Genomic DNA, 112,026 nt, shown 5'->3' on the forward strand with positions numbered 1-112,026 from the left:
GCTGACGCGGGCGGGGTCCTTGCCGAGGTCGGCGCGGTGCGAGTCCGGGGTCACCCGACGAGTCTAGGCGGGGGTCGCTGTGCCGGCGCCGGGAGCGTCGCCGGGCCCGAGCCCGAACGCCGCCAGCCGCGCGAGCCACGCCGCGGCGGTCGCGGGGTCGAACGGCGTCAGCCCCGCCGTCACCTGGCGCTCGAGCTCCGTGGCGAGCGCGTCGAGGTGCTCGACGATCTCCCCGGGGTAGCCGTACGCCACTCGGTGCTCGTCCCACTCGTCGCGGTCGTCGATGTAGATGCCGCGGTCGACGCGCGACACGACGTCGAGGTCCATGTCGATCCCCGTGGGATCGGTGCCCTCGTCCCACCGGACGTCCCACGCGATGTCGATGTAGACCGAGGTCGGGTGCGGGGGCGCGTTGTGCGTGTAGGCGTAGTCGCCGCTCAGGGGCAGCAGCGTCACGCTCGCATGGTCGGTCGCGAAGTCGCGCCCGGGGCGGGTGCTGCGCCAGCCGGCGGGCTGGCCGAACCACTCCCCCCACTGGTCGCGGCCGAGGTAGACGCACTCGTGCACCCAGTGGATGCCGCCGTCCCACTTCCGCCAGCGGAACGCCAGGGGGCTGCCCGGGGCCGGACGGACGGGGCTCTGCGGCAGGCGGTCGTCGGTCACGGAGCCGAGTCTAGGCTGGGAGCATGAGCAGCCGGCCCGCGCACACCGCGCCCCCGCGGCTCCGCTCCATCACCCGCGAGATCGAAGCGGTCGAGGACGTCCTGGCCTACACGCCGGGCTACGATCCCCTCTTCTGGAGCCGCCGCGGCGATGCGATGGCCGGCTTCGGATCGGTGCTCTCCTTCGGAGCGCGGCCGGGCGTCGGGATCGCGCAGATCGCCGCCACGTGGCGGACGCTGTCGGCCGCGGCATCCGTCGACGATCCCGTCGGTGTGCCCGGATCGGGTCTCGTCGCCTTCGGCGCCTTCGTCTTCGACCCCCGGTCCGCGCGGCGCAACACGCTGATCGTGCCCGACACGATCGTCGGCCGCCGCGGCGGCCGGTCGTGGGTGACGCGCATCGGCTACGTCGACGCGGAGGGCCTCGAGCCCGAGCTGCCCCCGCGCACCCCGTTCGGCCCGCACTGGTCGGCGACCCTCGGCCCCGGCGCGATGACGCCGGAGGGCTATATGAACGCGGTCGCCGACGCCGTCGAGGCGATCCGCGCGCGACGGCTCGACAAGGTGGTGCTCGCGCGCGACCTGGTGGGCACGATCCCGGCCGGCTCCGACCTGCGGCGGCTCGTGCGCGAGCTCATGACCGGGTATCCGGACTGCTGGACCTTCGCGGTGGACGGCACCATCGGCGCGAGTCCTGAGACCCTGGTGTCCGTCGCCCACGGCACCGTCACCGCTCGTGTGCTCGCCGGAACGAGCGCACGGGGCGCCGACGCGGACGCGGATGCCGCGGCATCCCTCGCCCTCGCGACCAGCAGCAAGAACCAGGACGAGCACCGCTTCGCGGTGCGGAGCCTGCTCGACACCCTCCGGCCGCACACGAGCGCGCTGGCGGCGGCCGACGAGCCGTTCACCCTCAAGCTGCCGAACGTCTGGCACCTGGCAACCGACGTCGAGGGCACGCTCGGCGACGCCTCGTCGGCCCTCGATCTCGTGCAGGCCCTGCACCCGACCGCCGCGGTGGGCGGCACACCGCGCGCCGTGGCGATCGACGAGATCCAGCGTCTCGAGCCCTTCGACCGCGGTCGATATGCGGGTGCGGTCGGGTGGACGGATGCCGCGGGCGACGGCGAATGGGCGGTCGCCCTGCGATGCGCGCAGGTGGGTCCCGCGGTCGTCGGGGCACCCACCATCCCGGTCGTCGCGCACGCGGGCGCGGGCATCGTCGTGGACAGCGACCCCGAGTCGGAGCTGCTGGAGACGCGCGTGAAGTTCCGCCCCATCGTCGACGCGCTGGCCTGACCGCGCGACCGGGACGACCGGCACTGCGCGCGTCAGGTCGCGGCGAGCCGCTTCTGCTCGGCCTCGACGTCGAAGGTGGCCTCCGGCCACTGCGGGTCGATCTCCTCGAGGGCGTCCAGCAGCAGCGCCTGCACGGCCAGCCGCGCGTACCACTTGCGATTCGCGGGCACGACGTGCCAGGGCGCCGCCTCGGTCGACGTGCGCTCGAAGGCGATCTGGTACGCCTCCATGTAGGCGGGCCACAGCTCGCGCTCGTCGACGTCGCCGGGGTTGTACTTCCAGTACTTGTCCGGACGGTCGAGGCGCTCGCCCAGCCGCTCCTTCTGCTCGTCGGAGGAGATGTGCAGCATCACCTTGATCACGCGGGTGCCGGCATCGACGAGGCGCTTCTCGAAGTCATTGATGGCCCCGTAGCGTCGCTCGATCTCCTCGGCGGGGGCGAGCGAGCGCACGCGGCCGATCAGCACGTCCTCGTAGTGCGACCGGTCGAAGACACCGATGAAGCCCGGCTCGGGCACGCGGCGCTCGACCCGCCACAGGAAGTCGTTCGCGAGCTCCTCCGTGGTGGGCTTCTTGAACGCCGTGAGCGCCACGCCCTGCGGATCGACGGAGCCGACGACGTGGCGGATGATCCCGCCCTTGCCGGCGGAGTCCATCGCCTGCAGCACGAGCAGCACGCCGGCCCGCGTCGCCTCCGACCGGCTCTCCGCGTACAGCCGCTCCTGCAGCTGGTCGAGCCGGATCACCCCGGCGGCCAGATCCTTCTGTCCGTGCGACTTGCCCCCCGAATATCCGGGAGTCGATGAGGGATCGAGGTCGGCGAGACGGAAGCCCGGCCCGACCCGCAGCGCTGCGGACGTGTCGGCGGACCAGTTCTGCGAGGTCGAGGCAGTCATCCCGCCATCATGGCCGCGCCCTCCGACGCCGGCAACCGCGGACGGCGATCCGACGGAGCCGGATGCCGCGGCATCCGGTCGCAGGGGTTAGCGCGCGAGCGGAACCTCGATCAGCTGACGCCCGTTCACGGGAGACGTCAGCAGCTGGTCGAAGGCCGACCGCGTGGTGACGCGGTGGTACTCCCAGCCGTAGGCGAGGGCGAGGTGCTCGAGACGCACATCGTGCGGCGTGTAGAGCACGCGCTCCATGTCGGCCGCCGGAGCGGTCTGCGCCACCTCGAGGGTGTCGAAGATCGTGCCGCCGCCGTCGTTGCCCACGATGACCTGCAGGCGCGGCTCCGGCTCCCCCGGCGGCAGCAGCAGACCGCCGACGTCGTGCAGCAGGGTGAGGTCGCCCAGCAGCACGCGCGTGACGCCGGCCGCCTGCGGGCGGGCGAGGGCGACACCCGTCGCGGTGGCGATGGTGCCGTCGATGCCGGCGAGGCCGCGGTTGGCGTGCACCGGGATCTTCTTGCCCCCGACCAGCGCGTCGGCCACCCGCACGAGCCGCGACGATCCGAACACGAGGCGGTCGTGCGGCCACGTCGCTCGCCACACGGCGTCGACGAGGGCGGCGCGGTCGACCGTGGCTCGCACGGCGGCCATCTCGGCCTCCAGCGCGACGCGGCGCTCGTGCGGGTCGGGCGAGGCGAGGCCGTCGGCGTCGGGAGCGGGAGGGGTGAGATCAACGGATGCCGCGCGGGAGGCCTGCAGCCAGGCGCCCAGCCAGTCGCGGTCGGTCTCGCCCGCCTCGACGGCGACGGTGTCGAGCGCGGTCGTCGCGCCGTTGAGGTTGAGCGGCTCACCGGGGCCGCGGAGCGCGAGGATCTCGACCTGCGGGTCGGACAGCAGGCGGTTCACCTCCCGGCTGAGCGTCGGGTGGCCGAGCACGACCGCCCGCTCGATGCGACCGCCGAGCTCGGCGTCGGACAGCAGACCGCGGTAGCCGTGCACGAGGTTGCGCCCGAAGCGCGCGCCGGAGACCACCTCGGCGATGAGCGGCCAGCCGCCGGCATGGGCGAGGGCCTCGGCGTCGGGCCCGGCGTCGGCGCCGGCGATGACGACCGTTCGCGGGCCGCGGGCGAGCACGTGCGGGTGCGCCTCCTCCTCGGGTGGCAGGTCGGACTCGCCGATGCCGCCGCCGCCCTGGTAGAGCGCCCCGGACGGCTCGTCGGCGGGGAGGTCGGAGTCGTCATCCTCGCCGTCGCCGGTCGGGTCGGGCCGCTCCGCGGCGGCTTCGCCCGCGGGAGCTGAGCCGGAGGGGGCCGCAGCGGCGCTCAGCCAGCCGGGCAGGCCGCCCGCAAGCGGCTCACGGCAGGGCACGTTGAGGTGCACGGGACCGGCGGACCGCGCGCCCTCGCCGAGCGCGGCGGCGACCGCGGCGGCGGCCACGTCGAGCAGGAGCAGCGTCTGCGGACCGTCGCCCGCGGCATCCGTCTCCTCGGGCACCGGCAGGTCGGCCTCGAGACGGATGCTCGGCGAGAACAGTCCCGGCTGCCGCGTGGTCTGGTTGGCCCCGACGCCGCGGAGCTCCGGCGGGCGGTCGGCGGTGAGCAGCACCAGCGGCACCCCGGCGTGATGGGCCTCGAGTGCGGCGGGGAGGAGGTTGGCGGCGGCGGTGCCGGAGGTGCAGATGACGGCTGCGGGAAGCCCCGACTCGCGGCCGATGCCGAGCGCGGTGAAGCCCGCGACCCGCTCGTCGATGCGGACGTGCAGCCGGACGAGACCCTGCCGCTCCAGCTCCGCCGCGACGAGGGCGAGGGCCTGCGACCGCGAACCCGGGCTGAGGACGATGTGCCGCACGCCCGCGCCCACGAGCCCGCCGAGCAGCGCAGCCGCGGCGTCGGTCGCCGGAGCGGCCGCGGTCCGTTCGTCGTCGAGCTCGGTCACCGGTCAGCCGACGGCGCCGCGCTGACCGCGGCCGTCGTCTTCACCGTCGACGGGCGGCGTGGGGTCGACGTCGGCGGCGGGCTTCTGTCCGTCGGAGCTCCATCGCGGGTCATCGCCCTCGGCGTCGAGCTGGGCGAGCTCCTCCTCGAGACGGCGGATGCGCTCGTCCTGGTCGCTCGTGGCGGCGCGACGCGTGAAGAAGTCGGGGTCGTCATCGGGGGCCACGCGGGTCGCGACGACGGACGCGCGCACGCGGCCGATCGTGAGCCACAGCAGACCGCCGAGCACCGGGATGAGGAGCACGATGAGGATCCAGATCGGCTTGCTCACGCCGCGGTGGCGGTGGGCGGGCTGCACCGCGCAGTCGACGATGGTGTAGACCCAGAAGACGGTCAGCACCAGCGCCACGATGAGCAGTACGCGAGCCACGTCCTCAGTCTAGGCGCGCGTTCCGGGGGCCGACCGGCTCGTGGCCGAACTGTGAGGGACCACCCAGGACAGGGGACGGATGCCGCACTCCGGCCCTCCCGGCCAACGGCGGCCACGCCGGAGCACGGCGTAGAATGAGGTGGTGAAGCTTCCTCCCGTGCTCGTGTTCACGGTTCTGAGGCTGCTGGCCTTCCTCGTACCGTTCGGCGTCATGATGCTGTTCCCGGTCTTCCGCGACCTCTACTGGCTCGCCGCGGTCTTCGCCGCCCTCATCGGTCTCAGCCTCTCGGTGATCTTCTTCCGGAAGCCCCTCGCGGCGGTGTCCGAGCAGGTCGAGCGCCGCCGTCGCACGTCCACGGTCGTGCGCGACGAGGACGTCGAGGATGCCGCGGCCGACGACATCGCGCCCCGCGACGTCTGACGCGCCGGCGAAGATCAGCCGACGAACGCCCAGAAGAGGAAGCCGGCATACGCCACCGCGGCGAGCGACGTCAGTGCGAGGGCGATGACGAGCTCCCGGGGAGCGCGATAGGTCCACACGATGAGGATGGCCGGCAGCACCAGCAGCAGCACGAGCAGCGACAGCCACGCGATCGGGTAGAACAGCGCCAGGAAGCCGGCGATCACGAAGGGCGCCAGGACGAAGACCGTGAACAGCACCTGGGTCGCGCGGCGCCCGATGAGCACCGAGAGCGTGCGCTTGCCGGCGAGGCGGTCCTGGTCGATGTCGCGGAGGTTGTTGGCCAGGAGCACGGCGCAGGCCAGGAGGCCGATCGCGACCGCTCCGAACCAGGCCTCCTGGGGCAGCTCCTGGACCTGCACCCAGGTGGTGCCGAGAGTGGCCACGAGACCGAAGAACACGAAGACGAACAGCTCCCCCAGCCCCGCGTAGCCGTAGGGCCGCTTGCCGCCGGTGTAGAACCATGCCGCGATCAGGCAGGCCGCGCCCACCAGCAGGAACCACCACTGCTGGGTGCGGATCGTGAGCGCGAGCCCGGTGACGCCGGCGATCGCGAAGAAGACGAGCGCGACGGTGAGCACCGTGCGCGGCTGGGCCCGGCGCGAGGCGGTCAGGCGGGCGGGGCCCACGCGGACGTCATCCGTGCCGCGGATGCCGTCGCTGTAGTCGTTGGCGTAGTTGACGCCGATCTGCAGGGCGACCGCGACGACGAGGCAGGCGAGGGCGAGCACCCAGTGGAAGAGCCCGTCCACGAGGATCGCGGCGCCCGTCCCCACGACGACGGGTGCGACCGCGAGCGGGAGGGTGCGCAGGCGTGCGGCGCCGATCCAGTCACGGGCGGTCGCCTTCTCCACCCGGCGCGGGTCCCGCGACGCGTGCGCGCGCTGCGGGTTGCCGCGCGGCGGCTGCCTCTTCGGACCGGGGTGCTTGCGCTTCTTGCTCGGGGTTCCTGCCACGAGTGGTCATCCTAGACGGCGCACCGGGAGCGGATGCCGCGGCATCCGCTCCCCCGCGGCGACGACGGAACCGTCAGCCGCCCGAGAGGCGCGACTCGATCGGCGCCCAGCCGTTCTCCAGCAGCGCGAAGCCCGCCTCGAGGATGCCGAGCTGGTCGTCGCTCTCGGTCACCATCATCTGCGTCTGCAGGACGAACCGGGCGTAGACGCGGATCTCGGCCGTCGGCTCGTCGAGTCCGACGTCCTCCGCGATCGCCTGGGCCAGCGCGTCCTCGTGCCGCAGCCACATCCTGGCGCCGTACTCCCGCAGGGCCGGCGTCTGATTCATGAAATCGATGAACACCCGGGCGACATCCGGCCCGTGCTCCTCCGCGCTGACGCGGACCTCCTCTACGTAGAAATCCTGGATGGCGCGGTGGATCGGCATGCCGGCCGGACGCTCCCGCACCGCGGCGACGAGACGGTCGCGCTGCTCGGTGTCCTCGTCGAAGACGAGTGCCTCCTTCTGCGGAAAGTGCGCGAAGACGGTGGTGGGCGAGACGTCGGCCGCGTCGGCCACTTCGCGGATGCTCACGTTGTCGAATCCGCGCTCGAGGAACATCATCGTCGCGACGTCGGAGATGGCCTTGCGGGTCGCGGCCTTCTTCCGCTCGCGGCGGCCGACCGGGCGGGGTTCGGACATGATCACAGTCTAACCGAACCGGTTTCATGACTGACTTGACACCCAATCTGGTATCGGTACAGTTTTGGTATGACTTCAGTTACTCCGGCAGCGCCGAGGCGCGCCTGGACGATGCTCATCGTCCTCACCATGCTCACGACGGCGGGCATGACCGTCGTGCTCCCCGTGCTCCCGTTCGTCGTGCTGCTCTACGTGCCGCAGGAGAACGACCTCGCGCTGTGGGTCGGCACGCTCGAGGCCGTCAACGGCCTCTGCGCGTTCCTCGTCGCCCCGTTCCTGGGGCGGCTGTCCGACCGCTTCGGGCGGCGACCGGTCATCATCGCCGCCGCCTTCGGCGCCGCGCTGTCGATGACGCTCTTCGGCGTCGGCGGCGCCATCTGGGTGCTCCTGCTGGCCCGCGTCATCCAGGGCCTCACCGCGGGCGACCTCCCCGCCCTGTTCGCCTACCTCGCCGACATCACCCCGCCCGCCCAGCGTGCGCGCCGCTTCGGACTCCTGGGTGCGCTGGCGGGTATCGGCACCATGATCGGGCCCGCCCTGGGCGGCGTGCTGGGGGCGATCAGCGTCGAGCTGCCGGTCTTCGTGACGGCGGGCCTCGCTCTCGTGATCGCGGTGCTCAGCCTCTTCCTCCTCCCGGAGAGCCACCTCCCGGAGAACCGCATCGCCCGCATCCGGATGCGCGACGTGCAGCCGTTCGCGGTCTTCCGCAGCGCGTTCCGCCGGCCCGAGCTGCGCGGGCTGATGATCGGCTTCGGACTGCTCGCGCTGCCGTTCGGCTTCTTCGTCAACAACTTCAGCGTCCTTGCCCTCGACGCGATCTCGTGGGGACCGACGCAGATCGGGCTCACGACCGCCGCCGTCGGCATCATCGACATCCTCATCCAGGGCGTGCTGCTCGGCATCCTCCTCCCCCGCATCGGCGAGCGCGCCCTCATCGTGAGCGGCATCGTGACGCAGATCGTCGGCCTCGCCGGCCTCGCCGTCGTCGCATCGGTCTTCGCGCAGCCGTGGCTGTTCATCGCCGGCGCGCTGATGCTGGCCGCCGGACAGGGCGCGTCGCAGGCGGCGATGGACGGCGCGATGTCCAACGCCGTCGGACCCGACGAGCAGGGCTGGCTCGGCGGTGCCACCCAGTCACTCAACGCCGCGATGGGCACCGTCGCCCCGCTGATCGCCGGCGCGCTCTACGTGGGCGTCAGTCACGCGGCGCCCTACGGGCTGGGCGTCGCCCTCATGGTGGTCGCGGCGATCGTGGTCGGCCGCGCGCACATCGCCGAGGCCGCGAGGCACCCGATGGAGCCGGCCGCCGCGGAGCCCGCGCCCGTGCTGCGCTGACGTGTCCCCATCGGAGGAGCGGATGCCGCGGCATCCGCTCCTCCCTTGATCGTCGCCGCGCATCGGGTCACACTGTCCCGCATGATCGAGATCGCGACGACCGTGCTGACCGTCGAGGACGTGGACCGCGCCGGCGACTTCTGGCGTGCGGCGCTGGGCTATGTGAACCGGCGGGCGCCCACCGACGACTGGGTGATCCTGGATCCGGCCGCGGGAAAGGGCGCTGCGCCGTCGATCGCGCTGTCCAGGACCGGGTACCCCCAGCACTACCCGCCGCGTCTGCACCTCGACATCTACGCGGATGACCAGGCCGCCGAGATCGAGCGGCTGCGGGGTCTGGGCGCCCGGGACGTCGCGTGGGACGGCTACCCGCCCGACGCCGACTTCGTCGTGATGGAGGACACCGAGGGCAACCGCTTCTGCGTCGTGGACGCGCCCGACTGGTTCGAGCCGGGCGGGCGCGAACGGCGCACCTGACGTTCCAGCGCAGCGTCAGGCGAGGTCGCGGCGGAGGCGCTCCCTGTCGGGCTTGCCGGACGACAGCAGCGGCAGGGCCTCCACGGGAACGAGACGCGAGGGCCGCGCGTGCGGGCCGATCCCGGCGCCGACGGCGTCGCGCGCGATGCGCAGAAGCTCCTCCGCCCGCTCGTGCGCGTCCGGCGCGTCCGACACGATGACGGATGCTTCGCCCCACCGCTCGTCGGCGACGCCGATCACCACGGCGCCGTGCAGACCTGCGATGCCCCGCACGACCCGCTCGACGCGGTCGAGGGAGACGTTGATGCCGCCGGAGACGATGACGTTGTCGATCCGCCCCTGCACCCGCAGCACGCCGTCGTCGATCACGGCCTCGTCGCCCGTGCGGTACCAGCGGGTGCCGTCGGCGTCGAGCGGGAAGGCGGCGGCGGTGCGGTCGGGGTCGCCGAGGTAGCCGTCGGCCAGCGTCGGACCCGACAGCTGCAGCTCGCCCTCGACGACGCGCATGCGCGTGCCGTCGAGTGGCACGCCGTCGTACACGCAGCCGCCGCTCGTCTCGGTCGAGCCGTAGGTGCGCACGATGCGCACTCCGGCCGCCTCGGCGCGCTCGCGCACCGCCGCCGGCAGCGCCTGTCCGCCGATGAGCACGGCCTCGAACGACCGCGCCGCCCGCAGCACCGTGTCGTCGTCGGCGGCGGCGTCCAGGATCGTCTGCAGCTGCGCCGGCACGAGGGAGGTGTATGACGGCACCCGCACGCCCCCGCGCGCCGACGCCATCGTGAGGGCGGCGGCGGCGAAGGCCTGCGGCGTGAAGCGTCCGCTGAGCACGGCGGGCTCGCGCCCGGCGACGGTGGCGCGGACGAGCACCTGCAGGCCCGCGACGTAGGTCGCCGGCAGGGCGAGGAGCCAGGCTCCGCTCCCGATGCGCTCCGCCGTCGACATCGCCGACGCGGTCAGGGCGCTCCGGCTGAGCACGACGCTCTTGGGCACCCCCGTCGAGCCGGATGTGGTGACGACCACCGCCGTGCCCGCCGGAACCTCTGCGGGCAGGCGGCCGGCGGGAGCGCCGAGCGCGAGGGCCGGACCGGCGCCGTGCAGCGCGGACTTCAGGGCGGCGAGGATGTCGCGGGGATGGTCACCCGCGGGCGCTTCGAGCCTCATCGCCGCTCGCAACTCCACGCATCGGAGGCGGTCGAGGGGGCAGCATCCGGCCGTCTCGCGGGTCGCCCCCCGTCGCGGGCGCGGATCCGTGGAGTTGCGCGCGCGGACAACTCAGTACTGCCAGGGGTAGGGGCCCCAGTCGGGGTCGCGCTTCTCGAGGAACGCGTCGCGCCCCTCGACCGCCTCGTCGGTGCCGTACGCGAGCCGCGTCGCCTCACCGGCGAACACCTGCTGTCCGACGAGCCCGTCGTCGACGGCGTTGAAGGCGAACTTCAGCATGCGGATGGCGGTCGGAGATTTGGTCAGGATGCCGCGGGCCATGCTCAGCGCCTCGCGCTCCAGCTCGGCGTGCGGCACGACGCGGTTCACGGCGCCCATCTCGTGGGCGCGCTGCGCGGAGTACTCCTCGGCGAGGAAGAAGACCTCGCGGGCGAACTTCTGGCCGATCTGGCGCGCGAAGTACGCCGAGCCGTAGCCGGCGTCGAAGGAGCCGACGTCGGCATCGGTCTGCTTGAACCGGCCGTGCTCGGCGGAGGCGATCGACAGGTCGCACACGACGTGGAGCGAGTGCCCGCCGCCGGCGGCCCACCCGGGCACCACGGCGATGACGACCTTGGGCATGAAGCGGATCAGGCGCTGCACCTCGAGGATGTGCAGGCGTCCCGCGCGGGCCGGGTCGGGCGCCGAGGCGTCGTCGGCGGCGTACGTGTAGCCGTCCCGTCCGCGGATGCGCTGGTCGCCGCCCGAGCAGAACGCCCAGCCGCCGTCCTTGGGGCTCGGGCCGTTGCCGGTGAGGAGCACGACCCCGATGCGCGGGTTCTGCCGCGCATCGTCGAGCGCGCGGTAGAGCTCATCGACCGTGTGGGGCCGGAAGGCGTTGCGCACCTCTGGTCGGTCGAACGCGATGCGTGCGATGCGGCCGTCGAGCGAGACGTGCGCGGTGATGTCGGTGTAGGCCTCGGCGCCGGGAGCAAGCTCCCACTCCGCCGGATCGAACAGGTCGGAGACCGTCACGCGCGGGCGCCGTTCCGGGCGTCCCGCCAGTCGAGCCAGCGCTGCACCTGATCGAAGTCGGGCGTGCCGGGCGCCCAGCCGAGGGTGTAGAGGCGCACACCCGCGTCGTAGAGGGCGTCCGCGTCCGCGGCATCCCGGTTCTTGAGCTCGTTCGAGACGATGAGGCCCGAGACGTCGCGCTGCTCCTGCTCGGCCCAGCGGTCGATGACCGACAGCTTGTGCGCGAGTCCGGCGGCCGGGACGAAGCTGTGCCAGATGTCGGCGTGGCGCGCCACGAGGCGGAGGGTCTTCTGCTCGCCGGCGCCGCCGATCATGACGGGGATGCGGCGCGTCGGAGCGGGGTTCAGCCGGTCCCAGCGGGCGACGACGCGGTCGAGGCCCTCGGCGAGGTCGTCGAGGCGCGATCCGACCGTGCCGAACTCGTAGCCGTACTCGTCGTAGTCGCGCTCGAACCAGCCCGAGCCGGTGCCGAAGATGAAGCGGCCGGTGCCGTCCTTCGCGCTGATGTGGTCGATGGTGCGGGCCATGTCGGCCTGCAGGTCGGGGTTGCGGTAGCTGTTGCAGTTGACCAGGGCGCCGAACTCCACGCGCTCGGTCTGCTCGGCCCAGGCCGCGAGCATGCTCCAGCCCTCGAAGTGCGCGCCGTCGGGGTCGCCGTGGAGGGGGAAGAAGTGGTCCCAGTTGAAGAGGATGTCCACGCCCATGTCCTCCAGCCGGGCCGCGGCGTCGCGGATCTGGCCGTAGGTGGCGTGCTGGGGTTCGATCTGCACGCCGAGGCGCACGGGGGTGTCGAGGAGCATGCCCTCAGCCTAGGCTCGCGCGGTCGACAGCGTCCCGGTCGCTCGTGCGCGCCCCGGAACTCCGAAACCTCGCGTGATGGTCGCTCCTCGGCGTTCACGGCGCGAGCGGGTGGCGGCTGCCCCGGGGCAGGGCAGGATGGGGGCGTGACCGATGACGCTCCGCTTCCCCCGCTCGCCGACATCCTCGACACCGCGCGGGTGGTGGCGCTGCCACTGGTCACCCGCTTCCGCGGCATCGACGTGCGCGAGGCCGTCCTCATCGAGGGGCCGCAGGGCTGGACGGAGTTCTCCCCCTTCGTCGAGTACGCCGACGACGAGGCCGCGACCTGGCTCGCCGCCGCGCTGGACTTCGGCTGGAACGCGCAGCCCGCTCCCCGGCGCGACGCGATCAGGGTCAACGCCACCGTGCCTGCGGTGGCCGCGGCATCCGTCCCGGAGGTGCTCGCCCGCTTCGACGGCTGCCGCACCGCGAAGGTGAAGGTCGCCGAGCCCGGGCAGCGTCTCGACGACGACGTCGCCCGCGTGCGCGCGGTGCGCGCGGTGATGGGCGAGGAGGGACGCATCCGCCTCGACGCCAACGGCGCATGGAACGTCGACGAGGCCGAGCACGCGATCCACGCCATGGCCGAGTTCGACCTCGAGTACGTCGAGCAGCCGTGCGCGAGCGTCGAGGAGCTCAGCGAGCTGCGCCGGCGGGTGAAGTACATGGGCATCCCGATCGCGGCGGACGAGAGCATCCGCAAGGCGGAGGACCCGCTCGCCGTCGCCGAGGCGGGCGCAGCGGACATCATCGTCATCAAGGCCCAGCCGCTCGGCGGCGTGCGCCGCGCCCTGCGCATCGTCGAGGCGGCCGGCCTCCCGGCGGTCGTGTCGAGCGCGCTCGACACCTCCGTCGGCCTCGGCATGGGCGCCGCCCTCGCCGCCGCGCTGCCCACCCTGGACTACGACTGCGGTCTGGGCACGGCGTCGCTGTTCGCGCGGGATGTGACGGGCACGGATGCTGCGGCCTCCGCTCTCGCGCCCCGCGGCGGTGTCATCGAGGTGAGCCGTGTCGCGCCCGTGGCGGCGCTGCTCGACGAGCTCGCGGCGTCGGCGGACCGGCGCGCGTGGTGGCTCGAGCGGATCCGGCGCACGCACGCGCTCCTCGCCGCGCGGACGGCACCGCAGGGCTGAGCCGCGGGCGACCGGCTTCAGCCGACGAGCACCTCGGCGAGCGTCTGCATCCGGAGGCTGACGACGCGGCAGAGGGCCTCGTCGTCCAGCCCCTCCATGGCGGCGCGCGAGGCCGCGGTCTCCCAGGTCTCCAGGAGCATGCGCGCCATGGCCTCGGCCGGCAGCCGGAAGGTCAGCCCTCCCGCGCGGCCCACGTCGGCGACGATCTCCGCCACGCGGGTGATCATGGCGTCCTGCCACGCGAGATAGCCGGCGGCGAGCGCCGCATCGCGGAGGGCGTGGGTGCGGATCTCGCTGAGCAGCAGCACGTCCTTGCGGCTGTCGTGCTCGACGTCGAGCAGCCGGCCGACGAGCTCGGCGGGGCGCAGGCTGCCGACGGCCTCGGGGTCGAGCTCGCGCACGCGCGCCGTGACGGCGCTGAGCTTGTCGTTGGACACCCGCGTCGCGAGCTCGAGGAACAGCTCGTCCTTCGAGGCGAAGTTCGAGTAGAAGGCCCCGCGCGTGAATCCGGCGCGCTCGCAGATGGCCTCCACGGAGGTGGCGTCGAGGCCGTCCTCGGCGAAGACGTCGGCCGCAGCATCCAGCAGTCGGCGACGCGTCCGTTCGCGGCGGGCGCTCGAGACGATGACGTCGGTCATGCGCCTCCCTCCTGTGGTCTGCTCATTCTCACACGCGACACCCAGGCTGCCCGGGCAGTCCCTTACGATACACTCATGTATCGGATACGCCGGTGTATCCCCCGATCGCCCTGATCCCGGAGGCACCGTGTCCACCCTGCTCTACGCCCTCGGACGCTGGTCGTACCGTCACCCCTGGCGCGTGCTCGTCTCGTGGCTGGTCCTTCTCGCCCTCGTCGGCGGTGGTGTGGCACTGCTGGCCAAGGGCACCGACAACAGCTTCGCGATCCCCGGCACCGAGGCTCAGGAGGGCATCCAGCTGCTGGAGCGCACGTTCCCGCAGGCCAGCGGCACGAGCGCGCAGCTGATCGTCGTCACGGCCGACGGCGACAGCATCGACGCCGACCCCTACCGCTCCGACATCGCCGCCGCCATCACCGACCTGCAGGGGCTCGACCGCGTCGCCGCCGTGCAGGATCCCTTCGACGACATGGTCACGGGCCTCGTCTCGGACGACGACCGCGCCGCCATCGTGCGGCTGCAGTTCGACGGTCAGGCCAGCGACGTGCCCACCGGGACCGAGACCGCTCTCCAGGATGCCGCGCAGTCCCTCCGCGACGACCTGCCCGCCGGCAGCAGGGTCGCCGTCGGCGGCGACCTCTTCTCCTCCTCCGTGCCGGCGCTGTCCATCACCGAGGCCGTCGGCATCCTGATCGCCCTGTTCGTGCTGATCATCGTGTTCCGCTCGCTCGTCGTCGCCTGGTTCCCGCTGGTCAGCGCGCTCATCGGGGTCGGACTCGCCATCGCCCTCATCTACATCTCGACGGCCTTCGCCACGATCTCCTCGACCACCCCGCTGCTCGCGATCATGCTCGGGCTCGCGGTCGGCATCGATTACGCCCTGTTCATCGTCGCGCGACATCAGGATCAGGTCCGTGCCGGGATGTCGCCGGAGGAGTCCGCCGCCCGCGCCACCGGCACAGCCGGATCGGCCGTCGTCTTCGCCGGCATCACGGTGCTGATCGCCCTCATCGGCCTGAGCTTCGCCGGCATCCCGTTCCTGACGACCATGGGTCTGGCCGCCGCCGTGGCCGTCGCGATCTCCGTCGTCGTCGCCATCACGCTGACCCCTGCCCTGCTGGGGTTCGCCCGCGGGCGGGTGGCCGGCTGGGGGCACGGGATGCTGCGCTCCGGCGTCGGTCCTCGTCGCGGTCGCCGCGGCGCGGGCCCGGCCGGCGCGTCCGAGGAGGACGTGCACGACGAGGAGGCCGGCGACGATGAGGCCGGCGCCGACGAGCCCGCCGCCGTGATCCCGCTGAAGACGAACCGCTGGGTGGCGCTGGTGACGCGGCATCCGATCGTCACCACCGTGTCGGTCGTCCTGCTGCTGGCGATCGCGGCGATCCCGGCCGCGAGCCTGCGCCTCGCCCTGCCGAACGCGGGTGTGCAGCCGCCGTCGAGCGAGGCCCGCCAGGCCTACGACCTCACCGCCGAGTACTTCGGACCGGGGTCCAACGGCCCGCTCATCATGACCGGCACCATCGTCACCTCGACCGACCCGCTCACGCTGATGACGGACCTGGGCAGCGAGATCGAGAAGATCCCGGGCGTGAAGGAGGTCGCGCTCTCCACCCCGAACGAGACGATCGACACCGGTCTGATCCAGATCGTCCCCGCGACGGCACCCGACGACCCGGCCACCGCCGAGCTCGTCCGCACCCTCCGCGCCCAGCACGACCGCCTGCTCGACGAGTACGGCGTCGATCTCAAGGTGACGGGTTTCACCGCCGTCGGCATCGACATCTCCGACCGGCTCGGCGCCGCACTCGTCCCGTTCGGCGTCTTCGTCGTCGGCCTGTCGCTCCTGCTGCTGACCATGGTGTTCCGCTCCATCTGGGTGCCGCTCAAGGCCGCCGTCGGCTATCTCCTCTCGGTCGCGGCGTCGTTCGGCGTCGTGGCAGCGGTCTTCGAGTGGGGCTGGTTCGCCGATCTGCTGCACGTGACCCGCGAGGGACCGGTGATCAGCTTCATGCCGATCATCCTCATGGGCGTGCTGTTCGGCCTGGCGATGGACTACGAGGTCTTCCTCGTCTCGCGCATGCGCGAGGACTACGTGCACGCCCGCCGGGCCGCCGGTCGCGGTGGACGCGATATCGCCGTCGCGGCGGTGCGCTCGGGCTTCACGGCCTCGGCGCGCGTCGTCACGGCCGCCGCGGTCATCATGTTCGCGGTGTTCGCCGCCTTCGTGCCCGAGGGCGACTCCTCGATCAAGCCCATCGCCCTGGGTCTGGCCGTCGGCATCGCCGTGGACGCGTTCCTCGTGCGCATGACGCTCGTGCCGGCCGTCATGACGCTGCTCGGCGACAAGGCCTGGTGGATGCCGCGGTGGCTCGACCGCGTGCTGCCCCACTTCGACATCGAGGGCGAGGCGGTGGAGCGCGAGCTCTCACTGCGCGCGTGGCCCGAGCCCGACACCCGCTCGATCGCCGTCGCCGCCGGCCTCGGCCTCACGGAGCAGGGCATCACCCTGTACGAGGACGTGGCCCTGCGGCTCGATCCGGGCGAGACCCTGATCGTGACCGGAGCCGGGCGCCGCAGCATCCGGGCGCTGCTGCTCACGATCGCCGGTCGGCTCTCCCCCACCGACGGCGCTCTCAAGGTCGCCGGGCACCTGCTGCCCGAGCGCGCGGCGTGGACGCGCAGCCACGTCGGCGTCGCCCTCCTCGGCGAAGACGACGACGCGTCGCCCGACGTGCTGCTGCGCCGCGCCTTCGCGGGCCGGCCGACCCTCGTGGTGATCGACGGCCTCGACCTCGTCACCGACCCCGCCGCACGCGACCAGGTCGCCGCAACCCTGAGGGACGCCGTGCTCGTCGCCCGCGGGGAGGATCGCACACTCACCGTCGTCGCCGGCGGCGAGAACGGCGAACGCGTCGCGCTCCTCGTCGGCGAGGCCATGCACACGCCCGTCGACCTCCTCGACCTCCGCCTGCCGCCGCGCCGCGACATCCCCGCTCCCACCGGCACCGCCCCCTCCCCGGCCCACGACGCCGACCTGACCACCGAGGTGCACGCATGACCCTTTCGCTCGAGCGCGCCCGTACGCGCACCCCCGTGACCTGGCTGACGATCATCGGCGTGATCCTGCTGCCCGTGCTCATCGGCGGCATCCTCGTCGCCGCGCTCTACAACCCGACCGAGCGTCTCGACGAGATGACCGCTGCGGTGGTCAACGCCGACGAGCCCGTCACGATCGACGGCCAGTACACGCCGCTCGGACGCCAGCTCACGGCCGGGCTCGTGGAGGGGTCGGATCAGATCCCCAGCAACCTCACCTGGGTGATCTCCAATGACGAGGATGCTGCAGCCGGCCTCGCCGACGGCAGGTACCAGGCCGTCGTGACCATCCCGGAGAACTTCTCCGCCGCGGCGACCTCGTCGGGGCAACAGCTGCAGGGCACCGGAACCGCGCAGCAGGCGCTCATCCAGGTCAGCACGCCGCCCGACGCCAAGATCGTCGACGACGCCATCACCTCGCAGATCACGCAGGCCGCAGCATCCATCCTGGGCCGGACCCTGTCCTCTGCGACCCTCGAGAACGTCTTCGTCGGGTTCACGACGCTCGGCGACCAGCTGGGCACGGCCGCCGACGGCGCCGCGCAGCTCGCCGACGGCGCCCGCCAGTCCTCCGACGGGGCGACGCAGCTCGCGGGCGGGGCGAACGACATCGCCGACGGCGTCGACCAGCTCGCCGGCGGCGCGGGCGGCATCGCCTCGGGCGCCTCAGGGATCGCGACCGGCGCGACGCAGCTGTCGTCGGGAGCCGCGCAGCTCTCCGGCGGACTCGACGCCACCGGCTCCGGCCTCGACCGCCTGGCCGCCGGAGCCACCGCCAGTGCGAACGGCGCACGGCAGATCGCCGACGGCGTCGCCCAGCTCCCGTCCGTGCCCCCTGAGGTGGTCGAGGCCGCGAACGGACTCGCCGCCAACAGCGGCGAGATCTCCCGACGGGCGACGGATGCCGCGGCTCAGCTCTCGCAGCTGGCCGCCACCTGCGCGCAGCAGGGCGGATCCGCCGAGCTCTGCGACGGGCTCGCAACGGCGTCGCAGCGCGCGGACGAAGCCCTGCCGGTGGTGACCGACGCGCTGTCGCAGTCCGGGCAGCTCGCCGACGGCGTCTCGAAGCTCGCGACCTTCGGGCCGACGCTGACCGCCGGTCTGACCGGCCTCGCCGACGGCATCGACGAGCTCGCGACCGGCGCGACGCAGTCCGCCGACGGTGTCACGCAGCTCGCCGCAGGCGCCGACGGCCTCGCCTCCGGCGCCTCGCAGCTGTCGGACGGGGCCTCCCAGCTCTCCGGCGGCGCGTCGCAGCTGGCCGGCGGCGCGACCACCGCCGCCGACGGCACCCGCCAGTGGAGCGCCGGCGCCGCCGCCCTCGGCGCCGGGGTCTCGCAGCTCGCGGACGGCAGCTCGACCCTCGCCGACGGCCTGCGTCAGGCCTCGACGGCCCTCCCCTCGCTCAGCGACGGCGGCGCGCAGAACCTCGCCGACGTCGTGGCCGACCCCGTCGCCGCCGAGGGCGCCGGCACGTCGCTCTTCGGCGCGGCGGCCGTGCCGCTGCTGGCGGTGCTGGCCCTCTGGGTCGGCGGCCTCGCGACCTACATCGCACTGCAGGCGGTGTCGCGCCGTGCGCTGACCTCGCGGCGGTCTTCGGCGATGCTCGCCCTCGCCGGCTTCGCGCCCGGCGCGGTGATCGGCGCCGTGCAGGGCCTGCTCGTCGCGGGAGCCGTGCAGCTCGCCGCCTCCTACTCCTGGAGCGACTGGTTCGCCTTCGCCGCCCTGTGCGTACTCGCGGGTGTGACCTTCGCCGCCGTCAACCAGGCGCTCGTGGCCGCGCTCCGCGGGATCGGGCGCTGGATCGGCGCCCTGGTCACCGTCTTCGCGATCGCGACCGGCGTCATCTCCACGGTTCCGGCATGGCTGACCTCGGTCGCGGGCCTGATGCCGACCGCCCCGGCCTACCAGGCGTTCATCGGCGTGCTGACGGGTGCCGGCGGCGTCGGGGCCGGTGTGACCGGCATGGTCGTCTGGACGGTGCTGTCGTTCGTGGTGACGGTGATCGTGGTGGCGCGTAGGCGCACGGTGGCCGCACGGGCCTTCGTCGCCGCATCCGCCCTTCCGGCCTGAGGCTCCGGCCGGCGGTGACGGGCCGGCAACGGGAGGCGGGGTCGTGGCGTTCGGCCGCGGCCCCGCCTCCGTGTTCTCACGCGCACCGCGCAGGTGATCGCGCGGTCACCCGTGGTCAGGCCCGGCAACGTGCGGGGGCGTGACGCGCGGTCGCGGGACCGTCTGCGCTGCGCGCGCGATGGCGGGGCGCAGAAGACATCCCGCCACGGCAGGCGACGCAGCCGGATCCGGGTGAGCTCAGCTCAGCTCAGTTCCGCCCAGCTCAGCTCAACTCAGCTCAGCTCAGCTCAGGCCGGAGTAGACGTGCAGGCCCTTGAAGAACATGTTGACGATCGTGAAGTTGAACATGACCGCCGCGAAGCCGATGATCGAGAGCCAGGCCGAACGCGTGCCGCGCCAGCCGCGGGTCGCCCGCGCGTGGATGTAGCCGGCGTAAAGCACCCAGATGACGAACGTCCAGACCTCTTTGGTGTCGAAGCCCCAGTACCGGCCCCACGCGTCGTTGGCCCAGATCGACCCGGCGATGAGGGTGAAGGTCCAGAAGATGAAGCCGAGGATCGCGAAGCGGTAGGCCAGCGACTCGAGCGCCTCGGCCGTGGGCAGGGTGCGCAGGAATCCCAGGCGCCGCGGGGGCGCGTCGTCGGCGGAGACGGATGCCGCCACCACGAGCGTGCGCTCACGCCGGGCCTGCATGAGCTGCAGCACGGAGAGGCCGAACGCGAGGGCGAACAGCGCCGTCGCGAGGGACGCGACGAAGACATGGATGACGAGCCACACCGACTTGAGGGGGTCGGCCAGCGGCACCACCTCGACGTAGAACGCGAGTGTCGCGCCGCCGAGGAGCAGCACCACCATGCCGGTGATCAGCGAGCCGAGGAAGCGCAGGTCGTAGCGGAACAGCACGACGAGGTACACGCCGACGATCAGCATCGTGCCGGTCAGCGAGAACTCGTACATGTTCGACCACGGCACGCGACCGGCCGAGATGCCGCGCGTGATGTCGCCGGCGAGGTGGAACAGGAAGCCCAGCACGGTCATCGACGTGCCGATGCGGGCCCAGATCATCCGCGGGGGTCGCACCGCACCGGCGTCGGACGCCGACGCGGGTGTCTCGGCGGCATCGCCGGCACCCCCGGAGACACTCGAGCCCCTCGAGGCGCCGACCGCCGCGAGCTCGCGCGGGCGCGACGCTGCGGCCTGCCGCTGCAGAGGGATCGCGTCGACGGCCAGGGCCGAGCGGCGCGCGAGATCCACGGCGTAGGCGATGAACGCGAGGGCGTAGATCGCGATGGCCGTCCAGACCAGGAGCACCGAGACCATGTCCAGCGAGAGGGGTTCGGTTGCGGGCATGTCGTCAGTCTACGCGCGGGTTCTCGGGGTGACGCAGGGATGTCTCGACGGCGTCGGTATGTCTCCGGGCGACCTGGTCGACGGCGTCAGCGAGCGTCGGATCCTCGCCGCGGGCGAGCCCGGCGTACTCGATCCGCACGGTGCGGCCGTCGGGCGTCGCCTTGACCCACATGCGGCGGCGCGGCACGAACAGGCCGGCGAGCAGGCCGAGCAGCGCGAGGATGGCGAACACCAGCACGAACGGCGCCGCGATGTCGCGGTGCACCGACAGCGAGACGTAGCGCGCGACGGAGCCGTCGTAGCCCGTGGCGCCGGCGGGGGCCTCGTCGTCGAAGGTGATCGTGCCGAGCCCGTTCGGCAGGTCGGCCGTCTCTCCCGGAGCGATCTCGATGGTCGGGGCGTCGACGCCGCGACCCGCGAGCTTGGTCATGTCGCCCGTGTCGAGCGTGTACACCGACCGCGGGGTGCCGTCGTCGATGCCGAGGTCGCCGGCGTAGACCTCGAGGGTCAGGACGGGATTGACCAGCGCGGGATACGTGGAGGTGAAGGCCCCCGACGCGAGCTGCGCCTGCGTCGGGTAGAAGAAGCCGACGAGTCCGAGCTGCTGCGGGAACCCGTCCGGCACCTTCACGACGCCGAGCGAGGTCATGTTCGCGTCCTGCGGCAGGAAGGGCACCGGGTCGGAGAACCGCACGTTCCCGTCCGCATCGCGGATGGTGAGGGTGGGCGCGTAGCCGTTGCCCATCAGATAGACGCGGTCGCCGGCGATCTCGAGCGGGTGGTTCACCCGCACGTCGCCCTCCGACGGCGTCTCGCCGGCGAGCTGCGTCGTGAGGTGCGCGACGAAGTCGCCCGCCTGCCCCGACCCCTGCGCGCCGAACGGCTGATAGGTCACGTCGAACTTGTCGAGGGTCATCGAGTAGGGCGTGAGCTGGTCCTCGTCGACGAAGCGCCCCGGGTTGAAGGAGGTGTAGTCCAGCAGCGAGTTGACGAAGGTGCGGCCCTCGATGAGCACGCTCTGACCGGTGTAGGTGAGCCCGCCGCCCACGCCGACGGCCACCAGCACGCCGACCAGCGCGAAGTGGAAGACCAGGTTGCCGGTCTCGCGCAGGTAGCCGCGCTCCGCGGAGACCGAGGGCGCGCCCCCCGCCTCGTACCGCTCGACGCGGTAGCCGGCGCGCGTGAGCTGCGACGCGGCGATGTCGACGGCGACGGATGCCGCGGCCGCGGCATCCTGCTCCGGTGCGAGTCCGAGCACCGTGGAGCGGGAGTCGTCCAGCCGGGACAGGCGGGCGGGCGTGCGCGGCGGCCGCGCGCGCAGCGCCTTCCAGTGGTGCTTGGTGCGCGGGATGACGCAGCCGATGAGCGAGATGAACAGCAGCAGGTAGATCGCCGAGAACCACACGGACGAGTACACGTCGAACAGCTGCAGGCGGTCGAGGATCGGCGCGACGCCGGGGTTGTCGGTGAAGTACTGGGTGACGCCGTTCGGGTCGGCGCTGCGCTGCGGAACGATCGAGCCGGGCACGGCGGCGATGGCCAGCAGCAGCAGGAGCACGAGCGCCGTGCGCATGGAGGTGAGCTGCCGCCAGGCCCAGCGCATCCACTCGATCGGTCCGAGGGAGGGCGAGGCGACGTCGACCATGCCGTCGGCGTGATCGGACGGGCGGAGGGGGTCGAGACCCTCGGCGTCGTCAGAGCGGGAGCGGGACACCTGCCACCACCCCCTGCAGCTGCACCATGAGGGCGCTCCACACGCCGGTGACCATGAGGAGGCCCATGACGATCAGCAGGACGCCTCCGATGAGGTTGACGGTGCGGATGTGCCGGCGGAGGAAGGTCACCGACCGCGTCGCCCAGCCGAAGCCGAGGGCGACGAGCACGAACGGGATGCCGAGACCGAGCGAGTACGCGAGCCCGAGGAGCGCGGCGCGGCCCGGGTCGCCGAGCGACCACGAGACCGAGAAGATCGCGGTCAGGGTGGGTCCGATGCAGGGCGTCCACCCGATGCCCAGTGCGAGACCGAGGAGCGGCGCGCCGATGAGGCCGATGCGCGAGCTCAGCTGCGGCCGGGCCGTGCGCTGGGCGAGTCCGAGCATGCCGATGAAGACGAGCCCCATGAGGATGACCACGACGCCGAGCAGACGGGTGAGGAGGTCGGCGTACTGCACGAAGAACAGTCCGACCGTTCCGCCGAGCACGTTGACGGCCATGAAGACGACCGTGAAGCCGGCGATGAAGAGCAGCACGCCCAGAAGCAGTCGCCCGCGGGTCGGTGCCTCCGCGGTCGCGGGGGCCGCGGCATCCGTCGACGGATCAGACGCCGTGCCGCCGACGAGGGCGCCCACCCGCGCGCGGCGCGGGGCGACGGCGCCGCTGATGAAGCCCAGGTAGCCGGGCACCAGGGGCAGCACGCACGGCGAGAGGAACGACAGCAGTCCGGCGGCGAGCGCCAGCGGGAGGGCGAGCCAGAGGGCGCCGCCCGCGACGATGTCGCCCGGGGTCACGACTGCTCCGCGAGCACGTCGCGGACGATGGTCTCGAGGATCGACGATTCGCTGAGCTGCCCGATGATGCGCGCGGCGACGCGGCCCTGCTTGTCGAGCACGAGCGTCGTCGGGGTGGCGTTGATCGGCGTCCGCTGGGCGAAGGCGAGCTTGAGCGCGCCGTCCTCGGCGGCGAGCGCGCTCGGGTAGGTCACGCCGTACTTGTCGGCGAAGGCGCCGGCCGTGGCGGCCGAGTCGGACGTGTTGATGCCCAGGAACGCGACATCCTGTCCCGCGAACGACGTGTACGCGGTCTCGAGGAAGTCGGCCTCGGCGCGGCACGGACCGCAGGCGGCGTACCAGAAGTTCACCACGAGCACCCCGCCGCGGTACTGGTCGCTCGAGACGGCGTCGCCCCGCTCGGTCGTGCCGGTGAAGTCCACCGGCGCCTCCCGCTCGGCGGGCGCGATCTCCTTGGTCTGGAAGCCGTCGGCGGCGATGAAGCCCTTGTTGTCGCCGGCGCGGTACTGGTCGGCGAGCGGGTCGCTGCCGCAGGCGGCGAGCCCCACGGCGAGCGCGAGGGCGAGAAGAGCGGATGCCGCGCGTGCGACTCCTCGGTTCGGTGTCATCACACTGCTCCCACATCGACGGCGCCGGAGTGCGCCGCGGGCTCGGCGTAGTCGACCTCGACCCAGCGCCCGTCCTTCTTCTCGAAGCTCGTCACGCTGGACAGGGCGCACCGCCGGTTGCGCGGATCGTGCCGCCCCGGAAGCCCGGCGACCGTGAGATGCGTCACCCAGATCGGCAGCTGATGCGACACCAGCACCACGTCGCCCGTCGCCGGCTTCGACCAGGCGTCGTCCATCGCGGCGAGCATGCGCGCGGAGATGCGCTCGTACGGCTCGCCCCAGCTCGGGACGGCCGGACGCCGCAGGTGGCGCCAGTTGAGCGGATTGGCCAGCGCGCGCTTCATGCGGCGGCCTTCGAAGACGTTGGTCGGCTCGATGATCCGCTCCTCGATGACCGGCTCGATGCCGAACAGCTCGGTGAAGGGCAGCGCCGACTCGCGGGTGCGCTGCAGCGGGGAGCAGACGAGGCTCGTCACCGGACGCGCGAGGCTGTGCACGTGCTCGGCCGCCGCGCGGGCCATGCCGCGACCGTCGACGCTGAGCCCGAACCCCGGAAGCCGCCCGTAGAGCACGCGGCGGGGATTGTGGACCTCGCCGTGGCGCACGAGATGGAGGCGGTCCGCTGGCACCCCTCCAGTCTACGGCGGCACCTTCTGTGCGGCGGCTGAGGGCGGCTGTGCGGCTGCCGTGCATGCGACGAGCGCCGCCCCGGGCTGCGCGGGCGCGAGGCCCCGGACGGCGGGCGCGGCCGGCGCGCGCCTGCGAGGTCACGAGACTACGGTTGCCGTGTGCCCACGAACGATCCGCTTCCCGACCGCCCGGCGCCCGATAACCCGTCGGGCAAGCTCGTCCTCCTCCGTCACGGCGAGACGGCGTGGTCGAAGGAGGGGAAGCACACCGGACTCACCGACATCCCCCTCACCCCGCGCGGAGAGGACCTCGCCCGCGGCGCCGGCGCCCTGGTGGCCGACTACGACTTCTCGCTCGTGCTCACCTCGCCGCTGCAGCGCGCGCGCCGCACGGCCGAGCTCGCGGGTCTCCACGCCGAGGTAGATCCCCTCCTGGTGGAGTGGGACTACGGCGGGTACGAGGGCCGGACGACCCGCGACATCCGCGCCGAGCTCGGCTACAACTGGAGCGCCTTCACCCACGGGGTGGTCCGCGGCGACACGCCCGGCGAGACCGTCGAGGAGGTCGCGGCCCGCGCCTCCCGCGTGGTGACGCGGGCGCTGCCGGCGATGGTCGACGGCGACGTCGCGCTGGTCGCCCACGGGCACTTCCTGCGCATCCTGACCGCCGTGTTCCTGCGGCAGGCGCCCCGCTTCGCGGCGCAGATCAGCCTGGACGCCGGCTCGGTGTCGGTGCTGAGCTTCGACCGCGAGCAGCCCGCGATCCTCTCCTGGAACTACGGGCACGAGCTGCCGCTGGTGCCGTCGGAGTCCTGAAGCCCCGGATCCGGCTCAGGCGCCGTCGAGCTGCCCGCGGCGGCGGCTCTGCGCGGCGGCGCGCACGCGGACCACGACGAACCACGCGACCGCGGCCACGATCAGCGCGATGACGATGTACTGGAAGACGTCGGCGTAGGCCTCGATCACGTGCCAGTTCTCGCCCAGCAGGAACCCGGCCATCACGAAGATCGTGTTCCAGACCAGGCTCCCCGCCGCCGTGAGCAGGCCGAAGGTCCACCACTTCATGCCCGACACCCCCGCGGGGATCGAGATGAGGCTGCGGAACAGCGGGATCATCCGCCCGAAGAACACCGCGACCGCACCGTGCCGCTGGAACCACGCGACCGTCTTGTCGACGTCCTCGACCTTCATCAGCGGCATCCAGCCCGCGACACGGCGCAGGCGCTGCGCGCCCAGCCAGCGGCCCAGGCCGTAGAGCACGTACGCGCCCACGACCGATCCGATGGTGGTCCAGATGAGGGCCTCGGCCAGGGTGAACGACCCGCGGCTCGCAGTCAGCCCCGCCATCGGCAGGACGACCTCGCTCGGCAGCGGCGGGAACAGGTTCTCCAGCGCGATGGCGGCCCCCGCGCCGACGGGGCCGATGACCTCCATGAGGGAGACCGTCCAGTCCGCCAGCGAGGTCAGCCAGGACCCCCCGCCGCTCGTCGTCGCCTGCGTCATGTCGGTCATCGGTGCTCCCGCGTCGGTGATCGGATCTGAGGCCGCGTACGGCTCCCCTCACGCTAACCGGCGCAGGTGACGGGAACCTGAGTGCGCCCGACGCGCAGAGCGTCAGGAGCCGGGGACCCCCGCCGTGGCGAAAGCCGCTCCGATGAACCAGGAGCCGATGATCAGGACGGCGGCCACCAGCGGTACCCAGAACGCGAGCCGCCGCTTCACCAGCAGCACGATCGAGACCACCAGCCCGGCCACGAGGAAGATCCACGGAAGCGCCATCGCGGCCAGCACGCCGACGGTGATGAGGTCGGTGTTGCAGTCCCTCGCCCCGCACGGATCGCTCGCCATCGCGAGGAACGCCCCGAAGAACGACATCACCAGGGCCAGCACCGCGTCGCCCACGAGGAAGACGATCGTCAGCACCACGTCCCACACGCGCAGCGGCGGACGCGCCGTCGCGGGCGCGGCCCACGGCCCCGCGAAGGCCGGAGCGGGCGGACCGTTGTAGGGAGGAGGCGCAGAGGTCACGCGGGCATCGTATCGGGCCGTGATCCCGCGCGGCACGGGCCCGCGGCATCCGTCCCCGTACACTGGACCCTCGTGAGTGAACGCGTCCTGGTCTCCCAGCTCAAGTCCCTTCCCGACGGTCCCGTCTCGGTCTCGGGGTGGGTGGAGACGGTCCGCGACCAGAAAAAGGTGCAGTTCGTCATCCTCCGCGATGAGACCGGCGCCGTGCAGCTCGTGAACCCCGCGACGCGTCCGGCGGAGGACGGGAGCGAGCAGGATGCTGCGGCTCTGGCCCTCACCGACACGATCTCGAACCTCAGCACGGGCACCTTCCTCACGGTGGAGGGCGCGCTGAAGGCCGACGAGCGGGTCAAGCTGGGCGGCGTCGAGATCAAGGTCTCGAACCTGACCATCGCCGCCGCCGCCCTTCCGGAGACGCCCATCGCGGCGGACAGCGGGCTGGACAAGCGCATGGACTGGCGCTTCCTCGACCTGCGCCAGCGCCGGAACAACCTCATCTTCCGCGTGCAGACGACCCTCGAGCACGCGATGCGCACGTACTGGATCGAGCGTGACTACATCGAGCTGCACTCCCCCAAGCTGATGTCGAGCCCGTCGGAGTCCAACGCCGAGCTGTTCAGCATGGAGTACTTCGAGGACAAGACGGCCTACCTCGCCCAGAGCCCGCAGCACTTCAAGCAGATGGCGCAGTCGGCCGGCTTCGGCAAGATCTTCGAGATCGGCGACGTGTTCCGCGCCGACCCGTCCTTCACCTCGCGGCACGCCACGGAGTTCACCTCCGTCGACGCCGAGATCAGCTGGATCGACTCGCACGAAGACGTCGCACGCATGCAGGAGGAGCTGCTGCAGACCGCGATCCAGGCCGTCAAGGACAAGCACGGCGACGAGATCCAGGAGCTCTTCGGTCTCGACGTGCAGGTGCCCGCCACGCCGTTCCCGCGCATCCCGCTGGCGGAGGCCCGCGAGATCGTGAAGGCGCGCGGCTACGAGATCCCCCGTGCAGACGGCGACCTCGACCCCGAGGGCGAGCGGCAGATCTCCGCCCACGTGCAGGAGCAGTTCGGGCACGAGTTCGTCTTCATCACCGACTACCACCCCGAGATCCGGCCGTTCTACCACATGCGCGACGAGCAGACCGGGCTCACCAAGAGCTACGACCTGCTCTTCAAGGGCGTGGAGATCACCACGGGCGCGCAGCGCGAGCATCGCGTCGACGTGCTGGAGGCGCAGGCCACCGAGAAGGGCCTCGACCTCGCCGGCATCGAGCACTACCTCGACTTCTTCCGCTACGGCACCCCGCCGCACGGCGGCTTCGGCATGGGCTTGGCCCGCGTGCTGATGCTGCTGCTGGGCGAGAGCAGCATCCGCGAGGTCACGTTCCTCTTCCGGGGTCCCACGCGCCTCGCGCCCTGACCCTCGTTCCCTCACCAGTCACGTCGGGTCTCGCACCCGACGCCGGACGCGCCCGCCACCCGTGTCCCATCTTTCGCGCAACACGCCGTGCGGGTGTGCGGAAAGTGGGACACACAGGTGGCGCGTGCGTCGCGGCCTGATCCATCGCTGACGCAGAGCGGCGGGTGTCCGATCCGGACACCCGCCGCTCTCCGTCTGTTCACCTCCCCCGGTGCCGCCGGTCATCCGGCATCCCTACGGTGCTCTCATCCCGATCGTCGACCGCCTCTTCGCGCGCTCGGCGGCAGCACCGAGAGGAACAGCACCATGATCCGTCACGCCCGTCTCACCCGCTTCGGAGGTGCCGGCGTCGCGCTCCTCGCGGGCACCGCCCTCATCCTCACCGGCTGCGCCGGTGGCTCGGCCGACGCCGGCCAGGGCGCCTCCGGAGTCGACGCCGCGACCGCCTCCGACCTCACCTCCTTCGGCACGCTCGCCGACCTCGAGGCCGCCGCCAAGGCGGAGGGCCAGCTCAACGTCATCGCCCTCCCGCGCGACTGGGCCAACTACGGCGAAATCCTCGACGCGTTCACCGCCAAGTACCCCGAGATCACCGTCAACGAGCAGTCGCCGGACGTCTCGTCGGCCGAGGAGATCCAGGCGGCCACGACCAACGAGGGCCTCGACACCGCTCCCGACGTCTTCGACCTCGGCCTCACCGTCGCCCTTCAGAACACCGGCGAGTTCGCCCCCTACAAGGTGCAAACGTGGGACGAGATCCCCGATGCCCTCAAGGAGCCTACCGGCCTGTTCGTCGGCGACTACGGCGGATACATGTCCGTCGGCTACGACTCGGCGAAGTTCCCCACCCCGACGAGCCTCGACGACCTCCTCGGCTCGGAGTTCCGCGGTTCCGTCGCGCTCAACGGCGACCCGACCCAGGCGGGCGCAGCCTTCGCCGCCGTGGGCCTGGCCACCGTGCAGACCGACGGCACCCTGGACGACTACCAGCCGGGCATCGACTTCTTCAGCGAGCTGAACACGAGCGGCAATCTGCTCAAGCTCGACGTCACCACGGCCACGGTCGCCAGCGGCGAGACCCCGGTCGTCTTCGACTGGGACTACCTCAACGCCACGCACGCGAAGGACGTCCCGTCGTGGAAGACCGTCGTCTTCCCCGGAACGGGCTACGCCGGGTACTACAACCAGGCCATCAACAAGAACGCCCCCAACCCGGCGGCGGCGCGCCTCTGGCAGGAGTTCCTCTACAGCGACGAGGCGCAGAACATGTGGCTCAAGGGCGGAGCGCGGCCCGTGCGCATGGAGGCCATGACCGACGCCGGCACCATCGACGAGGATCTGGCCGCGGCGCTGCCGGAGGCCCCGTCCGAGACGGTCGTCCCGACCGAGGCGCAGTCCACCGCGGCGGGCACCCTGCTCGGACAGAAGTGGGCAGCGGCGGTCCAGTGACCTCCGACGTCCTCGACGGTCCGAGCCTGGACCGCGTGACGAGCCCCGCCGGGCCGCAGCAGCCTGCTGCTGCGGCCCCGCGGGGCGTCGCGCGCCGAGACTGGTCGTGGGTGGGGCTGGTCCCCCTCGCCCTCTACGTCGCGGCCTTCCTCGCCGTTCCGACAGTGCTCGCCGTCGCCAGTGGGCTGTTCGACGGCGACGGGGCCTTCACCCTCGACAACCTCGCCGCACTCGGCGACCCCGTCATCCTCACGACGTTCGGGAACTCGACGTGGCTGTCCCTGCTCACCGCCGTCATCGGGGCCGTGGTCGGAGCGCTCGTCTGCTACGCCATGCTCGGCCTGCCCGAGACGGGGATCGTCCGCACCACGGTGGACGCGGCATCCGGTGTCCTCGCGCAGTTCGGCGGCGTGATGCTGGCGTTCGCGATGATCGCCGCCATCGGCACCCAGGGCATCGTGACGAAGTTCCTCTCGTCGACCTTCGGTCTCGAGCTCTACGCCGACGGCGCCTGGATCTACGCGCTCCCCGGCCTCATCCCCGCCTACCTCGTCTTCCAGGTGCCGCTGATGATCATCACCTTCATGCCCGCCCTCGCCGCGCTGCGGCCGCAGTGGGCCGAGGCGCACCTGACGCTCGGCGGCACCCGCGCCAACTTCTGGCGATTCGTCGGCCTGCCCGTGCTGGCGCCGTCGTTCCTCGCGAGCCTGCTGCTGCTGTTCGCCAATGCGTTCTCGTCGTACGCGACGGCTGCCGCCCTCGCCAGCCAGGGCTCGCAGATCGTGCCGCTGCAGATCCGCACCGCGCTCACGAGCGAGACCGTCCTCGGACGCGAGAACCTCGCCGGCGCGCTCGCCTTCGGCATGATCGTCGTCGTCGCGGTGGTGATGACGCTGTACGCCCTGGTGCAGCGCCGGGCCGCGCGGTGGCAGTCGTGAGGGGCTTCGCGCCGTCGCCGGTCACGCGGTGGCTGATCGGCCTCCTCGTCGGCATCGTCTTCGCGATCCCCTTCGCCGCGACCCTGCTGTACACGCTGGAGTCGCCCTCCGGGCTGTCGCTCGACCGCTGGGCCGCACTGTTCGATCCGGCCAACGCGGCCGCGTACCGCCCGATCTGGACGGGACTCGGCAACTCCCTGATCCTCGCGGCCGTGACGGTGCTGCTCGTCCTGCTGCTGTTCGCGCCCACCATGGTGCTGGTGGCCCTGAAGTTCCCGCAGCTGCGGCGGGGGTTCGAGTTCCTCGCCCTGCTGCCGATCTCGATCCCGGCGATCGTGCTCGTCGTCGGCCTCGCGCCGATCTACCTGCAGATCGGCCGCACCTTCGGCACCGGCGCGTGGACCCTCGCCTTCGCGTACGGCATCCTCGTGCTGCCGTTCACCTACCGCTCGATCCAGGCCTCCATCGACGCCGTCGACATCCGCACGCTGTCCGAGGCCGCCCGCACCCTGGGCGCCGGATGGTTCACCGTGCTGCTGCGCGTCATCGCGCCGAACCTCCGGCAGGGCCTGCTGGCGGCATCCCTCATCTCCGTCGCCGTCGTGCTCGGGGAGTTCACCATCGCGTCGCTGCTGAACCGTCAGGTGCTGCAGACGGCGCTCGTGCTCATCAACCGGCAGGACGCGTGGGCGGCGGCGATCTCCACGCTGCTCGCCCTCGCCTTCGCATTCGTGCTCCTGCTCATCATCGGCCGCGCCGGTCGTGTCGGCGCCAGGAGGCAGTCCTCATGACCACCGCAGACACCCCCGCGCGCGCCCTTCCGCGCACGTCCGAGAACCTCCTGCTCGCCGAGGCGGGCGAAGGTACGCGTGTGCAGTTCTCCGGCATCGTCAAGGACTACGGCGCCACGCGTGTGCTGCACGGCGTGGACCTCGACGTGGCCCCCGGCGAGTTCGTCTCGCTCCTCGGTCCCTCCGGCTGCGGCAAGACCACCGCGCTGCGCGTGCTCGCGGGACTCGAGCGGGCCACCGCCGGCTCGATCCGGCTCGGCGGGAAGGACGTCTCGTCCGTCCCGACCAACAAGCGCGACATCGGGATGGTCTTCCAGTCCTACTCGCTGTTCCCGCATCTTCGCGTCGTCGACAACGTCGCGTTCGGGCTGCGGCGTCGTCGGATCAACCGGACGGATGCCGCGGCCCGCGCCGCCGCGGCGCTCGAGCTGGTCGGGCTCGGCCATCTGGCCGAACGGTTCCCGCACGAGCTGTCCGGCGGGCAGCAGCAGCGCGTCGCGCTGGCGCGCGCTCTCGTGACAGAGCCGCGGGTGCTGCTGCTGGACGAGCCCCTGTCGGCGCTCGACGCCAAGGTGCGCGTGCAGCTGCGCGACGAGATCCGGCGCATCCAGCTGCGTCTGGGCATCACGACGGTCTTCGTCACGCACGACCAGGAGGAGGCCCTCGCCGTCTCCGATCGCATCGCCGTCATGAGCGCCGGCCGCATCGAGCAGATCGGCACCCCGGAGGACCTGTACCTCCGCCCCGCGACCGCCGAGGTCGCCGCGTTCGTGGGCGTGTCCAGCGTGGTGCTCGGTGTCGTCGCCGGAGGCGCGCTCACGGTGTGGGGTCAGCCTCTGCCCCTCCAGATCGCCGCACCCGACGGGGAGGTGGATGTCTTCCTCCGCCCGGAGAACGTGCGCATCTCGAGCGCCGACGGCTCGGGCACCGAGGCCGTCGTTCAGGAGAGCACATTCCTGGGGAGCTTCCGGCGCACACTCGTGCGCACACTCGACGGCGCGCTCGTCCGCGTGCAGCACGCGGCCTCCGACCGGGTGACCTTCGACGACCGCGTGCGCATCGCCCTCGATCCCGTGCCCGTCGCCGTGCGACCGCGCACCTGACACCCCCGCCCGGGGCCGTGTCCCACTTTCCGCACAACACGCCGAGGGGTTGTGCGGAAAGTGGGACACGGTGGTCTGCGCCGCCGGACGAGCGGAGATTCCGCCGTACGGCGTCCGCGCCCGCCCGGGGCCATGTCCCACTTTCCGCACAACACGCCGAGGGGTTGTGCGGAAAGTGGGACACGGTTGCGTCGAGCACGGCAGCGTCTGCGCCGGGCGGCCTACCGCCCGCGCGGCGCGGTCGCTAGCGTGTGCACCAGCGGCCGGTCAGCGGACCGGTGGCCACCTCGCGAAGGAGCGTGCACCATGGCCGGGAAGTTCGAGCTCTACACCGACAAGGGCGGCCACTGGCGCTTCACCCTCAAGGCCACCAACGGCCAGGTGATCGCCAGCAGCGAGGGGTACTCGTCCAAGGCCGCCGCGCAGGCGGGCATCGAGTCGGTGAAGAAGAACGCGCCGACGGCAGACACCGTCGAGGTCACCCGCTGAGGCTCAGAGCGGAACGTCGATCGCGGCGCGGTCCTTCGTGACGCTACGAACGAACTCGACGACCTCCTGGTGCGCCGGGTGGACGATGTAGCGCTCGAGGGCCTCGGCGTCGGCGAACTCCGACACGAGCGCGACGTCCCAGTTCGCACCCGGAAAGGCGACGTTCGGGCCGACCTGAATGCTGTCGATCTCGGGGATGACGTCCTGAAGCCCCTCGAGGCGCGTGCGCAGCTCTTCGGCGTGCAGCGCCCGCGTGTCGGCGTCGTCCGCGTCGAGCCGCCACAGGACGATGTGCCGCAGGCTCATGACGCCACCCCTGCCGACGTCGGAACAGCGGATGCCGTCACCAGAGCGTCGCGGAGGCGGTCAGCCGAGACCCGCCAGTGCGCGTGCAGGCCGCCGTCGATGAGGATGACCGGGATCTTCTCCCACCACTGCTCGTAGAGAGCCGGGTCGTCGAGAATCGACGCCTCACGGACATCGATGCCGTCGGCCAGACGCTCGGGGAGACCCGCGATCACATCGTCGACGATGCCGTGGGCCACGTCGCAGAGGTGACAGTCGGGTTTGCCGATCAGGGTGAGGATGGTCACGCCCTCATCCTATGGGCGCTCTCCGACACGGGCTCGGACACTCGGCGACGATTCGCCTGCCATCCGGTGACGCTCCGGCGTCGGAACGGCACGCGGCTCAGCGCTCGAGCGGAAGCCCCGCCTGCGCCCATTCGCCGGTGCCGCCGTCGACGTTGGTGGCGTCGTAGCCGCGGGCCTCGAGGGCCTCCACCACGCGTGCCGAGCGGCCGCCGGCCTGGCAGATGACGTCGAACGGCTCGTCGGGGAGTTCGTCGAGGTGCTCGCCGATGCTCGACATAGGGAGGTTGACGGCGCCGGGCACGTGCCCCGCGGCGAATTCGTCCTCTTCGCGCACGTCGATGAGCGGCACGCCGTCGCGCTCGTTCAGCTGCTGGACGGTGATCGACTTCATGGCGGGATCCTTCCTGTCGGCGCGGCGACAATACACGAAGCGCCCGTCCCTAGGGACAGGCGCTCAGTGTGGTGCGGCCGCGTTACTTCTTGTTGCGGCGCTGATGGCGAGTCTTGCGAAGCAGCTTGCGGTGCTTCTTCTTCGCCATGCGCTTGCGGCGCTTCTTGATGACTGAACCCACGGAAAACCTCACTAGATCGGGGTCTGGACGCAGGATCGCCTGCATCCGGGATCGGGCAAAACGGAAAAATGCCTCGGGTCAGTCTAGCCGACGTCGGCGACGGGCCTGTGCAGGGCCGCCGTGACGGCCGATTCGGGCACGCGGTAGCTGCGGCCGAACCGCACGGCCGGCAGTTCACCGGCATGCACGAGGCGGTACACGGTCATCTTGGACACGCGCATGAGCTCGGCGACCTCCGCGACCGTCAGGAAGCGCACATCGGCCAGTTCTGCCATGGCGTTCCTCCGCTGCGATCCCCAGATGACTGTGCTCCACACTCTAGGGGCGCGATCGCACTCGTGTAAACCTGTGTGGTCTGTGTGACGTATGAGGCTCGCCCGACCGCGATTCAGCGGCCCGGGAGCTTCTTGAGGGCGCTGGCGACGACGTGCTTCGCCGAGGCCGCAGCGCGGCCCATCACCTCAGCTGCGTGTGCGGCGGAATCCGGCAGGGTGACCGGTGCGGCATCCATGTCGATGTCGTCCAGAAGGAAGGGCATGAGCCAGTCGTCGACCGCGTCGAGCGGACCGATCGAGAGACTGTAATACCGATGCTGACCCTCTTCGCGGACGGAGACGAGCTCCGCCTCGCGCAGCACCTTGAGGTGCTTCGAGACGGTCGGCTGGCTGACCTCCAGCTGGTGGACGATCTGGGAGACGCTCGTTCCGCGCTCACCCGAGGCGGCGCGCTCCCGCAGGAGCTGCAGGATGTCGCGACGTGTGCCGTCTGCGATCACGTCGAAGATGTCCGCCATGTGCTTAGGTTAGTCGGGCATCTCCCGGAGAACCATGACCGACGTTTCGAGCGAGGGGATCAGGTATGGCGGCTGACCCGAGGGGCTCGCGGGCCTGGCGTCTGTCGTCGTCCGCCCGCCGCGGGTGGGACAGGCTGCAGGACCTCACCACGGCATCTCCGGCCCGCTTCGCCGTCCTCGTCTTCGCGACGCTGATCCTCATCTTCACCGCCCTGCTGTCGCTGCCGGCCTCGACCGCCAGCGGGCAGTCCGCGCCGTTCGCCGATGCGCTCTTCACCGCCGTCTCCACGATCTGCGTGACCGGACTGTCCACGGTCAACATGGGCACCTACTGGTCGCCGTTCGGCCAGGTGATCATCTTCATCGGCGTCAACGTCGGCGCGCTGGGCGTCCTCACGCTCGCCTCCATCCTCGGGCTCGTCATCTCGAAGCGGCTGGGCCTGCGCGCGAAGCTGATCGCCGCGGGCGACACCAATCCGATGCGCGCGCACGGCGGGGTGGTCAACGAGGGTCAGACGGTGCGCCTGGGAGAGATCGGCGTGCTGCTGCGGACCGTCGCCCTGTCGACGCTCGTCATCGAGGCGGGGATCGCCGTGCTGCTGTACCCGTCCCTGCTGATCGGCGGCGTGGAACCCCTCGTCGCGCTGTGGGAGGCGCCCTACTTCGCCGCGATGGCTTTCACGAACACCGGCTTCTCCCCCAACCCCGAGGGCATCCTGGCCTTCCAGTACGACTACTTCTTCCTCACCGTCATGATGGCCGGTGTCTTCCTCGGCTCGATCGGGTTCCCCGTCATCTACACCCTGTGGCGGCACCAGTGGCACTTCCGCCAGTGGACCCTGCACGCCAAGCTGACCATCATCACGACCGTGCTCCTGTTCTTCGCGGGCGCCATCGCGTTCCTCGCCCTCGAGTACAACAACCCCGCGACCTTCGGCAGCCGCGACGCGTGGGACACCGTCTACCAGTCCTTCTTCCTGTCCGCCATGACGCGATCCGGCGGGTTCTCCGTCGTGGACATCGGGCAGCTGAACGGCTCGTCGCTGCTGGTGGGCTCCATGCTCATGTTCGTCGGCGGCGGCTCGGCCTCCACCGCGGGCGGCATCAAGGTCACGACGCTCGCGGTGCTCGCGTTGGCGGTGTGGTCGGAGGCGAAGGGCCGCCCGTCGGTGCAGGCCTTCGGCCGGCGCATCCCGAGCGACGTCCAGCGGGTCGGCCTGTCGGTCGTCGCATGGGGCGCGACCATCGTCGCCCTCTCGACGATCACGATCACCCACATCACCAAAGAGCCGGTCGAGACGGTGCTCTTCGACGTGATCTCCGGGTTCGCGACGGTGGGACTCTCCACCGGATTGACGGAGACACTGCCCGACCCCGCGGTCTACGTGATGGCCCTCACGATGTTCATGGGGCGCATTGGTACAGTGACCCTTGCCGCGGCCGTGGCCGCGGCAACCCGTTCGCAGCTCTACGCGCTGCCGGTGGAGAGGCCGATCGTTGGGTGAGCAGATCCGTGGCGATGCGCCGGTGATGGTGATCGGCCTGGGCCGCTTCGGCGCCGCCTGCGCCGGCGAGCTGGACCGTCTCGACCGCGACGTGCTCGCCATCGACGACAACCTCGAGCTCGTGCAGAAGTGGTCGGAGCGCGTCACCCATGCCGTGCAGGCCGACGCCCGCAACATCGACGCCCTCAAGCAGATCGGGGCGCAGGACTTCCAGGTGGCGGTCGTGGCCGTCGGCTCCTCCATCGAGGCGTCCGTGCTCATCACCGCGAACCTCGTCGACCTGAAGGTGCCGCAGATCTGGGCCAAGGCGGTCTCGCAGTCGCACGGCAAGATCCTCGCCCGCGTCGGCGCCAACCACGTCATCTATCCGGAGCGCGAGGCCGGCGAGCGCGTCGCCCACCTGGTGAGCGGACGGATGCTGGACTTCATCCGCTTCGACGACGACTTCGTGCTCGCCAAGATGTACCCCCCGAAGTTCATCCGCGGCGTCGGCCTCAACGAGTCGGGCGTGCGCACGAAGTACAACGTGACCGTGGTGGGCGTGAAGAGCCCCGGCAAGCCGTTCCGCTACGCCGAGGCCAACACCGTGGTCACCAACCACGACCTCATCATCGTCTCGGGCACGAACGTCGACATCGAACGCTTCGCCTCCCTCGACCGCTGAGTCGCGCCGCGCCGGTGTCGGTGGCCCTGGGCAGACTCCGATCATGGATCGCACACACGTGAGCGCCGCCGCCCGGGCATGGGTCGCGGCCTACGAGAAGGCCTGGGCCTCGAACGACGAGGCCGACATCCGCGCGCTGTTCACCGACGACGGCGAGTACCGCACCGAGCCCTGGTCGGCGGCGTGGGAGGGTGCCGACGCCATCGTCGCCGGCTGGCTGTCGCACGCCGACGAGCCGGGCGACTACTCCTTCGCGTACGACCTCGCGGGCCTCGACGGCGACCGGGTGTTCGTCGAAGGCCGCACGGTCTACGCCGCCACCGACTCCGAGTCGGAACGCGACTACCGCAACCTGTGGGTGATCGACCTCGCGCCCGACGGCCGGGCGCGCTCGTTCACCGAGTGGTACATGCGCCGGCGCGATTGACCTGGCGGGCGCGGCTCTGGCGCCGGCGGCACCGGGACTGACCGGATGCAGCGGCTCACGCGCCGGGCTCGACTCAAGCCTTGCAGCGACTCACGCGCAGGGCTCGACTCACGCGCCGGGCTCGACTCACGCGCCGGCTCGACTCCCGCGTTGCAGCGGCTCACGCGTCGGGCTCGGCTCACGCGCGGGCTCGGCTCAGGCAGCGGCTCAGCACTCGGCGGCGAGTCAGGCGCCGGCGGCGAGCTCGCGCGCGCGGGCGAGCGCGGCATCGGTCGCCTCGGCGAACAGGGCGTCGAGGTGCGCGCCCTGCAGCACGGCCACGGCGCGCTCGGTGGTGCCCTTCGGGCTGGTGACGCGCCGGCGCAGCTCGGCCGCCTCCTCGCCCGACGCGTCGAGCAGGGCGGAGGCGCCGATGAAGGTCTGCTCCGCCATGAGGCGCGCCTGCTCGGGAGTGAATCCCTTGCCCACGGCGGCGCTCGCGAGCGCCTCCACGAGCAGGAAGACGTAGGCGGGCCCCGAGCCGGAGATCGTCGACAGTGGGTCGATCTGCTCCTCCGGAACCTGCAGCACCGCGCCCACCGTCTCGAACAGCCGGGTGACCATCGCGACGTCGTCGGCATCCGCGCCCGCGCCGGCGGCGAGACCCGTGACGGCCTTGCCGACGACGGCCGGGGTGTTGGGCATCGACCGCAGCACCCGTGCGCCCTCGCCGAGCACCGACTCGAAGGTCGCGATCGTCACGCCCGCGGCCAGGCTCACCACCACGGCGCCGGGGCGGAGCGCCGGGCGGATCTCGGACAGCAGGTCGGGCACCATGGCCGGCTTCACGCCCACCAGGATGATGCCGGCGGATCCCGCGGCATCCGTGTTCCCCGAAGGCTGCTCCTCGAGGGCGACGCTCGTCACCCCGGCCAGGCCCGCCAGCGCGTCGGCCTTGGCGCGCGTGCGGTTGGTGGCGGTGATGCCGCCGGTGGGCAGCCCGGACACCACCAGCCCCTGGAGGATGGCGCCGCCCATCGACCCCGCTCCCAGGACGGCGACGGCGGGCAGGGAACGGTCCTCGACGGTGGTCATCCCGTCATCCTAGAAGCCGTCGCGAGCCCGTGCCGGGACGCGCTCGCGGGTCCGTGAGCCGCACGGGCGTGCGGTCTATAGTCGGGAGGGCACGGAGCGGCGGCGCTCCGGAGGGCACAACGGGAGGCACCTCGCAATGACCCTGTTCGATGGCATCACGGCTCGGATCGTCGAGACGTCCCGGCTGGGCGTCGGCATCCTCGAGCGCGCGGGCGACGACTCCTCGACACCCGCCGAGCGCACGGTGGTGCTGGTGCACGGCAACGTCTCCTCCTCTCTCTTCTGGCAGGAGCTCATGCAGGACCTCCCGTCCGACATCCGGGTGATCGCGGTCGACCTCCGCGGCTTCGGCGCGACCGAGCACTCCCCCATCGATGCGACGCGGGGGCTGCGCGACTTCAGCGACGACCTCCACGCGACCCTCGAGGAGCTCGGGCTCGACGCCGTCCACCTCGTCGGCTGGTCGATGGGCGGCGGCGTGATCATGCAGTACGCCCTCGACCACCCCGTTCTCTCCCTCACCCTGCAGGCGCCCGTCTCGCCCTACGGCTTCGGCGGCACGCGTCGCGACGGCTCACGCCTCACCGACGACGACGCGGGCACGGGCGGCGGCGGTGCGAACCCCGACTTCGTGCAGCGGCTGAACGACCACGACACCACCGACGAGGCGCCGACGTCGCCGCGCAGCGTCTTCCGGGCCGCGTACGTCGCGGCCGGCTACACCAGCGAGCACGAGGATGTCTGGGTCGACTCGATGCTCACCACGTCCACGGCCGAGGGCAACTACCCCGGCGACGGCGTCCCGAGCGAGAACTGGCCGGGCTTCGCCGCCGGGACGATCGGCGTGCTCAACACGATGGCGCCGCGGTACCACGACGTGTCGGCGATCGTCGAGCTCGAACGCAAGCCCCCGATCCTCTGGATCCACGGCACCGATGACGCGATCGTCTCCGACGGGTCGTTCTTCGATCTCAACCACCTCGGCGCCCTCGGCGTGGTGCCAGAGTGGCCCGGCGACGAGATCGCGCCCGCCCAGCCGATGGTCTCCCAGACCCGCGACGTCCTCGGCGCCTACACCGACGCCGGCGGCGCCGTCACGGAGATCACGCTGGAGGGCGTCGGCCACGCCCCGCACCTGGAGCGTCCGGCGGAGTTCCGCCAGGCACTGCTCTCGGTGATCGGCTACCTCGGCACGCCGGTGGACCCGGCACCGCCGACCGAGGCGATCATCCTGCGCTCCGCAGACTGACCCGCCGACCGAGGCGATCATCCTGCGCTCCGCAGACTGACCCGCCGACCGAGGCGATCATCCTGCGCTCCGCAGACTGACCCGTCAACCGCGGGATCCGCGGACCCCGCGCGTCAATAGACTGCGGGCATGAGTGCATCCGGCGGCAACAAGGCGATCATCGCGGCCTTCTCGGCGAACATGGGCATCGCCCTGGCGAAATTCATCGCGTGGTTCGTATCGGGCTCCGCCTCGATGCTCGCCGAGGCGATCCACTCCGTCGCCGACTCCGGCAACCAGCTCCTCCTGCTGCTGGGCGGCCGCAAGGCCCGCAAGGCGGCCGACCGCGAGCATCCGTTCGGTCACGGGCGCGAGCGCTACGTCTACGCGTTCGTGGTGGCGATCATCCTCTTCTCGGTCGGCGGTCTCTTCTCCATCTACGAGGGCGTCGACAAGGTCACGCACCCGCACGAGCTGGAGAACGCCTGGCTGCCCATCACGGTGCTCGTCATCGCGATCGGGCTGGAGAGCTTCTCGCTGCGCACCGCGGTCAAGGAGAGCAATCACATCCGCGAGAAGGGCCAGTCGTGGGTGTCGTTCGTGCGGCGCGCCAAGGCTCCCGAACTTCCGGTCGTGCTCCTGGAGGACGTCGCCGCCCTCACCGGCCTCGTCTTCGCCCTCCTCGGCGTCGGCCTGACGGTGCTGACCGGCAACCCGCTCTGGGACGCGGTCGGCACGCTCGCCATCGGCACGCTGCTGATCCTCGTCGCGATCATCCTGGGCATCGAGACCAAGAGCCTCCTCGTCGGCGAGGGTGCCACCCCCGGCGACTTCGACCGCATCGTCGCCGCGATCGAGGCGGGCCCGGAGGTGGAGACGCTCATCCACATCAAGACCCTCTACCTCGGACCCGATGAGCTGCTGGTGGCGGCGAAGATCGCCCTCCCCGCCGATCGGACCCTCGCCCAGGCTTCGGCCGACATCGACGCCGTCGAGGGTCGCATCCGCGCCGGCGTGCCGATCGCGCGCGTCATCTACCTCGAACCGGATGTGTACCGACCGGATGCCCCGGCACCAGCGGCCCCCGGGTCGCCGGCACGGACGACGGCCTCCTGACGCCATGGAGTACTGCACCTTCACCGAGCCCCAGCAGGGCTTCACCTACGGCGACCAGCTCGCCTTCGCCCAGGCGACCGAGCGGGTCGGCTTCGACGGCTTCTTCCGCTCGGACCACTACATGCGGATGGGTCCCGGCGACCCGCTCCCCGGTCCGACAGACGCGTGGACGACGCTCGCAGGGCTGGCACGCGAGACCTCGCGGATCCGCCTCGGGACGCTCGTCTCCTCGGCCACCCACCGGCTCCCCGCCCTGCTCGCGATCCAGGTCGCCCAGGTCGACGAGATGTCCGGCGGACGCGTCGAGCTGGGCCTCGGCACCGGCTGGTTCGCCGAGGAGCACCGCGCCTACGGCATCCCGTTCCCTGAGCGGCGCTTCGGACCGTTCGAGGAGCAGCTGCAGATCGTCACGGGCCTGTGGTCCACGCCGATCGGCGAGACCTTCGACTTCGCCGGCGAGCACTACACGCTCGCGGGTGCCCCCGCGCTGCCGAAGCCGGTGCAGGAGCGCGTGCCGATCATCATCGGCGGCGCCGGCCCGAAGCGCACGCCGGAGCTGGCCGCGCGCTTCGCGACCGAGTTCAACATCGGCTTCCAGCCGGAGGAGAAGATCGCCGACCGCTTCGCCAACGTCCGGGCGGCGTGCGAGCGCGCCGGACGCGACCCCGGGACGCTGAAGCTGTCCGTCGCGCTGCCGACGCTGGCCGGCGCCGACGAGGGCGACCTCCGCCGCCGCGCGGAGGCGATCGGCAAGAACCCCGACGAGGTGCGCAACGGCGTCGACATCGTGGGCGGCCCCGAGGAGATCGCCGAGAAGGTGCAGCGCCTGGTCGACCTCGGCGCCGACCGCGTCTACTTCCAGCTCATGGACATGCGCGACGTCGGGCAGGTGGAGTTCCTCGGCACCGAGGTGCTTCCGCTCCTCCCCCGCTGACGACGGGCCCGGGTTCAGCGCCGCGCGAGGAAGAAGTCGCGCAGCAGGGCCTCCGACTCCGGCGCGCACACTCCGCCGACGACCTCCGCGCGCGTCGGCAGACGCCGGTCGCGCACCACGTCGTAGAGTGAGCCGGCCGCGCCGGCCTTGTCGTCCCAGGCCCCCAGCACGAGGCGTGAGATGCGCGCCTGCAGAAGGGCGCCGGCGCACATGAGGCACGGCTCGAGCGTGACGACGAGGGTGCTCCCCGCGAGGTTCCAGGAGCCGAGGGATGCCGCGGCCTCCCGCAGCGCGACGACCTCCGCGTGCGCGGTCGGATCATGGGTGGCTTCGCGCAGGTTGCGGCCCTCCCCGATGACGGTGCCCGCAGCATCCGTCACCACCGCCCCCACGGGGATGTCGCCCTCCGCACCGGCAACCGCGGCCAGCTGCAGCGCGCGCCGCATCGCGGTCAGGTCGTCGGCGGCGGTGGGCAGGCTCACGTCCTCACGGTACTGCGCACCCGCGCCCGGGGCGATCGGGGCGGCACCCGATAGCCTGGGGTCATGCGCGTCCACGTGGCCGACCACCCTCTCATCACTCACAAGCTCACGGTGATGCGCGATCAGCGCACGCCGTCGCCGGTGTTCCGCCAGCTGACCGAGGAGCTCGTCACGCTGCTCGCGTACGAGGCGACCCGGAACGTGCGCGTGACGCCGGTCGAGATCCAGACTCCGGTCACCTCGACCATCGGCGTGCGCATCGGCGATCCGCGCCCGCTCGTGGTGCCGATCCTGCGCGCGGGCCTCGGCATGCTCGACGGCATGGTCAAGCTGCTGCCGAGCGCCGAGGTCGGCTTCCTCGGCATGGCGCGCAACGAGGAGACCCTCGAGCCGACGACCTACGCGGAGCGCCTGCCCGAAGACCTCAGCGACCGGGAGTGCTTCGTGCTCGACCCGATGCTCGCCACGGGCGGCTCGCTCGGCGCGGCGATGGACTTCCTCTTCCGCCGGGGTGCCAAGGACGTGACGGCGATCTGCCTGCTCGCGGCTCCCGAGGGCGTGGCCGCCATCGAGAAGCAGGTCGAGGGTCGCGACGTCACGCTCGTCCTCGGCGCGCTCGATGAGCGGCTCAACGAGAAGGGCTACATCGTGCCCGGACTCGGCGACGCCGGCGATCGCCTCTACGGCACGGTCTGACCTCGTCCGCCCGTCGACCCCTCAGGGCGGCGGCACGTCGTGCTGCCCGGCGATCGGCGCTCTGCGCAGCGGAGACGTCGCCGGAAAGACAGGGGGCCGCGGCATCCACCCCTCGCCGAGTGGATGCCGCGACCTGCGCTGTGAGGCGCGACGCCAGGTTATGTCGGCTCGAGAACATTCTCCGAAGGGGTTGACAGCACCGGGACGGATCTCTACGCCGGAGGTCAGTCGTCGGGGTCGATGAGCGGGTCGATCGGCTGACGGCGCCCGGTCTCCTGCTCCCAGAATTCGAGCTGCTGCGTGAGGGCCTTGGCGAGCTCGAAGACCTGCTCGGGAGGGATGCGGATGCGGCTGACGACGCGCGCCGGCACGACCGTGCGCGCCTCGCCCGTCTGCGCATCGAGCTGCTCACGGGGCGGCTGGGCGAGCGCGACGAAATCCATCACGAAGACGGTGGGCGTGTGCCAGACGTTGGCGAAGTCTGCGTAGGCCCCGCCGATGAGATCGGGGGGCAGGTCGATCTCGAACTGCCGCTGGGCGTCATCGGCCATGGGGCTCCAATCGTCCGCGCAAGTCTACGTCGGCGCTGACGCCGCCCTCCGGGCGCCTGTGGACAGATCAGGCCGCCGGCGCCTCCACGAGGGTGGCGAAGCCGCTGAGGCGGGCGACGCCCTCCGGCGTGCGCGGGAGGTCGTCGAGGAGACCCGGGGAGTAGACGACGTACGCCGCCTGCATCGCCCGCGACAGCGCGACGTTGATGCGGTTGCGCAGGAGCAGGAACTCCAGCCCGCGCGGCGCATCGCGACCGGATGACGCGGCGAGCGAGACGATCGCGACCACGGCCTCCCGCCCCTGGAACTTGTCGACGGTGCCGACCTGCACGTCGCCGAAGCCGGCGGCCGTCAAAGCCGCCTCGACCTCGACCTGCTGGGCGTTGTAGGGCGTGACCACGATGACGTCGGACGGGCGGAGCGGGCGCGGCGACAGGAGGGTCGCGGCATCCCCCACTCCCCCGTCGCTGCCCGTCCACGAGCGTCCGACGAGGTCGGTGACGAGCCGGACGACCTCGGCGGCCTCCTCGGGCGATGAGGTGGCGTTGCCGCGGTGCGCGATGGGCCGGACGTGGACGCCGGCGCGCACGCCCTCCAGCGTGCGGAGGGCCGTCGACGGATGGGCGGCGAGGCGCCCCTCGTACGACAGGTGGGAGACCGGCTCGGCCACCGCAGGGTGCATGCGCCGGGTGCGCGCGAGGAAGTAGCCGTACTCCGCGGGCAGCACCTCGGCGCCGTCCATGATCCATCCCAGCGCCGATGTGTCGACCGGCTCCGGATGGGTCCCCTGGCTGACCTGCGGAAGCTGCTGCGGGTCGCCGAGCAGCAGCAGTCGTCGTGCGGCGAGCGAGACGGCGATGGTGGAGGCGAGGGAGAACTGTCCGGCCTCGTCGATGACGAGGAGGTCCAGGCTGCCCCGCGGGATGCGGCCCTGGTGGCTGAAGTCCCACGCGGTGCCGCCGACGACGAAGCCGTCGGTCTGGTGCTCGGCCGTGAAGGCGGCGACGCCGTTCTTCGGGATGATCGTGAAGCGGTGCGGCAGGGAGGGATCCTTGGGCGCCTTGCCCACCTGCACGGGCGGGACGCCCGCCTCGATGACACGGTCGAGCAAGTGCTCGACCGTGGCGTGCCCCTGGGCCACGACGCCGACCTTGAAGCCCCGCTCCTGCACGAGACGGGCGATCACGTGGGAGCCGACGTACGTCTTGCCGGTGCCGGGAGGCCCCTGCACGGCGAGGTAGCTGTGATCGAGATCGGCCACGCTGCGCGCGATCGCCGATGCCTCGTCGGAGGGATCCGCCGGAGCGAGGGCGCCCGACAGAGTGCGCGGCGGCAGGCGGCGCAGCAGATCGGTGGCGGGATCCCGCGGCAGCGGCTGCGACGGCTCCGGCGGGAGCAGCGCGGCGCCGTCGTCGCGGGCGCCGGCGGACCGCGTCTCGAGGACGGTCTGCGCCCACGCCTCGATGGCCGACTGCTGGTTGCCCGCCCGGGGCGGCGCCGCCGGCGTCAGCGCGAGGGGCAGCTCCTGCCAGGTGAACCCCTCGACGGAGAGCTCCTCGATGATCGCCCCGTCGTCGAGCACCTCGACCACGCGCACCCACTTCGCGGTGTGGATCCACCGCGGGCGGGTCTCCGACGGGAAGGGGGCCGGCAGCTCGTAGAGCGCGAACGGCTCGACGCCTTCGCTCAGCCGCGTGCCGGGCGACAGCTCGCCCCGCAGCTCGACACGACGCCGCTCCCGGCCGCTGCCCTCCGGCAGGTGCCAGTCCTCGATGACCCGGGAGCGGGCCGGATCGACCACCACGACGTCGCGGTTGTCCTCCCAGATGGAGATCGGCTCGCGCAGGCGGAGGAAATGCGTCGCCCAGAAGGACTTCGCCTCGCGGGGGTAGTAGTCGATCGCCGCGGCGCCGAGGCGCAGCGCGGTCGCATCGGAGGCGCTCGTGCTCTTCGCCTCGTCGACCTCGTCCGCGTAGGCGCGGAGCTGTACGGCGAGCGGGGAGTCCTGGTAGCCACCCTCTTCCGGCTCGCGCTCGGCGGACGGGCGGAGGCCCGCCTCCCGGGCGCGATCGACGAGCCAATCGCGCAGCCGCCGGGTGGAGACGCAGTCGTAGCGGTTGTAGTCGGCCAGGTCGTCGAGGATCTCCTGAGCCGCCGCGGCATCCCCCGCGTCGGCGTGCTCGCGCGCCTCGACGTAGCGGACGATCGAGTCGTCGCCCTTCTGCACATCGGAGGTGCGGACCTCGGCGCCCATGTAGAGGGGCTCGAGCTTCTTGATCGAGTACGACCGCGATCCCACGCGCAGCGCGCGCCGCACGATCGGGTACAGGTCGACGAAGACACCGTCGCGCAGCAGCTGGTCGACGTCGGCTTCGCGCACGCCGTACTTCGCCGCCATGGCCAGCAGGTGCGTCGGCTCGTAGGGGGCGTAGTGGTAGATGTGCATGCCCGGGCTCTTCTCGCGGCGACGGGCGACCATGTCGAGGAAGCGCTCGAGAGCGGCGCGCTCCTCGTCGAAGTCGTGCGCCCACAGCGCGCCGTAGCGCTCGGCCATGTCGACCCAGCCGAAGAGGTAGTCGATGCCCCAGGAGCTCGCATCGCCCTCGGTGTAGAGCGGGTCTCCCTCGAAGTCGAAGAAGAGGTCGCCGTGATCGGGCCTCGGGAGCGCGGCCAGGGCGCGCGGCTCCACCACCTCGAACGTCGGGACGACGGGGATGCCGGGGTCGTCCGAGACGGCGGGCACACCCGCGGGGCTGTCGAGCTGTAGGCGCGCCTGGGTGCGCAGCGACGCGAACGTGTCGGCGCCGACTCCGGCGGGCTGCGCCTCCGCGGCGGCCAGATCGTCGATGGTGCGGATGCCGGCCGTCTGCAGCCGCACGCGCTGCACCGGTCGCATGCCCGCCACGAGGAGCAGGTCGCGATGGGAGATGACCTCGACCTCGCACGTGGCGCACCGGCCGCAGGCGATGACGTCGAGGTCGCCGCGCGGATCGCCCCACGCGATCGCCTCGCCGGCCGCGCCCGAGGGCACGGCACGGTCGGCGATGAGCGCCTTGAGGCGCGCGCGGCGCAGCCGGTACACGGGCATGATGTCGTCCACCCGGTGCTCGCTGACGGTGCCGTCGCCGAGCAGCAGCTGCACCCGGTCGGCGCGGGCGATGCCGAGACGGTCGAGCTGGTCGGCGTATGCCGCCAGCTGCATCAGCGCCGTCACGCGCGCGCGCCGCGCGAGCTTCGTGTCCTGCACCACCCAGCGGGTGCCGTCGCCGTCGACTCGCGGCGTCGGGGCTGCCGTGTCGGCGCCCGGCTCGGGCGCCGACCTCTCACGCACGAGGAAGTCGGCGAAGCCGACGAACTCGTCGGTGGAGAACGCCGCCTGGAACACCACCTCGACGGACGGGTCGGCGAGCGCCGCGCGGGTGCGATCGTCGGCATCGGCGAGCGCCGCGGCATCCGAAGCCTGCGCGGCCGGGATCTCGGCCACCGCGTCGCCGAAGACCTCGCGGTAGTGCTCGAGCATGCGCAGCTCGTGCGCCGTGCCGAGGAGTCCCGCGCGCTTCAGCGTCGCATCCTCCGGCTCGACGACGGCCTCCACGCGGCCCAGGCGGGCGTCGATGCGGCGGAGCCACGCGAACTCGCACTCGGCTGCCGCCTTGAGATCGCTGGCGCTCCAGACGATTCGGCCCTCGTCTTCGATGTAGCGCATGTCTCCCCTTCCCGAACGACCCTAGCCGCGGCATCCGACACCCTCGTCCGCGAAGGCGGCCGATGCCAGACTGGGGACATGAGCCTCCCCTTCGAGAGCGTCTACCGGCACGGGTTCGCCCGCGTCGCGGCCTGCACCATCCCGCTCACGATCGCCGACCCTGCCGCCAACGGGCGCTCCGTGCTGGAGACCGCGCGGGAGCTGGACGCCGACGGCGTCGCGGTGGCCGTCTTCCCCGAGCTCTGCCTCTCGGGCTACTCGATCGAGGACCTCGTCCTGCAGGACGTGCTGCTCGATGCGGTCGCTCAGGCCGTCGAGGAGCTGGTCGCGGCATCCGAGTCGCTCCTCCCCGTCCTCGTCGTCGGGGCGCCGCTCGTGCACCGGAACCGCGTCTACAACTGCGCGGTGGTGATACACCGCGGGGAGCTGCTCGGGGTGGCGCCGAAGTCGTTCCTCCCGACGTACCGCGAGTTCTACGAGCGCCGCTGGTTCGCCGCGGGCGACGATCAGCGCGGGCAGGACATCCGAGTGGGCTCGCTGTACGCGCCGTTCGGCCCCGACCTGCTGTTCGAGGCGCTGGACGTGCCCGGACTCGTGGTGCACGCCGAGGTGTGCGAGGACATGTGGGTGCCGATCCCGCCGTCGTCGCAGGCGGCGCTGTCCGGCGCGACGGTGCTGCTCAACCTGTCGGGCAGCCCCATCACGATCGCCCGCGCGGAGGACCGCACGGACCTCGTGCAGTCGCAGTCGCTGCGCTGCCTGGCCGCGTACGCCTACGCCGCGGCGGGAATGGGCGAGTCGACGAACGACGTCTCCTGGGACGGTCAGACCATGATCTACGAGGGCGGCAACCTCCTCGTCGAGACCGAGCGCTTCCCCGACGGTCCGCGTCGCTCGGTGGCCGACGTCGACCTCGACCGGCTGCGTCAGGACCGCCTCCGGCAGGGGACGTTCGACGACAACCGGCGGGCGACGGGGGCGGATGCCGCGTTCCGCACCGTCCACTTCCGTCTCGATCCGCCCGCCCGCGACATCGGCCTGAAGCGCTCGCTCGACCGGTTCCCCTTCGTGCCGGATGACCCGGCGCGCCTGGCGCAGGACTGCTACGAGGCGTTCAACATCCAGGTCTCGGGGCTCGTGCAGCGGCTCCGCGCGATCGGCGGCCCGAAGCCGGTGATCGGCGTGAGCGGAGGACTCGACTCCACCCACGCGCTGCTCGTGGTCGCGAGGGCGATGGATGCGATGGGCCGGCCCCGCAGCGACATCCTCGCCTACACGATGCCCGGCTTCGCGACATCCGATCGCACGAAGAACAACGCGATCGCCCTCGCGGAGGCGGTCGGCGCGTCGATCGAGACCATCGACATCCGGGATGCCGCGAACGAGATGTTCGCGAAGATCCGGCACCCCTTCGCGCTGGGCGAGCCCGTCCACGACGTGACGTTCGAGAATGTGCAGGCCGGTCTGCGCACCGACTTCCTCTTCCGGCTCGCGAACAAGAATGACGGCCTCGTGATCGGCACGGGCGACCTGTCGGAGCTCGCCCTCGGCTGGATGACCTACGGCGTGGGCGACCAGATGAGCCACTACGCGGTGAACTCGGGGATCCCCAAGACGCTCGTCCAGCATGTGATCCGCTGGGTGATCTCCGACGGGCAGCTGGCCGACGGCACCGCGGAGGTGCTGCAGGCCGTGCTCGACACGGAGATCAGCCCGGAGCTGGTGCCCGCCGGGCAGGACGGACGCCTGCAGTCCACCGAGGACCGCGTCGGGCCCTACGCCCTGCACGACTTCACGCTCTGGCACGTGCTGCGCTTCGGCTTCCGTCCGTCGAAGATCGCATTCCTCGCCGCGCACGCGTGGCGCGACGCGGGCGCCGGCGCATGGCCGCCCGGATTCCCCGAGGAGGACCGCTTCGCCTACGACCTCGAGACGGTCGTGAGGTGGATGCAGGTGTTCCTCCGCCGCTTCTTCGCCTTCGCCCAGTTCAAGCGCTCGGCCATGCCCAACGGGCCGAAGGTCTCGCCGGCCGGATCGCTGTCGCCGCGCGGCGACTGGCGCGCCCCCTCCGACGGCAATGCGACGGCGTGGCTCGCGGAGCTGAAGGCAGCGCTGCCCGACCTCGTCGACTGACTCCCCGCGAGAACCCACCGGTGCGGCGGCGGTTGTCAAGCGCGAGACGCACGGGCGCGCGCGGGATACCGTCGACAAAAGGACGAGGAGACACCATGGACAGCGATCTCGAGCACGGCGCCGACGAGCAGGAGACGGGCATCACGCAGGCGGGTGTGACCGACTCCGACGGCGAGAGCAAGCCCGGCGGACTCGGCGAGGACGGCACGATCCCTCCCCACCCGGACGGTGTCGCCGCCGGACACACCGGTGAGGCATCGCATTTCGAGCCCGAAGAGGACGAGGCCGCCGACTCCTGAGTCGGCTCAGCGGGTGACCGCCGCGCCGACTCCTGAGTCGGCTCAGCGGGTGACCGCCGCCCGGTCCGCCTCGAACTCCCGCGACCGCCCGTCGGGCGTCGTCACCGTCACCGTCGCGACGCCGGTGCCGCCGGGGAACACCCGCAGCGTGAGGCCGTCGAGGTAGTCGTAGTCGGGGCGGTCCTCCCGGGCGCCCCACGGCAGGACCGCGCCCGGCCGCACGTACAGCGGCAGGTTGTGCACGTCGTGGTTCTCGCTACGCCATCCCCCGCCGGTGACGGTCTCGCCGGTGAGCAGGTGCGTCCACTCCCCCGCGGGCAGGTAGAACTCGACGTCGCCGCTCTCGGTGAAGACCGGGGCGACCAGGATGTCGGGCCCCAGCATGTACTGCCGGTCGAGGTAGGCGACGGCCGGGTCGCCGGGGAACTCCATCGCCATCGGCCGCATGAGCGGCGTTCCGGTGGTGGTCGCCGCGACGCCGAGACCGTAGAGGTACGGCATCAGGCGCAGCTTGAGGCGCGTGAACTCCCGGGTGACGTCCACGGCCTCGTCGTCGAAGATCCACGGCACACGGTACGACGTCGAGCCGTGGAAGCGGCTGTGGCTGGAGAGCAGGCCGAACGCGGTCCATCGCTTGAAGACGGCGGCATCCGGCATCCCCTCGAATCCGCCGATGTCGTGACTCCAGTGCGCGAAGCCGCTGAACGCGAGCGACAGCCCGCCCCGGAGCGTCTCGGCCATCGACACGAACGTCGAGGTGGAGTCGCCGCCCCAGTGCACGGGCATCTGCTGGCCGCCCGCCGTCGCCGACCGGGCGAAGAGCACGGCCTCGCCGTCGCCGCGCTCCTCCACGAGCACCTCGTGCACGGCCTTGTTGTACAGGTGCGTGTAGAGGTTGTGCATGCGGAGCGGATCGCTGCCGTCCGCCCACTCGACCTCCACCGGGATCCGCTCGCCGAAGTCGGTCTTGAAGCAGTCGACGCCCTGCGCGATGAGCCGGCGCAGGTGCCCCTGGTACCAGGCGGTCGCGTCGGGGTTCGTGAAATCGACGAGCCCCATGCCCGCCTGCCACAGGTCCCACTGCCACACCGTTCCGTCGGCGCGCTTCACCAGGAAGCCCTGGTCGGCGGCCTCGCGGAACAGCGGGGAGCGCTGGCCGATGTAAGGGTTGAGCCACACGCTCACGCGCAGGTCGCGGTCGTGCAGACGCTGCAGCATCCCCTCCGGATCGGGGAAGACCCGCGCGTCCCATTCGAAGTCGCACCAGTTGAACTCGCGCATCCAGAAGCAGTCGAAGTGGAACACCGACATCGGCAGCTCGCGCCGCGCCATCTCGTCGATGAACGACGTGACGGTCTCCTCGTCGTAGTCGGTGGTGAAGCTCGTCGAAAGCCACAGTCCGTACGACCACGCCGGCACCACCGGCGGGCGCCCGGTCAGGGCGGTGTAGCGGTCCAGCACGTGCTTCGGCGTCGGACCGGCGATGAGGAAGTACTCGAGCACCTCACCGGGCACCGAGAACTGCACGCGCTCGACGGCCTCCGATCCGACCTCGTACGAGACGTGCCCGGGGTCGTTGACGAGCACTCCGTAGCCGCGGCTGGACACGTGGAACGGAACGCTCTTGTAGGCCTGCTCGCTGGAGGTGCCGCCGTCGGCGTTCCACACCTCGACGGTCTGGCCGTTCTTCACCAGGGGTCCGAACCGCTCCCCCAGGCCGTAGACGAGCTCGCCGACGCCCAGGTCGAGCTGCTCGTGGACGAAGGTGCGCTCGACGGGAGCCGCACCGTGACCACGGGCGTTGCCCACGACGCCGTGGTCCACCTGCGCGTCGGCGGCGAGGCTGATGTAGCCCTGCGCCTTCGGCCCGCTGCCGGTGACGCGCACGCCGTCGACCTCGAAGTCGAGCGCCCAGGGCGCGCCCCGGCGGATGCGCGCCGTGAGCGGACCCGTGGTGAGGGTGCCGCCGTCGCCGTCGACGGACACGGAGCCCGCGCCGCCGGCCACGGCTCCTGGCAGGTCGAAGCCGTCATGCCGTGCGCCGCCCTCGTGGTGGGCGATGCGCACCCGCACGATGCCCTCGGCGGGCGAGGAGAGGGTGACGCCGAGCACGGGCCGGTTGAGCGTGTCGCCGCGGCGGACGATCTGCGCCGTCGGCGCGGTGATCACGATCCCGGAGCCGTCGGCCGCGGCATCCGTCTCCTCCACGTCGTAGGCCTCCTGGCCGTAGAGCGCCGTCACGCCGGGGCGCAGCTGCCAGAAACCATCGGTGAACTTCATTACTTGACTGCTCCTGCGGTGATGCCGCGCGTGAGGGTGCGCTGGAAGATGAGGAAGAAGAGGAGGGTGGGGATGAGGCCCAGCAGCGCGGAGGCGCTGGTGGTGGTGACGTCCATCAGGCGGTCGCCCTGGAGCACGCTGATCGCGACGGGCACGGTCTGGTTGGCGTTGGAGACGAGGAACGTCAGCGGGATGAGGAACTCGTTCCACGTCCAGATGAAGAAGAAGATCAGCAGCACCGAGAGGGTGGGCCGGCTGATCGGGAAGATGACCCGCCACAGGATCTGCCAGCGGCTCGCGCCGTCGATGGATGCCGCCTCCAGCACCTCCTTCGGGAAGGTGCCGTAGACCGACGCGAGCAGGTAGGTGCCGAACGCCGCCTGGATCACGGTGAAGATGATGATCACCGACCACACGTTGTTGTAGAGGCCCACCGCTTTGAACATGTAGTAGAGCGGGTACAGCAGAGCCTCCTGCGGCAGCAGGTTCGCCAGCAGGAACAGCAGCACGATCCAGCTGCGCCCGCGGATGCGGCCGATGCCGATCGCGAAGGCGTTCAGCACGGAGATCAGCACCGCGAGGATCGCGACCATGCCGGAGATGAAGAACGAGTTCCACACCTTGCCCGGGAAGTCGACGCGCTCCCAGAACGCGATGATGCCGTCGAGGTAGATGCCCGTCGGCAGTGCGAGCGGCCCGCCGTTGGAGTAGTCGGCCGGCGACTTGAACGAGTTGACGAGGATCAGGTAGAACGGCGCGACGATCAGCGCCGCAGCCGCCACGGCGAACGCCAGCAGCAGCCAGTCGACGCCCTTCTTCTTCGTCATGCCGCCGCGGGGGCGGGACGGACGGCCGGTGCGGGCGGTGGTCCGGGCGGCGCGCGGGCCGGAGACGGCGGGCAGGGTCGTGGTGGTGGTGGCCATTACAGACCCGCCCTTTCCTTGCGCTCCGCGGCGTTCTGCGCGCGGATGAAGACGACCGAGACGATCGCGATGACGATGGTCAGGGCGGTGGCGATGGTCGCGCCGTAGCCGACCTGCTGCGCCTGGAAGAACTCGCTGTACGCGTAGTACGCGGGCACGATGGTGGAGTCGCCGGGACCGCCGCGCGTCAGCACGTAGACGGGACCGAAGACCTTGAGCGCGGCGATCGTGCACGTCAGGGTGACGACGTAGATCTCGGGCTTGATGATGCTGACCGTGATCGCGCGGAAGCGCTGGATCCAGTTGGCGCCGTCGAGCTCCGCGGCCTCGTACAGCTCGGGGTCGACGCGCTGGAGCGCCGCCATGAACACCACGACCGGGTAGCCGATCTGGATCCAGACGAGCACGACCATGATGCTGGCGAGCGCCGTGTCGGGGCTGCCCAGCCAGTTGTGCGTGAGGGCGCCGAGACCGAGACCCTCGAGGATCTCGTTGAGCGCGCCGTCCTGCGGCCGGAGGATCCAGCCGATGACGATGCCGGCGATCGCGGCGGGGAGGATCTGAGGCAGGTAGTAGGTCGCGCGCAGGAAGCTGGCGAGCCGGCCGCCGAACTTGCGCCCGACGAGGTCGAACAGCAGGGCGGCGAGGATCAGGCCCACGAGCGTCGGCACGACCACCATCGCGACGATCATCCAGATGCTGTTGCCGAACGACGTCCAGAACTTCGCGTCGCCGGCCAGCTCGATCCAGTTGTCGAAGCCGATGAACTCGGGGGGACGGATGCCGCGCCACTCGGTGAAGGAGAGGTACACGTTCCAGCCGAGCGGGATCAGCACGACGATCGTCAGCAGCACGAGTCCGGGCACCAGGTAGAGCCAGTAGCCGGCTCCGCCGCGACGCCCGCGCTGCGGGATGAGCGGCTCATCGGGCGGCACGTCGGCCCGGCGCGCCTTGGGCGTGCGAGGCGGTCGCACGAAGGGGACAGCGGTCATGCCCTGCTCCTCAGGGTTCGAAGGGGTGGGATGCCGCGCCCGCGGTGGACGCGGCATCCCTGTTCAGACGGCTCTCGCCGCGAGGTGCGACTCAGCGGAAGTCGGACGTGTACGAGTCGTACTCGTCGCCGAGCGCCTTCTGCACGTCGGCCGGGCTCTTCGTGCCGTTCACGAGCTCCTGCAGCTGGGCGACGATGGTGTCGTAGAACGTGGGAGTGGGCCAGTCGGGGTAGAACGACAGCCCGTCCTTCTCGTTCACGGCGTTGAAGGCCTGGATCAGCTCGAGGCTCTTCGGGTCGGTGATGTCGGACTCCTCGGCAGCGACCGGCAGGCCGCCGTTGTTGCCGATGAGGGCCTGGATCTCCGGGCGCATCGTGATGTCGATGAACTCGTAGGCCAGCTCCTTGTTCTTGGCGTTCTCCGGCACGACCCACAGGTTGCCCGAGGAGCCGAGGCTCAGATCGGCGTCGGGGAACGGGAAGATGCCGAAGTCGAAGTCCGAGATCTCATCGACGAAGCGGCCGTACCACCAGCTGCCCGACACGAAGATCGGCGCGGTGCCGTTGATGAACGAGACGCCGGCGTCCTCCGCCTTGACGCCCGAGACGTCCGGGGAGATGTAGCCCTTGTCGACGTACTCCTTGACGGTGTCGGTCGCGTACGACACGGCCTCGCCCTGCCAGTCGACGGGGTTCTCGTACAGCTGGTAGTCGTTGACCCACTGGCGGTCGGCCTTGCTCAGCGCGAGCTGGTACCAGAGCTGCCCGAGGGGGTACTCCAGTCCCGCCTCGGCGAGGGGGGTGACGCCCTGTGCGACGAAGGCGTCCATCACGTCGACGAACTCGTCGTAGGTCGTGGGGATCTCCAGTCCCGCCGCGGCGAACATGTCCTTGTTGTAGTACACGGTGACGAACTCGCCGTAGTTCGGGATGCCGTACCAGGCGCCCGATCCCATGACGCCGTCTTCGCTGTACTTGGCGGTGGTCTGCAGCGCGGGGGCGAGCTTGTCGGCCCAGCCGTACTCGTCGACCGCGGAGCTGATGTCGGAGAGCAGGCCCTGGCTGGCGAGGAGGCCGGCCGTGGCGTTGCCCTTGTTGTACTCCATGATGTCGGGCGCCTCGTCGGAGTTGAGCACCTGGCTGGAGGTCGAACGGATCTGCTCGAAGCTCTTCTCCTCGAAGGTGACCGTGGCTCCGGTCTCCTCCTCGAAGGTCTTGATCGCCTGGTCCCAGGCGATGCCCATGGCGCTGTTGGCGCCCTCGAAGTGCCAGAGCGTCAGCGAGTCGCCGCTCTCGGCTTCCTGTCCGCTGCCGCCGGAGCAGCCGGCGAGCGCGAGCGCGCCGGCGGTGACGAGCGAGGCGGCTGTGAGCAGCCGCATGCGGGTCCGCGGGGTGATGTGGTGTGCCATCTTCGGCATTCCTTTCTCGGTGACCGTCGTCGGTCGAGGTGAGTGCGGGTGGTGCGGGTGGTGCGGTCGTGCGGGTCGTGCGGGTCTTCGTCGAAGCGCTTCGATGATGGGCGAACGGATGCTGCGGCTCGCCCGCGACGGGCGCTAGCTCGTAGCCGGCGGGCCGACCGAGCCATGGGCGCGGTAGGTGGGCGGGATGAGGTGGACGCCCGGCTCCGGAGGAGTGGAGCCGAGCGAGCGCATGGCGAGGTCGACCGCGAGGTCGCAGGAGGAGGCCGGGATGAGCGGGATGGCGTCCAGGGGCACGGAGAAGGAGGCGGGGTCGAACGTTGCGCCCACCGAGATGACCGAGACGTCGTCCGGCACGGCGCGGCCGTGGGCGGCCAGCTCTTCCAGCACGGCGGCGTGCGCGTCGTCTCCCCCGTGGAGGACGAAGCCGGTCACGCCCTCGGCGAGCATGTCGGCGACGGCGGCGCGGACGACGGCGATCTCGACGACCGGTCCGCCCGTGGTGCGGAAGAGGCCCGAGACCTCGCGTCGCGCACAGGCGTCCTCGAAGCCCGCGCGCACGCGCGGCGGGAAGTTCGAGTTCTCGTAGGCGATGGCCGGGTGGCCGATCAGGCCGACGACCCGATGGCCGGCCTCGAAGAGCCGGTCCACGGCCAGGGCCGCGGCCGCCTCGAAGTCGAGGTCGACGCAGGTCAGGCCGTGGTGGTCATCGGGCACGCCGATGAAGATGGAGGGGATGTCGAGCTGCCGGGCGAGGGCGACGCGGCGGTCCGCGGGCGCGACGTCGAGCACCAGGATGCCGTCGACCAGTCCGCTGTCGGCGACGCGGCGCATACCGTCCGCAGCGTCCTCCTCGGTCAGCAGGAGGATGTCGTAGTCCTGCCGCCGCGCGGCGATCGAGGTGGCCAGCACGAAGGCCATGTGGGTCGGGGCGAAGGTGTCGGGGCGGAACGGCTCGGTGAGGGCGAAGATCTGCGTGCGGCTTCCGGCGAGCATCCGCGCCCCCGCGTTGGCCCGGTAGCCGAGCTCCTCGACGGCGGACTCGATGCGGGTGCGGGTGGCGGCCGAGACCGGGCGCTTGCCGCTGAGGGCGTACGAGACGGTGCTAATGGAGACACCGGCGGCACGGGCCACCTCGTCGATCTTGACCATCAGGACTCCTTCGTCGTGCGACTCGTGTCGCGTGTCGAAGCGCTTCGCGAAACGCTTCGACGACGATGCTAACCCCGGGTCCGCCATCACGCAAGACTTTTGTCGCCGAAGCCAACAAAGCCCGCACGGGCTGTGCGCGGCGGATCGCCTGTGGACGGGAGGGGAGAATGGGACGGTGAAACTTCTCGTCGCGGCCCTGGATGCCGAGCTCGTCGCCTTTCCCGAGACCCTCCCCGGATTCGACCGCCTGGTCACGGGCCCCGGCAAGCTGCAGGCGACCTTCGCGCTGACCCGCGCTCTGGACGCGGCGACCTACGACGAGATCCTCGTCGTCGGCACGGCGGGCGCGATCGATCCCCTGCTCCCCACGGGCGTGCACGAGATCGCCGGCGCGATCCAGCACGACGTCACCGACATCGACGGCGTCGTCGGCCAGCACGTGTCACTTCCCCCGCGCGTGGAGATCGGCGACGGAGACGGCGTCGTGATCGCCACGGGCGACCACTTCGTCGACGACGCCGAGGCCGTGGGCGTCATCCGCCCTCTCGGCGCTCGCATGGTCGACATGGAGACGTACGCCTACATCTGGGTCGCCGACCGGTTCGGCGTGCCCATCCGCGTGCTGAAGGCCGTGTCGGATCGCGCGCAGGACGACGCGATCACCGACTGGCGTGAGACGGTCGCGGCGTGCAGCGCGCAGCTGCGCGAGACCGTCGCGGAGCTCTACGGAGTCTGAGCCCGGCACGCTCACGGTTGCGCGTCGCCGTCGAGAGGCGGCCGCGGCAGCCCCTCACGTGATGACGCGCGGCTCCTCGGCGTCTTCGTCGGTCTCGGGCTCGGTCTCGCGCTCGCGACGCTTGCGCGCGGTGAGGTCGAGAACCGACAGCACGAAGGCGAAGGCGATGAAGAGGGCGACGGCCACCATCCCGAAGGCATAGGCGTCGTGGAAGACCACCGAGTCGGTGGCCTTGCCGTCTTCGCGATAGATCGTCGCGTAGAACAGGGCGAGGGCGATCGCCGTGCCGACCGCAGTGCCGATGCGCTGACCCAGCTGGCCGACCGAGCCGGCGAGCCCGCCCTGCTTGACCGGGATGTCGGCGAGCGTGAGCGTCTGGTTGGGCGCGATGACGAGTCCACCGCCGATGCCGCCGATGACCATGACGCCGGCCATCGCGTAGGGCGTGACCGCATCGGGCACGTACAGGGCCGTCACGACGAGCCCGGCGATGCAGACCATCACGAGCACGAGGCCCCACACCACGACCGGTCGCCCGTACTTCGTCACGATGTTGCCGCCGATCCACGACGCCACGGCGCTGGACAGCGCGAAGCCGATCGAGACCATGCCCGCGAAGACCGGCTCCAGTCCCAGCCCGCTCTGCAGGTAGAGGGTCGTCAGCAGGAACAGCGAGGGGATGGCGGCGAAGTACGCGGCCTGCAGGATCGAGCCGTTGCGGAAGGACGACACAGAGAACAGCGTGAACGGGATCAGGGGATCACGACCGGATGCCGCATACCTCCGCTCCCAGGCGAAGAACGCCGTCGCGAACAGCACGAAGACCACGAGCAGCCACCAGCGCTGCGGGTTGTCGCTCGGGGAGCCGGTCGTGAAGAGGAACGGGAACATCAGCGCGATGATCGTCAGCGCGAACAGGACGACGCCGACCGGGTCGAGCTGCAGCGGTTTTCGCGAGGCCTTTCGCGTGGCGGGCAGGACGAAGATGGCCAGCGCGATGGCGATGAGCCCGAGCGGGATGTTGATCCAGAAGATGTAGCGCCACCCGTCGGTGGGGCCGCCGAGGGCGATCATCAGTCCGCCGAGCGTCGGGCCGAAGGCGGTCGCGACGCCGATGGTCGCACCGAACAGGCCGAAGGCACGGCCTCGCTCCTTGCCCTGGAAGAGCTGCTGGATGAGGCCGAGCACCTGGGGCATCTGGATGCCGGCGGCCACTCCCTGGATGAGGCGGGCGACCAGCAGCACCGTCGTGTTCGGCGCGAGGGCGCAGACGAGGCTCGTGAGGGTGAAGAGCGTCAGACCGACGATGAAGAGCGTGCGACGGGAGCGCTGGTCGCCCAGACGCCCCATCGGCACGAGCAGCAGGCCGAACGTGAGGACGTACCCCGACACGATCAGCTGGAGCTCGGTCGACCCGGAGCCGAAGGCCGCCTCGATGGACGGCAGCGCGACGTTGACCTTGCTGAGATCGAGGATCGTGATCGCCGCCACCGAAACGCACACCCAGAAGGCGCGCCACTTCCGCGCCGGCGTCAGCGGAATGGTGAGTGTCTGCGGAGAGGCAGGCGACGAGGAGGTCTGTTCGGCGGGCATCCCCCTCAGGGTACTCGCCGGGAGCGGCGCGCCCGGTCGGTCAGCCGACGTCGCTGCGACGTGTGAACAGCGACCGCAGGACGAAGAACACCACGATCGCCACGACGGCGACGATGACGATCTTGAAGATGAACGCGAGCACGGAGAACAGGATGTTCACGAGGAACCAGGCGATGACGATCGCGACGATGACGCCGACGATGCTCCAGAGGGTGCGGGTGTTCACTCTCCGATCCTAGACGGAGGCCACGGGGCGTCTCCGCTGCAGATCGCGCTCGGCTCAGCGGGATGTCAACCGCTTGCCGCGCCCGCCGAGTGGGGAGATCGTGGACGAGCGGTATCAGGCCGCCAGGAGCGAAGGAGAAGCCATGGTCGACACGTCGAAGGGTTTCACGATCGTCCGCAACCTCGACGCGGCACCTGAGGCGATCTGGACGGCATGGACCGATCCGGACGAGGCCGCGCAGTGGTGGCACCCGCGAGATGCCACGACTCCGCGCGACACCGTCGAGATCGACCCCCGTGTGGGCGGACGCTACGCGTACACGATGGTGAACACCCTCACGCAGGAGAAGTATCCGACCGGTGGGGTCTACCGCGTGGTGGAGCCGCACGCACGACTCTCGTTCACCTGGGGCGACCCCGGCGACGACCCCGACGACGCCCCGGTGGTGACCGTCGCCATCGAGCCCCTCGGCGACCTGACACGTCTCACGTTCGACCTGCAGGGTGTGGACGGCGAGCCCGGCGACGAGTCGTTCTACGACGGATGGGACGAGGCGCTGGATGCGCTCGTCGAGCACCTCGGGCAGGTCGCCGTGCACGGCTGAGACCGCACGTCGCGACGGGCGAGGATCGCCGCGTCGGGCGAGGATCGCCGCGTCCTAAATGCCCCAGCGATACCGGCGTCCCACAGGCCCGCGCTATACCCGCGTTCACAGGCCCGCGCTATACGGACGCCGGCACCTCTTGCTCGATGACGCTGTCGCCGTGCGGAGTGGTGCGCACGGTGAGCTGAGCGGGGAGCTGGTCCTTCATCGCCTCGACGTGACTGATGACGCCGACGACCCGGCCGCCCTGCCGGAGCTCATCGAGCGTCTGCATCGCGACGTCGAGGGTGTCGCCGTCGAGCGACCCGAAGCCCTCGTCGATGAACAGGGTGTCGAGGGTGATGCCGCCGGCGCGGGCGGTGACGACCTCGGCCAGGCCGAGGGCGAGCGCGAGCGACGCGAGGAAGGTCTCGCCGCCCGAGAGAGATGAGACCGGCCGGGCCTGTCCGGTGAACGCGTCGAACACCTCGATGCCGAGTCCGGAGGCCGCACCGCGCGCCGCGCGGGCGTCGGTGTGCTGGAGCCGGTAGCGTCCCTGCGTCATGCCGTCGAGCCGGACGTTGGCGGCGGCCACGATCTCTTCGAGCTCGGCGGCCAGCACGAAGGTCTCGAGGTTCATCTTCAGCGTGTTCGGCGCGCGCCCGGCGACCGCGTGGGCGAGCCGCTCGATGACCTCGGCCTCCGCGGCGACCTCCGCGATGGCCTCGTGCGCGATCTCGGCGGCCGTCACCGCCTCGTTCAGGCGCTCCGCGGCCTCGGCCGCGCGGACGCACCGCCGGACCGCCTCGTCTCGCTGCTCGGAGGCGTCGCGGAGCAGCGCGGCCGCGGTCTCGACGTCGACCGGCTCGGCGGGCAGCATCCGCAGCTCGAGGTCCATGAGGGTCGCGCGCAGACCCGCGATCTCGTCGTCGAAGAGACGCACCTCGCGCGTGAGCCGCTCACGCGCCGCGGCGTCGAGGAGCGCGGCGGCGGCAGCATCCCGTCCCTCGAACGGGGAGACCTCGAGGGCGGCGACGAGCTCGGCATCGGCCGTCGCGACCGCCGCGCGACGACGCGCGACGGCGTCGATCGCACCGAGCAGCGCGCGGGCTTTGCGGATGAGCTCCTCCGCCGACGACAGGCGCGCCTGCACCGACTCATGACCGGCGCGGGCGCCGAGGACGAGGGCCTCGGCCTGGGCGATCGCCCGGTCGACCGCGACGAGCTCACCGGATGCCGCGGCGCGCGCCTTCTCGAGGGCGTCGACCGCGGCTCCGACGTCGGCGAACTCGGTTTCGCGCTCGGCGCGCTGCGCGGCCAGGGTCGCGGCCTCAGCCACGGCGGTCTCCGCCGCGGCGAGGTCGGCTTCCGCGGCATCCGCCTCGGCGCGCGCTTCGGCGGGCGTGCGGCCGCCTGCTCGCTGCAGCGCAGCGGCGAGGTCGTCGCGGGCGGACTGCAGGGCGGCGGTCGCGGCCTGGTCGGCGGTCGCCGCCGCGGCCTTCGCCGTCTCCGCGGCAGTGATGTCGTCGTCGGTGACCGGATCGCCGGTGCGGGCGGTCGGCTGCGGGTGCTCGCAGGAACCGCAGACGGGGCACGGGTCGCCCTCGACCAGCGACTCGGCGAGCTCGCCCGCGTGATCGCGGAACCGCCGGTCGCGCAGGTCGTCCAGCGCCGCGGATGCGCGGGTCAGCGCGCGTCCCGTCGCTCCTGCGGCGGCCTCGGCTTCGTCACGTCGGTCGCGCCGGGTCTCGGCCTCCTCGGCCGCGCCGACGACCGCGCGCGCCGTCTTCACTCGGTCCTGCGCGTCGGGCAGACGCGCCGCCCGACCCTCGGCGAGCGCCAGCGCGGCCGCGGACTCGCTGAGCAGCACCGGCAGGTCGGCGCGGCGGGCGGTCAGGGCCTCTGTCTCGGCCGCCGCAGCGGCGAGCAGGGCGGCCGTCGTGGCGCGTTCCTCGCGCAGCGACGGAAGCGAGCGCTCGGTCTCGAGGGCGACGCCGATCGCGCCCACGTCGGCGAGCAGTGCGTCGGTGCGCTGCTCGAGCTCAGCGCGTTCGACCGACTCCTCCCCCGCGCCGACCCAGGCGGCCAGGGCTGCGGCGTGAGCGACCTCATCGCCGGTGAGAGCGACATGCGCTCGGTCGGCGGCGGTCATGAGAGCGCGCAGCGGCTCGGCGTCGCCTGCCCGCGCGAGCGTCTCCCGGGCATCGCCGACCGCCTCGAATCGCGACTCGAGCGTCGCCAGCGTCACACGGGCGTCGTCGCGGCGGATCTGCGCCGCGCGCTGCTCCACGCGGTCGGCGTGCACGGCCTCGGCGGCGGACTGCGCCGCGCGGGCCGCGACCTCCTCTGCCCCGGTCACCTCGCGGGCATGGGCCGCCCGCAGGCGCGCCTGCCGAACCCGGCGGAGGCGCTCCTCGAGCGGGAGCTCGGCCACATCTTCGGCGACGGTCTGCGCGGCCCCCGCGTAGACGGGTCCTTCAGACGTCTCGCCGCCGGGCTCGGCCGCGGGAACCGCGGCCCGGCTCTGCGCCTCGGCGTTGTCGAGCTGCACGAGCAGCGTGCGCGTGTCGAGGGTGAGCCGCTCGAGCGTCTCTTTGCGGCGGCGCTCGAGCGTCTCCTCGTAGCCGCCGAACCGCTTCGAGTCGAACAGGGTCCGCAGCAGCGTCTGGCGCTCGTCGTTGCGGGCGAGCAGGAAGCGGGCGAAGCGCCCCTGCGCCAGCAGGATGACCTGCAGGAACTGGTGCTGCGTCAGCCCGAGCACCGGCCCGAGCTCGTGCCCGACGTCGACGGGACGGGACGCGCGTCCGACCCACTCGCCGTCGACCTCCTCCTCCAGCCGCGCCTCGGCGGCCGTCAGCGTGGTGCCGCGGCCGTTGCGCTTCAGGCGCTCGTAGGTGGGCACCCGCTCGACGCGCCATCTCCGGCCGCCGCTCGAGAACTCCAGACGCACGCGCGTCGGCTCGGTGAGAGTCGCGTGATCGCTGCGGATGCGCTTCTCGCCGTCTTCGTATCGGGGCACCCCGCCGTACAGGGCGAAGCAGACCGCGTCGAGGATGCTGGACTTGCCCGCGCCCGTGCGGCCGCCGATCAGGAAGATGCCGTCGCGGGCGAGCGCGTCGAAGTCGACGGTCTGCGGCGCGCGGAAAGGGCCGAAGCCCTCGATCTCGAGCCGATGCAGCCTCACGACGTGAGCTCCGCGACCCGGGCCTCTGCGACGGCATCGGCGATGAGCTCCCGCTCGCGCTCCCCGGCGCCCTCGCCGGCACGCACGTGGGTGAGGAAGCGCTCGATGAGCTCGTCGTCGCTCTCGACGTCACGAACGCGGTCGGCGTAGGTGATGCGGGATGCCGCGGGCACCCCTACCGGGTCGAGCTTGATCGTGGCGCACCAGGCGAACCGCGTCTGGAGCTTGCGCATGGGATCGATCTGGGGCGTGGGATCGGTGAGCACCGCGCACACCCAGTCGTCGTGGTGCGCATCGAGCGACGGGTCTGCCAGCAGCTCGTCGAGCGGACCGCGCAGCGTCACCAGGCGGCGGGGCACGGGAAGATCGAGCCACCGCGCCGTGACCTCGCCCGCGGCATCCACGTCGATCAGCCACGACCCGCGGGGCTTGTCGGCCTCGCCGAAGCTGTAGTGCAGCGGCGCGCCCGCATAGCGCACGCGCTCGGAGAGCTGCTGGCGGCCGTGGATGTGCCCGAGGGCCACGTAGTCGACACCGTCGAAGGCCGACAGCGGCACCACATCGAGGCCACCCTGCTGGATGTCGCGCTCGAGCTGCGGCGTGGGCGCGACGCCGGCCGCGAAGCAGTGGGCGATCGCGATCGACCGCCCGCCCCGCTGCGCGAGATCGGCCCGGATGAGGCCCATCGCATGATCGAGGGTGTCGGCGTGCGAGCGCAGGGTCACACCCGGCCACACCGCGCGCACCATCGTCGGCTCGAGGTAGGGGATGCCGTAGAAGTGCACCGGCCCGTGGCCGTCGTCGACGGTGACCGGCACCCCGACCGTGGCCGGATCGGTGATGACGTGGATGCCGTCGCGGAGGAGCGCGGACTGGAATCCCAGCCGTGCGGAGGAGTCGTGATTGCCGGAGGTGACGACGATCTGCGCTCCGGCGTCGCGGATGGCGCCGAGCGACCGCGAGAGGAGCGGGTAGCAGGCCGCGGCCGGGGTCGCGGAGTCGAACACGTCGCCCGCGACGATCACGACGTCGACCTCGTTGTCGCGCACCTGCAGCGCGAGCTCCTGCAGCACGCCGGCGAGCGCGTCGAGCGTGACGTGGCCGTGGAACGACCGCCCGATGTGCCAGTCGGAGGTGTGCAGGATGCGCATGCTCACACGCTAAAACGAGCCACCGACATCCCCGGGCAGCGGGCGGGCGGGTCGCCGAGAGCGGTCCCCCGACCGGCCGGGATCGCGCTGACCGCTGTCAGCCCACCTGCGCGACGCGCGGGGCGTAGCGTCCGGACGCCTCGGCCCGAGCGCGGGCCTTGGCCGCTTCCTCCTCCCGGTTCTTGGGCGGGACGGCGGCGACGAGGTCCTGCAGGAGGTGCCCGGTGATGTGCGCGATCTCGGCCACCGCACGATCGAAGGCGGCCTGGTTCGCCCGGGACGGCTTGGTGGTGCCGGCGATCTTGCGCACGTACTGGAGGGCGGCGGCGTGCACCTCGTCGTCGGTCGCGGCGGGCTCGAAGTTGTGGAGGGTGTGGATGTTGCGGCACATGGCAGACACGGTACGCGCGCATCCCGCCCGCGAGAAGAGGCATGGGAGCCGGACGGCACGCCTCGGTGAGCCGGCACGGAGACCCGCATAGACACACTGAGTAGTGTCGTCCGGTGCCGTTCGCCCGTCGCCCGCCCGCCGACACGTCGGTGGTCGCCCCGCACGGCGTCCCGGCGATCGTCCGGAGCTTCTCGCACGCGGGCGCCACGCTCGTCGTGGAGTCGTTCGGACGGGGTGCCCGCACCTTCCTCTTCCTCCACGGCATCGGAATGGGGCGCCTCGCCTTCCGTGGACTCGCCGGGCACCTGCGCGGCCGGGGCCGATTCATCGCCGTCGATCTTCCCGGCTACGGCGCGGCTCCGGAGCCTCCGCGCATCCTGACGATGGCGCGCACCGCTGACCTGCTCGCCGCGCTGCTCCGCGACGGCGGCGAGGGACCGGTCACCGTCGTCGGCCATTCGATGGGCACGCAGGTCGCGGTCGAACTCGCTGCCCGGCATCCCGCGCTGGTCGACGGCGTCGTGCTGCTGGCTCCCACCGTCACCCGCACGGAGCGCACCGCGGCCCGGCAGATCCTCCGGCTCGCCCACGATCTGGCGATCGAGAGCCCGCGGGTCATCCTGGTGGGGGCGATCGAGTACCTGCGCGCCGGTCCCCACATCCACGGCAAGTTCCGCGCGATGCTGGCGCATCACCCGGAGGACGTCTACCCGCGGGTGAGCCAGCCGGCGCTCGTGATCCGCGGAGGATCGGACCGCGTCTGCCCGCAGTGGTGGTGCGCCGAGGTCGCGGCGGCCCTGCACGGCGCCGACCTGGTCGAGGTCGATCATCACGGGCACGAGACGATGATCCGCGACTCCGCTTCGTCCGCCGCGGCCATCCTGGCTTTCACCGGAGGCTGATTCGCGACAGGATCACCGGCCGGCACGCCCCCCGGGGCGCGCCGGCCGGATCGGCTCACTCCCCGGAGATGCGCTTCGCGAGGGCGACGCGGTCTTCGTCGGTCACGGTCATGCCTGCGTCGGTGAAGCGCTGCGAGAGCACGTCGGCGATCCGCTCGTGCCCCTCGCCGCCGACATCGAGCCGCGTCTGGGCGGCGATGCCGGCGACCTTGTCCTCGTGGCTCGCGTCGTGCACGTCCATGGCGGGCTCGTCCTGCGTGTTTCTCGCGGCATCCGGACCGGACTTCTCATCGGCGTCGTGCGAGAGCGCACCGCCGACGACGTCCTCGCGCATGCCGGGCTCACCGGGCGTCTCGCCGGGCACCTGCGCATCGGCGGGGGCGTTGCTGCCGCCCACGGGCTCTTCGTTCGTGCTGCGGTCGCTCACGCGTTCTCCTCGGCTTCCTCGTCGGTGCGCATGTCGGGGTCGATGCCGCGCGTCGCAGCGGCGTCCTCGATCGAGCCGTCGGGGTCGGCGGGCGCCGCAGGGCCGTCGCCGACGACCTCATCGCCGGTGGCGGATTCGGGCATCGGCGTGTTCGGCGGCAGACCAGAGTCCGTCAGGGACGCGGCGTGGATCGAGTCCGCGGTGCTCTCCGACGTCTCGGTGTCGCTGGTGGCCCCGTCCTCCCAGGCTCCGGCCGGGTTCGCGTCGAGGACGCCCTCGGGCAGATCGCGCTGATCGCTCATGTTTTCCACTCCCTCATCGTTTCCTCCAGCGTGCTCCGTTCGCCGCCGGAACGCAGGGGCTTGACAGCCCGGAGCGCTCCGGCGACCGGGCCACTCCGGTGTCAGTGCGGATTCGGTGCCGTGGAGCGAGCGGATGCCGCGGCATCCCGATCGCGGACGACCGCGTCGCCCAGCATCTGGCCTCCGCTGCGCAGGAGCGCCCGGCGCCAGGGCAGCACGCCCTCGATCTCCACCTGGATCGACATGGACAGCACCGTGCGGATGAGCACGATGACACCCAGGATGAGCGCGTCCTCGAGCGAGGGCTTCGAGGTGATGGTGCGCAGGAGGTCGGCGGCGACGAGGACTTCGAGCCCCAGAAGGATGGCGGACCCGAGCGTGTTGCGCAGCACGAGGAACGCCGTCCTGCCCCCCTCGCGCCGGCGAAGCGAGCGCGCGCAGAGCACGATGGCGAGGAGGAAGCCCGACACCATGGCGACGGCGCCCGCGACCTCGAAGCCCACGGCGACACCGATGAAGACCGACTCCATGTCCACGGGGTCAGTGTAGGTCGGGGCGGAACGAGGCGCTCGACGCGCGTGCGGCGCGGAAGGTCAGGCGCGGGCGCGCAGGATGCCGGAGCGCTCGGGGTGCGCCTCGAACCAGTCGGCCACGTACCAGCAGACCGGCAGCACGTCGCGGTCGCCGTTCTCCTCGAGGGAGGACACCGCACGCTCGACCACTTCGCCCGCGTAGCCGTGGCCGCGGAAGGTGGGGATCGTGTACGCGCGGGTCATGGCGACGGTGCGTCCGTCGTCGCGGTAGTCGAGGACGCTGACGAGGTCGTCGCCCTTGTGCAGGGCGTAGCGCGACGCGTCCTTCTCATGGGTGAAGGTCAGCTCGGTCACCGCAGAAGAATACGCCCGCGAGAAGGGTGCCGCGCTGTGCGGATGCTGTGTGGAGGAGCCGCCGGCATCCGCTCCTCCGTCGGACTGAGCAATCTGTCACAATTCGTCATCCGTCCGCGGTCCGACCTGGGCGATTTGACGCATCCGGACGCATTCCGTCATAATCAGCCACATGACCGACAACGCACGCTCTCTGTCCGCCCTGGAGGCGAACGGGACTGCCCGCATGATGATGGCCGGCGGCCGCGTCATGTGCTGTCGAATGTGCCGCTGACACAGTGACCCCTGCCGGGCTCACGAGTCGCCGTCCGGGTTCTGAGAGAGCCGAGAGAACGCGACCCGTTCCGCCCCCGAGGCACCGTCCGCATGATCTGCGCGACGAAGGATGCCTCGTCTCCGCCCCTCCGGGCACCCAGCAGCACCCCTGAACCCCGCCGGGTTCCTCCCGCAAGGACTTCCATCGTGTCGAACAACCTTCTGCTTGATCGTCCCGCCGCCCGCGTCCCGCACCTGCGTGCCGTCCCACCGATCGCCGCCGTCCCGGCCGCGCCGGAGCCGGTCGCCGCCGCACCCGCCGCTCCCGCGAGTCACCTCCCGCCGAACACCGCGCCGCGCGGCTTCGCCCTCTACGTCGGGATCGACGAGGAGAAGGCCGCGGCCGCCGGTGTCAGCCTCGGCGTGCTCGTCGAGGCCCTCCGCCGCACGCTGGGCGAGCTGGCGCCGACCGCCGAGACCTACGCGACCGTGGCGCTGGCGCCGACCGGTGCGGGCGGCCGCGACGTCGACGTCGTGCGCCTCGCACTGCACGAGCCGTCCGCCGTCGCACGCACCAAGAACGAGCCGGAGCCCGAGGATCACGTGGAGGGCGGCGTCGTCGTGGACATCTCCCGCAAGCGCGTGCTCATCGACGGGGAGTCGGCCGCGTTCACCTTCAAGGAGTTCGAGCTGCTGCAGTACCTGGTGCTGCGCGAGGGCCGCACCATCGAGCGCACGGAGCTCGTCTCCTCCCTCTGGCAGGGCGCCACGGACGACGAGGCACCCGGCGAGCGCACGATCGACGTGCATGTGCGCCGCCTGCGCGCGAAGCTCGGCCGCTACGAGGACATCGTGCGCACCGTGCGCGGCATCGGCTACCGCTTCGACCGTCACGCCGACGTCGTGATCCGCTACGGCCACGGCACCCCCTCCCCCGACCGCTTCTGACGCGCCGCCCGCCCGCGGCGCCGCCGGCCGGATGTCGGAGGGGCGCGCGTAGGGTGTCTGCATGACGATCTCCCCACCCGGCTCCGCGCTCGCGCGCGAGCCGCGTCGGGGCGTGCGCAGCCTCCCTTCGAGCACGGCCGACGGTCGAGCGCTCGAGACGGAGTACCGCCCGCGGCATCCGCTCGACGTCCGGCGCACCGTGATGTACCAGCGGCACGGCATCGGCGATCCCACGATGACGCTCGACGGATCGGTGATGTGGCGCGTGAGCCGCACGCCGGCCGGCGTCTCGACGCTGGCCATCCGGGAGGTGTCGCGCGGCGTGATCCGTGCCGCCGCCTGGGGGCCGGGAGCCGGCGTGGCGCTCGAGCGACTGCCCGCGCTGTGCGGGGCGGACGATGACCCGACCGGGTTCGACGGGTCGAGGCATCCGCTCATCTCCGAAGTGCATCGCCGCAATCCGGGCCTGCGCATCGGGCGCACCGGCGACGTGTTCGACGCGTTCGCGAGCTCGGTCATCGAGCAGAAGGTGACGAGCCTGCAGGCCTTCTCGGCCTGGCGCAGCCTGGTCACCTGGTTCGGCGAGCGCGCGCCGGGGCCGACTCCGAAGCCGATGTTCGCGCCGCCCACCATTCAGGGCTGGCGTCACATCCCCTCGTGGGGCTGGCATCGAGCCGGTCTCGAGCCGCCGCAGTCGCGCACGATCGTCGAGGCCGCGCGCCGCGGCGACACCGTCGTGCGCGCGCTCCTCCGGGCGGAGGACGGCGAGGCCCGCGACCGGGTGCTCATCTCCCTGCGCGGCGTCGGCGCGTGGACGTCGGCCGAGACGCGCATCCGCGCCTTCGGCGACCCCGACGCGGTGAGCGTCGGCGACTACCACCTCGCCCATCAGGTGGGCTGGGCCCTGACGGGCGCCCGTTGCGACGACGACGGGATGCTGCGGCTCCTGGCCCCCTGGCCGGGGCACCGTCAGCGGGTCATCCGCCTGATCGGCCTGAGCGGCGCGGTCGAGCCGCGCCGCGGCCCCCGCCTGCACCCCGAGGACCACCGCGACCGCTGAGCCCACGGCACGGTACGGCGGGGGTACGCACGCCGTGGATCCGGGGGTCCGCCCCCTGTCGTCGCCGGATGGCGGCGATCAGACTGAGGTCATGACCACTCTCGCCCGTCCCCGCCAGGGCCGCGTCCTCGCCGGCGTCTGCGCCGCCATCGCCCGCCGCTTCGGCTGGAGCCCGACGGTCGTGCGCGTGCTCACCGTCCTCGGCGTGGTCTTCGCCGGCGTCTCCGTGCTCGCCTACCTGCTGCTCTGGGTGCTCATCCCGCAGGAGTGAGGACGGATGCCGCGGCCTCAGCCGAGCGCTGCGGCCACGTCGTCCCACCACAGCGCGGCGCGCGCACGGTGCGCGGGGAGGCGCGACAGGGCGCGCTCGGCGATCGCGGCGCGCGCGGCGTCGAGCTGTGCCAGCTTCGCGGGTGCCCCGGCGAGGTCGTCGAGGTCGACGACCTCCGACTGCCCCCAGTGCCCGAGGGCGCCGCCGAGCTTGATGCGCGTGTACTCGTCGGCGGCGAGCGCGAGGATCGGCACACCCGCAGGAGCGGCGAACACCGCCGGGTGGTAGCGGCTGGTGATGAGCAGCCGGGCGCCGCGCGCGAGCTCGGCGGCCGTCTGCGAGTCCCCGCTCGGCACGACCGTGCTGACCTGCCGCATCCGCGCCCGCACGAGTTCGTGCAGCGCGGCGTCGCCCTGCGGCTCGGCGCCCGCTGCGACAGGACCGAAGTGCGCGTGGAAGACGACAGGACCGACGGTCCGGGCCGCAGCATCCAGCAGCTCGGCGATCCCCTGCTCGACGTCCGCCGCGGGTCGGCCCGCGAACCAGCCCGACAGGCTCACCAGCACCGGCGCGGACGGATCCGCGACGGGACTGTCCGACGGTCCACCGGCGAGGAAGGACGCGTCGTCGACGCCGACCCGCGCGCGCACGCCCCAGGTCTGCTGCGCGCGGGCTCCGGAGTCGTGCTCCCGCACGCCGGTGAGCCGCGCCGCTCGAGCCATCGCCGCGACCCGGCTCTCGTCGGCGGGCGTCAGGTCGGGGCCGAAGGTCTGCCCTGTGACGACCACGGGGAGTCCCCGCGCGACGGCCATCGCGGCGAGAGTGGTCCGCTCGTAGACGTGCACGGGCCACCGGGAGGCGAGGTTGCCGCCGCCGGCGATCAGCACGCCGCTCGCGTCGTCCAGCGCGCGCAGGACAGCGACCGCCGGGTCGGTGTCGTCGAGCGCCGATGCTCCGGATGCCGCGGCCCGGAGCATGGAGGACCGCTCCTCCGCCGCGGCGCGGTCGAGGTCGCCGAAGCCGAGTCGCCCGATCGCGTAGATGCCGTAGCGGTGCGCGGATTCCTCGGGTGCCGATGAGATCCCCGTCATCGTGCGGCCGCGCGCAGCCAGCTCGTCGCGAGCCGCTTCGAACATGGCCTCGTCGCCGATGTGGATGATGCCGGAGGAGACTCCGATATCGCCGATGGTCAGGATGCTCACGCGTCTCCCGTCGTGCTGGACGGCACCGGTCGGCGCCCCATCAACCGTAAGCGTCCGTCCATGTGCGCGCACTACGATCACTTCGGCGCTGAACCGCGGCGCCAGGGCGGAGGACCCATGGGGATCCAGTCGGCGATGGATCGCATCAGTGAGGCTCCGACCGTGGTCGCCGCGCTCCGCGCGGCGGACGACCTGGCCTTCGAAGCGGGACGCGACCCGGGTGTCCGCACCCTGCGCGTGCTCTCCGCCGCCCTCGCCGGCGCAGATGACATCGCCGCCATCGCCGCGGTGCACGCGATCGCCGAGATGAACGACGAGCAGGCGGCCCGCCTGCTCGTGTCGCTGCTCTCCGACCCCCGCGCGTGGATCGTGCAGCACGCCGCCTGGGCGCTCGGGCGCCGCCCGATGCGGGCCGACGCGGTGGGGCGCCTCATCCGCCTCGTCGCCGACGGCGGCTTCGCCGGAATGCTCGCCCAGCACACCATCGAGAAGTGGTCGGTCACCGGCGGCGATCTGCTCGCGGTGGCCCTCGAGGCCGCGGGGACGGGCACCCTCTCCTCCGGCGCCCGGGCGCGGCTCATCGAGACGCTCGGGCTCATCCGCCAGCCGTCGGCGACGGCGCTCCTGCGCCAGGCCGCCGCCGACGCGAAGGTCCCGCGCCCCGTGCGCGCCGCGGCCGTCGCCGCCCTGGGACAGCGCAGCGATGCCGCATCCGTCGCCCTCCTCGACCAGCTCGTCTCCGAGGGCGGTCTGCTCGGCGACCTCGCCCGGCTCTCCCTCATCGACGCCGACCCCGAGACCGCGCCGCCTCGCGGGGGCACCGGTCTGACCGTCGCCCAGCTCTTCCTGCACGCCGACGTCGACTCGTCGCTCTCGTCGGCGGGCGCCGGGGACAACGGCGGGATCGCCACCCTCCTGGTGCGCCTCGGCGACGCGCTCGTCGCGCAGGACGCCGGCGTGGAGCGCGTGCTCACGCTGTCGCGCGGCACCGTGCTGCAGGCGGCTCCCGACCTTCTCCAGGTCGCGGGCACGGCGTCGGGTCACGTGTACGGCCACATTCCGCTCAACGAGCTGCCGGCGTCGTCGAGCACCGCCTGGCATCTCCGCGTGACCGTGCGCCGCGGCATCCGCCGACTGCTGAAGGCGGCCGGCCGCGTCGACGTGCTGCACCTGCGCATGGCCGACGTCGGCAGCCTCGCCGCCGCCGACGTCGCGCGCGAGCTCGGCATCCCGACCGTCTTCACCGTCGCGCCCGACCCGCACAGCGTCATCGCGTCGCTGGAGCGCTCCGGCCAGCTGACCCGCGACGGCTTCGGCGCGGCCGACGTGCGCGAGCACTACTGGTTCCGCGCGCACCTCGTGCAGAGCCTCGCGGCCTCGGCATCGCACTCGGTGCTCTTCCCGCGGCCCGACCTCGTCAGCGACATGCGCGAGCTCGTCGGCATCGACCTCACGTCGCGGCCCGAGCGCCACAGCGTCGTGGCGGAGGGCGTCGACCTCGCCGTCATCGACGACGCGGCCGTGACGGCTCGTGACGCCGCCCGCGGGGGCGCGCTCACGCCCGCGCTGACCGAGCTGGCATCGCTCCTCGCGGAGCTGCCGGCGGAGCGCCGGACGCTGCCGCTGCTCATCAGCGTCGGGCGCATGCACCGGGTCAAGGGCATGGCCGCCCTGGTGCGCACCTGGGCGGAGAGCCCGCTGGCCGACGCCGCCAACCTGCTCATCGTGGGCGGCGACCTGCGCTTCCCGTCGGGCGACGAGCGGGAGCAGCTCGATGCCATCGATGCGGTCGTCTCGCGCAGCGATCGTGCCGCACGCGGCCTCATCGTGCCCGGCCATCGCCCCAACGGCGTGACCGCGGAGTGGCTCGCGGCCGCCCGGCTGGGGCTGCCCGGTCTGGCAGCACCCGGCGGAGCCTACGTGTGCGCGAGCGTCAAGGAGGAGTTCGGGCTCGCGATCCTCGAGGCGATGGCCACCGGACTGGTCGTGGTCGCCCCCGACGCGGGCGGCCCTGCCACCTACGTCACCGAGGGCGACACCGGGTTCCTCGTCGCAACCGCCGACCCGGAGCGGCTCGCGGGGGCGATCGGCAACGCCCTCGGGCGCGCCGCGGAGCTGGGCGTCGACGGACCGGCGCGCGGCCGCGCGCTCGTCGCCGAGCGCTTCACCATCCAGGGCATGGCCGCGACCCTCGCGCCCGTCTACGGGATGGTCGCGCGTGCCGAGGCGGAGCTGGAGCGCGCGGCGGGTCTGTCCGCGTGACGCTGCTCGTCATCAGCCCCGACTACGCCTCGCACCTCCTGCCGCTGGCGGGCATCGCCACCGCATGGCGCGACGCGGGTGAGCGCGTCGTGGTGGCCACCGGGCCCGCCACCGCCCCGGTGGTCGCGCAGTTCGGCTACGACCGGGTGAACCTCCCGCTCGGCCGGGGCGCCAACCCGGGCGTGATCCGCAGCGACGAACAGGTCGCGGCCGAGGCGCAGTCGCTCGAGGGATTCTTCGCCGCGACGCGGCTCGGCATGGTCGAGACCCTGACCTATCAGGCGCGCGAGCGCCTCACCGACCTCATGTGGCAGCCGGTCGACCGGGCACGGGCCACGCTCGCGGTGATCGAGGAGGTGCGCCCCGACGCGATCCTCGTCGACCACCTGGCCTTCAGCGCCCGGCTGGCCCTGCACACCCGCGGCATCCCCTACGGCGACGTCGTGCTCGGGCACCCGACCGCGCTCCCCGTCGGCGACGAGGTCTACGGCTGTCCGCCGTCCTGGCCGGCCGCCTTCGACCCCGGGGACGAGCAGCTGGCCGCGCTGCGTGCGCTGTGCGAGCGGGTGGCGACCGGCTTCACCGCGCAATGGAACGAGGCGGCGAGAGAACTGGATGCCGCAGCATCCCCCGTCGACGACGCTTTCGCGCTGCGCGGCGACACCGTGCTCTACAACTACCCCGTCGAGCTCGCCGACGGCGACGGCCGCGTGCTGCCGCCGCACCGTTTCCTGGGCTCCGTCCCCCGCGACGAGGCCCGCGAGGCCCACGTCGAGGAATGGCTGGCGACGGGCGAGCCCTTCGTCTACGTGAGCTTCGGCAGCTTCCTGTCGGTGCGGGCGGACGTCCTCGCCCGCGTGGCGGAGGCACTGCGGCGTGCGGGCCTGCGCGCGGCGATCGCGACGGGCTCGACCGATCCGGCGGAGCTCGGCCCTGTCCCCGCCGGCTGGCTCGTGGCCGCCTACCTGCCGCAGGTGCGGCTGCTGTCGGCCGCGACGGCGGCCGTCACGCACGGCGGGAACAACTCCGTCACGGAGGCCGTCGGGTCGGGTGTGCCGCTCGTCGTGCTGCCCTTCTCCACCGATCAGTTCGCCGGCGCCGCGGCCCTCGAGCGGACGGGTGCGGGCATCGCGCTCGACCCGAACGCCGCCGACGTCGTCGCGCTCACGCGCGCGCTCATGGCCGTCGTCGACGAGGGGTTCCGCGGAAGGGCGCCGCTCGCGGCCGCCGCCGAGGCGCAGGCCGAGCGACCGGGACCGCAGATCGCCTTCGAGACGCTGTCCGGCTCGGTCTGACGCGCCTGCGACTGCTCCGGCCGCATCGGCCGGTCAGCCGGCCGCAGGCGGCCCTGCGGCGTCGGCCGTCAGCCGGCCGCAGGCGGCCCTGCGGGGTCGGCCGGTCAGCCGGCTGCGGGCGGCTCGATGCCCACGACGGCAGCCATCACCGCAGCATCCCCGGACGCCCGCCGGTAGAGCTCCATGCGCGCGGCGTTCGCCTCGTAGTCCGCCCCCGCGCGCACCTCGCCGGCATGGTGCAGCGCGTAGACCCGGCCGTGATGACGCTGAGGCGGGGAACCGAGGATCGTCGTGTGGGCGAGGTACCAGGCGGCATCCTCGAATCCCCATCCGCGGAACCGCTCGTCCTGGCCGCCGTGCGCGGCCCACGTGCGCGGGGTGGCGATGTAGACGCCGGAGCAGGCGCCGTCGACGTACTGCTCGACCGTGCAGTCGATGAGGGGCGTGCCGCCGGCGACCTCGGCGGAGCCGCTGCGGCCGAGCCAGCGGTACTCGTCGTAGGGCAGGTGCACGAACCGGCTCGTCGCCGCGGCGATGATCGCCTCGCGGAGCGGCTCGATCTCGGGCAGCGTGTCGGCATCGCCGATGACGACGACCTCGTCGGGCTGCGCCTCGCTCATCGCGCGGTTGCGGCAGGCGGCGAGCACGAACGGGGTGTCGCCCGTGTCGACGGTGTCGACCGGCACGCCCGGAAGAGCCTCCCGGTACCAGGACACGACGCGCTCGAAGGCGTCCATCCTCGACGGCGCAGGGCGCCACGGGATGACGACGCGCACCGGGGGGAGCCCGCTCACGCGTCGGCTCCGGTGGCGCCCGTCTCAGCGACGGGGCCCTCGCCGGCGGGGCGGCCTTCGTCGGGGCCGTCTCCGGCGGGGCGGCCTTCGTCGGGGCCCTCGCCTGCGGGGCGGCCTTCGTCGGGGCCCTCTCCGGCGGGGCGGCGCATCGGGATGTGCGGGATCCCGTCCTCCTGGTAGGCGTCTCCCGTGCGGACGAAGCCGAAGCGGCCGTACCACTGCTCGAGCTGCAGCTGCGCGTCGAGGTCGATCGGCAGGTCGCGGGCGAGATGGGCGCAGCGCTCGATCGCCGCCTCGATCAGGCGGGCGGCGAGGCCCCGGCCGCGCGCGGCGCGTGCGGTCGCGACGCGGCCGATGCGCATCGCCTCGTCACCGCAGAGGATGCGAAGGGTGGCGAGCACCTCGTCGTCCTCGACGATCCACATCAGCTCGGCGCCGGGCTCGAGGTCGCGCCCGTCGATCTCGGGATACGCCGCCTGCTGCTCGACGACGAACACGCTGACGCGCAGCCACAGGATGCGGTACAGCGCGACGGGGTCGATGTCGGCGACGTGCGCCCGATGGATCTCACTCACCCGATCACGCTACTCCGGAGTCGCGGGGCCCTCCGACGGGTCGTCGCGGGGCCGGGCAGAAGGTTCAGCGGAGGGCTCGGCGCCCGTCGGTCGCCAGGGCTCGTGCGTGTGCGAGAGCCATACGGCGACGGGGTTCAGCGAGCGGATGAGGCGCTGACCCTCGGTGGTCGGCTCGTCGAGCTCGCCGAACCACACGGCGGTGTCCCCGGCGATGACGACAGGGCCGTCGGCGGTGTCGACGACGACGATCTGCGAGCCCGGCGTGTGTCCCGGCGCGGGGAGCAGCCGGACGCCCGGCAGCAGGTCGTGCGCGCCGTCGTGCTCGACGTATCGGATGCCGGGCGGGTCGACCCACTCGGGGATCGTGTAGTCGGGTGCGGTTCGGGCGTCGTGGAGCTCGCGCGTCTGCACGTGGATCGGGATGCCGGGGAACAGGTGGTCGCCTCCGACGTGGTCGAAGTGCAGGTGCGTGTTCACCACGGCGTCGATCCGGCCCAGCGCATCGAGGTCGAGCGGGAACAGCCGGGGATCCATGTCGGCGACCGCCGGATGCAGCTCGGTGAAGCCGGTGTCCACCAGCACGCGGCCGGCGGGATGCTCGATGAGATGCACGCAGACCGGCATGGTCTCGCCCTCGACCGCGAGGTCTGCGACGTGGATGGGCGCGACGGTGACGCCGGCCGGCGCGGTGGAGGGTGCCCCGGTCTGGTCCATGGCCACACGGTACGCCCCGGCCGTCGTCGGCGGCAGACCGGGGTCGCCGTGACCGCCGACACCTGGCCGAAACAGGGGCCGCCTACGCTCGGAAGCCGGCGCCGCGCGTGCGCTGACGCGCGGCCCTCCCCCGCTCCGACCGAAGGATCCCCATGCCCCTGGACGACATCGCCACCGAGTACCGCATCGCCCTCCCCGCGTGGATCTCCGACGAACTTGCCGACACCCCCGACGTCATCGCCGATCCCGTCGAGCGGATGCGGCTCGTCCACCGGCTCGCCGACCGCAACTGGCGCGAGGGCAACGGCGGGCCCTTCGCCGCGCTCGTCGCCGAGCGCGAGACGGGCCGCATCGTGTCCGTCGGCGTGAACGTCGTCCTCGGCAACGGAGTCTCCAGCGCCCACGCCGAGGTCGTCGCCCTCGGACTCGCGCAGACCCGCCTCGGCGGGTGGGATCTGGGCGCGGCAGGACTCCCCGAGCACGAGCTCGTCGTCAACTGGCGGCCGTGCATCCAGTGCTACGGCGCCGCCATGTGGTCGGGGGTCCGCCACCTCACGATCGCGGGCGAGGGTCGCGAGCTGGAGGACCTCACGACGTTCGACGAGGGCCCGCTCGGAGCCGACTGGGCCGAGCAGTTCGAGGCCCGCGGCATCCGTGTCACGACGGGCGTGCTGCGCGACGAGGCGCTCGACGTCTTCCGCGCCTACCGCGACGCGGTCGACGACGGCGGGATCACCGTCTACAACGCGCGCGCCGGCTCGGACTGACACGGAGCCCTAGGCTGGGCGCATGGATGAACCCCGCACCGGCTTCCCACGCGGACGCATCGGCTGGATCGCGGGCACCGTCGCTCTGATCGGCCTCGGCGTGCTCGTCGGGGCCGTGCTCGGCAGCATCTTCCTCGGGCTGTTCATCGCCGCGATCATCTCGATCGGCTGGCTCATCGCCTACGAGTCGTGGCGCGGGCGCACGGCGGGCCTCGACGACCCGCACGACGACGGCGCGCAGCTGTAGCTCCGGAGACGCGCCGTCGCTCACCTGACGCGATCCGCGGAATCCTCGACGCGGAGGCGACAGCACGCGTCATATGAACGAACAGGATGCTGCGGCATCCGCTCGGCTCGGATGCTCACCTGACGCGAAGCGCGGGAACGCCCACGCAGAGGCGACAGCACGCGTCACATGAACGAACAGGATGCTGCGGCATCCACTGGGCTCTGGCTCTCACCTGACGCGAACGGCGGGAACGCACGCAGGGAATCGACGTCGAGCGTCAGCTGGGCGAGGGATGCGGGCGTTCCCGAGCGGGCTGCACGGGCTAGCCGCGCGGCGCGAGCTGGCTGACGACGAACGTGGCGCCCGACGGGTCGGCGACGAGGGCCTCGCGCGTCCAGTCGGTCTCGGTGGACGACAGCACCCGTCCTCCCGCACGCTGGACCGCGTCGATGCTCGCATCGCGGTCGGCGGAGGTGAAGCGCACCTCCCACCGGGCTGTGCCGTCGGCCTGAGCGATGCCCGCGACCACATCGGCGAAGCCGGGAGGAGCGAAGGACTGGCGTTCGTGGATGCCGGGGTCCACCGTGCTCGCCAGGTGGTCGCCGTAGCCGGGGAGACGGATCATCCCGGCTCCGAGGCCGGGGTCGACGCGCCAGCCGAACACCGCACCGTAGAACGCGAGGGCGGCGTCGGCATCGGGGGTCCGGAGGTCGCTGAAGTTCCACGCGCCCGGCTCGTTCACGATCTGCGCGCCGAGGCGACGCCGCGCCTGCCACAGCCGGAACACGGCGCCCTGGGGATCGGCGCAGATCGCGAGCCTGCCACCGGGCCCCGCGTCCGCCGGCGACGACAGGACCGTGCCGCCGGCCTCGGTCACCGCGGCGGCTGCGGCCTCGACGTCGTCGCAGGCGATGTAGGTGTTCCAGACCGGGTCAGCGGTGCCGGGACCGATCGCCGCAGCATCCTGTCCCTTCAGCGAGGCGATGTCGTAGAAGCCCGGAGCACCCGGGGGCATCGCCGGGGAGAACTCCCATCCGAAGACAGCGGAGTAGAACCGTTCTGCCGCCTCGCGGTCGTCGACCTCGATGTCGACCCAGCAGGGCACGCCCTCGGGGTAGATCCTCGGCTGATCGGCCATGTCTCACATCTCCTCGTGGGTGTCGGGGTCGGCTCCCCACAGGCGTCCGCGCTCGAGGCCGCTGATCGCTGCGACCTCGTCTGCCGACAGCTCGAAGCCGAAGACGTCGGCGTTCTCGCGCTGTCGCGCCGGATCGGCGGACTTCGGGATGGGCGTCGACCCGATCTGGACGTGCCAGCGCAGCACGGCCTGCGTCGGCGTCACGCCGTGGGCGGCGGCGACGTCGCGCACGACCTGCTCCTCCAGCAGCTCGGAGCGCTTCGCGAGCGGGCTCCAGCTCTCGGTGCGGATGCCGTGCTCATCGTGGAACGCGCGCAGGGCCGTCTGCGGGAAGTACGGGTGCAGCTCGACCTGGTTGATCGCGGGGATCACTCCTGTCTCGTCTGCCAGACGGGTGAGCATCGCCTCGGTGAAGTTCGAGACGCCGATCGTGCGGACGAGTCCCTGATCGCGGAGCTCGATCATGCCGCGCCAGGTCTGCACGAACTTGTCGACGCTCGGGTTCGGCCAGTGGATCAGCTGCACGTCGATGCGGTCGAGGCCGAGCCGCTCGAGGGAGTCGCGACCGCTGCGGATCGCCTCGTCGTAGCCGTGCTCGCGGCCCGGGATCTTCGTCGTGACCACCAGAGAATCACGATCTGCGCCGCTGCGCCGCACGGCCTCGCCGACCTCCCGCTCGTTCTCGTAATTTACCGCGGAGTCCAGCAGCGTGTAGCCGGTGCGGATGGCTTCGACGATCGCCGAGACGCCCTCCTCCCCGCGCAGCTCGTAGGTGCCGAGACCGAGCTCCGGGAAGGCGGTGTCGTCGTTGAGGGTCACGGTGGGGATCTGCAGGGCATCCGTCATGCCCCAATTCTTCCGACGGCGCGCCCGTTGCGGAACCGCCTTCAGCACGGGGAGGGCGGCGGATAGGATGCCGCGTCAGTCGTTCTCGCCGGGTTCGTGCGCGCGCAGCGAGGTCTCCTCGGCGTCGATCGCCTTCAGGGCGCTGACGACGGCGGGCTCCTGATAGCGACCCTCCCGGCGGGCCTGCACCACCGTCGCGCGCTGCGCCGCGAGCATCTGGCGGCGCAGTCGCTGCTGCGACTGGAACTGCTTCCACTGCTCCTCGGGCTCGAAGCCGTCGAGCGTGTCGCCGAGGAATGCGGCGTCGGTGCGCAGCAGCTCGACGACGCGCGGCTCGTCGTCCGGAGTGACGACCTCGTCGAGGCGCCGGACGCCCGCGCGACGCGCCTCGGCGAGCAGGTTCTTGAGCTCGGTGCGCTCCTGCAGGCTGTTGGGCGGCGGCAGGTGCAGGGCGCGGATGATGGCCGGCAGAGCGAGTCCGCCGAGCAGGCTCAGCACGACGACGACGAACGCGAGGAACTGCAGGTACTCGCGTGCGGGCGTCTCGGCGGGCAGGAGGAACACCGCCGCGAGGGTGACCACGCCGCGGACGCTCGCCGACGACACGGCGAGGCCGTTGCCCCAGCTCCAGCTGCGCTCGCGCAGCCGCGGCGGGCCCCACCGGTAGATCGCGGTGACGGTCATCGTCCACAGGAACCGCGACGCGATGAGGGCGGACATGATGCCGGCGACGATGAGGACGGTCGGCCACAGGCCGGGTCCGGTGCGGACGGCGCCGGCGACGATGCCCGACAGGTTGAGGCCGATGAAGAGGAACACGGCGTTCTCGAGCAGGAACTGGATCGTGCGCCAGTTGAGCCGCGTCGCGACCCGCGCCTCGGCGGAGGCCACGGTCGGCGAGACGAACGACATGTACAGCCCCGCGGCGACGACGGCGATGACGCCGGAGCCGCGCAGCGACTGGGCGACCAGGAAGATCGCGAACGGGACGATCAGCACCAGGCTGGTGTCGAGCACCGGCGAGTGCAGCCGGCGCCGGACGGAGGAGATGACCCAGGCGGCCCCGAGTCCGACGCCGAGGCCCACGCCGACCGCGAGCGCGAAGTCCAGCGGGATCGACACGGGATTGACGATGCTGACGATCGCCGCGATCGAGGTGTTCAGCGCCACCAGCGCGGTCGCATCGTTGAGGAGGCTCTCCCCCTCGAGGATCGTGACCACCTGCCGTGGCAGCCCCACCTTTCCGGCGATGGCGCTGACAGCGACCGCGTCGGTCGGCGCCACGACGGCGGCGAAGGCGAAGGCGGCCGCCAATGTGACGACGGGGAACAGCAGCCACGTCGCGAACCCCACCGTGACGACCGTGAACGCGACGAGCCCGACCGACAGGAGCAGGATGCTGTCACGTCGGGCGCGGATGTCGACGATGGAGCTGCGGATCGCCGCCGCGAACAGCAGCGGCGGGAGGATGCCGTAAAGGATGAGGTCGGGGTCCACCGTGATCGCGGGGATGCCCGGGATGTAGGAGATCGCGCCGCCCACGGCCACGAGGGCGACCGGAGCGGAGAAGCCGATCCGTCCCACCAGCCCGGTCACCGTCACCGTGACGAGCACGAACGCGACCACCCAGGCGATCAGGGCGACAGGATCCTCCATGGAGCCAGTATCCAGCCTGACGCCCGGGCCGCGTGGCGTCAGGCGCCCAGCAGTCCCCGGATGTCGTCCGCGTTGAGCGCCTCGCTGAAGACGCCCTCGTCATCGAGCACGGAGGACACCAGCGCGGCCTTCTTCTCCTTCAGCGCCATGACCTTCTGCTCGATCGTGTCCTCCGACACCAGCCGGTAGACCATGACCTTCCGCTCCTGGCCGATGCGGTGGGTGCGGTCGACGGCCTGCGCCTCGGTCGCGGGGTTCCACCACGGGTCCAGCAGGAAGACGTAGTCGGCCTCGGTGAGGTTGAGGCCGAAGCCGCCGGCCTTGAGGCTGATGAAGAAGACGCGCGCCTCGCCCGACCGGAAGCGGTCGATGACCTCCTCGCGGCGGCGGGTGGTCCCGTCGAGATAGGCGTACGGCGTGCCGCGCTGCTCCACCCGGGCCGCGGCGCGGCGCAGGAATGAGGTGAACTGGCTGAAGACCAGCGCCTGGTGGCCCTCCGCCAGCACGTCCTCGAGCTGCTCGAGCAGCGCGTCGAGCTTGGCCGAGGGCACGTCGGCGTACGCCTCCGGGTCGACGAGCGCAGCATCCAGGCTCATCAGACGCAGCAGGGTCAACGAGCGGTACACCGTGAACCTGTTGCGGTCGAGGTCGGCGACCAGTCCGAGGATCTTCTGCCGCTCGCGCTGCAGGTGCGTGTCGTACAGACGCCGGTGCTCCGGATGCAGCGGCACCTCGAGCACCTGCTCCTGCTTGGGAGGCAGCTCGGGGACGACCTGCTCCTTCGTGCGACGGAGGAGGAACGGACGGATGCGGCGGCGCAGGCGCTGCCGCTTCTCCTCGTCCCCCATCACCTCGATGGGCCGGCGATAGGTCTCGTCGAACGCCCGGCGCGAGGGGAAGAGCCCGGGAGCGGTGAGGGCCAGCAGCGCCCACAGCTCGCCGAGGTTGTTCTCGATCGGGGTGCCGGTGACCGCGAGCCGGAACGGCGCGCGGACGCCCTGCGCGGCCTCGTGCACCTTCGATGCCGCGTTCTTCGCGAACTGCGCCTCGTCGAGGATGAGCCCGGCCCACTCGCGGGACGCGAACTCCTCCGCGTCGAGACGGAGGATCGCGTAGGTGGTCAGGACGATGTCCGCCCCGCGGACCCTGTCGGCCAGCCCGCGCCTGCTCTTGCCCCGGGTGCGGTCGATCTGCACGACCCGCAGCCCCGGCACGAACCGCGCCGCCTCGCGCGCCCAGTTGGACACGACTGATGTGGGCGCCACCACGAGGAAGGGCCGCCGCGCGGCATCCGGTCCTTCGTCGGTCTCGACGGCGTGCTGGATGAGCGCGAGCGTCTGCGCGGTCTTGCCGAGTCCCATGTCGTCGGCGAGGATGCCGCCGAGGCGTGCTCGATGCAGGAACGCGAGCCAGCGGAAGCCGGCCACCTGGTACGGCCGGAGCTCGCCCTGGAACCCCGCGGGCACCGGGGCGTCCCAGGGCTCCGCGTCGTCTGCCAGCCCGTCGACGGTGCGGCGCCAGGCGAGCGCCTGCGGGCTCTCGTCGGCGCGGTCCTCGAACTCCGCCATGAGCGTCGCCTGATAGCGGCTGATGCGTGCGCCCGTCTCCCACTCCCGGAGCGACCCCGCCTCCTCGATCAGCTGCCGGAGCGGGTCGAAGACGGGCTGCTTCAGCGACAGGTAGCTGCTGTCGACGAGCAGCAGCTTGGCGGCGCCCTTCGACAGCGCCTTGAAGAGCGGCCCGAACGGGACGATGCGCCCCTCGACCTGCACCATGACGCCGAGCTCGAACCAGTCGTTGCGCTCCGACTCGACGGTGCGCACCACGAGCGTCGGCGCCTCCTCGATCTCACGGTAGGCGGGCTGCTCGCCGATCACCTCGACGCGCACCCGTTCGAGCCGCTCGATCTCCGGCAGCAGCCGGGCGCTGAACTCCGCGGCGTCGAGATGGTGCAGGACGGTGGTCGGGCGGAGCGCTCCGTCCGCGGCCAGCGCCGCGGCGCCGGTCGGGTCGGTGGCGAGGAGCTCGGCGGCGCGGGCCGCGGGCGCCCGCTCGGTCGCAGGGTCGAGGAAGGACGCGTCGCCGGCGGCGAGGGGCACGCGTCGCTCACCCGCGAGCTCCCACCGCCAGTCCAGGCGCAGCACGCGGTCGCGCTCGAACCGGGCCGACAGCACCAGGGTCGCCGGCGGCACCGCGGGCGGCTCGAACGTGCCGTCGGAGCTCAGGATGCGCGCCGTGCGCGACAGTGCCGGGAGGCCGCGCAGGAACTCCGTGCGGTCGGCCGCGTCGACCGCGACCTCCTGCGGGCGCTCGAGGATCGCGCGCTGCGCGCGGCTCAGCGGGGCCGACAGGCGGGATAGGCGGACCGTCTTCGCTGCGAAGTCGACGACGTAGACGCCGTGCCCGCCGATCGGGCTCGCCGCTGCGGCGTCGACCACCTCGCCGTCCATCACCACGACGGGCGAGAGGGTGAGCGCGTCGTCGGCGTCGTGCGCATCGAACCCGACGGACGCCCCGCCGACCACCGAGACCGTGGGCAGGACCGTGCCGACGAGCGCGATGCCGAGAACGGGAGCCTCGGCGAGGTGGGCCCACAGCAGGGGCGACTCGAAGACGTCGAGGGCGATCCAGTCCGAGCCGTGCTCCATGGCCCCGAGAGCCGTCGCGCCCTTGAGTGCGGCGAGCTGTCCGAACCACTGCGCCTGCGCGGGGTCGTAGCCTCCGGCGGCGCCTTGGAAGCCCACGTTCTGCCAGGTGAGGTCGCTCTTGATCCACCCGCCGCGCTGACCGGAGGTCACGGGACGGACGGCGAGGCGGTCGACGGATGCCGCATCCTTCGCCGGTTCGTCACGTCGCTCCCCCCAGCGGCTCCGCCCCGCCGTGCGCCGTCGCGGCTCGAACTGCAGCGCGAGGGGGCGCCGCACGTGTGCGGCGTCCCGGCCGGCGCCGGCATCGCCGAACGCGGCGAGCAGGCCGCGCCAGCCGGCATCCGCCTCGCTCTCCGCCGTCCGTGCCGCCTTGCCTGCGGCGGCCGCCGCGGTCAGCACCGCCGCGGCGTGCTTGCAGTTGATGGCGATGGGACAGGTGCACGTGGCGGTGCGCACCATGGGGCGTGACGTCGTCGCATCGGCGAGCGCGATGCGCACCTGGTACGGCCGATCGGCGCTGCCCTTCACGAGCCCGGACAGCACCTGCCCGGCCGCCTGATAGGTGAGGTCGCTCACGCGCCCGCTGTCGGCGTAGGTCTTGCCGCGGCTGAAGGAGAGGGCGCCGACCAGACGCGCGATCGTGAGCTCCTCGACCTGCGGGAACCAGTCGGCGGACATCCCTCCATCGTCCCACGCGCTGCCGACGACGCGGCGGCGGTCCGTCGTCAGTCGGCGCCGTCGTCGCCCGCGCCGCGTCGCGTGATGCGGAGGATCACGCGCTCGCCGGGGCGCCGCTGCAGTCGGCGCACGAAGCGCTCGACGGTCAGGAACGCCCGGAACTGGAAGCCGTACTTCTTACCCAGGGCATCGGTCGCGGACCGTTCCGCCGCGGCGGTGTCGGTGACCACTGCGACCGCCTTCACGAGCGGCGCCCCCGGCTCGACCTTGCCCATCCGGCTGCAGGGCTGCAGCACGACGCGGGCATTGCGCCGCAGGCGCTTGACCTTGCCGGTCGACCGCTCCGTCGTGACCACGAGCGCGGCGCCGTCGGGCGCGATCCACACGGGCGTGCTCACGACCTCCCCGTTCTTGCGGAAGGTGCCGAGCGAGACGAAGCTCTCAGCGCCCAGACGGGTCCAGTCGGCGTCGGAGGCGGGCGAGGCGTCCTCGTAGGCGGTCATCGTGCGGTCCCTTCGGGATCGGATGCCGGACGGGCGCCGGCATTCGTGCGTACACACTATGCGCGGGGGAAGGCGGCGTCGCGGGCTTGCGCGACGGCCCGTGACGATCGACGCTACCGATCCCCGATGCTGCGATCCTCCCGCGCGGGGTGGATCCTCCTCCTCCGATCGGCGGAGGACGGCGGAGAGCGCGGCCGGCCTCGCCGAGTCCGACAGCCTGACCGGTCAGGACGACGGCTGGGCGGTGGTGGCGGATTCCGCAGCCCAGGACGCGAGGAGCCGGAGGCGATCGGCGGAAGGGGACCCGGGTTCGGCCGTGTACACGAGCAGCACCTTGCCTGGCTCTGCGGTGATCGCCAGCTCCTCGTAGACGAGCGTGAGGTCGCCGACGACGGGGTGGTGGAACCGCTTCTGCCCCGACCCGTGCGATCGCACGTTGTGCGCCGCCCACAGCGCACGGAAGGTGTCGCTCCGGGTGGAGAGCTCCCCCACGAGATCCTGAATGCCCTTGTCGTGCGGATCGCGACCGGCCTCCCCGCGGAGCACCGCCACGCACATGTCGGCGAAGAGGTCCCAGTCCGGGTAGAAGTCGCGGGCGATCGGGTCGAGGAACTGGAATCGCGCGAAGTTCGGAACGCGACCGCCGTCGCCGATCAGCGGCGAATAGAACGCCTTGCCGAGGTCGTTGAAAGCGAGCAGATTCTGCCGCTGGTCCCGCACCACCACGACGGCATCGGCCATCGCCGCGAGAGCCCACTCCAGGCTGGGCCGAAGCGGGCCGGTCCTGCTGGTGCGTCGACGACCGCGGCCCGAGGAGGGGATGCCGTCCGCGTTGCGCGCGAGGTCGAGCAGGTGCGCATATTCCGCGTCGGACAGCTGCAGTGCGCTGGACACCGCATCCAGCACCGCGCCCGAGGCTCCGGCGATGGCGCCGCGCTCCAATTTCGCGTAATACTCGACGCTGACGCCTGCCAGAGCGGCGACCTCGCTGCGCCGCAGTCCTGCGACGCGCCGGTTGGGTCCGGCGGAGATGCCGGCCGCGTCCGGTGACAGCCGGGCACGGCGGGTCATGAGGAACTCGCGCACCTCTTGTCGATTGTCCATACCGTCAGGCTAGGTCGCCAGACCAGTCACAGGGATGCCCTGTCAGAGCACCCATTCCTCCGCCGACCGCCGGGCGACGGGTTCCCTGTCAGTACACCCCTCAGCAGGGACTCCCCTGCGGTGACGATGGCGATGAGTCTTGAGGCATGACCGAACAGACCCTTGCAGAGCGACCGGTGTCGCGGCGGGTACTGCCCGCACTCCTCCTTCTGCTGACGGTGTTCGGCCCGATCTCGATGGACCTGTACCTCCCCGCACTCCCCGCACTGACCTCCGAGCTCGGCGCCGTCACCTCGGTGGCCCAGCTGACCGTGACGGCGTGTCTGGTCGGGCTCGCCGCCGGGCAGCTGGTCGCGGGTCCCCTCTCGGACCGATTCGGACGCCGCGGCATCCTCCTCGTGGGAGTGACCGCGTACATGCTGACGTCCGCTCTCTGCGCGGTCAGCCCGTCGGTGGAGATGCTCATCGCCGCCAGGTTCGTCCAGGGACTGGCCGGCGGGGTCGGGATCGTCATCTCCCAGGCCGCAGGGCGGGACGTCTACACCGGCGGCGCCCTGATCCGGTTCTACGGGCGCCTGACGGTGGTGGGCGGTTTCGCCGCGATCATCGGACCGCTGGTCGGCGGCGTGCTGAACACCGTCACCGACTGGCGGGGCCTGTTCGTCTTCCTCGCCGTCATCGGCGCAGGGATCCTGCTCATCTCGCTCGTGCTCTTCCCGGAGACCCTCTCCGCCGACGGGCGCATCAGCGGCGGGTGGGCCCACACCGTCCGCGACTTCCGGACGCTGCTCGCCGACCGGGTGTTCGTGGGCGCGGTGCTGAACCAGGGGTTCCTCTACGCCGCGCTCTTCGCCTACCTGTCCGGCTCGACGTTCGTGCTGCAGGACGTCTACGGACTGTCGCCGCTCGAGTACGCGCTCGCCTTCGGACTCAACTCCGCCGGATTCATGGCGTTCGGCTACCTCGCCGGTCGCGCCGCAGAGCGCTGGAGCGTCGCAGGGACCCTCGCCACCGGCATCCTGATCGCCGGTCTCGGCGCTCTCGGACTGCTCGCATCCGGACTCACCACCACGCCGCTGTGGGTGGTGATCCTGTCCCTGTTCCTCCTCGCGGGAGGCGTCGCGATCTCATCGCCGCCTGCCACGACGCTCGCCCTGGTCGACTATCCGCAGATGGCGGGCACGGCATCGTCTCTGCTCGGAATGGTGCGGTTCGGCTTCGGCGGGGTCGCCGCACCGCTGGTGGGCGTCGCCGGTGCCCTCAGCATCCTCCCCCTCGGCGTGGTCACCACCGTCGCGGTGACCCTCGCAGGCACGGCCTACGTGCTGCTCGCGCGCCGGCCGACCTCCACATCGTCTGCACTGTGCCCGGTCGACACATCGACCGGTCCCCGCATCTGAACGTCATCACCTCCCACCCGCCATCCCGTGAAACGGAGTGCTTCGTGAACATCGAACCCGCCACACCCACCGTCAAGAATCCACCTGAGCAGTTCGCCGGGGACGTGTGGGTGGACATGATCGCCGTGCCCCATGAGCCGCAGCAGCGGATGTCGGTCGCCGTCGTCAGGTTCGCGCCCGGCGCGCGCACGGCATGGCATTCCCACGCCCGAGGGCAGTACCTCCGCGTCACTCAGGGGGTTGCGCGGTTCGGCGGCCGAGACGGCACCATCATCGACGTGCACCCCGGGCAGACGCTGTATACGCCACCCGGAGAGGACCACTGGCACGCCGCCGCGGGAGACACCTTCATGGAACACGTCGCCATGCTCGAGAACGGCGACGACCCCGCCGCCACCACGACATGGAAAGAGCACATCACAGACGCGGAGTTCGCGGGCCGCCCTCACGGAGAAGCACAGTCATGACCGAACAGGGCTGCCGCACCCGGTACGGGCCGGTGACGCATCGTGCACGTCTCACTGTCGCCGTCGGATCGCTCCTGATCCTCGCCGTCACCGCCTGCAGCCCCACTCCGTCCGCTGCCCCTGTCAGCCCCTCCCCCACGTCGACGGGTCCGGTCCCCGCATCGGGGTCGCCGAGCGCCGACAGGATCGAGGAGTCACCGGCGCCGGTCGAGGAATCGGCGGAGATCGTGGGCACGGTGGTGCGATTCACCTCAGACCGGACCACCGTCGACGTCACCGTCGGGGAGGACAGCGCCGGCGTGCGCGACTTCCTCTCCCTTCTGCCCACGCAGCTCACCATCGAGGAGTTCAGCGGAAAGGAGAAGATCTCGTATCTGCCGCGGAAGCTGAACTCCCAGGGCTCCTCCGGCTCCGACCCGGAAGACGGCGATCTCATCTATTTCACTCCGTGGGGCAACCTCGGCTTCTACTACGACGCCAGCGGCATCGGCTACTCCGACGCCACCCTCCACATCGGCACCTACACCGCCGCCGAGGAGCAGCTCGCCCTCCTCGAGGGCGGTCCCGTCACCGTCGAGATCGTCCGCTGACGACCGCCTCCTCTGCGTCCTCCTGACCAGCCGGAGCAGATCCTCGCGGGCGTGACATCCGCAGCACCCAGCATCCATCACCCATCACCCATCACCCATCACCCATCACCCACGAAGGAAGCAGTCAGCCCCATGCGCGCAACCCTCATGTACGCCGCCGGCGACGTCCGCGTCGTCGACGTTCCCGAACCCGCCCTCGAAGAGCCCACCGATGCGATCATCCGCGTCACGCATGCCTGCGTCTGCGGATCCGACCTGCACCCCTACCGTGACCTCGGCGACACCCCTGAAGGCCGTCGCATGGGCCACGAGGCGATCGGGGTGATCGAGCGGATCGGTGCGGATGTCACCACTCTCCGCGTCGGCGACACCGTCATCGTGCCCTTCGCCTGGTCCGACGGCACCTGCGCGTTCTGCCGCGACGGGATCACGACCTCGTGCGTGCACGGCGGATTCTTCGACGGCGCCGCCTCCGCCACCCAGGCCGAGAAGCTCCGCATCCCCTACGCCGACGGCACCGCCGTTGCCATCCCCGCCGGGACCGACCCGGCACTCATGCCGTCCCTGCTCACCCTCTCCGACGTGTACCTCACCGGTTATCACGCCGCCATCCGCGGCGGCGTCGAGGCGGGGAAGTCCGTCGTCGTGATCGGGGACGGTGCGGTGGGCCTCTCCGCTGTGCTGGCCGCCCGGCAGCTCGGTGCCGAGACCGTGATTTTGATGGGCCGGCACACCGCCCGCACCGATGTCGGACGCGAGTTCGGTGCCACGCAGGTGGTCGCGGAACGCGGCGAGGAGGGTGTCGCGAAAGTGCTCGAGCTCACGGGTGGCGAGGGCGCGCACGTCGTCCTCGAGGCGGTCGGCCACATGCCCGCTTACGAGCAGGCCTGTGGAGTCGTTCGCCCGGGAGGGGTGATCTCGCGCGTGGGCGTCCCCCAGTACGAAGAGGCACCTGTCGGCTTCGCGTCACTCTTCGGCAAGAACGCCACTCTCACCGGCGGGCCCGCAACCGTGCGCGCCTACCTCGAAGCTGCCATCCCGCAGGTGCTGGACGGCACCATCGACCCCGGGAGGGTTTTCGACCGGGAGCTGCCCCTCGAGGACATCGCCGAGGCCTACCGGCTGATGGATGCCCGCGAGGCGCTCAAGGTCCTCATCCGCCTCTGAGGCCTCGACCGGCGCGCGGGTGAGCAGCGCGTCCAGTCGTCGTCGGTCTCGAAGACATCGAACACAAAACGCTCCGGCTCTTGCAGAATCTTCGATCGCATAGAGGTAGACGACGGCAACCCCCTCGCAAAACACAGCTGACGGACGCATCGTCGGGGGATGAGCGATCGAGACGACATCCGACAGCCCCTGGACCACCTTCCCCCGGCCGACGAGCGCGACGAATCGGGCGGGCCCGATCAGCCGGAGTACCCCGACACGGGCGGCAGCGGCTCGCCGTCGGCCGTCAGCCCGGACACCGCCGCCGAGCCCGACGAGCCCGCGCGCCACGGCGTGGCGAAGCTCCCGACGACGGACCGGTGAGCCCCTGAGCGGCACGCTGTCCACTGATTACGAAAAGATAACGACGAATGCTTGCCGTCGTTACCTCGCCGTTATAGAGTCATCGCCAGGCAGTTGTTTTGCTGTGGCAGCTGCCGACATGTGATTGCAGGACACTCTTGGTGCAAAGGGACAAGGGCCGGTCGGATTCCTCTCCGACCGGCCTTCCTTTTTGCCCGACATACGCCCTCTCGCACCCGCCGCGCGGCGCTAGCGTGGAGTCATGAGCGCGCCCATCGACCCCACGTCCACCCCCGCCTGGTCGGAGCTGACCGCGCTGCGCGATTCGCTCCGCCCCGACCTGCGCACCTGGTTCGCCGAAGACGCCGGGCGCGTGGAGCGGATGTCGCTGCCCCTCGTCGATCTGCACGTCGACCTGTCGAAGAACCTCGTCACCGACGACGTGCTCGCGGCCCTCGTCCGCCTCGCCGAGCAGACGGGTGTCGCCGAGCGCTTCGCGGAGATGCTGGCCGGCGTGCATCTCAACACGTCCGAGGATCGCGCCGTGCTCCATACCGCGCTCCGCCGCCCCGCGGGCGCCTCCCCCGCGCTCGAGGTCGACGGTCAGCAGATCGACAGTGACGTGCAGGCCGTGCTCGAGAAGCTGTCGACCTTCGCCGACCGGGTGCGCTCGGGCGAGTGGCAGGGCGTCACGGGCAAGAAGGTGACGCACGTCGTCAACATCGGCATCGGCGGCTCTGATCTCGGTCCGGTGATGGTCTACGAGGCGCTCAAGCCCCTCGCCGACGCCGGCATCGAGGCGCGCTTCGTCTCGAACATCGACCCGACCGACATCGCGCAGAAGACGTCGGGACTCGACCCGGAGACCACGCTCTTCATCGTCGCGTCCAAGACCTTCACGACCCTCGAGACCCTCACCAACGCCCGGCTCGCGCGCGACTGGCTGTGGGACGGCTTGACGTCCGCGGGCATCATCGACGGCACGGATGCCGCGAAGACGGATGCCGTCGCGCACCACTTCGTCGCCGTGTCCACCGCGCTCGACAAGGTGGAGGCCTTCGGCATCGACCCGACCAACGCGTTCGGCTTCTGGGACTGGGTGGGCGGACGCTACTCCGTCGATTCGGCCATCGGGCTGTCGCTGGCGATCGTCTTCGGGCCGTCCGCGTTCCGCGAGCTGCTGGCCGGCTTCCACGCCGTCGACGAGCATGTCGCGTCCACCCCCGTCGCGCAGAACGTCCCCTTTCTGATGGGGCTGCTCAACGTCTGGTACAGCAACTTCCTCGGTGCGCAGTCGCACGCCGTCCTCCCCTACGCGCAGCAGCTCAACCGCTTCCCGGCCTACCTCCAGCAGCTCACGATGGAGTCCAACGGCAAGTCCGTGCGCTGGGACGGCACCCCCGTCACGACCGACACGGGCGAGGTCTTCTGGGGCGAGCCCGGCACCAACGGCCAGCACGCGTTCTACCAGCTGATCCACCAGGGCACGCGCCTCATCCCCGCCGACTTCATCGCCTTCGTGAATCCGGCCTATCCGCTGGAGGACGGCGGGCGCGACGTGCACGGCCTGTTCCTCGCGAACTTCCTCGCCCAGACCAAGGCGCTGGCGTTCGGCAAGACCGCGGAGGAGGTCGAGGCCGAGGGCACGACCGGCGCTCTCGTCGCCGCGCGCACCTTCCCCGGCAACCGCCCGACGACGTCGATCTTCGCCGCGTCGCTGACGCCGTCGGTGCTCGGCCAGCTCATCGCCCTCTACGAGCACATCACGTTCACGCAGGGCACGGTCTGGGGCATCAACTCGTTCGATCAGTGGGGTGTGGAGCTGGGCAAGCAGCTGGCCCTGCAGATCGCACCCGCCATCGAGGGCGACGCCGAGGCTCTGGAAGCGCAGGATGCCTCGACCCGCGCACTGCTGGAGTACTACAGCGCCCACCGCTCGTCCTGACCCGCAGGCCGGTGCCGGGTATCCGACGGGGATCCGGCGCGGGCGCGTGCATCCGCAGGCGCCGCCGCCTCAGCGCAGCTCGAGCAGACGCGCCCGCAGCTCCGGCGCGAACGGCTCGGTGAGCTCCAGCACGACCTCCACGGTGGGGCCGGACGGCACGGGGTGCCCGCGGTACATGCCGCGGAAGTCGCAGATCGTCTGACCCCGCCCGGGGCCGTGGGTCGTGTCGACCACCACACGCACCCGCGGCGCCAGCGCGCTGCGGACACCGCCCGCCGCGAGTGCCGCCGCGAGCGGGTCGTGCAGCGCGACATCCGGGGCTCCGAAGATCGGCGTGTAGAACTCCTCGTACAGCGCCAGCATCTCGCCGATCGCCCGTGCGGCGGCACCGGGGGCGGCCGTGAGCGCGGCGCGGTCGCCCGACGTGAAACGGTTCTGCATCGTGACGTCCAGCGGCACCAGCACGACAGGCCAGTCGGCCTCGAGCACGACCTGCGCGGCCTCGGGGTCATGGAAGATGTTCGCCTCAGCGGTCGGCGTGATGTTGCCGGGCACCAGAGCGGCGCCGCCCATCACCCACACGCCGTCGAGGAGACCGGCGATCGCCGGATCGCGCTCGAGGGCCACGGCGAGGTTCGTCAGCGGACCGATCGCCACCACCCGGAGCCGGCCCGCGTGCTCGTGCGCCAGCCGGATCAGCAGATCCGCGGCATCTTCCGAGACCGGCTCGTCGGGGCTGCGATCGAGGACCACGCCGCCGATGCCGTTGTCGCCGTGCACATGCGGGGCCCCGCCGGCGAACGGTCCCGCGAGCGGGTCGGAGGCACCGACCGCGACCGGGATGCCGCGGCCCGTGGTCAGCGCGAGCAGGTCCAGCACGTTGCGCGCGGCCTGCGGGGCGTCGAGGTTGCCGTGCACCGATCCGACGCCCACGACCTCGACGCCGGGGTGCGCCAGCAGGTAGCCGAGCGCCAGCGCATCGTCGATGCCGAGGTCGGTGTCGAGGTAGACGGGAGCAGGGATCGCCGCAGACCTCCGCTCGACGGGCCGCGGCGCAGCATCCGCAACCGACGCATCGCCCCCGAGCGCCGCCTCGATCTCGTCCCGGGAGGGCATGGATGCCGCGGCTCCCTCGCGCGTGACGGCGATGGCCGCTGCGGCGGCCGCCGCCTCCAGCGCCTCCTCGAGCTCGGCGCCCCCGGCGAGCCAGGCGATCAGCGCGCCGACGAAGGTGTCGCCCGCGCCGGTCGTGTCCACCGCGTCGACGCGGCGGGCGCCCACCCGGTGCACGATCTCCCCGCCCCGGGCGACGACCGCACCGCGTTCACCGAGGGTCACGACGGCGAGGCCGGTGCCGTCGCCTTTCGAGGCGCGGCCGCTGAGGGCTCGCGCGGATGCGTCGGCGTCGGGATCGGCGAGCCCCGACAGCATCGCCGCCTCGCCCTCGTTGGGCACGACGATGTCGGCGAGCGGGATCAGTGCGGCGGCCTCCGTCGTCGCGGGCGCGGGAGTCAGCACGGTGCGCACTCCGCTCTCGCGCGCGGTCTCCAGCGCCCGGCGCACGAGGGGCAGCGGGCGCTCGAGCTGCACGAGGAGGAACTGCGCGCGGCCGATGGCCGCGGCATCCGTCTCCGTCAGCTCGTCGTCGCCGTTCGCGCCGGGCACGACGACGATCGAGTTCTCGCCGTCGTCGGTCACGCTGATGGCGGCGATGCCGGTCGTGGCGCGGTCGATGGGCTCCGCGACCACCCGGACGGCCGAGGCATCGATGCCGGCCTCGTCGAGCACGCGGGTCAGGCGCGCGCCGAAGTCGTCGGGGCCCACGCAGCCGATGAAGGCGACCTCCGCGCCGGCCCGCGCGGCGGCGACGGCCTGGTTGAGGCCCTTGCCGCCGGGGCCGGTCGCGAACGAGCTGCCCGACATCGTCTCGCCGGGGTGCGCGGGCCGCGGCTGGCGCACCACGAGGTCCATGTTGGCGCTGCCGAGGACGACGATTCCGCTCATCCGTCGACCGTATCGCGGCGATCACCGCGCGTTGGGCGAGCGCCGCGCGTCGACACGCATCCCACCCCGATTCGTCTCGGTCGCCGCGCTCCCCCGCTCGACGACCGACCATCGCCCGTTACGCTCAGGTCCCGAAGACGAGCTCCTCGAGCGTCGTGATGACGCCGTGGTCGACGTTCGACGGGGCACGGTGGCGCGCACGGGCGACGACGTCCGGATGCGCGTCCGCCATCGCGAACGACCAGTCCGCGGCATCCAGCATCTCGAGGTCGTTGAGGAAGTCGCCGAACGCCGCGGTCTGCGAGCGGTCGATGCCGAGGTCCTCCTGGAGGCGGCGGAGGGCGACGCCCTTGTCGACGCCGCGGTTCATGATGTCGACCCAATGCGTGCCCGACACCACCACCTGGTGCGTGCGGGCGAGGTCGGCGAGCGCCGGGCCCACGCTGTGCTCGGCGATGTCGAAGTCGTACACCGCGAGCTTCAGCACCTCGTCGTCGACCGCGAGCAGGTCGTCGACGACCTCGAGCGCGGCGTAGTACGTGTCGGCCTCCGTCTGGAACGCGGCGTCCGTCCGCTCGATGTAGGCCGAACGACGTCCGCACACGACCACGCCGAGGTCGTACCCGTCGGCCGCGAGCTCCCGCAGCGTCGTGACCGCCGTGCGGACCGTCTCCGCGTCGAGGGCGTCGAGGGCGATGACGCGGGATCCGTCGACGACGTGCGTGCCGTTCTCGGCGATGAACGTCATGCCGGCGGCGGCGTCGCCGAAAGAGCGCTGGAGGGTGGCGAGCTGCCGACCCGACGCGGGCACGAAGGTCACCCCGCGCGCGGCGAGGCGCGGCAGCAGGGGCCAGAGCGTGTCGGGGATGCGGCCGTCGCCGTCGAGGAGGGTGCCGTCCATGTCGACGGCGACGAGGCGGATGTCGGGGCTCACTCCTCCATCCTCCCCGACCCGACCGGCGCCCGCGGACGCCTGCCCCGGCTAGACCTCGCCGTCGCGGGGGTCGCGCACCGTCCACCCGACGCGCTCGAGCGCGGACCGCAGCGTCGAAGCCGCTGCGCGGGCGACCTCGGGCGAGGCGTCCGAGCACACGTCCACGGCCAGCGGCGGCGGGTCGCCGAAGCGCGGGATCTGCACCTCGGCCCAGGCGTTCGGGGCCACGCCGACGCGGGGCCATGCGGTGCCCGCGTTGTCGATGTGCCCGTCCGAGACGAACGCGATCACCTCGAGCGCGTCGAGCTTCGCGATCGGCAGGTCGACGACCAGGGTGACCACGAACGGACCGCTCGCGGTGTCGCGGTAGTGGGCCATGACCCCAGTTTCCCAGCCCCGGGGAGGGGTGGAGCCGCCCGGCGCGAATCGGTCTCAATACCGCTCGTAGAGCAGCCCCGCGATCTTGTTCTCGTCGTCGAAGACCGAGAACAGGTCGTCGATCTTCGGCAGCTTGAGGTTGTTGACGTAGAGCGCGAACGCGAGCTTTCGACCCGACTTCGCGTCGATGTAGCCGATGAGCGTCTCGGCGATGACCGTGAGGTCGCCCGTGGTCAGGTCGCCGCCGGCGACGGTCCCCGTCTTCGCGTACACGTGGCCTGCCGCACCCGTGCCCGTGTTGTCGGTCGCGATGCTGCCGTCCACGCCGAGGATGGGCAGCGCGTTCTTCAGCGTGTCGAAGTCGTCGCGCGTGCTGATGGCCCGCAGCAGCTCCAGCGCGGCATCCGGAGTCGTCAGATCGGCCGGCTCACCGCCTCGGCCGTCGGCGAACGAGACGCCCGTGCCGTCCACCCCGATCTTCTCGAGGTGCTCCGCCACCGCCGCGAGTCCTGCCCCGCACCGGGTCGACCCCTCGGCGATCGCCAGCAGGCACATGTCGTTGTCGGCGCCGCGGTTGTGACTCACCTTCCAGATGACCTTCGCGTACTCGCGGAAGGGCGCCGACTCATGGGCGGCGACGCGGGCGGCGCCGGCATAGGTCGTGTCCGCGGGCAGGCGGTCCGAGGGATTGGATGCCGCGGGGTCGGCCGCGACGGTGACACCGCGCTCGCGCAGCGCCTCGATGAGCGCGGTGCGGGCGAACGACGACGGGTCCTCGATCTCGGCGACCTGGACGATCGGCACGCCGCCCGCCGGGATGGACCCGGACACCGTGACGGCGCCGCCCTGCTCGCTGATCGCGATCTGCGGAGCGGAGTCGGCGGCGCCCGTCGTCACCGTCGAGGTCACCTGCAGAGTGGAGACCTTCGGACGCCAGTCGAACTCCGCCGCGGCGCCGTCGGCGCCGGCCGTCAGGGTGATGTCGATGACGTTCTCGTTGATGTACATCGGATCCAGACGGATGCCGGACAGCTCCTGACCGGCCGGGAACAGACGGTCGTCGATGATGACCTCGCCGGAGACGGAGGTGACGCCGGAGGCCACGATCTGGTCGGCCAGATCATCGATCCCCGCCAGTGGATCCTCGGGGACGAGCCCTGCCAGCCCGGGGAAGGAATTGGCCTCCATGTGGTCGAAGTCCGTGAACGACAGCTCGTCGGCGCCCGCGCGCCGGGCGCCGAAGAACACGTCGCCCTGGGCCACGAGCACGAGGTCGCCGCTGACCGCACCCCCGGAGACGGGAGCCGTCGCGTAGACGGGGGTGACGAAGCGGTGGTCGCCGCCGAGCGTCTCGTACGTCGGCGTGACGGTGAACACCTTCGTCGTCGATCCGGGCGGGAAGAACTCGTCCGACCCGAGGTCGACGAGCCGCTCGCCCGTCTCGAGGTCCTCGACCGCGAGCCCCCACCGGGCGTGCGGATAGCTCGCGCCGTCCATGATCGCCCGGATGTCGTCGGGGACCGCGGGGCCGGCGCTCTGCGTCGGCTCCGCCGGTGCGGCGAAGGTGCAGCCGGCGAGGGCCAGACTCGCGACGAGCAGGACGGCGGTGACGAGGGGGCGACGTGCGGGAACGGGCATGCGAGGGTCCGATCGGCTGCGGGGTGCGCTCAGTGTAATGACGCGCGCACCGTCGGATCCAGCATCCGTCTCAGTCGGCCAGCAGCTGCTCCCTCACCAGCCGCCGCTGGATCTTGCCGATCTGCGAACGCGGCAGGTCGCCGAGCTGGACGATGCGCTTGGGCACCTTGTAAGCGGTGATGTGGGAGCGGCAGAAGTCGCGCAGGGCGCCCGCGTCGAACACGGCACCGTCGGTGAGCACGACCGCGGCGACGACGTCCTCTCCGCCCGAGTCGCGCGGCAGTCCGATGACGGCCGCCTCCGCGACGTCGGGGTGCAGCAGGAGCGCCTGCTCGACCTCGCTGGGGCTCACGTTGAAGCCGCCGGTGATGATGAGCTCCTTGACCCGGTCGACGACCGTGACGAAGCCGTCGGCGGAGACCGTGACGATGTCGCCGGTGCGCAGCCACCCGTCGGCCAGCAGCACCGCCGCCGTCTCGTCGGGGCGCCGCCAGTAGCCGCCGAAGACCTGCGGTCCGCGGATCAGCAGCTCACCCGGCTCGCCGAGGGCGCGGTCGGAGGACGGATCCTCGGGGTCGACGACGCGGATGTCCGTGCTCGGGAACGGCACGCCGACCGTGCCGGGCCGTCGCGTCGGGCCGATCGGGTTGCCGAGCGCGACCGGCGAGGTCTCGGTCATGCCGTAGCCCTCGACAAGGAGTCCGCCCGTGGCCTCCTCCCACCGGGTGACCGTGGGCACCGGCAGGCTCATGGCGCCCGAGATGGCGAAGCGGATGCTGGTGAGATCGACGCCCCTGCGCGACGTCGCCCGTGCCAGGGCGTCGTAGATCGGCGGCACACCCGGCAGGAACGTCGGTGGAGAGGACTTCGCGGCGGCCACGACGAGGTCGACGTCGAACTTCGGGAACAGCACGATGCGAGCGCCGATGGAGATCGCGAAGGTCAGGCAGAGCGTGAGGCCGTACGCGTGGAACATGGGCAGCACCGCATAGAAGGTCTCCTCCCCCTCGCGCAGTCCCGGCACCCAGGCGCGTCCCTGCGCCGCGTTGGAGCGGAGGTTGCGGTGGGTGAGGATCGCGGCCTTCGGCGTGCCTGTCGTGCCGCTGGTCAGCTGAAGCAGAGCGGTGTCGTCGAGGGACGGGATGGGATGTCTGCGCGACAGCCTGCGCGTCTTGATGAGCTGGGACCACGTCAGCACACCCTTCGCGGTCGGGTCGGCGGTCATCGCGTCGCGGGAGGCACGAGCGGCGGGCACAGGGAGCCGCAGCGCGACGCGCTTGCCCCAGGGAAGGGCATCCGTCATGCGCACCGACACGATGGCGGACGGTGCGATGTCGCTCGGGAACTCCGCCACGGTGTCGGCGACCTTGTCCCAGACGATGGCCACGACGGCCTCGTGCACCTCGAACTGGTGACGCAGCTCGCGCGCCGTGTAGAGCGGGTTGTGCTCGACGACGATGGCGCCGATACGCAGGGCGGCGTAGAAGGCGACGACGTGCTGCGGGCAGTTCGGCAGCACCAGGGCGACCCTGTCCCCCGCCTCGACGCCCAGCTTGCGCAGGGCGTTGGCCGCTCGGGAGACCTGCTCCCCCAGCTCGGCGTACGTCGTCTCAGCCCCGAAGAACTCGCACGCGACCTGACTGCTGTACCGCTGCACCGATGCGTCGAGCAGGTCCACCAGCGTCTCGGTGACGGGGTCGATCTCCTCCGGCACCCCGTCGGCATAGGCGCTCAGCCACGGGCGGTGCCGCAGCGGCGACTCGTCTGGGGTGGGGTTCGCGCTCATGACGCCTCCTTCGGGGTGTTCCGCCAGCGTACGGCGAGACGTCGGCCCGAGCCTGGGCGCGAGCCCCGTGGCGGGGGCCCGAGCGTCTGAGCGCGCGGGCCCGCGCGGTTCAGCCCGCGGGCTGCACGTCGACGACCCAGGTGACGCCGAAGCGGTCGCTGAGCATGCCGAAGCCCGCGCTCCAGGCGGAGGCCGCCAGCGGCTCGATGATGAGCGCCCCGTCGGACAGGTGGTCCCACAAGACCGAGACCTCGTCGAGCGTCGGCCCCTGCAGCGACTGGAAGAACGTGCGGTCGGTGAGGGTCATGCCGTATTCCCGACGCGTGCGGCCGGCGGTGGCCGCGGCATCCGTGTCATCGGTTCCGGGGATGTCGTACGCCATCAGCCGGAACCCGCCGTCGGCCTGCAGGCGCGAGAAGACGACCTTGTCCGCCCCGGGCGCCTCAGCGGGCATCCCCATCTGGGCGTAGGTCATGAGCTGGAGGTCGCCGCCGAAGACGGAGCGGTAGAACTCCATCGCCGATCGCGCGGTGCCGCGGAAGTTGAGGTGTGTGGTGGTGGTGATGCTCATGGGATGTCCTTCGGTCAGAGGTGCGGCTGATCGCCGTGTCTGCACTCTCTCGCCCGAAGCGGACAGGTTGAGTCCTCTTCTTCCCCGAGAATGTCATGATGCCTACGACGTCCTCGCGCATGCTCGCGCTCCTGTCGCTTCTGCAGACGCGGCGCGACTGGCCAGGACCGGTGCTCGCGGAGCGATTGAACGTGACGCCGCGGACGGTCCGCCGCGACGTCGACCGCCTGCGGGAGCTCGGCTACGAGATCGCGTCGAGCAAGGGGCCCGACGGCGGCTACCGCCTGTCCGCCGGCTCCGACCTGCCGCCGTTGCTGTTCGACGACGCGCAGGCGGTCGCGATCGCGATCGCCCTGCAGTCGGTGCCCTCCTCAGGGGTCGAGCTGGACGATGCGGCCGCGCGGGCGCTCCTCACGGTGCGACAGGTGATGCCTGCACGGCTGCGGCACCGCATCGACGGCATCCGCTTCTCCGGCACGGCGGCGCAGATCCACGTCGATCCGGCGGTGGTGGAGGTCGTGAGCGCGGCTGTCCACGACCGTCGCACACTGCGCTTCGACTACGGCGACGAGAGCGACCGCCCCACGCGACGCGCCGAGCCGCACGGGATCGTCGCACGCGCCGGCCGCTGGTACCTCGTGGCGTGGGACCTCGACCGCGACGACTGGCGCACCTTCCGTCTCGACCGGCTCCGACTGAAGGCGGGCGGCGCGCCCTTCACGGCACGGCCGATCCCGACGGGCGCCGCCGGCACGTTCGTGGAGGCGAGGGCGAAGGGATCGACGGATGCCGCCACCTGGCCGGTGCACGGGGAGTTCGCCTTCCCGCTGCCACCCGCTGCCGTCGCACCGTGGATCGGCGACGGCGACCTCGAGGAGCTGCCCGACGGCGGCTGCCGCGTGCGCATCGGCTCGTGGTCGTGCGCCGGACTGCTGTCCTGGGTGCTGCGCTTCGACGTCGCTTTCACCGTCATCGGGCCGCCGGAACTGCGGGCAGCTGCGGGGGTGGTCGCGGCGCGGCTGGCTGCGGCTCGGACAGCTCTTACGCCGGTGTCGCCGACGCCCGACGTCTGACCGGAGAGGGTCAGGCCCGACCGGAAGGTGTCAGTCCTTGCCCTCGCCCAGGTCGGCGTCGGTGTACTGGCCGGGGTGAACGTTGTCCTTGTGCGTGTCGCGGCCCGACGCCGTCTCGGTGTCGGTGTACTCGCCCTCGCTCGTGGTCTCGCGCACCGTCTCGTCGTGGGCTGACGTGTCGTGGGACTTGTCGTGGTGTGTCATGGCCGCCTCCTCGGGGTCGTGAGCACGACGCTACGCCGGGGAGGGCCGCCGCGTACAGACTTGACAGCGGGATGTCGGATCAGCTCCTGATCTCCTGCAGATGCCCGAGCTCGACTCCGGCCTTCGATCAGTGGATCGGCGAGACTGAAGCATGCCCTCCCACCGCGCCCTCCAGAACGCACTCGCCGACACGATCGAAGCGCACTACGTGTTCCCCGAGGTCGCCGCCGCAGTCGCGGCGGAGGTGAGGTCGTGGGACGCGGCGGGTGATGAGCCGCCGTTCGAGGAGTGGACCCGACGCCTGCGGCTGTTCGACCGGCACTTCCGGGTCGTCCGCGAGGCGCCGACCCCTGTCGCCCGTGAGGTGCAGGCCGGTGACACGGGCGCGTTCCTGCGCACCCACCCCCGGGGGCAGATCGGCGTGCTGGTCATCTCGGAGTTCGTGGATCCTGATGAGCGGGGGCGCGCGGAGGAGCTCGCGGAAGCGCTCCGGTGGCTCGCGGACTTCGATGCCGCGATCGTGGATGTCCGCGGCAACCACGGGGGCTGGCCGACGATGGTCGCCGCCGTCGCGGGGCCCCTTCTCGGGCAGCCGCCCGTCCACGTGGTCGACTTCACGACCAGAACGGGCGTCGAAACTTCCTACACGACACCAGCCGACGACGACTCTGCTCTGACCTGGATGCCGCTGGCGGTCCTCATCGACGGAGGGACAGCCTCCGCCGCGGAGAGTTTCGCCTATCTCCTCTCGACGACGCGCCGAGCAGTCATCGTCGGAGAGAGGTCGGCGGGTGCGGCGAATCCCGGAACCTTCTTCGACACCGGCGCGGGCTTCGCCGTCTTCGTGTCGACCGGCGCACCCCTCGACCCCCGCACCTCGACGAACTGGGAGGCTGTCGGCGTCGCCCCCGACCACGACGTGCCGTCCTCGGACGCGGAAGACGCCGCGGTGGAGGTGCTCACGGAGCAGCTGACCCACCGTCCCGCGCCCTGACGCGGCACGGTCGCATCAGCGCCGGATCTCCTGCAACGACCAGGCGTTGCCGTCGAGGTCGGTGAAGAAGGCGAAGCGCGAGCCCTGCATGCCCTCGGGGCCGAGCTGCTGCACCTCCGAGATCGGCACACCGCGGCCGGCGAGCTCCTCACGCGCTGCGTCGATGTCGCCGACCACCAGCTGAAGGCCCTTCGTCGAGCCGGGCTCACCGAGCGGCATCCCCTCGCCGATCACCACCGAGCAGGCCGACCCGACCGGCGTCATCTGCACCACCCGCATCCCGGGAACGTGCGAGACGTCGTGGTCGAGGTGGAACCCGACCTGATCGACGTAGAAGCGCACCGCGTCGTCGACGTCCGAGACGGGGATCGCGATCACCTCGAGCGAGTAGTCCATGCCGACCTCCGATCGCGGTCGCTGAGGCGCGACCCGACCCGAGCCTACGGTCGGTCGAGCGCGGCCGACAGAGGTCCGGCACGCCCGCGCCGTACCCGGCAGGGCTGATCCGGGAGGGGGCTAGCCGCCCGGCCCCGTGGAGGTCGAGCATGGATTCCGTCGCATCCGCGACGGAGAGAGGTTCCCATGATCGACCTGACCCTGAACAACGGCGTCACCCTTCCCACGATCGGGCTCGGCGTCTTCCAGAGCCCGCCCGAGGAGACGGCCGCCGCGGTGGACACCGCGCTGCGCGTCGGCTACCGCCACATCGACACCGCGGCGGCCTACAACAACGAGCGCGAGGTGGGCGAGGGCCTCCGGCGGTCGGGCGTCGACCGCGCCGACGTCTTCCTCGAGACCAAGGTGTGGGTGTCCGACTACGGCCACGACGAGGCGCTGCACGCCTTCGAGAAAGCGGTCGGGAAGCTCGGCGTCGAGACGCTCGATCTGCTGATCCTGCATCAGCCCGCGCCGAGCCGGTTCGCCCGCACGGTGGCCGCGTATCAGGCGCTCGAGGAGCTCCTGGCCGACGGGCGGGTGCGGGCGATCGGAGTGAGCAACTTCATGCCCCCTCACCTGGAGCGGCTGATGGCGGAGGTCGAGGTGGTCCCGGCCGTCAACCAGGTCGAGCTCCACCCCTACTTCGCGCAGCCCGACGTGCAGTCCGAGGACGCGCGGCGCGGCATCCTGACCCAGGCGTGGTCGCCGATCGGCGGCATCACCTTCTACCCGGGACCCTGGGGCGACGAGCGCCGCAACGTGATGCAGGACGAGACCATCGGCGACATCGCCCGCGTCCACGGGAGGAGTCCCGCCCAGGTCATGCTGCGGTGGGGCATCCAGCAGGGCCGCTCCGTCATCCCGAAGTCCACGAACCCCGAGCGCATCCGCGAGAACTTCGACGTCTTCGACTTCGAGCTCGGCGCCGACGAGATGGCGCGCATCACGGCGCTCGACACCGGGGTGCGCAGCGGACCCGACCCCGACGTCGCCCGCGAAGAGCTCTTCGACCGGGTCATCCCCGAGGCCTGATAACCGACTGCCAGGTTCGGACGGAGAAAAGTCTTCCCTTCCGTTACCTGGTCGTTATACAGTTCAGGAGCGGAAGTTGTTTGCTGTGGCAGCTCCCGTCATGTGATTGCAAGATTCTCTTGGTGCAAAGGGACACGGGCCGGTCGGATGCCTCTCCGACCGGCCCTCACTGCGTCCGGGCCGGGTGAGTCAGCTGTAGAGCTCGCCCACGGGCACGTCGACGCGCAGCACGTTTCCCGGCTGCGCGAGCGGGCACGCCCATGCCGGGTCGTAGGCGCACGACGGGTTGTAGGCGAAGTTGAAGTCGACGACGATGCGGGATGCCGCGGCATCCGCCCCCAGATCGGCACCCTTGATCGTGTCGATCAGGTAGCGCCCGCCGCCGTACGTGCCGCCGGGGGCTCCGGCGAGCGCGTCGCGCACCGGGATGAACAGCCCGCCGCCGTACGTGGTCAGCCGCCACACGTCCAGGGTGCCCACGCCGGGGATCTCGACGACGCCGAGCCGCTCGAACGGCACCACGCCGTCGGTGCCGGTGGCGAATTCGAAGCGCGCGGGCTCGGCCTCGACGATGGGCAGCTCGAAACGCCAGTCGGCGTCGTACGGCGCCACCTCGGCGCCCGTGAACCACTGCTTCGCCTCGGGCAGCAGGGGTGATGCCGGATGCCGCGCCAGCAGGTCATCGCGTTCGATCCGCCACAGCTCGTGCCCCTCCTCGGGCGTCTCCGCGCGGCGGACCGCGTCGTAGAGGGCGAAGACACGACGGCGCCAGTCGGCGGTCTCGAGGGCGGTGCGGGCGTCAGAGGGCATGCGTCCAGGCTAGGCGCGACGCGGGCTGTGGAGCGCGGGTATAGCGGGGGCGTGAGCACAGGGTTCAGGGCGTACGCGCGGGCGCGGCGAGGCCGCAGCGCCGGCGAGCGACGCGAACCGCGGAACTCAGACTCCGCCGCCGCCTCCCCCGCCGCCGCCGCCACCGGCCGACCCGCCGCCGCTCGACCCGCCGGAGGACGAAGAGGACGACGCCACGGACGAGAGCGACGTGATGCCGGAGGAGAACGCCGCCGCGTTGAAGGTGCCGCTGCCGTAGTACCAGGTGGGCGTGTGGTCGCCGTAGAGCACGATCAGCCGCTCCGCCCACTCCTTCTCCTGCCCGAACACGACCGCGTACGGCAGAAGGGTCTCGTAGAGACGCAGCATCTCGCGCGGATCGCCCGGGTCGATGCGCACGCGCTCCGCGCCCGTCGGCGACTGCAGCATCCGGATGCGGTCGGCTTCGGCCCACTCGATGAACACCTTCAGCCCCGCCAGGTGATCGCGGACCTCGGCGCCCGCCGCGGTCAGCGGCTTGCGCGCGAGGACGCCGCCGACGAGGAAGAAGGCGACGAAGGTGGCGACCATGAGCAGCACCGGCACCAGGGCGAAGACGCCCGCGGTGATCGCGGCGAAGCCGAGGAGGAAGACCCCGATCCCGGCGCCGATGCAGAGCAGGATCGGCCAGGCGCGCAGTCGCGCGGGGACCTTCTTGCGCAACCCGCGGATGGTCAGCTCGCTGTCCGCCGCCTTGAGGATCTTCTGCGCCGCCGTCGAGAAGCGCGTGTCGGTGCTGCCGAACTCGAACTGCGCACCGGGTGTCAGGTCGCGGAAGAGGCCGTCGAGCAGCATCCGCCCGTCCCTGTCGGCTCGCGAGGGATCGACGAGCTCGGCGATGAGGCGCTGCCCGCCGAAGAACCTCTTGCGACCCTCGATGATGCGGATGCTGCCGACCACCGCCTGCTCGAGGACCTCCGCGGGAATCGCCTTCGCCTGCTTGCCCAGGAGCACCGCGCTCTCGAGGGCGTCGATGCCGGGCGGGGGCGTGTACTCGGCGATGACGACCGGTCGGCCGGGATCGTCGCGCAGGCGCCGCCCGGCCACGACGAACGCTCCGACGACGGCGGCGAGCACGCCGAGTCCGGCGACGCCCTGCGCCCACCCCCAGGGTGAGGCGAGGTACGAGGAATCGAACTGCGCGAAGGTGCCGGTCGTGAACGCCACGGCGATCGTCACGGTCTGGTAGGGCGCCACGTCCTGCGAGAAGGCGTCGAACACGACGCCGTCTCCGTCGGGCGCCTGGTCGATCGGGCAGGTCGCGGTCGCGCCCTGGGCCCCGACGTAGCAGGAGGCGGCGCCGGTCAGCGATCCGGCGAGCGCCGCGGGCACGTGCAGCCGCGCGGACACCGCGCCGAACGGCTGGGCCCACTGGACGCCGTTGACGTCCCAGTAGAACTCCGTCGCATCGGTGTCGGCGAATGTGCCCGTGACGTTGCGCAGCTCGTACGTGAACACATAGGTCTGCGATCCGCGGACGAAGTCGTCGGCCCGCGAGGTCATCGAGTACGAGCCGTCCTCGGAGTCGGTCTCCGATGCCCGCGGCTGCCCGTCGCCGTCGGTGATCGAGATCAGCTTCGGGAAGAGCGGCTGGCCCTGGTAGCTGTCGGGGATGATGCGGCGCATCCCGCGGTTCTGGTCGATGTCGGGGAAGAGCGCGACGAAGGTCTCGACGACGCGGAGGGTGCTCGTGCCGTCGTCGGCTCTGCCGATCGTGTAGTCGGCGTCCATGCTCTCGAAGGAGAAGTCGTCGACCCCGGCGGTGACGATTCCCGGGACGGATGCCGCGGCCTCCGCTGTCCGGTCATCACCGGTCTCGACGGCGGCGACCGCTGTCGCGGGGGCTGCCAGCAGGAGCGGCAGGATGACCGCCAGCAGGCTCAGGATGAGGCGGGCGGGGCGTCGCGTCCGGGACATGTCGCAAGCCTAAAGGCGTCTCTCGCTCTATCCTGGGGGGCATGACCGATCGACGCCTCGCTGTGGATGCGTGGGAGAGCCTGTTCCGTGCGCAGCACGAGGTGTTCTCCGAGATCTCCACCGACTTCGAGGGCGACGGGCTGCTGCAGGGCGAGTACGACGTGCTGCTGACGGTCACCCGATCGGCCGACATGACCGCCCGGCTGCGAGACGTCACGGCCAACATGCTGATCAGTCAGCCGAGCGTCTCGCGCCTCGTCGACCGCATGGCCACCCGCGGACTGGTCACCAAGTGCCCCGACCCCGACGACGGCCGCGGCGCCCTCGTACGCGCGACCGACGAGGGCACGAAGATCTTCCGGCGCCTCGCCACCGCGCACGGCCGGTCGATCGCCGACCGGATGTCGGCCCTCACCGACGAGGAGCTCGTGCAGCTGCGCGACCTGACCGCGAAGCTGCGCACCCCGCGCGAGGACTGAGCGCTCGCCTGTTCGTCTGGGGTTCGTCCCTGGTGGGGGTTCACCTGACGCTCGATGCGAATACCGCCGCGGGGTTCTGGCAGTTCACGTCACCTGAGCGGCGCGGTCGCGTGTGCTCCGACGGCGCGATGCCCGGCCGCACGGTTCACCTGACTGTTCCTGCGGGGTCGGCTACGGCATGACGGCAGCTCGCGACACCTGAGCGGCGCGGTGAGCGTCGGCTGCTTCGCGTCGTGCGTCGTCGCCTGGCTCACCTGACACCGTCTGCGGCATCGAGCGCGGCCCTCCTGAAGTTCCCGCCGTGTGGAGACGCGGCCGCGGTTCTCCCCAGGGCGGTGCCACGCGCCGCAGTCCCCGGGACAGTTGCGCGCGGCCCGTGCGCGGAGGTGGCTGAAGCGATGATGAGCGGATGCCGCGACCTCCCACCCCGCTTCCGTCCTCGCTGTCCGACGCGTTCTCGGTGGCGCAGGCCCGGCGGGCCGGAGTGTCGGCCGGGCGCATGCGTGCGCGGGACCTGGAGACACCCTTCCGCGGCGTGCGCGTCCGCAGCGCCGGCCGGGGTCAGCGCGAACCGGCTCCACGCGAGCACCACCCGGATGACGTCCGCCGGCTCGAGCGCGGGCGAACCGAGCGGCACGGACGCCAGCCCACGCCGAACGACCGACGCGATCGCGAGCAGATGCGAGACGCGCACCCCCGCGAACAGGCGGCGGACGCACACGTCGTCCTCGCCACGGCCTACGCCACGGCGATGCCGCCCGACACGGTCTTCTCGCATCGGACCGCCGCCCTCATCCATGGTCTGCCCGTACCGGTGCCGTCGCTTCTCGACGTGAGCGCGATCGCCCCTCGTCGGGCGTCGCGCGCGGCCGGCGTCCGGGGCCGACAGCTCCACCCCGCCCTCATCGCGACCCGCTCGGTGTCCGGGCTGATCGTCTGCGACCCCGCCACCACCTGGGCTCAGCTCGGAGGGCTGGTCGGAGCATCCCTGACTCTGGACGATCTCGTGATCGTCGGCGACGCAATCGTCCGCATCCCGAGACTGCGGGGCGGGCATGCGGGCGAACCCCGGCACGCGCTCGCGCGGATCGCGGATCTCTGCGCGGCGACGACGGTCGGTCGACGAGCAGGAGCCGCCGCGCTGCGCGAAGCCCTCGACCTCATCCGCCTCGGGAGCTCATCGCCCGGCGAGACCCTCGCTCGCCTCGCGATCATCCGCGCGGGGCTGCCGGAACCCGAGCTCGACGTGGAGATCCTCGGCGAGGAGGGCGCGCTCGTCGGGATCGCCGACCTCGCCTACCGGCTGTTCCGCGTGATGGCCGAGTACGAGGGCGACCAGCACCGCGTCGACGCGCGTCAGTGGAACCGCGACATCGACAAATACGCCGCGTGCGACAGCCTCGGCTGGATCGTGGTCCGCATCACCGCCGCACATCTGCGCTCCGGCGCCGCCGTCGCCCGCATCCGGGCAGCGCTCGTGCGTCGCGGCTGGGAACCGGCTTCACCTGACGCGTGATGCGGGTAGTCGGCCGCGGTTCCTTCATCGAGCGTCAGCTGAACGCCCGGCGACGCCGGAGCCGGGACGTCGTCGGAACGGACAGACCCGCTCACCTGGCGGATGCTGCTGGCACGCCGCTCCGGTTGCCGCAGCAAGCGACAACTGAACCCTGTCGCCAGCCCTCAACCGCTCCCGAGGCCACGACCCCTCCCGAGGCCCTGACTCCTCTCGAGCCTTGAATCCCTCTCAACCCTCAGCCCTCTCTCGAGCCCCCATCCCCTCTCCACCCACCCGCCCCTGCTCGCGGTTGCCGAGCCCCGCGACCGGCTTGACCTGTCGCGAAGTGCAGGCACCCGGCCGTGATCCCGCAACGGGCGTCAGGTGAAACGCACGCAACGTCGATCCCGCAACGGGCGTCAGGTGAAACGCACGAAACGTCGAACCCGAGCAGACCCCGGCGCCAGCACTCGACCCCGCGCGAACCCCGAATCAGCACTCGATGACGTTGACCGCGAGGCCGCCCTCGCTGGTCTCCTTGTACTTCGTCGACATGTCGATGCCCGTCTGGCGCATGGTCTCCACGACCATGTCGAGCGAGACGTAGTGCGACCCGTCGCCGCGCAGGGCGAGGCGGGCGGCGGTGACCGCGGTCGAGGCGGCGATCGCGTTGCGCTCGATGCACGGGATCTGCACCAGCCCGCCCACGGGGTCGCACGTGAGGCCGAGGTGGTGCTCCATCGCGATCTCGGCGGCGTTCTCGATCTGCCGCGTCGTCCCGCCCATCACGGCGGTCAGGCCGCCGGCCGCCATCGCGCACGCCGAGCCGACCTCGGCCTGACAGCCGCCCTCGGCGCCGGAGATCGAGGCGTTCGCCTTGAAGAGTGACCCGAGCGCGGTCGCCGTGAGGAGGAAGCGACGGATGCCGCGGCGACGGTTCGCCTCTGCGATCTGCTCCTCGTCCCGCTCGTCGCGTTCGGCCGGCTCGAGCTGGGCGGCGCCCGAGAAGCCGAGCAGGGCGCTGCCGACGAGCTCGCCGTGCGGGGTGACGGCGTTGCCGGCGCCCAGGCCGGAGTCGGCCAGGAATCGCCACCAGTACATCGCCACGGCAGGGACGATGCCCGCCGCACCGTTGGTCGGGGCTGTCACGACGCGACCGCCGGCGGCGTTCTCCTCGTTGACGGCGAGGGCGAAGGCACCCAGCCACTCCCCCGGCAGCTCGCGGTGGCCGCCCGACTCGGCGGCCTCGAGCTGTTCGCGGATGACGGCCGCACGGCGTCGCACCTGCAGCATCCCGGGCAGCACGCCACCCGTCTCGAGACCCGCTTCGACGCAGCCGGCCATGGCGTCCCACACGGCGTCGAGTCCGGCGGCGATCTCCTCATCGGAGCGCAGCGCCTCCTCGTTCATGCGCGCGGCCTCGGCGATCGTGATGCCGCGCTCGTCGCAGAGGGCGATCAGCTCCTCCGCGCTGGAGAAGTCGAGCGGATACGCGTGCGCCTGCACCCGCGGGGCCTCGCCGTCGCGGCGGATGAACCCGCCGCCCACCGAGTAGTACGTCTCGCGCAGCAGCAGGCCCTCGTCGCTCACGGGCGCGACGAGCGCCGGCGCCGTGCCGGTCGCCCGCACGTCACCCGCCTCCGACCGCGGCGGCCCCTGATGAGGCTCGGCCCATGCCTCGAGGGTCATGGCGTTGGGGTGCCCGGGCAGTCGCACTCGGGCGGCGAACGTCACATCGGACTTCGCGAACGGAACACGGTGCGTGCCGTCCACGAGCAGCTCACCGCCGCGCGGCCAGGTCATCCAGGCCGCCCGCACCTCGTCGGGGTCGACGGTCTCGGGCTGGAGCCCGCGCAGGCCCGCCACGACGGCGTCGGGCGTGCCGTGACCGATGCCGGTCGCGCCCAGAGAGCCGTACAGCGTGCAGGTGATGCGCCCGACCTGATCGAGCAGTCCGGACTCCCGCAGGCGCATCGCGAAGTCGACTGCGGCCCGCATGGGACCGACCGTGTGGGAGCTCGAGGGTCCTACTCCGATGGAGAACAGCTCGAACGCCGAGACGTAGGCGCTCACACCTCCAGGGTAGTCGTCGGCGGGTCCTCGGGCGGGAGGGCGCCGGCTCTAGGCTGGCGGGATGACCGCGCTGAGCGACGCCGCCACCGACCTGCAGCTGATCCGCACGGCCACCGTGACCGACGCGTCGTTCGACACCCGCCTCGACGCGCAGTTCCCCCGGCTGCACGGCATCTTCCAGGAGCTCTACGGCGATCGGGCGGATGCTGCGGAGCAGCTCGCCGCGGTCGTGCAGGAAGCCGCGGCATCGTGGCGCCGCCGCTCGCTCGAGCTCAAGGCGCGCGACGCGCAGCGTGCGGCCGACCCGGACTGGTTCCAGTCGGAGAGCATGCTCGGCGGCGTCTGCTACGTCGATCGCTTCGCGGGAGACCTCGACGGTGTACGGGCGCAGATCCCGTACTTCCAGGAGCTGGGCCTGACCTACCTGCACCTCATGCCGCTCTTCGACGCCCCGGAGGGCGACAACGACGGCGGCTACGCGGTGTCGAGCTACCGGCGCGTGAGCCCGGCGCTCGGATCGATGGAGGAGCTCGCGGCGCTGGCCGCCGACCTGCGCCTCGCGGGCATCTCGCTCGTGCTGGACTTCATCTTCAACCACACGAGCAACGAGCACGAGTGGGCGCGGAAGGCGGTCGCGGGCGACCCCGACTTCGAGGACTTCTACCTGATCTTCCCCGACCGCACGATGCCCGACGCCTACGAGCAGACGGTGCGCGAGATCTTCCCCGACGACCACCCCGGCTCCTTCGTGCAGCTGGACGACGGCCGCTGGATCTGGGCGACCTTCTACCACTTCCAGTGGGATCTGAACTACGCGAACCCCGCGGTCTTCCGGGCGATGGCGGGCGAGATGATCTTCCTCGCGAATCAGGGTGTCGAGATCCTGCGCATGGACGCGGTCGCCTTCATCTGGAAGCGCCTGGGAACGACGTGCGAGTCGCTGCCGGAGGCGCACCTGCTCCTGCAGGCCTTCAACGCGGTGCTCGATCTGGCGGCGCCGTCGATGCTGTTCAAGTCGGAGGCCATCGTGCACCCCGACGAGGTGGTCAGCTACATCTCCCGCGACGAATGCGAGCTGTCGTACAACCCGCTGCAGATGGCGCTCACGTGGGAGGCGCTGGCCACCCGCGATCCCCGCCTGCTGCAGCAGGCGCTCGAGCGCCGCCACGCGCTGCCCGCCGGGACGGCGTGGGTGAACTACGTGCGCAGTCACGACGACATCGGGTGGACCTTCGCCGACGAGGATGCTGCGGAGTTGGGCATCGACGGGTACGCGCACCGCCGCTTCCTCAACGACTTCTACGTGAACCGCGTGGAGGGGAGCTTCTCGCGCGGCGCGACCTTCCAGGAGAACCCCCGGACCGGGGACGCCCGGGTCGCCGGCACCACCGCCTCGCTGGCCGGGGTGGAGGCGGGCGACGCCGGCGGTGAGGACCGCGTCGTGCTGGCGCACGCCATCGCCCTGAGCACGGGCGGCATCCCGCTGCTGTACCTCGGGGACGAGGTCGGACAGCTCAACGACGACGGCTATCTCGACGACCCGCATCACGCCCACGACTCACGATGGGTGCACCGCGGCGAGCGCCCCGCAGAGGCCTACGCCGCCCGCCACGACGAGTCGACGCCGGCGGGGCGCATCCACTCCCGCCTCACCCGGGTGATCGCCACACGCAAGGCGACGCCCGCCCTCGGCGGCAACCGGCTCATCGGCTTCGACGCCGGCCACCCGACCGTGCTGGGCTACCAGCGGCCCGGCGTCGGATCGGTGGTGCTCGTGCTGGCGAACGTCGGAGACGATCCGGCCGACATCGACGCGCTCACGCTCTCGGGCTTCGACGCCGCGGCGACCGACCTCGTCACCGCCGAGCCGGTCGACCTCGCGGCCGGCCTCACCCTTCCCGCCCACGGTTTCGTGTGGCTGGAGGTCGGGCCGCGCTGACCCGCCGCGGACGCCGGCACGTCACCGCGCCGGCGCGCCGGATCAGCGGGGCGAGGTCCGGGACGCGCTCGCCCGTGCCCGGAACCAGATGCTGAGCTCGCGCACGGCGCGCAGGGTCGCCCGCTCGTCGATGTCGCCTTCGAGGTCGTCGAACGTGTCGCGGAAGCCCACGGGGGCCGGCTCCCCGGTCGCGGCGATGGGCTCGTAGCCCATCGTCCAGTCCGAGAACCAGCGCGCGGGCACGTGCTCCTCCAGCAGGATCCGCATGTCGGCATGACGCGGATCGCGCTCGATGCGCGCGACGAGGTCGCGCACCGGCTGCTCCGGCCCCTCGAGGATCTGGATGAACCGGCCCGAGCGGTAGAGCAGCATGCCGGTGAGTCCGAGCCGTTCGTTCGATGCCCGGCTCTGCGCGAGGAGCGCGGCGAGATCATGGTCGTCGAAATCCTCGGCGGCCCCGCTCGAGTAGGTCACCGACAGCAGCTGCCCGTCATCGGCGGTCACGAGGACGTGCCCCCTTCGCCGCGCGCATCGGCATCGGGATGCCGCTCCGAGAGCACCCGGATCGCCGATGCCAGATCGGGGAAGCGTCCGACGACCCGCGCCGTCATGTCCCAGGCGAGGTACTGGCCGTCGTCGCGCCGGTCGATGTATCCGAGGAAGTCGCCGTCGCGGCTGCCGACGTGGAAGCCGGGCTCGACCTGCGCCCAGACGATGCCGTCGAGCGTGCCGCGGGGCGCGGCGTCCATCGTGTCCCTCATCGTTCTCTCCGTGTGGGCTCGGTGGCCCGGGTGTCAGGGGTGGGTGTGTGAGCTTCGAGGGCGCCGACGCCGGAGGGCGCGGCAACAGCGGCCCCTGGGGGCGCGGCAGCATCGGCCCCCGATCGCGCGGCAGTGACGGCACCGGGTCGCGCGGCAGTGCTCGCCCGCGCCGGCTGGCAGGAGGGGCACCACCAGGTGCGGCGGTGATCGGGATCGTTCGGCTGCTCCGCCCGCACGAGGATCGTGGTGCGGCACCGCAGGCACGGACGGTGCGCGCGACCTG

General features: G+C 71.7%; 111 protein-coding genes (2 of these 111 only partly in view). 45 read left to right on the top strand and 66 right to left on the bottom strand.

Annotated elements, in window-relative coordinates:
* Positions 1–54: the start of a class I SAM-dependent methyltransferase gene (locus tag CVS47_RS12800; RefSeq protein WP_127096425.1), read on the bottom strand. Its footprint begins 681 nt before the window's first position; 54 of the gene's 735 nt are visible here — the first part of the coding sequence; it begins with the start codon at positions 52–54; the stop codon falls past the left edge of the window.
* A 9-nt stretch (positions 55–63) separates the two neighbouring features.
* Positions 64–663, bottom strand: a complete 600-nt coding sequence (locus CVS47_RS12805; RefSeq protein ID WP_241240150.1) for a DUF402 domain-containing protein — start codon at positions 661–663, stop codon at positions 64–66.
* A gap of 23 nt (positions 664–686) precedes the next feature.
* On the opposite strand from CVS47_RS12805, the gene CVS47_RS12810 reads away from it, so the two are divergent.
* Entirely contained in the window at positions 687–1,961 is a 1,275-nt protein-coding gene (locus CVS47_RS12810; RefSeq protein ID WP_127096426.1) for an isochorismate synthase, read from the top strand.
* Positions 1,962–1,993: 32 nt separating this feature from the next.
* On the opposite strand, the gene CVS47_RS12815 is transcribed toward CVS47_RS12810, so the two are convergent.
* The 3 genes from CVS47_RS12815 to CVS47_RS12825 form a co-directional block, all read right to left on the bottom strand.
* The gene (locus tag CVS47_RS12815; RefSeq protein WP_127096427.1) at positions 1,994–2,857 is read right to left on the bottom strand and encodes a polyphosphate kinase 2 family protein; all 864 of its coding nucleotides are present in this window, start codon (positions 2,855–2,857) and stop codon (positions 1,994–1,996) included.
* An 87-nt stretch (positions 2,858–2,944) separates the two neighbouring features.
* Positions 2,945–4,786 (bottom strand): 2-succinyl-5-enolpyruvyl-6-hydroxy-3-cyclohexene-1-carboxylic-acid synthase, encoded by a 1,842-nt coding sequence (menD, locus tag CVS47_RS12820; RefSeq protein ID WP_127096428.1) that lies wholly within the window; start codon positions 4,784–4,786, stop codon positions 2,945–2,947.
* A gap of 3 nt (positions 4,787–4,789) precedes the next feature.
* On the bottom strand, positions 4,790–5,215 hold the full coding sequence (locus CVS47_RS12825) for a PLD nuclease N-terminal domain-containing protein (protein ID WP_127096429.1): 426 nt from the start codon (positions 5,213–5,215) through the stop codon (positions 4,790–4,792).
* A gap of 142 nt (positions 5,216–5,357) precedes the next feature.
* Here CVS47_RS12825 and CVS47_RS12830 point away from each other — a divergent pair, with 142 nt between their 5' ends.
* Complete coding sequence (locus CVS47_RS12830) at positions 5,358–5,636, top strand: DUF4229 domain-containing protein (RefSeq protein WP_127096430.1); 279 nt, start codon at positions 5,358–5,360, stop codon at positions 5,634–5,636.
* A gap of 14 nt (positions 5,637–5,650) precedes the next feature.
* Here the strand turns inward: CVS47_RS12830 and CVS47_RS12835 are convergent, their stop codons facing one another.
* Both CVS47_RS12835 and CVS47_RS12840 read right to left on the bottom strand, forming a co-directional pair.
* Positions 5,651–6,631 carry a 1,4-dihydroxy-2-naphthoate polyprenyltransferase gene (locus tag CVS47_RS12835; protein ID WP_127096431.1) on the bottom strand — a complete coding sequence of 327 codons (981 nt, stop codon included), beginning with the start codon at positions 6,629–6,631 and terminating at the stop codon, positions 5,651–5,653.
* A 73-nt stretch (positions 6,632–6,704) separates the two neighbouring features.
* On the bottom strand, positions 6,705–7,313 hold the full coding sequence (locus CVS47_RS12840) for a TetR/AcrR family transcriptional regulator (protein ID WP_127096432.1): 609 nt from the start codon (positions 7,311–7,313) through the stop codon (positions 6,705–6,707).
* A 69-nt stretch (positions 7,314–7,382) separates the two neighbouring features.
* Here CVS47_RS12840 and CVS47_RS12845 point away from each other — a divergent pair, with 69 nt between their 5' ends.
* Positions 7,383–8,648, top strand: coding sequence for an MFS transporter (locus CVS47_RS12845; protein WP_241240151.1), 1,266 nt, complete (start codon positions 7,383–7,385; stop codon positions 8,646–8,648).
* Positions 8,649–8,729: 81 nt separating this feature from the next.
* On the top strand, positions 8,730–9,125 hold the full coding sequence (locus CVS47_RS12850; protein WP_127096433.1) for a VOC family protein: 396 nt from the start codon (positions 8,730–8,732) through the stop codon (positions 9,123–9,125).
* 15 nt (positions 9,126–9,140) lie between these two features.
* Here the strand turns inward: CVS47_RS12850 and CVS47_RS12855 are convergent, their stop codons facing one another.
* The 3 genes from CVS47_RS12855 to CVS47_RS12865 form a co-directional block, all read right to left on the bottom strand.
* Positions 9,141–10,286 carry an AMP-binding protein gene (locus CVS47_RS12855; RefSeq protein WP_127096434.1) on the bottom strand — a complete coding sequence of 382 codons (1,146 nt, stop codon included), beginning with the start codon at positions 10,284–10,286 and terminating at the stop codon, positions 9,141–9,143.
* A 111-nt stretch (positions 10,287–10,397) separates the two neighbouring features.
* Positions 10,398–11,300, bottom strand: a complete 903-nt coding sequence (locus tag CVS47_RS12860; RefSeq protein ID WP_127096435.1) for a 1,4-dihydroxy-2-naphthoyl-CoA synthase — start codon at positions 11,298–11,300, stop codon at positions 10,398–10,400.
* Positions 11,297–12,100, bottom strand: coding sequence for an LLM class F420-dependent oxidoreductase (locus tag CVS47_RS12865; RefSeq protein ID WP_127096436.1), 804 nt, complete (start codon positions 12,098–12,100; stop codon positions 11,297–11,299). The genes CVS47_RS12860 and CVS47_RS12865 overlap by 4 nt, the downstream gene beginning before the upstream one ends.
* A gap of 144 nt (positions 12,101–12,244) precedes the next feature.
* On the opposite strand from CVS47_RS12865, the gene CVS47_RS12870 reads away from it, so the two are divergent.
* Positions 12,245–13,273 (top strand): o-succinylbenzoate synthase, encoded by a 1,029-nt coding sequence (locus CVS47_RS12870; protein WP_127096437.1) that lies wholly within the window; start codon positions 12,245–12,247, stop codon positions 13,271–13,273.
* Positions 13,274–13,290: 17 nt separating this feature from the next.
* On the opposite strand, the gene CVS47_RS12875 is transcribed toward CVS47_RS12870, so the two are convergent.
* Positions 13,291–13,911, bottom strand: a complete 621-nt coding sequence (locus tag CVS47_RS12875) for a TetR/AcrR family transcriptional regulator (RefSeq protein WP_127096438.1) — start codon at positions 13,909–13,911, stop codon at positions 13,291–13,293.
* A 127-nt stretch (positions 13,912–14,038) separates the two neighbouring features.
* Here CVS47_RS12875 and CVS47_RS12880 point away from each other — a divergent pair, with 127 nt between their 5' ends.
* Both CVS47_RS12880 and CVS47_RS12885 read left to right on the top strand, forming a co-directional pair.
* Positions 14,039–16,969, top strand: a complete 2,931-nt coding sequence (locus CVS47_RS12880; protein WP_127096439.1) for an MMPL family transporter — start codon at positions 14,039–14,041, stop codon at positions 16,967–16,969.
* On the top strand, positions 16,966–19,080 hold the full coding sequence (locus CVS47_RS12885) for a YhgE/Pip family protein (protein ID WP_127096440.1): 2,115 nt from the start codon (positions 16,966–16,968) through the stop codon (positions 19,078–19,080). Before CVS47_RS12880 ends, CVS47_RS12885 begins: the two co-directional genes overlap by 4 nt.
* A gap of 282 nt (positions 19,081–19,362) precedes the next feature.
* On the opposite strand, the gene ccsB is transcribed toward CVS47_RS12885, so the two are convergent.
* Genes ccsB through CVS47_RS12910 form a run of 5 tightly spaced genes read right to left on the bottom strand, consistent with a single transcriptional unit; the run spans position 19,363 to position 24,174 of the window.
* Positions 19,363–20,430, bottom strand: a complete 1,068-nt coding sequence (ccsB, locus tag CVS47_RS12890; protein ID WP_127096441.1) for a c-type cytochrome biogenesis protein CcsB — start codon at positions 20,428–20,430, stop codon at positions 19,363–19,365.
* A gap of 4 nt (positions 20,431–20,434) precedes the next feature.
* A complete protein-coding gene (resB, locus tag CVS47_RS12895) occupies positions 20,435–22,144 on the bottom strand; it encodes a cytochrome c biogenesis protein ResB (RefSeq protein ID WP_378790343.1) in 1,710 nt (569 codons plus the stop codon).
* Complete coding sequence (locus tag CVS47_RS12900; RefSeq protein WP_127096442.1) at positions 22,125–22,937, bottom strand: cytochrome c biogenesis CcdA family protein; 813 nt, start codon at positions 22,935–22,937, stop codon at positions 22,125–22,127. The genes resB and CVS47_RS12900 overlap by 20 nt, the downstream gene beginning before the upstream one ends.
* Positions 22,934–23,545 (bottom strand): TlpA family protein disulfide reductase, encoded by a 612-nt coding sequence (locus tag CVS47_RS12905; protein WP_127096443.1) that lies wholly within the window; start codon positions 23,543–23,545, stop codon positions 22,934–22,936. Before CVS47_RS12905 ends, CVS47_RS12900 begins: the two co-directional genes overlap by 4 nt.
* Complete coding sequence (locus tag CVS47_RS12910; RefSeq protein WP_127096444.1) at positions 23,545–24,174, bottom strand: histidine phosphatase family protein; 630 nt, start codon at positions 24,172–24,174, stop codon at positions 23,545–23,547. The genes CVS47_RS12905 and CVS47_RS12910 overlap by 1 nt, the downstream gene beginning before the upstream one ends.
* A gap of 159 nt (positions 24,175–24,333) precedes the next feature.
* Between CVS47_RS12910 and CVS47_RS12915 the strand changes: the two genes are divergently transcribed.
* Positions 24,334–24,990 carry a histidine phosphatase family protein gene (locus CVS47_RS12915; protein WP_127096445.1) on the top strand — a complete coding sequence of 219 codons (657 nt, stop codon included), beginning with the start codon at positions 24,334–24,336 and terminating at the stop codon, positions 24,988–24,990.
* A gap of 15 nt (positions 24,991–25,005) precedes the next feature.
* Here CVS47_RS12915 and CVS47_RS12920 read toward each other — a convergent pair whose 3' ends face one another.
* Together CVS47_RS12920 and CVS47_RS12925 are read right to left on the bottom strand one after the other, a co-directional pair.
* Positions 25,006–25,686 carry a DedA family protein gene (locus CVS47_RS12920; protein ID WP_127096446.1) on the bottom strand — a complete coding sequence of 227 codons (681 nt, stop codon included), beginning with the start codon at positions 25,684–25,686 and terminating at the stop codon, positions 25,006–25,008.
* A gap of 102 nt (positions 25,687–25,788) precedes the next feature.
* Positions 25,789–26,202 (bottom strand): hypothetical protein, encoded by a 414-nt coding sequence (locus tag CVS47_RS12925; RefSeq protein ID WP_127096447.1) that lies wholly within the window; start codon positions 26,200–26,202, stop codon positions 25,789–25,791.
* Between the two features lie 72 nt (positions 26,203–26,274).
* On the opposite strand from CVS47_RS12925, the gene aspS reads away from it, so the two are divergent.
* The 6 genes from aspS (at position 26,275) to CVS47_RS12955 (ending at position 32,385) form a co-directional block, all read left to right on the top strand.
* Positions 26,275–27,615: an aspartate--tRNA(Asn) ligase gene (gene aspS / locus CVS47_RS12930; RefSeq protein ID WP_127096448.1), complete on the top strand. Its 1,341-nt coding sequence runs from the start codon at positions 26,275–26,277 to the stop codon at positions 27,613–27,615.
* Positions 27,616–27,921: 306 nt separating this feature from the next.
* Positions 27,922–29,064: an ABC transporter substrate-binding protein gene (locus CVS47_RS12935; RefSeq protein ID WP_127096449.1), complete on the top strand. Its 1,143-nt coding sequence runs from the start codon at positions 27,922–27,924 to the stop codon at positions 29,062–29,064.
* Positions 29,061–30,002: an ABC transporter permease gene (locus tag CVS47_RS12940; RefSeq protein ID WP_378790348.1), complete on the top strand. Its 942-nt coding sequence runs from the start codon at positions 29,061–29,063 to the stop codon at positions 30,000–30,002. The genes CVS47_RS12935 and CVS47_RS12940 overlap by 4 nt, the downstream gene beginning before the upstream one ends.
* A complete protein-coding gene (locus CVS47_RS12945; protein WP_127096450.1) occupies positions 29,999–30,793 on the top strand; it encodes an ABC transporter permease in 795 nt (264 codons plus the stop codon). The genes CVS47_RS12940 and CVS47_RS12945 overlap by 4 nt, the downstream gene beginning before the upstream one ends.
* Complete coding sequence (locus CVS47_RS12950; protein WP_127096451.1) at positions 30,790–31,896, top strand: ABC transporter ATP-binding protein; 1,107 nt, start codon at positions 30,790–30,792, stop codon at positions 31,894–31,896. Before CVS47_RS12945 ends, CVS47_RS12950 begins: the two co-directional genes overlap by 4 nt.
* A gap of 306 nt (positions 31,897–32,202) precedes the next feature.
* Positions 32,203–32,385 (top strand): YegP family protein, encoded by a 183-nt coding sequence (locus tag CVS47_RS12955; protein ID WP_127096452.1) that lies wholly within the window; start codon positions 32,203–32,205, stop codon positions 32,383–32,385.
* Positions 32,386–32,388: 3 nt separating this feature from the next.
* Here the strand turns inward: CVS47_RS12955 and CVS47_RS12960 are convergent, their stop codons facing one another.
* The 6 genes from CVS47_RS12960 to CVS47_RS12985 form a co-directional block, all read right to left on the bottom strand.
* On the bottom strand, positions 32,389–32,691 hold the full coding sequence (locus CVS47_RS12960; protein ID WP_127096453.1) for a Dabb family protein: 303 nt from the start codon (positions 32,689–32,691) through the stop codon (positions 32,389–32,391).
* A complete protein-coding gene (locus CVS47_RS12965) occupies positions 32,688–32,978 on the bottom strand; it encodes a glutaredoxin family protein (protein ID WP_127096454.1) in 291 nt (96 codons plus the stop codon). Before CVS47_RS12965 ends, CVS47_RS12960 begins: the two co-directional genes overlap by 4 nt.
* Before the next feature lie 97 nt (positions 32,979–33,075).
* Positions 33,076–33,369, bottom strand: a complete 294-nt coding sequence (locus CVS47_RS12970; RefSeq protein WP_127096455.1) for a rhodanese-like domain-containing protein — start codon at positions 33,367–33,369, stop codon at positions 33,076–33,078.
* 82 nt (positions 33,370–33,451) lie between these two features.
* Positions 33,452–33,550 (bottom strand): 30S ribosomal protein bS22, encoded by a 99-nt coding sequence (locus CVS47_RS12975; RefSeq protein ID WP_003792170.1) that lies wholly within the window; start codon positions 33,548–33,550, stop codon positions 33,452–33,454.
* An 83-nt stretch (positions 33,551–33,633) separates the two neighbouring features.
* Positions 33,634–33,825, bottom strand: a complete 192-nt coding sequence (locus CVS47_RS12980) for a helix-turn-helix domain-containing protein (protein WP_127096456.1) — start codon at positions 33,823–33,825, stop codon at positions 33,634–33,636.
* A 113-nt stretch (positions 33,826–33,938) separates the two neighbouring features.
* Complete coding sequence (locus CVS47_RS12985; RefSeq protein WP_127096457.1) at positions 33,939–34,343, bottom strand: ArsR/SmtB family transcription factor; 405 nt, start codon at positions 34,341–34,343, stop codon at positions 33,939–33,941.
* Positions 34,344–34,408: 65 nt separating this feature from the next.
* Between CVS47_RS12985 and CVS47_RS12990 the strand changes: the two genes are divergently transcribed.
* The 3 genes from CVS47_RS12990 to CVS47_RS13000 are packed head-to-tail and all read left to right on the top strand — an operon-like array spanning position 34,409 to position 36,939.
* Positions 34,409–35,848 carry a TrkH family potassium uptake protein gene (locus tag CVS47_RS12990; protein WP_127096458.1) on the top strand — a complete coding sequence of 480 codons (1,440 nt, stop codon included), beginning with the start codon at positions 34,409–34,411 and terminating at the stop codon, positions 35,846–35,848.
* Entirely contained in the window at positions 35,841–36,512 is a 672-nt protein-coding gene (locus tag CVS47_RS12995) for a potassium channel family protein (RefSeq protein ID WP_127096459.1), read from the top strand. Before CVS47_RS12990 ends, CVS47_RS12995 begins: the two co-directional genes overlap by 8 nt.
* A 43-nt stretch (positions 36,513–36,555) precedes the next feature.
* Positions 36,556–36,939 (top strand): nuclear transport factor 2 family protein, encoded by a 384-nt coding sequence (locus tag CVS47_RS13000; RefSeq protein ID WP_127096460.1) that lies wholly within the window; start codon positions 36,556–36,558, stop codon positions 36,937–36,939.
* A gap of 225 nt (positions 36,940–37,164) precedes the next feature.
* Here the strand turns inward: CVS47_RS13000 and proC are convergent, their stop codons facing one another.
* Positions 37,165–38,013: a pyrroline-5-carboxylate reductase gene (proC, locus tag CVS47_RS13005; RefSeq protein ID WP_127096461.1), complete on the bottom strand. Its 849-nt coding sequence runs from the start codon at positions 38,011–38,013 to the stop codon at positions 37,165–37,167.
* A gap of 136 nt (positions 38,014–38,149) precedes the next feature.
* On the opposite strand from proC, the gene CVS47_RS13010 reads away from it, so the two are divergent.
* From CVS47_RS13010 to CVS47_RS13020, 3 genes are all read left to right on the top strand, one after another.
* On the top strand, positions 38,150–39,262 hold the full coding sequence (locus CVS47_RS13010) for an alpha/beta fold hydrolase (protein ID WP_127096462.1): 1,113 nt from the start codon (positions 38,150–38,152) through the stop codon (positions 39,260–39,262).
* A 129-nt stretch (positions 39,263–39,391) separates the two neighbouring features.
* Complete coding sequence (locus CVS47_RS13015) at positions 39,392–40,357, top strand: cation diffusion facilitator family transporter (RefSeq protein ID WP_127096463.1); 966 nt, start codon at positions 39,392–39,394, stop codon at positions 40,355–40,357.
* Between the two features lie 4 nt (positions 40,358–40,361).
* Positions 40,362–41,291 carry an LLM class F420-dependent oxidoreductase gene (locus tag CVS47_RS13020; protein ID WP_127096464.1) on the top strand — a complete coding sequence of 310 codons (930 nt, stop codon included), beginning with the start codon at positions 40,362–40,364 and terminating at the stop codon, positions 41,289–41,291.
* Positions 41,292–41,305: 14 nt separating this feature from the next.
* Here CVS47_RS13020 and tadA read toward each other — a convergent pair whose 3' ends face one another.
* A complete protein-coding gene (gene tadA, locus CVS47_RS13025; protein WP_277600939.1) occupies positions 41,306–41,773 on the bottom strand; it encodes a tRNA adenosine(34) deaminase TadA in 468 nt (155 codons plus the stop codon).
* 63 nt (positions 41,774–41,836) lie between these two features.
* Between tadA and upp the strand changes: the two genes are divergently transcribed.
* Positions 41,837–42,469 carry a uracil phosphoribosyltransferase gene (gene upp, locus CVS47_RS13030; protein WP_127096465.1) on the top strand — a complete coding sequence of 211 codons (633 nt, stop codon included), beginning with the start codon at positions 41,837–41,839 and terminating at the stop codon, positions 42,467–42,469.
* A 224-nt stretch (positions 42,470–42,693) separates the two neighbouring features.
* Here upp and CVS47_RS13035 read toward each other — a convergent pair whose 3' ends face one another.
* Together CVS47_RS13035 and CVS47_RS13040 are read right to left on the bottom strand one after the other, a co-directional pair.
* The gene (locus tag CVS47_RS13035; protein ID WP_127096466.1) at positions 42,694–43,020 is read right to left on the bottom strand and encodes a DUF3467 domain-containing protein; all 327 of its coding nucleotides are present in this window, start codon (positions 43,018–43,020) and stop codon (positions 42,694–42,696) included.
* Positions 43,021–43,087: 67 nt separating this feature from the next.
* Positions 43,088–46,726 (bottom strand): TM0106 family RecB-like putative nuclease, encoded by a 3,639-nt coding sequence (locus tag CVS47_RS13040; protein WP_127096467.1) that lies wholly within the window; start codon positions 46,724–46,726, stop codon positions 43,088–43,090.
* Positions 46,727–46,804: 78 nt separating this feature from the next.
* Here CVS47_RS13040 and CVS47_RS13045 point away from each other — a divergent pair, with 78 nt between their 5' ends.
* Positions 46,805–48,859 carry an NAD(+) synthase gene (locus CVS47_RS13045; RefSeq protein ID WP_127096468.1) on the top strand — a complete coding sequence of 685 codons (2,055 nt, stop codon included), beginning with the start codon at positions 46,805–46,807 and terminating at the stop codon, positions 48,857–48,859.
* Between the two features lie 95 nt (positions 48,860–48,954).
* Entirely contained in the window at positions 48,955–49,158 is a 204-nt protein-coding gene (locus CVS47_RS13050; RefSeq protein WP_127096469.1) for a hypothetical protein, read from the top strand.
* A 42-nt stretch (positions 49,159–49,200) separates the two neighbouring features.
* Here CVS47_RS13050 and yicI read toward each other — a convergent pair whose 3' ends face one another.
* The 5 genes from yicI to CVS47_RS13080 all read right to left on the bottom strand — a co-directional run bounded on the left by yicI (position 49,201) and on the right by CVS47_RS13080 (position 55,922).
* Positions 49,201–51,438: an alpha-xylosidase gene (yicI, locus tag CVS47_RS13055; protein WP_127096470.1), complete on the bottom strand. Its 2,238-nt coding sequence runs from the start codon at positions 51,436–51,438 to the stop codon at positions 49,201–49,203.
* The gene (locus tag CVS47_RS13060) at positions 51,438–52,361 is read right to left on the bottom strand and encodes a carbohydrate ABC transporter permease (protein WP_206502632.1); all 924 of its coding nucleotides are present in this window, start codon (positions 52,359–52,361) and stop codon (positions 51,438–51,440) included. Before CVS47_RS13060 ends, yicI begins: the two co-directional genes overlap by 1 nt.
* On the bottom strand, positions 52,361–53,353 hold the full coding sequence (locus tag CVS47_RS13070; protein WP_127096471.1) for a carbohydrate ABC transporter permease: 993 nt from the start codon (positions 53,351–53,353) through the stop codon (positions 52,361–52,363). Before CVS47_RS13070 ends, CVS47_RS13060 begins: the two co-directional genes overlap by 1 nt.
* A 91-nt stretch (positions 53,354–53,444) precedes the next feature.
* Positions 53,445–54,761 (bottom strand): ABC transporter substrate-binding protein, encoded by a 1,317-nt coding sequence (locus CVS47_RS13075; protein WP_127096472.1) that lies wholly within the window; start codon positions 54,759–54,761, stop codon positions 53,445–53,447.
* A gap of 144 nt (positions 54,762–54,905) precedes the next feature.
* Positions 54,906–55,922 carry a LacI family DNA-binding transcriptional regulator gene (locus tag CVS47_RS13080; protein WP_127096473.1) on the bottom strand — a complete coding sequence of 339 codons (1,017 nt, stop codon included), beginning with the start codon at positions 55,920–55,922 and terminating at the stop codon, positions 54,906–54,908.
* 175 nt (positions 55,923–56,097) lie between these two features.
* Here CVS47_RS13080 and CVS47_RS13085 point away from each other — a divergent pair, with 175 nt between their 5' ends.
* Entirely contained in the window at positions 56,098–56,658 is a 561-nt protein-coding gene (locus CVS47_RS13085) for a phosphorylase family protein (protein ID WP_127096474.1), read from the top strand.
* Positions 56,659–56,712: 54 nt separating this feature from the next.
* On the opposite strand, the gene CVS47_RS13090 is transcribed toward CVS47_RS13085, so the two are convergent.
* Positions 56,713–58,251 (bottom strand): MFS transporter, encoded by a 1,539-nt coding sequence (locus tag CVS47_RS13090; protein WP_127096475.1) that lies wholly within the window; start codon positions 58,249–58,251, stop codon positions 56,713–56,715.
* A 40-nt stretch (positions 58,252–58,291) separates the two neighbouring features.
* Positions 58,292–58,477 carry a hypothetical protein gene (locus CVS47_RS13095; RefSeq protein WP_127096476.1) on the bottom strand — a complete coding sequence of 62 codons (186 nt, stop codon included), beginning with the start codon at positions 58,475–58,477 and terminating at the stop codon, positions 58,292–58,294.
* 142 nt (positions 58,478–58,619) lie between these two features.
* Here CVS47_RS13095 and CVS47_RS13100 point away from each other — a divergent pair, with 142 nt between their 5' ends.
* Entirely contained in the window at positions 58,620–59,081 is a 462-nt protein-coding gene (locus CVS47_RS13100; RefSeq protein WP_127096477.1) for an SRPBCC family protein, read from the top strand.
* 118 nt (positions 59,082–59,199) lie between these two features.
* On the opposite strand, the gene CVS47_RS13105 is transcribed toward CVS47_RS13100, so the two are convergent.
* The 3 genes from CVS47_RS13105 to CVS47_RS13115 form a co-directional block, all read right to left on the bottom strand.
* Complete coding sequence (locus tag CVS47_RS13105; RefSeq protein ID WP_127096478.1) at positions 59,200–62,244, bottom strand: AAA family ATPase; 3,045 nt, start codon at positions 62,242–62,244, stop codon at positions 59,200–59,202.
* On the bottom strand, positions 62,241–63,395 hold the full coding sequence (locus tag CVS47_RS13110; RefSeq protein ID WP_127096479.1) for an exonuclease SbcCD subunit D: 1,155 nt from the start codon (positions 63,393–63,395) through the stop codon (positions 62,241–62,243). The genes CVS47_RS13105 and CVS47_RS13110 overlap by 4 nt, the downstream gene beginning before the upstream one ends.
* Positions 63,396–63,492: 97 nt before the next feature.
* A complete protein-coding gene (locus CVS47_RS13115; RefSeq protein ID WP_127096480.1) occupies positions 63,493–63,786 on the bottom strand; it encodes a DUF2277 domain-containing protein in 294 nt (97 codons plus the stop codon).
* A 113-nt stretch (positions 63,787–63,899) separates the two neighbouring features.
* Here CVS47_RS13115 and CVS47_RS13120 point away from each other — a divergent pair, with 113 nt between their 5' ends.
* Positions 63,900–64,688, top strand: coding sequence for an alpha/beta fold hydrolase (locus CVS47_RS13120; protein WP_164734656.1), 789 nt, complete (start codon positions 63,900–63,902; stop codon positions 64,686–64,688).
* Positions 64,689–64,743: 55 nt separating this feature from the next.
* Here the strand turns inward: CVS47_RS13120 and CVS47_RS13125 are convergent, their stop codons facing one another.
* The 4 genes from CVS47_RS13125 to CVS47_RS13140 form a co-directional block, all read right to left on the bottom strand.
* Positions 64,744–65,115, bottom strand: coding sequence for a hypothetical protein (locus CVS47_RS13125; RefSeq protein ID WP_127096481.1), 372 nt, complete (start codon positions 65,113–65,115; stop codon positions 64,744–64,746).
* Positions 65,112–65,417 (bottom strand): hypothetical protein, encoded by a 306-nt coding sequence (locus CVS47_RS13130; RefSeq protein WP_127096482.1) that lies wholly within the window; start codon positions 65,415–65,417, stop codon positions 65,112–65,114. Before CVS47_RS13130 ends, CVS47_RS13125 begins: the two co-directional genes overlap by 4 nt.
* A 101-nt stretch (positions 65,418–65,518) precedes the next feature.
* Positions 65,519–65,947: a DUF1622 domain-containing protein gene (locus tag CVS47_RS13135; protein ID WP_206502882.1), complete on the bottom strand. Its 429-nt coding sequence runs from the start codon at positions 65,945–65,947 to the stop codon at positions 65,519–65,521.
* 63 nt (positions 65,948–66,010) lie between these two features.
* Complete coding sequence (locus CVS47_RS13140; RefSeq protein ID WP_127096484.1) at positions 66,011–66,304, bottom strand: GNAT family N-acetyltransferase; 294 nt, start codon at positions 66,302–66,304, stop codon at positions 66,011–66,013.
* A 462-nt stretch (positions 66,305–66,766) separates the two neighbouring features.
* Between CVS47_RS13140 and CVS47_RS13145 the strand changes: the two genes are divergently transcribed.
* The 3 genes from CVS47_RS13145 (at position 66,767) to CVS47_RS13155 (ending at position 68,838) form a co-directional block, all read left to right on the top strand.
* Positions 66,767–67,507, top strand: a complete 741-nt coding sequence (locus tag CVS47_RS13145) for a winged helix-turn-helix domain-containing protein (RefSeq protein ID WP_127096485.1) — start codon at positions 66,767–66,769, stop codon at positions 67,505–67,507.
* A gap of 61 nt (positions 67,508–67,568) precedes the next feature.
* Positions 67,569–68,567 (top strand): DNA-3-methyladenine glycosylase family protein, encoded by a 999-nt coding sequence (locus tag CVS47_RS13150; protein WP_241240152.1) that lies wholly within the window; start codon positions 67,569–67,571, stop codon positions 68,565–68,567.
* A gap of 91 nt (positions 68,568–68,658) precedes the next feature.
* Complete coding sequence (locus CVS47_RS13155) at positions 68,659–68,838, top strand: PspC domain-containing protein (RefSeq protein ID WP_127096486.1); 180 nt, start codon at positions 68,659–68,661, stop codon at positions 68,836–68,838.
* A 17-nt stretch (positions 68,839–68,855) separates the two neighbouring features.
* Here CVS47_RS13155 and CVS47_RS13160 read toward each other — a convergent pair whose 3' ends face one another.
* Positions 68,856–70,040 (bottom strand): polysaccharide pyruvyl transferase family protein, encoded by a 1,185-nt coding sequence (locus CVS47_RS13160; protein WP_127096487.1) that lies wholly within the window; start codon positions 70,038–70,040, stop codon positions 68,856–68,858.
* A gap of 135 nt (positions 70,041–70,175) precedes the next feature.
* Between CVS47_RS13160 and CVS47_RS13165 the strand changes: the two genes are divergently transcribed.
* Both CVS47_RS13165 and CVS47_RS13170 read left to right on the top strand, forming a co-directional pair.
* A complete protein-coding gene (locus CVS47_RS13165; protein ID WP_241240153.1) occupies positions 70,176–72,302 on the top strand; it encodes a glycosyltransferase in 2,127 nt (708 codons plus the stop codon).
* Positions 72,299–73,597, top strand: coding sequence for a glycosyltransferase (locus CVS47_RS13170; RefSeq protein ID WP_127096489.1), 1,299 nt, complete (start codon positions 72,299–72,301; stop codon positions 73,595–73,597). Before CVS47_RS13165 ends, CVS47_RS13170 begins: the two co-directional genes overlap by 4 nt.
* Positions 73,598–73,701: 104 nt before the next feature.
* Here CVS47_RS13170 and CVS47_RS13175 read toward each other — a convergent pair whose 3' ends face one another.
* The 3 genes from CVS47_RS13175 to CVS47_RS13185 are packed head-to-tail and all read right to left on the bottom strand — an operon-like array spanning position 73,702 to position 75,680.
* Entirely contained in the window at positions 73,702–74,391 is a 690-nt protein-coding gene (locus tag CVS47_RS13175) for a glycosyltransferase family protein (RefSeq protein ID WP_127096490.1), read from the bottom strand.
* Positions 74,388–74,966: a GNAT family N-acetyltransferase gene (locus CVS47_RS13180; protein WP_127096491.1), complete on the bottom strand. Its 579-nt coding sequence runs from the start codon at positions 74,964–74,966 to the stop codon at positions 74,388–74,390. The genes CVS47_RS13175 and CVS47_RS13180 overlap by 4 nt, the downstream gene beginning before the upstream one ends.
* A 9-nt stretch (positions 74,967–74,975) precedes the next feature.
* Positions 74,976–75,680: an N-acyl homoserine lactonase family protein gene (locus tag CVS47_RS13185; protein ID WP_127096492.1), complete on the bottom strand. Its 705-nt coding sequence runs from the start codon at positions 75,678–75,680 to the stop codon at positions 74,976–74,978.
* 152 nt (positions 75,681–75,832) lie between these two features.
* Here CVS47_RS13185 and CVS47_RS13190 point away from each other — a divergent pair, with 152 nt between their 5' ends.
* Together CVS47_RS13190 and CVS47_RS13195 are read left to right on the top strand one after the other, a co-directional pair.
* On the top strand, positions 75,833–76,447 hold the full coding sequence (locus CVS47_RS13190) for a nucleoside deaminase (RefSeq protein ID WP_206502634.1): 615 nt from the start codon (positions 75,833–75,835) through the stop codon (positions 76,445–76,447).
* Positions 76,448–76,469: 22 nt separating this feature from the next.
* On the top strand, positions 76,470–76,694 hold the full coding sequence (locus CVS47_RS13195) for a hypothetical protein (RefSeq protein WP_127096493.1): 225 nt from the start codon (positions 76,470–76,472) through the stop codon (positions 76,692–76,694).
* Positions 76,695–76,998: 304 nt separating this feature from the next.
* Here CVS47_RS13195 and CVS47_RS13200 read toward each other — a convergent pair whose 3' ends face one another.
* The 6 genes from CVS47_RS13200 to CVS47_RS13225 all read right to left on the bottom strand — a co-directional run bounded on the left by CVS47_RS13200 (position 76,999) and on the right by CVS47_RS13225 (position 85,249).
* Entirely contained in the window at positions 76,999–77,814 is an 816-nt protein-coding gene (locus tag CVS47_RS13200; RefSeq protein ID WP_127096494.1) for a VOC family protein, read from the bottom strand.
* A gap of 3 nt (positions 77,815–77,817) precedes the next feature.
* Complete coding sequence (locus tag CVS47_RS13205) at positions 77,818–78,660, bottom strand: aldo/keto reductase (protein WP_127096495.1); 843 nt, start codon at positions 78,658–78,660, stop codon at positions 77,818–77,820.
* Positions 78,661–78,735: 75 nt separating this feature from the next.
* Positions 78,736–80,316 carry a cation:proton antiporter gene (locus CVS47_RS13210; protein WP_127096496.1) on the bottom strand — a complete coding sequence of 527 codons (1,581 nt, stop codon included), beginning with the start codon at positions 80,314–80,316 and terminating at the stop codon, positions 78,736–78,738.
* A gap of 38 nt (positions 80,317–80,354) precedes the next feature.
* Positions 80,355–83,642 carry a DEAD/DEAH box helicase gene (locus tag CVS47_RS13215; RefSeq protein ID WP_241240154.1) on the bottom strand — a complete coding sequence of 1,096 codons (3,288 nt, stop codon included), beginning with the start codon at positions 83,640–83,642 and terminating at the stop codon, positions 80,355–80,357.
* Between the two features lie 47 nt (positions 83,643–83,689).
* Positions 83,690–84,145 (bottom strand): PPOX class F420-dependent oxidoreductase, encoded by a 456-nt coding sequence (locus CVS47_RS13220; RefSeq protein WP_127096497.1) that lies wholly within the window; start codon positions 84,143–84,145, stop codon positions 83,690–83,692.
* Positions 84,146–84,370: 225 nt separating this feature from the next.
* Positions 84,371–85,249 carry a helix-turn-helix domain-containing protein gene (locus tag CVS47_RS13225; RefSeq protein WP_127096498.1) on the bottom strand — a complete coding sequence of 293 codons (879 nt, stop codon included), beginning with the start codon at positions 85,247–85,249 and terminating at the stop codon, positions 84,371–84,373.
* 146 nt (positions 85,250–85,395) lie between these two features.
* Here CVS47_RS13225 and CVS47_RS13230 point away from each other — a divergent pair, with 146 nt between their 5' ends.
* The 6 genes from CVS47_RS13230 to pgi all read left to right on the top strand — a co-directional run bounded on the left by CVS47_RS13230 (position 85,396) and on the right by pgi (position 91,160).
* Positions 85,396–86,649 carry a multidrug effflux MFS transporter gene (locus CVS47_RS13230; RefSeq protein ID WP_127096499.1) on the top strand — a complete coding sequence of 418 codons (1,254 nt, stop codon included), beginning with the start codon at positions 85,396–85,398 and terminating at the stop codon, positions 86,647–86,649.
* Positions 86,650–86,693: 44 nt separating this feature from the next.
* A complete protein-coding gene (locus CVS47_RS13235) occupies positions 86,694–87,116 on the top strand; it encodes a cupin domain-containing protein (protein WP_127096500.1) in 423 nt (140 codons plus the stop codon).
* Positions 87,113–87,706 carry a cyclophilin-like fold protein gene (locus CVS47_RS13240; protein ID WP_164734657.1) on the top strand — a complete coding sequence of 198 codons (594 nt, stop codon included), beginning with the start codon at positions 87,113–87,115 and terminating at the stop codon, positions 87,704–87,706. The genes CVS47_RS13235 and CVS47_RS13240 overlap by 4 nt, the downstream gene beginning before the upstream one ends.
* A 132-nt stretch (positions 87,707–87,838) precedes the next feature.
* A complete protein-coding gene (locus CVS47_RS13245; protein WP_127096501.1) occupies positions 87,839–88,873 on the top strand; it encodes a zinc-binding dehydrogenase in 1,035 nt (344 codons plus the stop codon).
* Between the two features lie 159 nt (positions 88,874–89,032).
* Positions 89,033–89,236 (top strand): hypothetical protein, encoded by a 204-nt coding sequence (locus CVS47_RS13250; protein WP_127096502.1) that lies wholly within the window; start codon positions 89,033–89,035, stop codon positions 89,234–89,236.
* Between the two features lie 241 nt (positions 89,237–89,477).
* Positions 89,478–91,160, top strand: coding sequence for a glucose-6-phosphate isomerase (gene pgi / locus CVS47_RS13255; RefSeq protein ID WP_127096503.1), 1,683 nt, complete (start codon positions 89,478–89,480; stop codon positions 91,158–91,160).
* Between the two features lie 69 nt (positions 91,161–91,229).
* On the opposite strand, the gene CVS47_RS16950 is transcribed toward pgi, so the two are convergent.
* The 6 genes from CVS47_RS16950 to CVS47_RS13285 all read right to left on the bottom strand — a co-directional run bounded on the left by CVS47_RS16950 (position 91,230) and on the right by CVS47_RS13285 (position 98,471).
* Positions 91,230–93,164, bottom strand: a complete 1,935-nt coding sequence (locus CVS47_RS16950; protein WP_241240155.1) for a PfkB family carbohydrate kinase — start codon at positions 93,162–93,164, stop codon at positions 91,230–91,232.
* A 124-nt stretch (positions 93,165–93,288) separates the two neighbouring features.
* Positions 93,289–94,098, bottom strand: a complete 810-nt coding sequence (locus tag CVS47_RS13265; RefSeq protein WP_241240156.1) for a Cof-type HAD-IIB family hydrolase — start codon at positions 94,096–94,098, stop codon at positions 93,289–93,291.
* A gap of 48 nt (positions 94,099–94,146) precedes the next feature.
* Positions 94,147–94,476 (bottom strand): hypothetical protein, encoded by a 330-nt coding sequence (locus CVS47_RS13270; RefSeq protein ID WP_127096504.1) that lies wholly within the window; start codon positions 94,474–94,476, stop codon positions 94,147–94,149.
* Between the two features lie 54 nt (positions 94,477–94,530).
* Positions 94,531–96,114 (bottom strand): D-alanyl-D-alanine carboxypeptidase/D-alanyl-D-alanine endopeptidase, encoded by a 1,584-nt coding sequence (gene dacB, locus CVS47_RS13275; protein ID WP_127096505.1) that lies wholly within the window; start codon positions 96,112–96,114, stop codon positions 94,531–94,533.
* Between the two features lie 70 nt (positions 96,115–96,184).
* Positions 96,185–97,900, bottom strand: coding sequence for a long-chain-fatty-acid--CoA ligase (locus CVS47_RS13280; protein ID WP_127096506.1), 1,716 nt, complete (start codon positions 97,898–97,900; stop codon positions 96,185–96,187).
* A 109-nt stretch (positions 97,901–98,009) separates the two neighbouring features.
* Positions 98,010–98,471: a VOC family protein gene (locus CVS47_RS13285; protein ID WP_127096507.1), complete on the bottom strand. Its 462-nt coding sequence runs from the start codon at positions 98,469–98,471 to the stop codon at positions 98,010–98,012.
* 98 nt (positions 98,472–98,569) lie between these two features.
* Between CVS47_RS13285 and CVS47_RS13290 the strand changes: the two genes are divergently transcribed.
* Positions 98,570–99,544: a helix-turn-helix transcriptional regulator gene (locus CVS47_RS13290; protein ID WP_127096508.1), complete on the top strand. Its 975-nt coding sequence runs from the start codon at positions 98,570–98,572 to the stop codon at positions 99,542–99,544.
* Positions 99,545–99,574: 30 nt separating this feature from the next.
* Here the strand turns inward: CVS47_RS13290 and CVS47_RS16800 are convergent, their stop codons facing one another.
* Positions 99,575–99,748, bottom strand: a complete 174-nt coding sequence (locus tag CVS47_RS16800; RefSeq protein WP_164734658.1) for a hypothetical protein — start codon at positions 99,746–99,748, stop codon at positions 99,575–99,577.
* A 151-nt stretch (positions 99,749–99,899) separates the two neighbouring features.
* On the opposite strand from CVS47_RS16800, the gene CVS47_RS13295 reads away from it, so the two are divergent.
* Complete coding sequence (locus CVS47_RS13295; protein WP_127096509.1) at positions 99,900–100,742, top strand: S41 family peptidase; 843 nt, start codon at positions 99,900–99,902, stop codon at positions 100,740–100,742.
* 15 nt (positions 100,743–100,757) lie between these two features.
* On the opposite strand, the gene CVS47_RS13300 is transcribed toward CVS47_RS13295, so the two are convergent.
* Positions 100,758–101,138 (bottom strand): VOC family protein, encoded by a 381-nt coding sequence (locus CVS47_RS13300; RefSeq protein ID WP_127096510.1) that lies wholly within the window; start codon positions 101,136–101,138, stop codon positions 100,758–100,760.
* A 186-nt stretch (positions 101,139–101,324) separates the two neighbouring features.
* On the opposite strand from CVS47_RS13300, the gene CVS47_RS13305 reads away from it, so the two are divergent.
* Positions 101,325–102,212 (top strand): aldo/keto reductase, encoded by an 888-nt coding sequence (locus tag CVS47_RS13305; RefSeq protein ID WP_127096511.1) that lies wholly within the window; start codon positions 101,325–101,327, stop codon positions 102,210–102,212.
* A gap of 189 nt (positions 102,213–102,401) precedes the next feature.
* On the opposite strand, the gene CVS47_RS13310 is transcribed toward CVS47_RS13305, so the two are convergent.
* Both CVS47_RS13310 and CVS47_RS13315 read right to left on the bottom strand, forming a co-directional pair.
* On the bottom strand, positions 102,402–103,022 hold the full coding sequence (locus CVS47_RS13310; RefSeq protein ID WP_127096512.1) for a DUF1684 domain-containing protein: 621 nt from the start codon (positions 103,020–103,022) through the stop codon (positions 102,402–102,404).
* 126 nt (positions 103,023–103,148) lie between these two features.
* Positions 103,149–104,996 (bottom strand): DUF2207 domain-containing protein, encoded by a 1,848-nt coding sequence (locus CVS47_RS13315; RefSeq protein ID WP_127096513.1) that lies wholly within the window; start codon positions 104,994–104,996, stop codon positions 103,149–103,151.
* Between the two features lie 41 nt (positions 104,997–105,037).
* On the opposite strand from CVS47_RS13315, the gene CVS47_RS13320 reads away from it, so the two are divergent.
* Positions 105,038–105,475, top strand: coding sequence for a MarR family winged helix-turn-helix transcriptional regulator (locus CVS47_RS13320; protein WP_127096514.1), 438 nt, complete (start codon positions 105,038–105,040; stop codon positions 105,473–105,475).
* A gap of 409 nt (positions 105,476–105,884) precedes the next feature.
* Complete coding sequence (locus tag CVS47_RS13325) at positions 105,885–106,991, top strand: hypothetical protein (RefSeq protein WP_127096515.1); 1,107 nt, start codon at positions 105,885–105,887, stop codon at positions 106,989–106,991.
* A 471-nt stretch (positions 106,992–107,462) separates the two neighbouring features.
* Here CVS47_RS13325 and CVS47_RS13330 read toward each other — a convergent pair whose 3' ends face one another.
* Complete coding sequence (locus CVS47_RS13330) at positions 107,463–109,043, bottom strand: L-serine ammonia-lyase, iron-sulfur-dependent, subunit alpha (RefSeq protein ID WP_127096516.1); 1,581 nt, start codon at positions 109,041–109,043, stop codon at positions 107,463–107,465.
* Between the two features lie 61 nt (positions 109,044–109,104).
* Between CVS47_RS13330 and CVS47_RS13335 the strand changes: the two genes are divergently transcribed.
* Positions 109,105–110,982 (top strand): amylosucrase, encoded by a 1,878-nt coding sequence (locus tag CVS47_RS13335; RefSeq protein WP_127096517.1) that lies wholly within the window; start codon positions 109,105–109,107, stop codon positions 110,980–110,982.
* A 42-nt stretch (positions 110,983–111,024) separates the two neighbouring features.
* On the opposite strand, the gene CVS47_RS13340 is transcribed toward CVS47_RS13335, so the two are convergent.
* The 3 genes in view from CVS47_RS13340 to CVS47_RS13350 are tightly spaced (each overlapping or abutting the next) and all read right to left on the bottom strand, a layout consistent with a single transcriptional unit that may run on beyond the window.
* Entirely contained in the window at positions 111,025–111,486 is a 462-nt protein-coding gene (locus CVS47_RS13340; RefSeq protein WP_127096518.1) for a BLUF domain-containing protein, read from the bottom strand.
* A complete protein-coding gene (locus tag CVS47_RS13345; protein ID WP_241240157.1) occupies positions 111,483–111,743 on the bottom strand; it encodes a hypothetical protein in 261 nt (86 codons plus the stop codon). Before CVS47_RS13345 ends, CVS47_RS13340 begins: the two co-directional genes overlap by 4 nt.
* Positions 111,740–112,026 carry the 3' portion of a DNA-formamidopyrimidine glycosylase family protein gene (locus CVS47_RS13350; RefSeq protein ID WP_127096519.1) on the bottom strand. The gene runs 676 nt beyond the window's last position, so only the last 287 of its 963 coding nucleotides appear in the window; its start codon lies beyond the right edge, outside the window; its stop codon occupies positions 111,740–111,742. Before CVS47_RS13350 ends, CVS47_RS13345 begins: the two co-directional genes overlap by 4 nt.

The organism is Microbacterium lemovicicum (assembly GCF_003991875.1).
GTDB classification, from domain to species: Bacteria; Actinomycetota; Actinomycetes; order Actinomycetales; family Microbacteriaceae; genus Microbacterium; species Microbacterium lemovicicum.

Coding starts and splice junctions, on each gene's coding strand:
- CVS47_RS13150 (WP_241240152.1), top strand. CDS start 67,569: ATGACGATCTCCCCACCCGGCTCCGCGCTCGCGCGCGAGCCGCGTCGG.
- CVS47_RS13215 (WP_241240154.1), bottom strand. CDS start 83,642: ATGTCCGCCGACTGGTTCCCGCAGGTCGAGGAGCTCACGATCGCGCGT.
- CVS47_RS16800 (WP_164734658.1), bottom strand. CDS start 99,748: ATGACACACCACGACAAGTCCCACGACACGTCAGCCCACGACGAGACG.
- CVS47_RS13250 (WP_127096502.1), top strand. CDS start 89,033: ATGAGCGATCGAGACGACATCCGACAGCCCCTGGACCACCTTCCCCCG.
- CVS47_RS12990 (WP_127096458.1), top strand. CDS start 34,409: ATGGCGGCTGACCCGAGGGGCTCGCGGGCCTGGCGTCTGTCGTCGTCC.
- CVS47_RS13300 (WP_127096510.1), bottom strand. CDS start 101,138: ATGGACTACTCGCTCGAGGTGATCGCGATCCCCGTCTCGGACGTCGAC.
- CVS47_RS13115 (WP_127096480.1), bottom strand. CDS start 63,786: ATGTGCCGCAACATCCACACCCTCCACAACTTCGAGCCCGCCGCGACC.
- CVS47_RS12960 (WP_127096453.1), bottom strand. CDS start 32,691: ATGAGCCTGCGGCACATCGTCCTGTGGCGGCTCGACGCGGACGACGCC.
- CVS47_RS13050 (WP_127096469.1), top strand. CDS start 48,955: ATGGACAGCGATCTCGAGCACGGCGCCGACGAGCAGGAGACGGGCATC.
- CVS47_RS13220 (WP_127096497.1), bottom strand. CDS start 84,145: ATGACCGCCTACGAGGACGCCTCGCCCGCCTCCGACGCCGACTGGACC.
- CVS47_RS13010 (WP_127096462.1), top strand. CDS start 38,150: ATGACCCTGTTCGATGGCATCACGGCTCGGATCGTCGAGACGTCCCGG.
- CVS47_RS12855 (WP_127096434.1), bottom strand. CDS start 10,286: ATGAGGCTCGAAGCGCCCGCGGGTGACCATCCCCGCGACATCCTCGCC.
- CVS47_RS13190 (WP_206502634.1), top strand. CDS start 75,833: ATGCCCCTGGACGACATCGCCACCGAGTACCGCATCGCCCTCCCCGCG.
- CVS47_RS12905 (WP_127096443.1), bottom strand. CDS start 23,545: ATGACACCGAACCGAGGAGTCGCACGCGCGGCATCCGCTCTTCTCGCC.
- CVS47_RS13100 (WP_127096477.1), top strand. CDS start 58,620: ATGGTCGACACGTCGAAGGGTTTCACGATCGTCCGCAACCTCGACGCG.
- CVS47_RS13310 (WP_127096512.1), bottom strand. CDS start 103,022: ATGCCCTCTGACGCCCGCACCGCCCTCGAGACCGCCGACTGGCGCCGT.
- CVS47_RS12810 (WP_127096426.1), top strand. CDS start 687: ATGAGCAGCCGGCCCGCGCACACCGCGCCCCCGCGGCTCCGCTCCATC.
- CVS47_RS12935 (WP_127096449.1), top strand. CDS start 27,922: ATGATCCGTCACGCCCGTCTCACCCGCTTCGGAGGTGCCGGCGTCGCG.
- CVS47_RS13130 (WP_127096482.1), bottom strand. CDS start 65,417: ATGAGCGATCAGCGCGATCTGCCCGAGGGCGTCCTCGACGCGAACCCG.
- CVS47_RS13035 (WP_127096466.1), bottom strand. CDS start 43,020: ATGGCCGATGACGCCCAGCGGCAGTTCGAGATCGACCTGCCCCCCGAT.
- dacB (WP_127096505.1), bottom strand. CDS start 96,114: ATGCCCGTTCCCGCACGTCGCCCCCTCGTCACCGCCGTCCTGCTCGTC.
- CVS47_RS13325 (WP_127096515.1), top strand. CDS start 105,885: ATGCCGCGACCTCCCACCCCGCTTCCGTCCTCGCTGTCCGACGCGTTC.
- CVS47_RS13245 (WP_127096501.1), top strand. CDS start 87,839: ATGCGCGCAACCCTCATGTACGCCGCCGGCGACGTCCGCGTCGTCGAC.
- CVS47_RS13110 (WP_127096479.1), bottom strand. CDS start 63,395: ATGCGCATCCTGCACACCTCCGACTGGCACATCGGGCGGTCGTTCCAC.
- CVS47_RS13280 (WP_127096506.1), bottom strand. CDS start 97,900: ATGAGCGCGAACCCCACCCCAGACGAGTCGCCGCTGCGGCACCGCCCG.
- CVS47_RS13000 (WP_127096460.1), top strand. CDS start 36,556: ATGGATCGCACACACGTGAGCGCCGCCGCCCGGGCATGGGTCGCGGCC.
- CVS47_RS13070 (WP_127096471.1), bottom strand. CDS start 53,353: ATGACCGCTGTCCCCTTCGTGCGACCGCCTCGCACGCCCAAGGCGCGC.
- CVS47_RS13165 (WP_241240153.1), top strand. CDS start 70,176: ATGGATCGCATCAGTGAGGCTCCGACCGTGGTCGCCGCGCTCCGCGCG.
- CVS47_RS12980 (WP_127096456.1), bottom strand. CDS start 33,825: ATGGCAGAACTGGCCGATGTGCGCTTCCTGACGGTCGCGGAGGTCGCC.
- CVS47_RS12950 (WP_127096451.1), top strand. CDS start 30,790: ATGACCACCGCAGACACCCCCGCGCGCGCCCTTCCGCGCACGTCCGAG.
- CVS47_RS12985 (WP_127096457.1), bottom strand. CDS start 34,343: ATGGCGGACATCTTCGACGTGATCGCAGACGGCACACGTCGCGACATC.
- CVS47_RS13305 (WP_127096511.1), top strand. CDS start 101,325: ATGATCGACCTGACCCTGAACAACGGCGTCACCCTTCCCACGATCGGG.
- pgi (WP_127096503.1), top strand. CDS start 89,478: ATGAGCGCGCCCATCGACCCCACGTCCACCCCCGCCTGGTCGGAGCTG.
- CVS47_RS12865 (WP_127096436.1), bottom strand. CDS start 12,100: ATGCTCCTCGACACCCCCGTGCGCCTCGGCGTGCAGATCGAACCCCAG.
- CVS47_RS13210 (WP_127096496.1), bottom strand. CDS start 80,316: ATGGAGGATCCTGTCGCCCTGATCGCCTGGGTGGTCGCGTTCGTGCTC.
- CVS47_RS13200 (WP_127096494.1), bottom strand. CDS start 77,814: ATGGCCGATCAGCCGAGGATCTACCCCGAGGGCGTGCCCTGCTGGGTC.
- CVS47_RS13185 (WP_127096492.1), bottom strand. CDS start 75,680: ATGGACCAGACCGGGGCACCCTCCACCGCGCCGGCCGGCGTCACCGTC.
- CVS47_RS13135 (WP_206502882.1), bottom strand. CDS start 65,947: ATGGAGTCGGTCTTCATCGGTGTCGCCGTGGGCTTCGAGGTCGCGGGC.
- CVS47_RS12955 (WP_127096452.1), top strand. CDS start 32,203: ATGGCCGGGAAGTTCGAGCTCTACACCGACAAGGGCGGCCACTGGCGC.
- CVS47_RS12875 (WP_127096438.1), bottom strand. CDS start 13,911: ATGACCGACGTCATCGTCTCGAGCGCCCGCCGCGAACGGACGCGTCGC.
- CVS47_RS13080 (WP_127096473.1), bottom strand. CDS start 55,922: ATGGTCAAGATCGACGAGGTGGCCCGTGCCGCCGGTGTCTCCATTAGC.
- CVS47_RS12840 (WP_127096432.1), bottom strand. CDS start 7,313: ATGTCCGAACCCCGCCCGGTCGGCCGCCGCGAGCGGAAGAAGGCCGCG.
- CVS47_RS13295 (WP_127096509.1), top strand. CDS start 99,900: ATGCCCTCCCACCGCGCCCTCCAGAACGCACTCGCCGACACGATCGAA.
- CVS47_RS13075 (WP_127096472.1), bottom strand. CDS start 54,761: ATGGCACACCACATCACCCCGCGGACCCGCATGCGGCTGCTCACAGCC.
- CVS47_RS13345 (WP_241240157.1), bottom strand. CDS start 111,743: ATGAGGGACACGATGGACGCCGCGCCCCGCGGCACGCTCGACGGCATC.
- CVS47_RS13315 (WP_127096513.1), bottom strand. CDS start 104,996: ATGTCCCGGACGCGACGCCCCGCCCGCCTCATCCTGAGCCTGCTGGCG.
- CVS47_RS13285 (WP_127096507.1), bottom strand. CDS start 98,471: ATGAGCATCACCACCACCACACACCTCAACTTCCGCGGCACCGCGCGA.
- CVS47_RS13320 (WP_127096514.1), top strand. CDS start 105,038: ATGACCGATCGACGCCTCGCTGTGGATGCGTGGGAGAGCCTGTTCCGT.
- CVS47_RS13230 (WP_127096499.1), top strand. CDS start 85,396: ATGACCGAACAGACCCTTGCAGAGCGACCGGTGTCGCGGCGGGTACTG.
- CVS47_RS12850 (WP_127096433.1), top strand. CDS start 8,730: ATGATCGAGATCGCGACGACCGTGCTGACCGTCGAGGACGTGGACCGC.
- CVS47_RS13045 (WP_127096468.1), top strand. CDS start 46,805: ATGAGCCTCCCCTTCGAGAGCGTCTACCGGCACGGGTTCGCCCGCGTC.
- CVS47_RS13040 (WP_127096467.1), bottom strand. CDS start 46,726: ATGCGCTACATCGAAGACGAGGGCCGAATCGTCTGGAGCGCCAGCGAT.
- proC (WP_127096461.1), bottom strand. CDS start 38,013: ATGACCACCGTCGAGGACCGTTCCCTGCCCGCCGTCGCCGTCCTGGGA.
- CVS47_RS13225 (WP_127096498.1), bottom strand. CDS start 85,249: ATGGACAATCGACAAGAGGTGCGCGAGTTCCTCATGACCCGCCGTGCC.
- yicI (WP_127096470.1), bottom strand. CDS start 51,438: ATGAAGTTCACCGATGGTTTCTGGCAGCTGCGCCCCGGCGTGACGGCG.
- CVS47_RS13205 (WP_127096495.1), bottom strand. CDS start 78,660: ATGACGGATGCCCTGCAGATCCCCACCGTGACCCTCAACGACGACACC.
- upp (WP_127096465.1), top strand. CDS start 41,837: ATGCGCGTCCACGTGGCCGACCACCCTCTCATCACTCACAAGCTCACG.
- CVS47_RS13060 (WP_206502632.1), bottom strand. CDS start 52,361: ATGGCCACCACCACCACGACCCTGCCCGCCGTCTCCGGCCCGCGCGCC.
- CVS47_RS12885 (WP_127096440.1), top strand. CDS start 16,966: ATGACCCTTTCGCTCGAGCGCGCCCGTACGCGCACCCCCGTGACCTGG.
- ccsB (WP_127096441.1), bottom strand. CDS start 20,430: ATGCCCGCAACCGAACCCCTCTCGCTGGACATGGTCTCGGTGCTCCTG.
- CVS47_RS13195 (WP_127096493.1), top strand. CDS start 76,470: ATGGATGAACCCCGCACCGGCTTCCCACGCGGACGCATCGGCTGGATC.
- CVS47_RS13015 (WP_127096463.1), top strand. CDS start 39,392: ATGAGTGCATCCGGCGGCAACAAGGCGATCATCGCGGCCTTCTCGGCG.
- CVS47_RS13270 (WP_127096504.1), bottom strand. CDS start 94,476: ATGGCCCACTACCGCGACACCGCGAGCGGTCCGTTCGTGGTCACCCTG.
- CVS47_RS13020 (WP_127096464.1), top strand. CDS start 40,362: ATGGAGTACTGCACCTTCACCGAGCCCCAGCAGGGCTTCACCTACGGC.
- CVS47_RS13240 (WP_164734657.1), top strand. CDS start 87,113: ATGACCGAACAGGGCTGCCGCACCCGGTACGGGCCGGTGACGCATCGT.
- CVS47_RS12920 (WP_127096446.1), bottom strand. CDS start 25,686: ATGACCGACATGACGCAGGCGACGACGAGCGGCGGGGGGTCCTGGCTG.
- CVS47_RS13290 (WP_127096508.1), top strand. CDS start 98,570: ATGCCTACGACGTCCTCGCGCATGCTCGCGCTCCTGTCGCTTCTGCAG.
- CVS47_RS13155 (WP_127096486.1), top strand. CDS start 68,659: ATGACCACTCTCGCCCGTCCCCGCCAGGGCCGCGTCCTCGCCGGCGTC.
- CVS47_RS13090 (WP_127096475.1), bottom strand. CDS start 58,251: ATGCCCGCCGAACAGACCTCCTCGTCGCCTGCCTCTCCGCAGACACTC.
- CVS47_RS12815 (WP_127096427.1), bottom strand. CDS start 2,857: ATGACTGCCTCGACCTCGCAGAACTGGTCCGCCGACACGTCCGCAGCG.
- CVS47_RS12845 (WP_241240151.1), top strand. CDS start 7,383: ATGACTTCAGTTACTCCGGCAGCGCCGAGGCGCGCCTGGACGATGCTC.
- CVS47_RS12970 (WP_127096455.1), bottom strand. CDS start 33,369: ATGAAGTCGATCACCGTCCAGCAGCTGAACGAGCGCGACGGCGTGCCG.
- CVS47_RS13335 (WP_127096517.1), top strand. CDS start 109,105: ATGACCGCGCTGAGCGACGCCGCCACCGACCTGCAGCTGATCCGCACG.
- CVS47_RS16950 (WP_241240155.1), bottom strand. CDS start 93,164: ATGAGCGGAATCGTCGTCCTCGGCAGCGCCAACATGGACCTCGTGGTG.